Source organism: Streptomyces sp. NPDC047061 (assembly GCF_040643955.1).
In the GTDB taxonomy this organism is placed as follows: domain Bacteria; phylum Actinomycetota; class Actinomycetes; order Streptomycetales; family Streptomycetaceae; genus Streptomyces.
Genome location: NZ_JBEYVI010000012.1, coordinates 57,171 through 170,296, shown reverse-complemented (window position 1 = coordinate 170,296; position 113,126 = coordinate 57,171). Strand labels below are relative to the sequence as shown.

Annotated in this window: 103 protein-coding genes, 2 tRNA genes, 2 pseudogenes and 1 riboswitch (2 of these 108 cut by a window edge); of the genes and pseudogenes, 32 read left to right on the top strand and 75 right to left on the bottom strand. The window is 72.2% G+C overall.

Annotated features, from left to right (window positions below):
• From ABZ887_RS19760 to ABZ887_RS19745, 4 genes are all read right to left on the bottom strand, one after another.
• Positions 1-1,067 carry the 5' portion of a Wzz/FepE/Etk N-terminal domain-containing protein gene (locus tag ABZ887_RS19760; protein ID WP_361290890.1) on the bottom strand. 307 nt of this gene lie to the left of the window's left edge, so 1,067 of the gene's 1,374 nt are visible here — the first part of the coding sequence; it begins with the start codon at positions 1,065-1,067; its stop codon lies off the left edge, out of view.
• Positions 1,064-2,329: a glycosyltransferase family 4 protein gene (locus tag ABZ887_RS19755; protein ID WP_361290887.1), complete on the bottom strand. Its 1,266-nt coding sequence runs from the start codon at positions 2,327-2,329 to the stop codon at positions 1,064-1,066. Before ABZ887_RS19755 ends, ABZ887_RS19760 begins: the two co-directional genes overlap by 4 nt.
• The gene (locus ABZ887_RS19750; RefSeq protein WP_361290884.1) at positions 2,319-3,635 is read right to left on the bottom strand and encodes a nucleotide sugar dehydrogenase; all 1,317 of its coding nucleotides are present in this window, start codon (positions 3,633-3,635) and stop codon (positions 2,319-2,321) included. The genes ABZ887_RS19755 and ABZ887_RS19750 overlap by 11 nt, the downstream gene beginning before the upstream one ends.
• Before the next feature lie 82 nt (positions 3,636-3,717).
• Complete coding sequence (locus ABZ887_RS19745) at positions 3,718-5,196, bottom strand: sugar transferase (RefSeq protein ID WP_361290881.1); 1,479 nt, start codon at positions 5,194-5,196, stop codon at positions 3,718-3,720.
• Positions 5,197-6,485: 1,289 nt separating this feature from the next.
• Here ABZ887_RS19745 and ABZ887_RS19740 point away from each other — a divergent pair.
• Together ABZ887_RS19740 and ABZ887_RS19735 are read left to right on the top strand one after the other, a co-directional pair.
• The gene (locus ABZ887_RS19740; RefSeq protein WP_361290878.1) at positions 6,486-6,635 is read left to right on the top strand and encodes a hypothetical protein; all 150 of its coding nucleotides are present in this window, start codon (positions 6,486-6,488) and stop codon (positions 6,633-6,635) included.
• A gap of 37 nt (positions 6,636-6,672) precedes the next feature.
• Positions 6,673-7,452 carry a CmcI family methyltransferase gene (locus ABZ887_RS19735; protein WP_361290875.1) on the top strand — a complete coding sequence of 260 codons (780 nt, stop codon included), beginning with the start codon at positions 6,673-6,675 and terminating at the stop codon, positions 7,450-7,452.
• A gap of 51 nt (positions 7,453-7,503) precedes the next feature.
• Here the strand turns inward: ABZ887_RS19735 and ABZ887_RS19730 are convergent, their stop codons facing one another.
• Positions 7,504-8,274, bottom strand: coding sequence for a helix-turn-helix domain-containing protein (locus tag ABZ887_RS19730; protein WP_361290872.1), 771 nt, complete (start codon positions 8,272-8,274; stop codon positions 7,504-7,506).
• 316 nt (positions 8,275-8,590) lie between these two features.
• On the opposite strand from ABZ887_RS19730, the gene ABZ887_RS19725 reads away from it, so the two are divergent.
• Positions 8,591-11,482: a BTAD domain-containing putative transcriptional regulator gene (locus ABZ887_RS19725; RefSeq protein WP_361290869.1), complete on the top strand. Its 2,892-nt coding sequence runs from the start codon at positions 8,591-8,593 to the stop codon at positions 11,480-11,482.
• Positions 11,483-11,599: 117 nt separating this feature from the next.
• Here ABZ887_RS19725 and ABZ887_RS19720 read toward each other — a convergent pair whose 3' ends face one another.
• The 4 genes from ABZ887_RS19720 to ABZ887_RS19705 all read right to left on the bottom strand — a co-directional run bounded on the left by ABZ887_RS19720 (position 11,600) and on the right by ABZ887_RS19705 (position 16,406).
• On the bottom strand, positions 11,600-13,768 hold the full coding sequence (locus ABZ887_RS19720) for a tetratricopeptide repeat protein (RefSeq protein ID WP_361290866.1): 2,169 nt from the start codon (positions 13,766-13,768) through the stop codon (positions 11,600-11,602).
• A 98-nt stretch (positions 13,769-13,866) separates the two neighbouring features.
• Positions 13,867-14,934 carry a maleylacetate reductase gene (locus tag ABZ887_RS19715; RefSeq protein WP_361290863.1) on the bottom strand — a complete coding sequence of 356 codons (1,068 nt, stop codon included), beginning with the start codon at positions 14,932-14,934 and terminating at the stop codon, positions 13,867-13,869.
• A complete protein-coding gene (locus tag ABZ887_RS19710) occupies positions 14,931-15,788 on the bottom strand; it encodes an intradiol ring-cleavage dioxygenase (protein ID WP_361290860.1) in 858 nt (285 codons plus the stop codon). Before ABZ887_RS19710 ends, ABZ887_RS19715 begins: the two co-directional genes overlap by 4 nt.
• Positions 15,789-15,893: 105 nt before the next feature.
• On the bottom strand, positions 15,894-16,406 hold the full coding sequence (locus tag ABZ887_RS19705; RefSeq protein ID WP_361290857.1) for a hypothetical protein: 513 nt from the start codon (positions 16,404-16,406) through the stop codon (positions 15,894-15,896).
• Between the two features lie 130 nt (positions 16,407-16,536).
• Here ABZ887_RS19705 and ABZ887_RS19700 point away from each other — a divergent pair, with 130 nt between their 5' ends.
• Positions 16,537-16,884 carry a cupin domain-containing protein gene (locus tag ABZ887_RS19700; protein ID WP_361290854.1) on the top strand — a complete coding sequence of 116 codons (348 nt, stop codon included), beginning with the start codon at positions 16,537-16,539 and terminating at the stop codon, positions 16,882-16,884.
• An 87-nt stretch (positions 16,885-16,971) separates the two neighbouring features.
• Here ABZ887_RS19700 and ABZ887_RS19695 read toward each other — a convergent pair whose 3' ends face one another.
• Positions 16,972-18,003, bottom strand: a complete 1,032-nt coding sequence (locus ABZ887_RS19695) for a LacI family DNA-binding transcriptional regulator (protein ID WP_361290851.1) — start codon at positions 18,001-18,003, stop codon at positions 16,972-16,974.
• A 122-nt stretch (positions 18,004-18,125) separates the two neighbouring features.
• Here ABZ887_RS19695 and ABZ887_RS19690 point away from each other — a divergent pair, with 122 nt between their 5' ends.
• Both ABZ887_RS19690 and ABZ887_RS19685 read left to right on the top strand, forming a co-directional pair.
• Positions 18,126-19,292 (top strand): phytanoyl-CoA dioxygenase family protein, encoded by a 1,167-nt coding sequence (locus ABZ887_RS19690; RefSeq protein WP_361290849.1) that lies wholly within the window; start codon positions 18,126-18,128, stop codon positions 19,290-19,292.
• Between the two features lie 106 nt (positions 19,293-19,398).
• Positions 19,399-20,403 (top strand): Gfo/Idh/MocA family oxidoreductase, encoded by a 1,005-nt coding sequence (locus ABZ887_RS19685; protein ID WP_361290846.1) that lies wholly within the window; start codon positions 19,399-19,401, stop codon positions 20,401-20,403.
• Positions 20,404-20,473: 70 nt separating this feature from the next.
• Here ABZ887_RS19685 and ABZ887_RS19680 read toward each other — a convergent pair whose 3' ends face one another.
• Positions 20,474-21,034 carry a TetR/AcrR family transcriptional regulator gene (locus ABZ887_RS19680; RefSeq protein WP_361290843.1) on the bottom strand — a complete coding sequence of 187 codons (561 nt, stop codon included), beginning with the start codon at positions 21,032-21,034 and terminating at the stop codon, positions 20,474-20,476.
• Between the two features lie 128 nt (positions 21,035-21,162).
• On the opposite strand from ABZ887_RS19680, the gene ABZ887_RS19675 reads away from it, so the two are divergent.
• Positions 21,163-22,206, top strand: coding sequence for an NAD-dependent epimerase/dehydratase family protein (locus tag ABZ887_RS19675; RefSeq protein WP_361290840.1), 1,044 nt, complete (start codon positions 21,163-21,165; stop codon positions 22,204-22,206).
• A 104-nt stretch (positions 22,207-22,310) separates the two neighbouring features.
• On the opposite strand, the gene ABZ887_RS19670 is transcribed toward ABZ887_RS19675, so the two are convergent.
• The 5 genes from ABZ887_RS19670 to ABZ887_RS19650 all read right to left on the bottom strand — a co-directional run bounded on the left by ABZ887_RS19670 (position 22,311) and on the right by ABZ887_RS19650 (position 26,534).
• On the bottom strand, positions 22,311-22,481 hold the full coding sequence (locus tag ABZ887_RS19670; RefSeq protein ID WP_361290837.1) for a hypothetical protein: 171 nt from the start codon (positions 22,479-22,481) through the stop codon (positions 22,311-22,313).
• A gap of 131 nt (positions 22,482-22,612) precedes the next feature.
• Positions 22,613-23,515, bottom strand: coding sequence for a sugar phosphate isomerase/epimerase (locus tag ABZ887_RS19665; protein WP_361290834.1), 903 nt, complete (start codon positions 23,513-23,515; stop codon positions 22,613-22,615).
• 4 nt (positions 23,516-23,519) lie between these two features.
• Positions 23,520-24,434, bottom strand: coding sequence for an ATP-binding cassette domain-containing protein (locus tag ABZ887_RS19660; protein ID WP_361290831.1), 915 nt, complete (start codon positions 24,432-24,434; stop codon positions 23,520-23,522).
• A 4-nt stretch (positions 24,435-24,438) separates the two neighbouring features.
• Complete coding sequence (locus tag ABZ887_RS19655) at positions 24,439-25,515, bottom strand: ABC transporter permease (RefSeq protein WP_361291055.1); 1,077 nt, start codon at positions 25,513-25,515, stop codon at positions 24,439-24,441.
• Entirely contained in the window at positions 25,515-26,534 is a 1,020-nt protein-coding gene (locus ABZ887_RS19650; protein WP_361290828.1) for a sugar ABC transporter substrate-binding protein, read from the bottom strand. Before ABZ887_RS19650 ends, ABZ887_RS19655 begins: the two co-directional genes overlap by 1 nt.
• A 250-nt stretch (positions 26,535-26,784) precedes the next feature.
• On the opposite strand from ABZ887_RS19650, the gene ABZ887_RS19645 reads away from it, so the two are divergent.
• The 8 genes from ABZ887_RS19645 to ABZ887_RS19610 all read left to right on the top strand — a co-directional run bounded on the left by ABZ887_RS19645 (position 26,785) and on the right by ABZ887_RS19610 (position 36,507).
• Positions 26,785-26,943: a hypothetical protein gene (locus ABZ887_RS19645; protein WP_361290825.1), complete on the top strand. Its 159-nt coding sequence runs from the start codon at positions 26,785-26,787 to the stop codon at positions 26,941-26,943.
• An 8-nt stretch (positions 26,944-26,951) separates the two neighbouring features.
• The gene (iolD, locus tag ABZ887_RS19640; RefSeq protein WP_361290822.1) at positions 26,952-28,823 is read left to right on the top strand and encodes a 3D-(3,5/4)-trihydroxycyclohexane-1,2-dione acylhydrolase (decyclizing); all 1,872 of its coding nucleotides are present in this window, start codon (positions 26,952-26,954) and stop codon (positions 28,821-28,823) included.
• A 29-nt stretch (positions 28,824-28,852) separates the two neighbouring features.
• Positions 28,853-29,638 carry a GntR family transcriptional regulator gene (locus tag ABZ887_RS19635; protein WP_361290819.1) on the top strand — a complete coding sequence of 262 codons (786 nt, stop codon included), beginning with the start codon at positions 28,853-28,855 and terminating at the stop codon, positions 29,636-29,638.
• A gap of 320 nt (positions 29,639-29,958) precedes the next feature.
• Entirely contained in the window at positions 29,959-31,275 is a 1,317-nt protein-coding gene (locus ABZ887_RS19630; RefSeq protein WP_361290816.1) for an extracellular solute-binding protein, read from the top strand.
• A gap of 9 nt (positions 31,276-31,284) precedes the next feature.
• Positions 31,285-32,265, top strand: coding sequence for a sugar ABC transporter permease (locus tag ABZ887_RS19625; RefSeq protein WP_361290813.1), 981 nt, complete (start codon positions 31,285-31,287; stop codon positions 32,263-32,265).
• Entirely contained in the window at positions 32,262-33,152 is an 891-nt protein-coding gene (locus tag ABZ887_RS19620) for a carbohydrate ABC transporter permease (RefSeq protein ID WP_361290810.1), read from the top strand. Before ABZ887_RS19625 ends, ABZ887_RS19620 begins: the two co-directional genes overlap by 4 nt.
• Before the next feature lie 26 nt (positions 33,153-33,178).
• Positions 33,179-34,501, top strand: a complete 1,323-nt coding sequence (locus ABZ887_RS19615; RefSeq protein ID WP_361290807.1) for a glycoside hydrolase family 36 protein — start codon at positions 33,179-33,181, stop codon at positions 34,499-34,501.
• Positions 34,498-36,507 carry a beta-galactosidase gene (locus ABZ887_RS19610; RefSeq protein ID WP_361290804.1) on the top strand — a complete coding sequence of 670 codons (2,010 nt, stop codon included), beginning with the start codon at positions 34,498-34,500 and terminating at the stop codon, positions 36,505-36,507. Before ABZ887_RS19615 ends, ABZ887_RS19610 begins: the two co-directional genes overlap by 4 nt.
• On the opposite strand, the gene ABZ887_RS19605 is transcribed toward ABZ887_RS19610, so the two are convergent.
• From ABZ887_RS19605 to ABZ887_RS19595, 3 genes are all read right to left on the bottom strand, one after another.
• Positions 36,501-37,487 carry an aldo/keto reductase gene (locus tag ABZ887_RS19605; RefSeq protein WP_361290801.1) on the bottom strand — a complete coding sequence of 329 codons (987 nt, stop codon included), beginning with the start codon at positions 37,485-37,487 and terminating at the stop codon, positions 36,501-36,503. The genes ABZ887_RS19610 and ABZ887_RS19605 overlap by 7 nt on opposite strands.
• 74 nt (positions 37,488-37,561) lie before the next feature.
• On the bottom strand, positions 37,562-38,230 hold the full coding sequence (locus tag ABZ887_RS19600; RefSeq protein ID WP_361290798.1) for an NUDIX domain-containing protein: 669 nt from the start codon (positions 38,228-38,230) through the stop codon (positions 37,562-37,564).
• A gap of 187 nt (positions 38,231-38,417) precedes the next feature.
• Positions 38,418-40,235 (bottom strand): ABC transporter ATP-binding protein, encoded by a 1,818-nt coding sequence (locus ABZ887_RS19595; RefSeq protein ID WP_361290795.1) that lies wholly within the window; start codon positions 40,233-40,235, stop codon positions 38,418-38,420.
• Positions 40,236-40,831: 596 nt separating this feature from the next.
• On the opposite strand from ABZ887_RS19595, the gene ABZ887_RS19590 reads away from it, so the two are divergent.
• Positions 40,832-41,752: an NADP-dependent oxidoreductase gene (locus ABZ887_RS19590; protein ID WP_361290792.1), complete on the top strand. Its 921-nt coding sequence runs from the start codon at positions 40,832-40,834 to the stop codon at positions 41,750-41,752.
• Between the two features lie 79 nt (positions 41,753-41,831).
• Here the strand turns inward: ABZ887_RS19590 and ABZ887_RS19585 are convergent, their stop codons facing one another.
• The 13 genes from ABZ887_RS19585 to ABZ887_RS19525 form a co-directional block, all read right to left on the bottom strand.
• Positions 41,832-42,911, bottom strand: coding sequence for a Gfo/Idh/MocA family oxidoreductase (locus tag ABZ887_RS19585; RefSeq protein ID WP_361290789.1), 1,080 nt, complete (start codon positions 42,909-42,911; stop codon positions 41,832-41,834).
• Positions 42,896-43,552 (bottom strand): ThuA domain-containing protein, encoded by a 657-nt coding sequence (locus ABZ887_RS19580; RefSeq protein WP_361290786.1) that lies wholly within the window; start codon positions 43,550-43,552, stop codon positions 42,896-42,898. The genes ABZ887_RS19585 and ABZ887_RS19580 overlap by 16 nt, the downstream gene beginning before the upstream one ends.
• 205 nt (positions 43,553-43,757) lie before the next feature.
• Positions 43,758-44,777, bottom strand: coding sequence for a sugar kinase (locus ABZ887_RS19575; RefSeq protein ID WP_361290783.1), 1,020 nt, complete (start codon positions 44,775-44,777; stop codon positions 43,758-43,760).
• Positions 44,774-45,409: a bifunctional 4-hydroxy-2-oxoglutarate aldolase/2-dehydro-3-deoxy-phosphogluconate aldolase gene (locus ABZ887_RS19570; protein ID WP_361290780.1), complete on the bottom strand. Its 636-nt coding sequence runs from the start codon at positions 45,407-45,409 to the stop codon at positions 44,774-44,776. The genes ABZ887_RS19575 and ABZ887_RS19570 overlap by 4 nt, the downstream gene beginning before the upstream one ends.
• Before the next feature lie 54 nt (positions 45,410-45,463).
• Entirely contained in the window at positions 45,464-46,300 is an 837-nt protein-coding gene (locus tag ABZ887_RS19565) for a hypothetical protein (protein ID WP_361290777.1), read from the bottom strand.
• Positions 46,297-47,442 (bottom strand): galactonate dehydratase, encoded by a 1,146-nt coding sequence (gene dgoD, locus ABZ887_RS19560; RefSeq protein ID WP_361290774.1) that lies wholly within the window; start codon positions 47,440-47,442, stop codon positions 46,297-46,299. The genes ABZ887_RS19565 and dgoD overlap by 4 nt, the downstream gene beginning before the upstream one ends.
• A complete protein-coding gene (locus ABZ887_RS19555; RefSeq protein WP_361290771.1) occupies positions 47,439-48,221 on the bottom strand; it encodes a FadR/GntR family transcriptional regulator in 783 nt (260 codons plus the stop codon). Before ABZ887_RS19555 ends, dgoD begins: the two co-directional genes overlap by 4 nt.
• A gap of 40 nt (positions 48,222-48,261) precedes the next feature.
• A complete protein-coding gene (locus tag ABZ887_RS19550) occupies positions 48,262-49,035 on the bottom strand; it encodes an SDR family NAD(P)-dependent oxidoreductase (RefSeq protein WP_361290767.1) in 774 nt (257 codons plus the stop codon).
• 40 nt (positions 49,036-49,075) lie between these two features.
• A complete protein-coding gene (locus ABZ887_RS19545) occupies positions 49,076-51,148 on the bottom strand; it encodes an alpha-galactosidase (RefSeq protein ID WP_361290764.1) in 2,073 nt (690 codons plus the stop codon).
• Complete coding sequence (locus ABZ887_RS19540) at positions 51,145-52,029, bottom strand: carbohydrate ABC transporter permease (protein WP_361290761.1); 885 nt, start codon at positions 52,027-52,029, stop codon at positions 51,145-51,147. Before ABZ887_RS19540 ends, ABZ887_RS19545 begins: the two co-directional genes overlap by 4 nt.
• Entirely contained in the window at positions 52,029-52,964 is a 936-nt protein-coding gene (locus ABZ887_RS19535; RefSeq protein ID WP_361290758.1) for a sugar ABC transporter permease, read from the bottom strand. Before ABZ887_RS19535 ends, ABZ887_RS19540 begins: the two co-directional genes overlap by 1 nt.
• A gap of 1 nt (position 52,965) precedes the next feature.
• A complete protein-coding gene (locus ABZ887_RS19530) occupies positions 52,966-54,255 on the bottom strand; it encodes an extracellular solute-binding protein (protein ID WP_361290755.1) in 1,290 nt (429 codons plus the stop codon).
• 14 nt (positions 54,256-54,269) lie between these two features.
• Positions 54,270-56,390 (bottom strand): glycoside hydrolase family 27 protein, encoded by a 2,121-nt coding sequence (locus ABZ887_RS19525; RefSeq protein WP_361290752.1) that lies wholly within the window; start codon positions 56,388-56,390, stop codon positions 54,270-54,272.
• A gap of 269 nt (positions 56,391-56,659) precedes the next feature.
• Between ABZ887_RS19525 and ABZ887_RS19520 the strand changes: the two genes are divergently transcribed.
• Positions 56,660-60,295 (top strand): discoidin domain-containing protein, encoded by a 3,636-nt coding sequence (locus ABZ887_RS19520; protein WP_361290749.1) that lies wholly within the window; start codon positions 56,660-56,662, stop codon positions 60,293-60,295.
• Positions 60,296-60,442: 147 nt separating this feature from the next.
• Here ABZ887_RS19520 and ABZ887_RS19515 read toward each other — a convergent pair whose 3' ends face one another.
• Positions 60,443-61,357, bottom strand: coding sequence for an NADP-dependent oxidoreductase (locus ABZ887_RS19515; protein ID WP_361290746.1), 915 nt, complete (start codon positions 61,355-61,357; stop codon positions 60,443-60,445).
• Positions 61,358-61,429: 72 nt separating this feature from the next.
• Here ABZ887_RS19515 and ABZ887_RS19510 point away from each other — a divergent pair, with 72 nt between their 5' ends.
• Positions 61,430-61,957, top strand: coding sequence for a MarR family winged helix-turn-helix transcriptional regulator (locus ABZ887_RS19510; protein WP_361290743.1), 528 nt, complete (start codon positions 61,430-61,432; stop codon positions 61,955-61,957).
• Positions 61,958-61,981: 24 nt separating this feature from the next.
• Here the strand turns inward: ABZ887_RS19510 and ABZ887_RS19505 are convergent, their stop codons facing one another.
• The 3 genes and pseudogenes from ABZ887_RS19505 to ABZ887_RS19495 form a co-directional block, all read right to left on the bottom strand.
• Positions 61,982-62,515 (bottom strand): hypothetical protein, encoded by a 534-nt coding sequence (locus ABZ887_RS19505; RefSeq protein WP_361291061.1) that lies wholly within the window; start codon positions 62,513-62,515, stop codon positions 61,982-61,984.
• 89 nt (positions 62,516-62,604) lie between these two features.
• Positions 62,605-63,246, bottom strand: a pseudogene (locus ABZ887_RS19500) (epoxide hydrolase); the annotation flags it as partial.
• 319 nt (positions 63,247-63,565) lie between these two features.
• Positions 63,566-63,844: an FG-GAP repeat protein gene (locus ABZ887_RS19495; RefSeq protein ID WP_361290740.1), complete on the bottom strand. Its 279-nt coding sequence runs from the start codon at positions 63,842-63,844 to the stop codon at positions 63,566-63,568.
• A 267-nt stretch (positions 63,845-64,111) separates the two neighbouring features.
• On the opposite strand from ABZ887_RS19495, the gene ABZ887_RS19490 reads away from it, so the two are divergent.
• Entirely contained in the window at positions 64,112-64,798 is a 687-nt protein-coding gene (locus ABZ887_RS19490; protein ID WP_361290737.1) for an alpha/beta hydrolase, read from the top strand.
• Between the two features lie 321 nt (positions 64,799-65,119).
• On the opposite strand, the gene ABZ887_RS19485 is transcribed toward ABZ887_RS19490, so the two are convergent.
• The 3 genes from ABZ887_RS19485 to ABZ887_RS19475 form a co-directional block, all read right to left on the bottom strand.
• Entirely contained in the window at positions 65,120-65,935 is an 816-nt protein-coding gene (locus ABZ887_RS19485) for an SAM-dependent methyltransferase (protein WP_361290734.1), read from the bottom strand.
• A 232-nt stretch (positions 65,936-66,167) separates the two neighbouring features.
• Positions 66,168-67,733 carry a metallophosphoesterase family protein gene (locus ABZ887_RS19480; RefSeq protein ID WP_361290731.1) on the bottom strand — a complete coding sequence of 522 codons (1,566 nt, stop codon included), beginning with the start codon at positions 67,731-67,733 and terminating at the stop codon, positions 66,168-66,170.
• A gap of 561 nt (positions 67,734-68,294) precedes the next feature.
• A tRNA-Pro gene (locus ABZ887_RS19475) sits at positions 68,295-68,368 on the bottom strand.
• Between the two features lie 106 nt (positions 68,369-68,474).
• Here ABZ887_RS19475 and ABZ887_RS19470 point away from each other — a divergent pair.
• The 3 genes from ABZ887_RS19470 (at position 68,475) to ABZ887_RS19460 (ending at position 71,967) form a co-directional block, all read left to right on the top strand.
• Positions 68,475-68,996 (top strand): DUF309 domain-containing protein, encoded by a 522-nt coding sequence (locus tag ABZ887_RS19470; protein WP_361290728.1) that lies wholly within the window; start codon positions 68,475-68,477, stop codon positions 68,994-68,996.
• Between the two features lie 45 nt (positions 68,997-69,041).
• A complete protein-coding gene (cobF, locus tag ABZ887_RS19465) occupies positions 69,042-69,824 on the top strand; it encodes a precorrin-6A synthase (deacetylating) (protein WP_361290725.1) in 783 nt (260 codons plus the stop codon).
• A gap of 61 nt (positions 69,825-69,885) precedes the next feature.
• Positions 69,886-71,967, top strand: a complete 2,082-nt coding sequence (locus tag ABZ887_RS19460; protein WP_361290722.1) for an MDR family MFS transporter — start codon at positions 69,886-69,888, stop codon at positions 71,965-71,967.
• Positions 71,968-71,979: 12 nt separating this feature from the next.
• On the opposite strand, the gene ABZ887_RS19455 is transcribed toward ABZ887_RS19460, so the two are convergent.
• From ABZ887_RS19455 to ABZ887_RS19430, 6 genes are all read right to left on the bottom strand, one after another.
• Positions 71,980-72,726, bottom strand: coding sequence for a cobalt-precorrin-6A reductase (locus tag ABZ887_RS19455; RefSeq protein WP_361290719.1), 747 nt, complete (start codon positions 72,724-72,726; stop codon positions 71,980-71,982).
• 123 nt (positions 72,727-72,849) lie between these two features.
• Positions 72,850-72,972, bottom strand: coding sequence for a type B 50S ribosomal protein L36 (ykgO, locus tag ABZ887_RS19450; RefSeq protein WP_046728129.1), 123 nt, complete (start codon positions 72,970-72,972; stop codon positions 72,850-72,852).
• Positions 72,973-73,007: 35 nt separating this feature from the next.
• Positions 73,008-73,268 (bottom strand): type B 50S ribosomal protein L31, encoded by a 261-nt coding sequence (locus ABZ887_RS19445; protein ID WP_361290716.1) that lies wholly within the window; start codon positions 73,266-73,268, stop codon positions 73,008-73,010.
• A 35-nt stretch (positions 73,269-73,303) separates the two neighbouring features.
• Positions 73,304-73,468 (bottom strand): 50S ribosomal protein L33, encoded by a 165-nt coding sequence (rpmG, locus tag ABZ887_RS19440; protein WP_046728127.1) that lies wholly within the window; start codon positions 73,466-73,468, stop codon positions 73,304-73,306.
• 122 nt (positions 73,469-73,590) lie between these two features.
• Entirely contained in the window at positions 73,591-74,364 is a 774-nt protein-coding gene (locus ABZ887_RS19435) for a sulfite exporter TauE/SafE family protein (protein ID WP_361290712.1), read from the bottom strand.
• A 157-nt stretch (positions 74,365-74,521) separates the two neighbouring features.
• Positions 74,522-75,454: a LysR family transcriptional regulator gene (locus ABZ887_RS19430; protein WP_361290709.1), complete on the bottom strand. Its 933-nt coding sequence runs from the start codon at positions 75,452-75,454 to the stop codon at positions 74,522-74,524.
• Between the two features lie 71 nt (positions 75,455-75,525).
• Here ABZ887_RS19430 and ABZ887_RS19425 point away from each other — a divergent pair, with 71 nt between their 5' ends.
• From ABZ887_RS19425 to ABZ887_RS19410, 4 genes are all read left to right on the top strand, one after another.
• Positions 75,526-76,413 (top strand): SDR family NAD(P)-dependent oxidoreductase, encoded by an 888-nt coding sequence (locus ABZ887_RS19425; protein WP_361290707.1) that lies wholly within the window; start codon positions 75,526-75,528, stop codon positions 76,411-76,413.
• A 113-nt stretch (positions 76,414-76,526) separates the two neighbouring features.
• Positions 76,527-77,930: a glutamine synthetase family protein gene (locus tag ABZ887_RS19420; RefSeq protein WP_361290705.1), complete on the top strand. Its 1,404-nt coding sequence runs from the start codon at positions 76,527-76,529 to the stop codon at positions 77,928-77,930.
• Positions 77,930-79,072: an amidohydrolase family protein gene (locus ABZ887_RS19415; protein WP_361290702.1), complete on the top strand. Its 1,143-nt coding sequence runs from the start codon at positions 77,930-77,932 to the stop codon at positions 79,070-79,072. The genes ABZ887_RS19420 and ABZ887_RS19415 overlap by 1 nt, the downstream gene beginning before the upstream one ends.
• A gap of 42 nt (positions 79,073-79,114) precedes the next feature.
• Complete coding sequence (locus ABZ887_RS19410; RefSeq protein WP_361291052.1) at positions 79,115-79,642, top strand: NUDIX hydrolase family protein; 528 nt, start codon at positions 79,115-79,117, stop codon at positions 79,640-79,642.
• Between the two features lie 42 nt (positions 79,643-79,684).
• Here the strand turns inward: ABZ887_RS19410 and ABZ887_RS19405 are convergent, their stop codons facing one another.
• The 13 genes from ABZ887_RS19405 to ABZ887_RS19345 form a co-directional block, all read right to left on the bottom strand.
• The gene (locus tag ABZ887_RS19405; protein WP_361290699.1) at positions 79,685-80,197 is read right to left on the bottom strand and encodes a PadR family transcriptional regulator; all 513 of its coding nucleotides are present in this window, start codon (positions 80,195-80,197) and stop codon (positions 79,685-79,687) included.
• A gap of 83 nt (positions 80,198-80,280) precedes the next feature.
• Entirely contained in the window at positions 80,281-82,428 is a 2,148-nt protein-coding gene (locus ABZ887_RS19400) for a SpoIIE family protein phosphatase (RefSeq protein ID WP_361290696.1), read from the bottom strand.
• A gap of 61 nt (positions 82,429-82,489) precedes the next feature.
• On the bottom strand, positions 82,490-83,398 hold the full coding sequence (locus ABZ887_RS19395; RefSeq protein ID WP_361290693.1) for a TIGR01777 family oxidoreductase: 909 nt from the start codon (positions 83,396-83,398) through the stop codon (positions 82,490-82,492).
• A gap of 246 nt (positions 83,399-83,644) precedes the next feature.
• Positions 83,645-83,718 (bottom strand) — tRNA-Pro (locus ABZ887_RS19390).
• Between the two features lie 117 nt (positions 83,719-83,835).
• Positions 83,836-84,195, bottom strand: a complete 360-nt coding sequence (locus ABZ887_RS19385; protein WP_361290690.1) for an MmcQ/YjbR family DNA-binding protein — start codon at positions 84,193-84,195, stop codon at positions 83,836-83,838.
• 30 nt (positions 84,196-84,225) lie between these two features.
• Positions 84,226-84,762: a GNAT family N-acetyltransferase gene (locus ABZ887_RS19380; RefSeq protein WP_361290687.1), complete on the bottom strand. Its 537-nt coding sequence runs from the start codon at positions 84,760-84,762 to the stop codon at positions 84,226-84,228.
• Positions 84,759-85,340, bottom strand: a complete 582-nt coding sequence (locus ABZ887_RS19375; protein WP_361290684.1) for an XRE family transcriptional regulator — start codon at positions 85,338-85,340, stop codon at positions 84,759-84,761. The genes ABZ887_RS19380 and ABZ887_RS19375 overlap by 4 nt, the downstream gene beginning before the upstream one ends.
• Before the next feature lie 57 nt (positions 85,341-85,397).
• Positions 85,398-86,300: a LysR family transcriptional regulator gene (locus ABZ887_RS19370; protein ID WP_361290681.1), complete on the bottom strand. Its 903-nt coding sequence runs from the start codon at positions 86,298-86,300 to the stop codon at positions 85,398-85,400.
• 97 nt (positions 86,301-86,397) lie between these two features.
• Positions 86,398-87,591: a glycine C-acetyltransferase gene (locus tag ABZ887_RS19365; RefSeq protein ID WP_361291049.1), complete on the bottom strand. Its 1,194-nt coding sequence runs from the start codon at positions 87,589-87,591 to the stop codon at positions 86,398-86,400.
• A 68-nt stretch (positions 87,592-87,659) separates the two neighbouring features.
• Positions 87,660-88,688 carry an L-threonine 3-dehydrogenase gene (gene tdh, locus ABZ887_RS19360; protein ID WP_361290678.1) on the bottom strand — a complete coding sequence of 343 codons (1,029 nt, stop codon included), beginning with the start codon at positions 88,686-88,688 and terminating at the stop codon, positions 87,660-87,662.
• Between the two features lie 177 nt (positions 88,689-88,865).
• Complete coding sequence (locus tag ABZ887_RS19355) at positions 88,866-89,237, bottom strand: nuclear transport factor 2 family protein (protein ID WP_361290675.1); 372 nt, start codon at positions 89,235-89,237, stop codon at positions 88,866-88,868.
• Between the two features lie 41 nt (positions 89,238-89,278).
• Positions 89,279-89,992, bottom strand: a complete 714-nt coding sequence (locus ABZ887_RS19350) for an SDR family oxidoreductase (RefSeq protein WP_361290672.1) — start codon at positions 89,990-89,992, stop codon at positions 89,279-89,281.
• 129 nt (positions 89,993-90,121) lie between these two features.
• Positions 90,122-91,051: a LysR family transcriptional regulator gene (locus tag ABZ887_RS19345; protein WP_361290669.1), complete on the bottom strand. Its 930-nt coding sequence runs from the start codon at positions 91,049-91,051 to the stop codon at positions 90,122-90,124.
• A 118-nt stretch (positions 91,052-91,169) separates the two neighbouring features.
• Between ABZ887_RS19345 and ABZ887_RS19340 the strand changes: the two genes are divergently transcribed.
• Positions 91,170-91,472, top strand: a complete 303-nt coding sequence (locus ABZ887_RS19340) for a muconolactone Delta-isomerase family protein (RefSeq protein WP_361290666.1) — start codon at positions 91,170-91,172, stop codon at positions 91,470-91,472.
• Positions 91,469-91,648, top strand: a complete 180-nt coding sequence (locus ABZ887_RS19335; RefSeq protein ID WP_361290664.1) for a hypothetical protein — start codon at positions 91,469-91,471, stop codon at positions 91,646-91,648. The genes ABZ887_RS19340 and ABZ887_RS19335 overlap by 4 nt, the downstream gene beginning before the upstream one ends.
• 25 nt (positions 91,649-91,673) lie before the next feature.
• On the opposite strand, the gene ABZ887_RS19330 is transcribed toward ABZ887_RS19335, so the two are convergent.
• The 8 genes and pseudogenes from ABZ887_RS19330 to ABZ887_RS19295 all read right to left on the bottom strand — a co-directional run bounded on the left by ABZ887_RS19330 (position 91,674) and on the right by ABZ887_RS19295 (position 99,789).
• Entirely contained in the window at positions 91,674-92,273 is a 600-nt protein-coding gene (locus ABZ887_RS19330) for a TetR/AcrR family transcriptional regulator (protein WP_361290661.1), read from the bottom strand.
• A 57-nt stretch (positions 92,274-92,330) separates the two neighbouring features.
• On the bottom strand, positions 92,331-92,912 hold the full coding sequence (locus ABZ887_RS19325; RefSeq protein ID WP_361290658.1) for a GAF domain-containing protein: 582 nt from the start codon (positions 92,910-92,912) through the stop codon (positions 92,331-92,333).
• Between the two features lie 61 nt (positions 92,913-92,973).
• Complete coding sequence (locus ABZ887_RS19320; protein ID WP_361290655.1) at positions 92,974-93,573, bottom strand: ATP/GTP-binding protein; 600 nt, start codon at positions 93,571-93,573, stop codon at positions 92,974-92,976.
• Positions 93,551-93,922, bottom strand: coding sequence for a DUF742 domain-containing protein (locus tag ABZ887_RS19315; protein ID WP_217552435.1), 372 nt, complete (start codon positions 93,920-93,922; stop codon positions 93,551-93,553). Before ABZ887_RS19315 ends, ABZ887_RS19320 begins: the two co-directional genes overlap by 23 nt.
• A 2-nt stretch (positions 93,923-93,924) precedes the next feature.
• Positions 93,925-94,359 carry a roadblock/LC7 domain-containing protein gene (locus ABZ887_RS19310; protein WP_361290652.1) on the bottom strand — a complete coding sequence of 145 codons (435 nt, stop codon included), beginning with the start codon at positions 94,357-94,359 and terminating at the stop codon, positions 93,925-93,927.
• A gap of 674 nt (positions 94,360-95,033) precedes the next feature.
• A pseudogene (locus tag ABZ887_RS19305) lies at positions 95,034-96,848 on the bottom strand (ATP-binding protein); the annotation flags it as partial.
• Between the two features lie 415 nt (positions 96,849-97,263).
• Entirely contained in the window at positions 97,264-98,424 is a 1,161-nt protein-coding gene (locus ABZ887_RS19300; RefSeq protein WP_361290649.1) for a DUF4037 domain-containing protein, read from the bottom strand.
• A 177-nt stretch (positions 98,425-98,601) separates the two neighbouring features.
• Complete coding sequence (locus ABZ887_RS19295) at positions 98,602-99,789, bottom strand: MBL fold metallo-hydrolase (protein WP_361290646.1); 1,188 nt, start codon at positions 99,787-99,789, stop codon at positions 98,602-98,604.
• Between the two features lie 140 nt (positions 99,790-99,929).
• Between ABZ887_RS19295 and ABZ887_RS19290 the strand changes: the two genes are divergently transcribed.
• Positions 99,930-101,108, top strand: a complete 1,179-nt coding sequence (locus tag ABZ887_RS19290) for a Glu/Leu/Phe/Val dehydrogenase dimerization domain-containing protein (RefSeq protein WP_361290643.1) — start codon at positions 99,930-99,932, stop codon at positions 101,106-101,108.
• Positions 101,109-101,112: 4 nt separating this feature from the next.
• On the opposite strand, the gene ABZ887_RS19285 is transcribed toward ABZ887_RS19290, so the two are convergent.
• Positions 101,113-102,261, bottom strand: coding sequence for an MFS transporter (locus ABZ887_RS19285; RefSeq protein ID WP_361290640.1), 1,149 nt, complete (start codon positions 102,259-102,261; stop codon positions 101,113-101,115).
• Positions 102,258-102,860, bottom strand: a complete 603-nt coding sequence (locus tag ABZ887_RS19280; RefSeq protein WP_361290637.1) for an XRE family transcriptional regulator — start codon at positions 102,858-102,860, stop codon at positions 102,258-102,260. The genes ABZ887_RS19285 and ABZ887_RS19280 overlap by 4 nt, the downstream gene beginning before the upstream one ends.
• Between ABZ887_RS19280 and ABZ887_RS19275 the strand changes: the two genes are divergently transcribed.
• Together ABZ887_RS19275 and ABZ887_RS19270 are read left to right on the top strand one after the other, a co-directional pair.
• Positions 102,859-103,380: an N-acetyltransferase family protein gene (locus ABZ887_RS19275; protein ID WP_361290634.1), complete on the top strand. Its 522-nt coding sequence runs from the start codon at positions 102,859-102,861 to the stop codon at positions 103,378-103,380. The genes ABZ887_RS19280 and ABZ887_RS19275 overlap by 2 nt on opposite strands.
• 68 nt (positions 103,381-103,448) lie before the next feature.
• Positions 103,449-104,066, top strand: a complete 618-nt coding sequence (locus ABZ887_RS19270; RefSeq protein ID WP_361290631.1) for a TetR family transcriptional regulator C-terminal domain-containing protein — start codon at positions 103,449-103,451, stop codon at positions 104,064-104,066.
• A gap of 59 nt (positions 104,067-104,125) precedes the next feature.
• Here ABZ887_RS19270 and ABZ887_RS19265 read toward each other — a convergent pair whose 3' ends face one another.
• The 3 genes from ABZ887_RS19265 to ABZ887_RS19255 form a co-directional block, all read right to left on the bottom strand.
• Positions 104,126-104,911 carry an SGNH/GDSL hydrolase family protein gene (locus ABZ887_RS19265; protein ID WP_361290628.1) on the bottom strand — a complete coding sequence of 262 codons (786 nt, stop codon included), beginning with the start codon at positions 104,909-104,911 and terminating at the stop codon, positions 104,126-104,128.
• Between the two features lie 251 nt (positions 104,912-105,162).
• The gene (locus ABZ887_RS19260) at positions 105,163-106,101 is read right to left on the bottom strand and encodes a LysM peptidoglycan-binding domain-containing M23 family metallopeptidase (RefSeq protein WP_361290625.1); all 939 of its coding nucleotides are present in this window, start codon (positions 106,099-106,101) and stop codon (positions 105,163-105,165) included.
• A gap of 4 nt (positions 106,102-106,105) precedes the next feature.
• Positions 106,106-106,266, bottom strand: a riboswitch (cyclic di-AMP (ydaO/yuaA leader).
• 314 nt (positions 106,267-106,580) lie between these two features.
• Positions 106,581-108,665 (bottom strand): alpha-galactosidase, encoded by a 2,085-nt coding sequence (locus ABZ887_RS19255; RefSeq protein WP_361290622.1) that lies wholly within the window; start codon positions 108,663-108,665, stop codon positions 106,581-106,583.
• Between the two features lie 198 nt (positions 108,666-108,863).
• On the opposite strand from ABZ887_RS19255, the gene ABZ887_RS19250 reads away from it, so the two are divergent.
• A complete protein-coding gene (locus tag ABZ887_RS19250) occupies positions 108,864-109,661 on the top strand; it encodes a tyrosine-protein phosphatase (RefSeq protein ID WP_361290619.1) in 798 nt (265 codons plus the stop codon).
• A gap of 3 nt (positions 109,662-109,664) precedes the next feature.
• On the opposite strand, the gene ABZ887_RS19245 is transcribed toward ABZ887_RS19250, so the two are convergent.
• The 4 genes in view from ABZ887_RS19245 to dxs are tightly spaced (at most 59 nt apart) and all read right to left on the bottom strand, a layout consistent with a single transcriptional unit that may run on beyond the window.
• A complete protein-coding gene (locus ABZ887_RS19245) occupies positions 109,665-109,787 on the bottom strand; it encodes a DUF6126 family protein (protein ID WP_361290616.1) in 123 nt (40 codons plus the stop codon).
• On the bottom strand, positions 109,784-110,407 hold the full coding sequence (locus tag ABZ887_RS19240; protein WP_361290613.1) for an XRE family transcriptional regulator: 624 nt from the start codon (positions 110,405-110,407) through the stop codon (positions 109,784-109,786). The genes ABZ887_RS19245 and ABZ887_RS19240 overlap by 4 nt, the downstream gene beginning before the upstream one ends.
• A gap of 59 nt (positions 110,408-110,466) precedes the next feature.
• Positions 110,467-111,852: an aspartate aminotransferase family protein gene (locus ABZ887_RS19235; protein WP_361290610.1), complete on the bottom strand. Its 1,386-nt coding sequence runs from the start codon at positions 111,850-111,852 to the stop codon at positions 110,467-110,469.
• On the bottom strand, positions 111,849-113,126 hold the 3' portion of the coding sequence (gene dxs / locus ABZ887_RS19230; protein ID WP_361290607.1) for a 1-deoxy-D-xylulose-5-phosphate synthase. Its footprint extends 717 nt past the window's final position; the window shows 1,278 of its 1,995 coding nt (coding positions 718-1,995); its start codon lies off the right edge, out of view; it ends in the stop codon at positions 111,849-111,851. Before dxs ends, ABZ887_RS19235 begins: the two co-directional genes overlap by 4 nt.

The window sequence follows — 113,126 nt, the reverse complement described above, 5'->3', positions numbered from 1 at the left end:
CCGGCGGCCCGGCGGGCGGTCTCGTCGCCGTCCGGTACGACCACCAGCAGGCGCCGGGGGGCGGGCAGTTGGTCACGGAGGCGGGCGCACACCCGCCGGTAGCGGATACGTCGAGCGGCCTCGTCGTCGGACCTCGGCGGGGTCGGCAGGTCCCACCGGGTGTCGGCGCCGAGGAGCCGGTGGAGCCGGCTGCGTCGGGCGCCGCCCTCCGGCTGGTGCGCGCCGCGCCCTCCGTCGGGCACCTCCACGGTGCCCAGCAGCGCCGAGCCCAGCGCCGCGGTGATCTCCGGTTCGGTGCGCAGCCGGCGGTTCATGCGTGCGGCGGCGAGGTGGCCGACGACCGCGAGCAGGAGGAACAGCAGCGCTCCGGCGGCGATGAGCTGGATCCTCGTCGGCGGTGCCTGGCCGGTCGGCCGGGCCGACGGCCCCATGACGACCATGCCGGCCTTGTTGGTCGCCGGGTTGGCCTCGTCCAGCTTCGTCATGGCCTCCTCCAGCGAGGTGCTCAGCTTCTCGAGCTCCGTCCGGGCCTGCACGCCCTCCACGGTCTGTCCCGGATCGGCCGCGTCGGCCAGCTCGGTGATGCGGCGGTTGGCCTCCTCGACCTGCTTGCGCAGCGCCTCGGACTCCGTGGCTGCCGCGGAGTCGGTGCCGCCGCCCGCGATCCGCGAGGCGAACTTGACGAACTGCTGGGCCACTTGGTCGGAGAGCTGCTGCGCCCGCTTCGGGGTGTCGGCCGTGCCGGAGATCTTGATGATGTTCCCGTCGGCGGCCGAGGCGGTCACCTGGTCGCGCAGTTCGGCATTGCTGACGTCCGTCCAGCGGAGCGTGGCGGCCGCGCGGTCGACCACCGTCGAACTGGTCGCGATGTCGACCTGGGTCAGCAGCTCACGTTCTTCCCACTGCCCTGGCAGCAGGACCGACGCCGACGTCGTGTACGTCGGTGGGAACACCACCGAGGCGCCGTAGCCGACGAGTGCGCCCACGACGGCGAAGGCGGCCAGAAGCCGCCAGCGCCGGCGGAACATCCGCCCGATGGTGACCAGACGTATCGATTCCTCGCTCAACTGCGCTGCCTCTTTCTTGTTCGAACCTGATCGGCCGCCGACACCGGGGTGTGGTCACGGCAGGCGGCTGCGTAGGCAGCAAGCAGCGACGCTTGCGAGTTGCGCCAGGAGAGCGGTCCGCTCACCCGCTCCTGGCCGATCTTGCCCATCCGGGCCCGCTTGTCCGGGTCGTCCAGGAGCAGCGCGACGAGCCCGGCGAACTCGGCCTCGTCGTTGGCGGGCGCGTAGACGGCGGCCTCACCGGCGGAGACGCGCGCCTCCTTCAGGTCGAAGGAGACGATCGGCCGGCCCATCGCCATGTACTCGAGGACCTTGTTCATGGTCGACACGTCGTTGAGCGGATTGCGCGGGTCGGGCGAGAGGCAGACGTCCGCGGTGGACAGGTAGCGCACCAGGTCGGCGTCCGGGATGCGCCCGGTGAACTGCACCTGGTCGTCGAGCCCGAGCCGCCGGGACAGCTCCGTCATCGCGTCGAAGGCGTCGCCGGAGCCGACGAACACCGCGTGCCAGTCGGTCCGCCCGAGCTCGTCGCGGAGCTTCGCGAGGGCCCGCAGGGCGTAGTCGACGCCGTCCTGGGGGCCCATGACGCCGAGGTAGCACAGCAGATGAGGCTTGCCGCGCTTCAACTCCTCCTCCGGCGGCACCGGTTGGAACCGCTCGATCGCGGGCGCGCTGCGCACCACGAAGACGTCCTCCGGTCGCCGGCCACCGCGGCTCACCGCGACGTCCCGGTAGCTCTCGTTCGTCGCGAGGACGATGTCCGCGGCCCGGTAGGTCCGCCGTTCCAGCGCGCACACCGCGCGGTAGAGCAGGTCCTTGCCGCGGTCGAACCGGGAGAGGTACAGCTCCGGTACCAGGTCGTGCTGGTCGAAGACGAACCGTGCGCCGCGCCGCTTGAGCCACAGGGCCGGCAGGAAGAGCAGGTCGGGCGGGTTGCAGGCGTGGACCACGTCGACCGGGCCGACCTTGCGGGCCAGCCGGGCCGTGTGCCAGAGCGCCGAGCCGTACTCCTTCAGGTAGCCGGCCGGACCTCCGGTGGCCGCGCGCAGCGGGTAGCGGTGGATCCGCACCCCGTCGATCTCCGCCTCCGGCTCCGTGTCGCGTTTGGTGCCCTGCGGGCAGATGACGTGCACCGTCCAGCCCGCGTCGCGCAGTGTCGTGCACTCCTGCCAGACCCGCCGGTCGAAGGGCACCGACAGGTTCTCCACCAGGATCAGCGCGCGCCGGTCGGTCCCGTCGCGGCTGGTTGTGTTACCAAGCAAGGCCCATGTACCCCGGTTCGGTCCGGCGCGTCTCGGCGTCGGGCAGGCGGATGAGATCGACGATCACCGGTCCGTCGCCGTGCGGCAGCGCCGCCAGCACGGCCGGGTCCTTGGTCCCGACCAGGCAGACCTCGGCGTGTTCGAGCACCTCGTCGACGGAGTCGGCGAGCAGTTGCGCGAGGTGCGGCAGCCGGCTCTCGATGTACTCGCGGTTCGCGCCGAGCAGCCGGGAGAGGCTCACGTTGGCGTCGTAGATCTTTATGTCGTAGCCCTTGCCGAAGAGCCGCTCCGCCAGCTCGACGAGCGGGCTCTCGCGGAGGTCGTCGGTGCCGGGTTTGAAGGACAGCCCGAACAGGCCCACCCGGCGTTTGCCGGTGCGCTCGACCAGGTCCACCGCGCGCTGCAGATGGTCGGAGTTGGAGGTCAGCACGTGGGCGAGGATGGGGACGGAGACATCGGCCCGCTGTGCCGCGTGGACCAGGCTGCGCAGGTCCTTGGGCAGGCAGGAGCCGCCGAAGGCGAAGCCGGGCCGCAGGTAGGCGGGGCTGATGTTCAGCTTGCGGTCGGCCAGGAACACGTCCATCACCTGGTGCGAGTCGACTCCGAGCGCCTGGCACACCGCGCCCAGCTCGTTCGCGAAGCCGATCTTGAGGCCGTGGAACGCGTTGTCCGCGTACTTGATCGCCTCGGCCGTCGGAATCGGCACCCGGAACACCTCGCCGGGCAGGGCGTCGTACAGCGCCAGCACCGCGTCGCCGCTCGCCGGGTCGAGCTCGCCGACGACGGTCTTGGGCGGGTCGAAGAAGTCCCGCACGCTCGTGCCCTCGCGCAGGAACTCCGGGTTGACCGCGACCCCGAAGTCCACCCCGGCCGTGGAGCCGGTGTTCTTCTCCAGGATCGGTACCAGCAGGTTCAGGCAGGTGCCCGGGAGCATGGTGCTGCGGAACACGACGGTGTGCCGCCCGCCCCGTTCGGCCAGCGCGGCGCCGATCTCCTCGGTGACCCGCTCCAGGTAGGTGGTGCACAGGCTGCCGTTGGGCTCCGACGGGGTGCCCACACAGACCAGCGAGATCTCGCTGTCCATGATCGCCTCGCGGACGTCGCCGGTGGCGCGCAGGGCTCCGGTCCGCACGACCTCGGCGATGAGCTCGCCGATACGTTCCTCCACCACCGGAGCCTTGCCGTCGTTGACCAGGTCGACCTTGACCTGGTTCACGTCCACCCCGATGACCTCGTGGCCCATGCCGGCCAGGCACGCGGCTGATACGCAGCCCACGTAGCCGAGCCCGAAAACGCTGACTCTCATGACCCGTCTCTCCCCCCAGGCAGGCCCTTGTGGCCTGCGGTCCCCGCGTCGGCGGAACCCTTGAGTCGCAGCCCCCCGCGCATCAGTAGGCCCCCTGTCCGTGGAGGACGGCACGCATCGTCTTCCACAAGATCACTGTGTCGAGGGCGAGCGACCAGTCCTCCACGTACCGCAGGTCGAGGCGGACCGCCTCCTCCCACGGCAGGTCGCTGCGTCCGCTGATCTGCCACAGGCCGGTGAGCCCGGGCTTGACCAGCAGCCGCCGCCGGATGTCCGGGTCGTACTCGGCGCACTCCTCCGGCAGCGGAGGCCGCGGACCGACGAGCGACATCGATCCGGTGAGCACGTTGAAGAGCTGCGGGAGTTCGTCGACCGAGTACCGGCGCAGCACCGCTCCCACCCGGGTCACCCGTGGATCCCGGCGGAGCTTGAACAGCAGTCCCGCGCCCTCGTTGCGGTCGGCAAGCTCGGCACGTGCCCGGTCGGCCCCGACGGCCATGGTGCGGAACTTGAGAATCGTGAACTCCCTGCCGTCCTTGCCGACCCTGCGCTGCCGGTAGAAGGCCCCGCCCCGGCTGTCCACCAGCACGAGCAGCGCGGCGAACAGCATCAGCGGTGCGAACAGCATCAGCAGGACCACCGCGCCGACCCGGTCGACGACCTCCTTGATCGCCCGGCGGCCGCCGGTGAAGGTCGGCAGGCTGACCCGCAGCAGCGGGATCCCGAGCACCGCGTCGACGTGCAGCCGCGGGCCGGCCACCTCCATCAGCACCGGGGCCACGACCATCTCGGCGTCGCTGCCCTCGAGGTTCCAGGCCAGCCGCTGCAACCGGTCCGGCGTCCAGTACGGGTCCGGTGTCACCGCGACGACGCGGTAGCCGTCGTGGCGGACGTGCTTGGCGACGTCCGTCAGCAGGCCGACGACCGGTACTCCGTCCAGTTCGTCACCTTCGAGCCCGCGGCCGTCCGTCGTGCACACCGCCTCCACCCGCCAGCCGATGTGCGGGAACTTGCGGGTCCGGCCGATCAGGTCGCCCACGGTGGCCGGGCTGCCGGCGGCGAGCACCGGTCTCAGGCACCGCCCGTCCTTGCGCCGTCTGTGCAGATCGAGGCGGAGCAGGTACCGCGCGGTCATGGTCACGAGCCCGATCGCGGGGATCGCGACGAAGATCCAGAGCTTGATGTTGCGCGAGGTGAGGGCGATACCGCCGAGCGCCAGGACGACGGTCGCCGCGAAGAGCGAGCGTCCGAGCCGGCGGAACTCCTCGGCACCCTGGCCGAGCACGGCCGGGGCCCACGACCGGCCCACCACCAGCGCCGACAGCACCAGCAGTTCGGTGCCGAAGGCGAGAATCCCCCATTTCTCGTGCCAGTTGGCCGCGTCCCGGGCCCCGAAGAACTCTCCGATCCCCGCCACCACGCAGGCGGTGGCCAGGGTGTCGCTGATGATCACGGTACGTCTGTACCGCTGCTCCCACTCGATCGCAGGCCTGTTGACCGCCCCGTTCGCCAGACGCCCGCGCGCCGGCGGAAAAGGGCCGACTAGTCCCCCCTGCCGCACAGAAACCCCCCGGTCCCCAGTGGTTCGACATGGTGCACTGACACGGTTCCTCCCCCGGGAGACCCCCGCCTCCCGACCGCTTCCGCCCCCGGGAGGCCCCCCGGCTCCCCGCGCCGCGCTGTTCTTCCCGCAGGTGGCCCCCGCCCCCCGCGTATGACATCCCGGCTACTTCAGCGCTACTTGAACAACCCGCCCTTGCCGCGGCGGACTTGCCTGCTCTGCAAGGCTCCCGAGGTGTACGGGAACCCGTCGGGACCTCGGGTGCTCCCCGCACCCGAAGCTCCTGTCGGGCCCCAGGAGTTGATCACTCCCACGACCGGCGCCAGAGATGCGGCCACCAGCCGTCTGCACGACGGACCCATAGATCATCATTTGTCGCCTCGTGTCCCAGCATGTGCGAAGCACGGTCAATCTAGACCATCGGGGCCCGCCTGAAGAGAGGGCTGTGTGGAATTTGTGGTCATGATTTGAAGCCGGGTCCACGGATGGGCGGTCGCCTGTGGGTGCTCCGGCGACGGAGGACGTGCCCTGTGACCTTCGATGACGCGAGTTCCCCGAGCTTCCGGGACCGGCGCCCCGGAGGCCTTCCGGCGTTGCCAACTGGGCTGTATTCAGCACCTGTTCGGCCGATTCCCATCGGGTGGGCACCAGGGCGGCGGGCGCGCGGGCGGACGGTCGGCGGCACATGGGAAGGGATCTTCACCGCTCCGCTGGCGCGCAAACACGAAAGGCACACACAACCGGCTCATCGCCGTCGCCCCGACGACGGTGCGCGCACACCGGGGCCGCCACCTGCCCGGCCGGGGCTCCGGAGGGGGAGGAAGACCAACTCCTTGCACAGATGTGCACGTTCGGGCAGCCGCCGGGAACATCCGGCAGCCGACGGCGTCGGCCGCTCGGCACGTTGCCAGGACTTCAGCCCCTTTGCCCCCTGCACGTGCGCTGCCGCGCCGTCCGCGCAGGTGCGCCGTGACCCTCCGCTGCCCGATGAGGCATCCGACGGACCGAGCGTCAGTCACGCCGCCCTCGCCATCACCCCCTCAATCTGCCCTGCCAGGCAGTATTTTCTGCCTACCAGGCCTGCCGCACCACGAGAAAGCCCTTCCCGGCACCCGTAACCGGTGATAGCTCCTCCGCTTAGGTGGGCCGGCGATGCGACCCAGGACCGGCCGTCGTGCACCCAGCACGGCCGGATCCCGCCTCCCTTCGACGACCAGCCGTCGGCACCGATGGTCCCGTGCCGGCTGAATGACTCCTCCGACCGGCAGGCTCCGGCGCCGGGAATCCCCGTGGCCGCATACGCCACGCAGCCACCGTCCACCGGCCGCCCTCCGCGTTCTCACGCCGGCCGCCAAGGGGGCGACATCGATGTCGCCCGGCAGCTCCCCGAGTCGTACGAGGTCAAGAGGTTGACCGGCGACCGCCTCGCCGGCCTGTGACGACGCTTTCCTTGCCCACCCCTGAAAAGGAGAAAAGATGGCCGCCCAGGATTCCGTGGTCCTTCCGCCCCACGTGCACGACCCCGAAGCGCTTCCGCCGGAGGTGCGGGCCGCCGCCGAAGGCAGTCTGCTGACCTACTGGCAGGATCGTGTGGGCCAGTATGTGCATGATTCGTACGCGGGTGTCCGTCTCATGAAATTCCCCGAGGATCTGCGGATGTTCGAACATCTGCTGTGGCTCTCCCGGGCCCAGGTCGTCGTGGAGCTCGGGACCCACTCGGGCGGCTCGGCGCTGTGGTTCCGGGATCGGCTGCGCATCCTGGCCGCCTACGGTCTGGTTCCCCAGGACATCCGGGTGGTCTCCGTCGACCTCTCCCAGAAACACACCCATGACGTCCTGGCCGCGGCCGACCCCGGCTACGCCGAACACATCACCCTGCTGGAAGGGGACGTACTCGATCCGGCCACCGGCGTCCGGGTCGCCGCGTGCATACCGCAGGGGGCGCGCTGTCTCGTGGTCGAGGACACCCGGCACGCCTACGAGACCACCTACGCCGCGCTGTCGCACTACGCGCGGTTCGTCCCCGAGGACGGCTTCTTCGTGGTCGAGGACGGCGTCATAGACGTGCCCGAACTGTGCGTCCGCATCAAGCCGCCGGGCGAGACCGGCGGAGTCGTGTCGGCCGTGCGGGACTGGCTCTCCACCGACCAGGGCAAGGCCTTCGAGAAGCGATCCGACCTCAACAGGTACGGCATCTCCTGCCGCAACATGTGGCTGCGCCGCACGGCTGGTACGGCCTCTGCTCCGGGCTCTTGAAAGGGGCGCCCGGGCCGGGGTTCCGCCCGGCCCGGCGCCCTTCTCGTCGGCTCACCGGCCGCGCAGCGCGGCGCCGATCATCCGTCCCGTCTGCTGCACCACGCCCGCGAGCCGGTCCAGGCTGTGCGCGGGATCGGTCACGAGGCTCAGGGACGCCACCGGCGCGCCGTTCGGGCCGGGTACCGGCACAGCCACACAGCACACGCCGGCCGTCACCTCCTCCCGGTCGAAGGCGACGCCCCGCTCCCGGATCGCCTCGGCCTGCCGGTGCCAGGACCCGGGCAGCGGGCCCAGTGGGAGCCGCGGACGCGACCCGGCGACCAGCACCTTGCCCGCCGCGGTGTACCACGGCCAGACCCCGCTCTCGAGCGCTCTGCCGGGCCCCCCGGCGCTCTCGCCGGGCGTCCAGTCCAGGACCAGGGTCTGGCCCTCCCGCAGTACGTTGAGCCCGACCGCCGCGCCCGTGATGCGCGCGAGGCGGCGGGCCGGTGCCCGGGCGGCGCCGCGCAGGCCCGGATACGGCTGCCAGCCCTGCCCGAGCCGGAAGATCCGCGGCCCCATGCGGTAGCCCTTGCGGCTCCGCTCGACGGCACCCAGTTCGACCAGTTGCTCCAGCAGCCGGTACGAGGTCGTCTTGGGCAGGCCGCACTCCGCCGCGAGCCTGGTCAGTCCGGCCTCCTCGGCCCGCTCCACCGCCCCCAGCAGCGCGAAGGCACCCTCCAGCACACTGCGTCCGCCGCCGTCCGACGGATGCGGAACGGGCGGCGCGGGCGGCGCCGCGCGCTGTGCCCGCGGCTCGTACGGGCGGTCCGGCCGTCGCACCGGTGATTCCGCCGTTCTCGTGGCTGGTGATTCCGCCGTTCTGGTGGCTGTTGCTCCCCGTTGTTCGTTCACGTCGCTCTCCCCCGGATACCGCTCGACCGGCGCCCCGTGCCGCCGTTCCCCGTGTGCGGTGCGCCGCCGTGCGTGGAGACTCCACGCCCCAGCAGACTGAAGTCCGCGTCATCAGACTGAAGTTCGAGTGTGGCTGAGAACGTTGTCGATAGGTTGTCGCCCAGCGCGAGAATGTGTGCGCGAGGTGAAGAACAGCTGTGCGGGGAGTGTGAATGTCGTGGTGGAATTACGCCTTCTCGGACCCGTGGAGCTCCAGATTCAGGGCCGGACCGCCGAGGTCGGGCCACCGCAGCGGCGGACCGTGCTGGCCGCGCTGGCGGTGGACACCGGCCGGCCCGTCCCGGCCGACGTACTGGTCACACGGGTGTGGGGCGCCGATGCGCCGGACGGGGCGCGGCGCGCGTTGCACGCCCATGTCGCCCGGCTGCGCCGGCTGTGCGAGCAGACCGAGGGCTCGGGAGACCCTCGATTGCGTCTGGTGCGCCGCTCCGGCGGATACCTGCTGGAGGCCCGCGAGGACCAGGTGGACATCCATCGGTTCCGGCAGCTGGTGGGCCGGGCCCGGGAGACGGGGCGGACCGACGAGGCGCGGGCGACGCTGCTGCGCGAGGCGCTCGGGCTCTGGCACGGGGAACCGCTGGCCGGGCTCGGCGGGCAGTGGGCGGCACGGGTACGCGAGGCCTGGCGGCGGCAGCACGTGGACGCCGCGGTCGCCTGGGCCCATGCGGAGTCGCGCGTCAGCGATCCCGTCGCCGTGATCGGTCCGCTGGCCGAACTCCTCGACGCCTACCCGCTCGTGGAACCGCTGACCGAGGCGCTGATGCGGGCGCTGTACGCCGCCGGCCGCAGTGCGGAGGCACTGGACTGCTACGCCGCCGTCCGCAAGCGGCTCGCCGAGGAGCTCGGTACGGACCCCGGTGCGGAACTGCGCAAGGTCCACGAGGCGATCCTGCGGGGTGGCCTGGCCGGGTCCGTCGCACGGCCGCCGTCCCGTACGCCGGTCCGGGCCGCTCCCCCGGCGCGGCCGGCGGTCGCGGCGACGCCCTGGCCGGGTGCGGCCCCCGGCCAACTCCCCATGGGGGTGCAGGGGTTCATCGGTCGCGGCGCGGAACTCGCCCGGTTGGAGGCGGTCCTCGCCTCGGCGGCGGACCAGCCGGCGGCGGTGGTGATCACGGCGGTGTCGGGCACGGCCGGAGTGGGCAAGACCGCGTTGGCCGTGCACTGGGCACGCAGAGCCCAACGATCCTTCCCCGACGGCCAGTTGTACGTGAACCTGCGCGGCTTCACGCCCAGCGGCTCGGTGATGGGCCCCGCCGAGGCGGTACGGGGGTTCCTGGACGCCCTGGGTGTGCCGCCGGCCCGGATCCCGGCCGGTCTGGAGGCCCAGATCGGCCTGTACCGCAGTCTCCTGACGGGGCGTCGGGTGCTGGTCGTGCTGGACAACGCGCGCGACGCCGAGCAGGTCCGTCCGCTGCTGCCCGGGGCGCCCGGGTGCCTGGCGTTGATCACCAGCCGGAGATCGCTGACGGGTCTCGCGGCCACCGAGGGGGCACAGCTGCTGACCGTCGGCATGCTCGCCGCCGAGGAGGCCCGGGAGTTGCTGATCCGCCGGCTCGGCGCGCAGCGGGTGACGGCCGACCCCGCTGCCGTGGCGGAGATCGTCCGCCGGTGCGCGGGCCTGCCGCTCGCGCTCGCGATCGTCGCCGCCCGTGCCGCCGCGCAGCCCGAACTGCCGCTGGCCGCCCTCGCCGAGGAGCTGCGCCTGGCCGACCGGCGACTGGACGCCCTGGACGGCGGGGAGGCGAGCAGCGAGGTACGGGCGGTGTTCTCCTGGTCGTACCGGGCGCTCGGCCCGGAGGCCGCCCGGCTCTTCCGATTACTGGGCCTGCATCCCGGCCCGGACGCAGCGCTGCCGGCCGTCGCCGCGCTGGCCGGTGTACCCGCCGCCCGCGCCCGCGCGCTGGTGACCGAGCTGGTCCGCGGACATCTGCTCACCGAACAGCCCGCCGGCCGGTACGCCTTCCACGACCTGCTGCGCGCCTACGCGGCCGAGCTGGTCGCCACGCACGACGACGAGGACACCCGGCGCACCGCGGCGCACCGCATGTTCGACCACTACCTCCACACCGCGCACCGGGCGGACGCGCTGCTGACCCCCCGGCCCACCCCCACTCCCCTGCCGACCGCCCAACCAGGGTCCGCTCCCCAGGAGTTGTCGGGTCACCGGCAGGCACAGGCCTGGTTCACCGCCGAGCATCCGGTCCTGCTCGCCGCGGTGGAGCAGGCGCCCGCGGCCGGCCTGCACAGCCACACCTGGCGGCTGGCCTCGGCGCTGACGACCTATCTCGACCGGCACGGCAACCGGCGCGCGCTGATCGCCGCGCACACCGCGGCGCTGGACGCCGCCCGGCGCGCGGGCGACGTCGTCGGAGAGGCGGAGGCCCACCGGGGTCTCGGGCTCGCCGAGGACCGGCTGGACCGTCCGGACGCGGCCCGCGCGCACTATCTGCGCGCGCTGGAGCTGTTCGGCGAGGCCGGCGACCATGCCGGGCAGGCCCGTATCCACCAGCACCTGTCCCGGATGTCCGAGGCCCAGGGCCGGCATCAGCAGGCGCTCGGCCACGCCCACGACAGCCTCGCACACCACCGTGCCGTCGACGACCGGGCCGGGCAGTCCGCCGCGCTGAACCACATCGGCTGGATACTCGCCCAGCTCGGCGACCACCAGCAGGCCCTGACGTACTGCCGGCAGGCCCTGCAGCCGGCCCAGGAGACCGGGGACCTCAACGGGCAGGCCCACATCCAGGACAGCCTCGGCTACATCCTCCACCGGCTCGGCCGGCACGCCGAGGCGGTCGACCGCTATCAGCAGGCCCTCGACCTGTTCCACCAGACGGGCGACCGGCACGGCGAGGCCGCCGGTCTCGTCTGCCTCGGCGACATCCACGACGCCACCGGCCGCCCGGATCCCGCCCGCACCGCGTGGACCCAGGCACTGGCCATCACCACCGAACTCGGCCTCCCGGACACCGATCCGCTCCGTGCCGGTCTCCTCGAACGGCTCGGCCTCCCCGCCACCGACGGCTCCGCTCCCGACTACGGCTCCGCTCCTGGCGTCGGATCGGCACCGGACTGAGGCCGGGCAGCGCCAGGACCCGGCTGCCACGGCCCGGCCCGGCCACCGGACCCGGACCACCTGGCCGCCCGGCACCACGGCACCACGGCACCACGGCCGGACGTTCAGCCGGGACGGCTACGCCTGGGGCACGGAAGTGATGTCGTCGCTCAGTTCGCTGTCGAGGACCTGGTCGTTGGTCTCCTCGGCGATCTCCCTGGCCTGGGCGAACCGGCGCAGCGCCGCAGCAGTCGTGCCCAGGGCGGATTCGACCCGGCCGAGTCCTTGCAGTGCCCGGGCCTCGCCCCGGCGATCGTGCAGTTCCCGGGTCAGTTCCAGGCTTCTGCCGAAGGCAGTCGCCGCCGCGGCCAGGTCGCCGTTGTCGAGCTGGGCCTGTGCGAGACCACGCCAGGCGTAGGCCTCGGCCCGTCTGTCTCCGAGATCGTGGAACTCCGCCATCGCCTGCCGGAACAGCGCGATGGCCTCGTCGAGACGCCCCTGGCCGCAGCGGACGACCGCGAGGCTGCGCAGTGCCTGCGCCGTGAACCGGCGGTCCCCGGCGGCCTCCAACTGCTCGGCGGCAGCGGTCAGCCGCTCCGCGGCCGTCTCCCACTCGCCCCGATTGCGGTGGACGATGCCCTGCACCAACCTGACGGCGGCCATGCCGTGCTGGTCGCCGGACGCCTCGTACCCGGCCAGTGCCTCCTCGTAGGCGGCCAGTGCCTCCTCGGACCTGCCCATGAAACGAGACAGCGCCCCGGCGTCGAACAACGTGATCGACTCCGCCCAGCGGTTCCCGGAGTGCCGGGCCGCGGCCAGCGCCAGGCCCAACGCCGTGTCCCAGTCGTCCCAGGTGGCCAGCATCTCGAAGAACGGAGCGGCGATGTGGGCGAGTTCCCATGCCGCGTCCCAGAGCTGCCGTTCGTGTGCGAACCGCACGCACGGCACGACGTTGTGCCGCTCGGCGATGAACCACGCGACCGGGTCACGCAGCAGCCGGTCGCGGTACTCGGCCTCGATCCCGTAGCGCGGGTGGGTGCTGGTCTTGCGCAGCTCCCCCGGCTGGAACCGGTCCTCCGCCTCGGCGGCGAGCGTGAGGTACGCGCCGAGCAGCCGGCCGGCCGCGGCGTCGGCTTCGGCCTCGGGTTCGGGCTGCTCGGCGGCGAGTGCGCGCAGCAGGTCGTGGAACCGGTAGCGAGGGGCGCCGGTCTCGTCGGGGCGTACGGGGTCGAGCAGTTGGGCGGTCACGAGGGCGTCCAGGTGGCGCTCGGCGTCGCGGGGCGCGATGTCCATGAGCGCGGCGAGCGGCCACGCCGCGAAGTCGGGCCCGGGAAAGCGGCCGAGCAGCCGGAACGCCCGCTGCTGCTCGGCCGGCAGCCCCTGATAGCTGATCATGAAGGTGGACCGCACGTCGAGATCTCCGATCTCCAGTTGGTCCAGCCGGTGCCGTTCGTCGGCCAGGCGCTCCACCAGGGCGGACAGGCCGAGGTCCGGACGCTCGGCCAGGCGCGCCCCCGCGATGCGGATCGCCAGCGGCAGGTGCCCGCACAGGGCCACCAGCCGCTCCGCGTCCCGCGGGTCGTCCGCCACCCGGTCCGGACCGGCGATCCGGCCCAGCAGCTCGACCGCCTCGCCGGGCTGCAGGAGGCCGAGGACGATCGGGTGCGCTCCCTCGATGCTGCTCAGCGGGGCCCGGCTGGTGACGACCACCGCGGAGTCCGGCCCACCGGGAAGAAGCGGCCGCACCTGCCCGGGTCCGTTGGCGTTGTCGAGGACCATGAGCAGCCGGCGTCCGGCGGTCAGCGTGCGCAGCATCTGCTCGCGGTCCTGCTGGGCGTCGGGAACGGCATGCGGGTCGGTGCCCAGCGACCGCAGGAAGCTGCCCAGCACCTCGGCCGGTTCGGCCGGCGTGGCGTCGTACCCGCGCAGGTTCGTGAAGAGCTGCCCGTCGGGGAAGTCGGCCGCCACCCGCTGCGCGGCCCGTACCGCGAGCGTCGTCTTGCCCAGGCCGCCCTTGCCGGAGATCGCGACGAGCGGCCCGGTCGATCGGTCTCTCGTACGCAACAGGTCGTCGAGCCGGGACAGTTCGGGCCCGCGGCCGGTGAAGTCGGCGATGTCACGGGGTAGTTCCCGGGGCACCGGACGCTGTGGCACCGACGGCCGCGCGGCGCCGTCGGCCTGGAACCAGGCGAGCGCTCCGCCGATCAGCGCGCTCACCCCCGCGAACGCGAACTGCTCCGGTCCCACGTCGCCCAGCACCTGCCAGCCCGCGGCGACCGCGGCGAACGCCCCGGCGGCGCCTGCCACTGCCCAAAGTCCCCGCGCCACCCGTGAGTTCACATCGCGCATGGTAACCGAGCAGACACGCGCAGAAGGGAACGACCGTGCGGGGCCCCGCGCCGCCCCTACCGGACCGGCCCGCCCTCGTACGCCGCGCGCAGCACGCTCAGCGCCCCGTCGGTCGTGACCGGTCTCGGGTTGGCGTACGGCTGCCCGGCGACCTGGTCCGCGGCCACCGCCAGGTCCGCTTCCTTCAGGCCGAGTTCGGCGAGGGAGCGGGGTGCGCCGAGGCAGGCGGCCAGCTGCTGGAGGGTGGTCGGGGCGTCGTCCGCGCCGAGGGCCCGGGCGACGGCGGCGGCCGCCTCCGGGGCGGCGGGCGCGTTGAAGGCGAGGGCGTGGGGCAGGACGACGGTGTGGGTCTCGGCGTGCGGGAGGCCGAAGGTGCCGCCGAGGACATGGCAGAGCTTGTGGTGCAGGCCCATGGTGGTGGCACCGAGACAGGCCCCGCACAGCCAGGCGCCGTACAGGGCGCGGGAGCGGGCCGGTACCGACTCCGGTGCGGCGGCGATCTCGGGCAGCGCGCCCGCCAGCGCCCGTACGCCCTCCTCGGCCATCAGCGAGACCAGCGGCGAGCCGTCGGGGGCGTAGAGCGCCTCGACGGCGTGGGCGAGGGCGTTGATCCCGCTGGTCACGGAGAGCGGGACGGGCAGGGAGAGGGTGAGCTCGGGGTCGTAGACGACGCTGCGGGGCAAAACGACGGGGTCGCGGCCGGTGCGCTTGACGCCGTGCTCGGTCAGGCCCCAGACCGGGGTCATCTCGGAGCCGGCGTAGGTCGAGGGGACGGCGATCAGCGGGAGTCCGGTGCGCAGGGCGACGGCCTTGCCGAGGCCGATGGCCGAGCCGCCGCCGACGGCCACACAGCCGTCGGCGCCCGCGGCCCGCGCCGCCTCGACGCCCCGCTCGGCGACCTCCACGGGGACGTGCATCCGGGCCCCGGTGTGCAGGCCCGCGCAGGCGTCCCCGAGTGAGTCGGCGACCGCCCGGGCGGTGTCCGCGCCCCGCTCGCCGCTGAGCACCAGCAGCCGCCGCAGCCCCAGGTGCCGGGCCTCCTCGGCGGGTGCGGTGAGCGCGGCTCCGGGCCGGAAGACCACCCGGGCGGGACGGGTCTCGTACACGAAGTCGAAGGGGTTCACGAGCGCTCCAGGACCAGGTCGAAGCGGGCGTGCCGGAACGGGTTCGGCACCCCGTACTCCGCGGCCAGGGCCGGGTCTTCGGTCGGGACGAAGTCCTTGACCAGGCTCTCCTTGACCGCGAACACCGCGTCGGAGTCCAGGTACTCCCCGCCGGCGACGAAGATGTGCGTGGTCACCGGCGCGTGTCCCGCGGCCGAGACGATGAAGTGGATGTGGGCGGGGCGGTAGGGGTGCCGTCCGGTGGCCTTGAGCAGGGCGCCCACCGGGCCGTCGGTCGGGATCGGGTAGGCACTGGGCAGACAGGTCCGGAACCGGAAGCGGCCCTCGTGGTCGGCGGTGAACAGGCCTCGGCCGTTGCCGGGCGGCTGGACGTCGGGCTGCTGCACGTCGTAGAAGCCGTGCGGGTCGGCCTGCCACACGTCCAGGACCGCGCCGGGCAGCGGGGTGCCGTCGGCGGAGCGGACGACCCCGCTGACCACACAGGGTTCACCGGTGCCCGTCAGGTCGATGCCGGCGCCGAGTTCCCGGACCGGGGACTCGGTCATGTGGAAGGGGCCGAGGACGGTCGACTCGGTGCTGCCGGGGTTGCTGTGCCCGTTGACCGTCTCGACCAGCATCGACAGGCCCAGGACGTCGGAGAGCAGGATGAACTCCTGCCGGGTGTCCGTGCAGGTCTGCCCGGTCTCGGTGAGGAACGCGATCGCCGCCTCCCACTCCCGCCGGGTCAGCCGGGTCTCACGGGTGAAGGCGTGCAGATGGCGGATCAGCGCGGTGAGCAGTTCGCGCAGCCGGGGGTCGTCGGTGTCCCGCAGGCTGTCGACGGCCTCCGCGGTGACCACGTCTTCGGTTGTCATGCCGGCTCCTTGCCCGGAGGAACTGTGACTTTGAGTGATCGTAAGCCCGTTGACCGTTCAAGGAACCGGATCAACTCGGCGCACGCGTCCGGATCGACCCGGCAGTCACTTGATGAGCGCGTTGGCGACCACCACGATCACCCCGAGCAACGCGTCGAGCGCGCCGATGAGCACGGCCTTGGGCCAACTCCGCGCCGACCAGCGGGCGGTGACGAGTCCGAGGCCGAACAGGATCACGATGTTCAGAACGAAGGCCGGGTACTCGACGCCCTTCGGCGGCCACCAGCCCCAGCCCGCGCCGGCGAGCAGGAAGACGGTGGGCAGGACGGCCGTCACCAGCGGCCACTCGTCGGCCAGGGTGTGCAGCGCGTCCCAGCGCTGGTGCGGGGCCCGCTCCGCGATGTAGTGGGCATAGCCGTGGGCCAGGGCGGAGGCGCAGGCCGTGACCAGGAGCCAGAGGGCGTCGTAGCGGCGGCTGGCCGCGGAGGTGTGCCCGTACTGGGTGAGTGCGGCCACCATCGAGCAGGCCAGCACGGCGCCGTAGACCCCACCGAACAGGACGGCCTCGCGGGTGTCGTGCGCGCGCGACCGGGCCACGGCCGCCGGGGAGTCGGGCATGCCCTCCACGATCACCCGGGCCGGGCCCGGCCGCCACCGGGCACGGCCCGACGAAGTGTCCTCCCACCAGGCCGGATGCCCCACACCCTGTCCACGGCCGGGACACCGGCCGGCTCGCTAGGGTCGCCGTATGACGACGCACAGCTTCGCCCTGCACATCCCCGACGCCGAACTCGAACCCGATCCGCTGGCCCCGGCGCAGATCGTCTCCGGCACGCCCGAGGTCACCGGGAAGGTGGTCTGGGAGTCGGCCGACGGCAGGCAGCTCCGCGGTATCTGGCAGATCACCCCTGGCGTGGTCACCGACACCGAGGCGGACGAGCTGTTCGTGGTGGTCAGCGGGTCGGCGACGATCGAGGTCGAGGGCGGGGCGACGTTCATCGTGGGCCCCGGGGACATGGCCGTGCTGCGCGCCGGCGACCGTACGACCTGGACGGTGCACGAGACGCTGCGCAAGGCGTACGCGATCAATCTGTGAGCCCGCCCGGCGCGTCGTAGGCCCGCCCCGGCGCATCGGGAGCGTGCCTCGGCGCGTCGTAAGCGCCACGGCGCGTCGCGACCGCGCTCAGCGGGCGGTGGGCGCGGGCATGTTGTACGGCGTGACCACCTGGATCGCCGACGGCAGGGTCGGGCCCGCCGGGGGCAGCGCACCCTGGGCGCGCATCACCAGGTGGCAGGCCTCGCGCATGTCCTGGCGCAGGTCGTGGTGGAGGACGGCGGACAGGCGCTGCTCGCGCAGCAGCCGGGTGTTGTCGTGGTCGAGGTCGTGGGCGATGAACACGGCGCACTCCCGGCCGAGGTCGTCGAAGGCGCGCAGGGTGGCGATGTTGCCGCCGCCGATGGAGTAGACGGCGCGGATCTCCGGGTCGCGCTCCAGGGCGGCGCGGACCAGGTCGTACTGGGTGGCGTCCAGCCCCTGCCCCTCGGCGATCTCCACCAGGGTGTGCTCGGGATGCCGGGCCCGCATGGCGCTGCGGAAGCCCATCTCGCGCTCCTCCTCGTTGCGGAAGAAGCCGCTGCTGAGGCTCGTGAGGACGTTGCCGGGCCGGTCGCCGAGCCACTGGCCCATCAGGTAGGCGGCGGTGGCGCCGGCGGCCCGGTTGTCACTGCCGACGTAGGCCAGGCGGCCGCTGGCGGGCAGGTCGGTGACGAGGGTGACGACCGGGATGTCCGCCGACCTGAGGCGCCCCACGGCGGCGGTGACCTCGGGGACGTCCGGCGCCTTGAGGATCACGCCCTGCGAGCCGCGGCGGGCTATCCGGTCCAGTGTCCGCAGCAGTTCCTCCACCGGTCCGGTCTCCCGGAAGTGGAAACGGGAGCGCACCACCGCCGGGTGCAGGGCCGGCAGCTCGGCCTCCAGCGCGCCGCGCACGGCCGTGGTGAACCGCTCGGGCGCGTGCATCACGATGTCGACCATGAAGGTACGGCCCACCAGCCGGACCTGGGTGCGCTGCCGGTCCAGATCGGCGATGGCCCGCTCCACCTCGCGGGCGGTGCTCTCCCGGACGCCGCCCCTGCCGTTCAGCACCCGGTCCACGGTGGCCTCGCTGAGCCCGGCCTGACGGGCGATCTCGCGGATGGGGAAGGGGTGGCCCACGGACTGCCTCCTTGAGGGGTTTTTGACGGGTCGCTGCTGGTTGTTCGAGGGGTTTGTGCTGACAAGAATGGCAGAGCCCCGCCGTGGCCGTGACCGCGGCCGTGACCGAAAGCAGGACATCGATGTCCCTTGCCGCTGAACAGGGCCGTGCCTGGCTCTCGCAGCAGGACTGCGACCTCGACACCTTCCGCGCCCTGGTCGAGCGGACCACGGACCCGGCCGCCTACCCGTACGCCTCGGCCGTCGAGGACAACGTCCTCGTCTACGACAGCGAGCGGCTGCGCGCCGCCGGCGCGGACCACCCGGTACGGACCGAACTCGTCCGCGCCCTCACCGACGGTCCCGGCGTCGCCGTCTTCCGGGGCGCGTTCCCCGACCCCGAGGTGGTGGACCGGGCCACCGCGGCGTTCGAGGCGCTTCTCTCGGAGCAGCACGAATCGGGCGCCGTGGCCGGCGACCACTTCGCGACGCCCGGGGCCAACGAGCGGGTGTGGAACGCCCTGGAGAAGGCGGCGCTCTACGACCCGGAGGCGTTCGCCGACTACTACGCCAACGACATCGTGGCCCTGGTCTCCCGGGCCTGGCTGGGCCCCGGCTACCAGATCACCTCGCAGGTCAACCTGGTCAACCCGGGCGGCGCGGCGCAGACCGCGCACCGCGACTACCACCTCGGTTTCCTCTCCGACGAGACGGCGGCGGCCTACCCGGCGCATGTGCACCGCCTCTCCCCCGTGCTCACCCTCCAGGGCGCGGTCGCGCACGGCGACATGCCGGTGGAGTCGGGGCCGACGATGTACCTGCCCTACTCGCAGACCTACGAGCCCGGCTACCTGGCCTGGCGGCGGCCGGAGTTCCAGGACTACTTCAAGGCCCGTCACGTGCAGCTGCCCCTCGCCAAGGGCGACGCGGTGTTCTTCAACCCGGCGGTGTTCCACGCGGCCGGCACCAACAGCACCCTCGACGTGCGCCGGATGGCCAACCTGCTCCAGGTGTCCTCGGCGTTCGGGCGGGCCATGGAGACCGTGGACCGGGAGGCGGTGGCCAACGCGGTCTACCCGGTGCTGCGCCGGCGCCGCGCGGAGGGGGCGGGCGAGGCGTGGCTGGAGAACGTCATCGCCGCGAGCGCCGAGGGCTATCCGTTCCCGACCAACCTCGACAGCGATCCGCCGGTCGACGGCATGGCACCGCCCTCGCAGGCGGACCTCGTGCGGCGGGCGCTGCGGGAGGGGTGGGCGCCGCGGGTGCTCAGGGACGGACTCCGGGCAGCGGCGGCGCGACGGGAGAGCTGAGGCCGTAGGTCGTCTGCGGGTTCGTTGTGGCTGGTCGCGCAGTTCCCCGCGCCCCTTTGGGGCGCCTGGTAGCGCCGTATATTTCAACATCAAGGAGCAACACTCAATGCGTATCGGAATCCTCGGCCTCGGTCGTATCGGGGCTTTTCATGCCGAGACCCTCTCCGGGCTCGACGTCGTCGAGTCGCTCGTCTTCACCGACCCGTTCGCGGACGCCGCCAAGGCCGCCGCGGAGAAGTTCGGTGCCGACGTCGTGGACTCGCCCGAGGCGCTGCTGGCCGCCGGTGTGGACGGCATCGTCGTGGCCGCCGCCACCGACGCCCACCCGGCGCTGATCCTGGCCGGCGTCGAGGCCGGTGTCCCGGTCTTCTGCGAGAAGCCGGTCGCGAAGACGATGGCCGAGGGCGTCGAGGTGCTCCGGGCCGTGCAGGGCAGCGGTGTGCCGATCCAGATCGGCTACAACCGCCGCTTCGACGCGGGCTTCGTCGCCGCCCGGGCCGCCGTCCGGGCGGGCGAGCTGGGGAAGCTGCACACCGTCCGCTCCACCACCCTGGACCCGGCCCCGCCGCCGGCCGCGTACATCGCCGCGTCCGGCGGGATCTTCCGGGACTGTTCCGTGCACGACTTCGACATCATCCGCTGGGTGACCGGCCGTGAGGTCACCGAGGTGTACGCGGTCGGCGGCAATCGGGGCGCCGAGTACATCAAGGAGGCCGGTGACGCCGACACCACCGGCGCGATCCTCACCCTGGACGACGGCACCATCGCGGTGGTCTCCAACTCCCGGCACAACGCCCGGGGCTACGACGTCCGCATGGAGCTGCACGGCTTCGCGGACTCCATCGCCGTCGGCCTGGAGGACAAGCTGCCGCTGCGCTCGGTCGAGCCCGGCGTGACCTTCCCCGCGGGCACCCCGCACGACTTCTTCATGGACCGCTTCACGGCGGCCTACCGCGCCGAGCTCACCGCCTTCACCGAGGTCGTGGCCGGCACCCGGCCCTCCCCCTGCACCGTCGAGGACGCCCTGGAGGCCGGCTGGATCGCCGACGCCTGCACGCTGTCCCTGCACGAGCACCGGCCGGTCACGATCGCGGAGGTCCGCGGCGCCTGACACCCGCGGACACTCCTGCCACGGCGGGGCGGGGACCGGAAACACGGTCCCCGCCCCGCCGTCCGTCGTGTCAGGCCCGCAGCCCGTCCACGATCAGCGCCAGAATCCGCGCCGCCCGCGCCTCGGCGTCACCGCGTGCGGGGTCGATCCGCCACAGCACGCTGAGCTGGAGCAGCACGTCCTCCGGGTCGATGCCGGGTTTGAGGCTGCCGTCCGCCGCGCCGGCGTCCAGCAGGACGCCGATGGCGTCGACGAACGGGCCGTACATCGGGTCCTCGGCGGCGCCGCCGGTCGCCGCGTGCACGACCTCGGAGACGCCGAACTTGAGCCGGCCGTAGTGGGCGACCTCGTCGAACCAGCGGCGCAGCGCCTCCAGCGGCGGATGCGTGCCGAGCAGCCGCGGCGCGAGGTCGATCAGGTGCTGGAGGTCGTGCCGGTACAGCTCCATGATCAGCGCCTCCCGGGTCGGGAAGTGCCGGTAGAGCGTGCCGATGCCGACGCCGGCCTTGCGGGCGATCGCGGAGAGCGAGGCCGTGGTGGAGGCGGCGAGCTCCGCCCGGGCCACGGAGAGGATGCGGTCCCGGTTGTCCCGGGCGTCCTTCCGGGTCGGTTTCGAGGGCTGCGGGTTCACGGTGTTGGTCGTCCGTCCGGTGTGGATTGCTATCCGGAGACCCCTCCGGTACGTTGAGGGACGTAGCGGAGGGGTCTCCGTTTCATTGCCGATTCTGGCACATCCCAGTGCATCCGTGGAGGTCAGTCATGCCCGAACTCGTTCTGGTCACCGGTGGCACCGGGTACATCGCCGGCTGGTGCGTCGCCGAACTGCTGAAGCGCGGCTACGAGGTGCGGGCGACCGTGCGCGCGCCGGGCCGGGAGCGGGCGGTCCGCGACGCCGTCTCGACCGTCGTCGACCCGGCCGGCCGACTGGACTTCGCCGTCGCCGACCTGACCGCCGACGCCGGCTGGGACGCCGCGATGCGGGGCGTCGACCGGGTGCTGCACGTAGCCTCGCCGCTGGGCATGACCGCCGACTCCCCCGACCTGGTGACCCCGGCCCGGGACGGCACCCTGCGCGTGCTGCGGGCGGCCACCGCGGCGGGGGTGCGGCGGGTGGTGATGACGTCGGCCGCGAACGCCGCGAGCCCGTCGTCGTACGCCTCGGAGGGCGTCACCGACGAGACGCTGTGGACCGATCCGGAGGATCCGACGCTGATCCCCTACCGCCGGTCGAAGACCCTCGCCGAACTGGCGGCCTGGGAGTTCATGCGGGGGTACGACGGGCCGACCGAGCTGACCACCGTGCTGCCCGGTGCGGTGTTCGGGCCGGTCCTGACGGCGGACGCGGCCGGTTCCGTCGGGATCGTCGCCCGGATGCTGTCCGGGGCGATGCCGGGGGTGCCGCGGATCGGTCTCGAGGTGGTGGACGTCCGGGACCTGGTCGACGTCCATCTCCGGGCGATGACCTCACCGGCCGCGGCGGGCGAACGCTTCCTCGCCACCGGCGAGTTCGTGTGGATGGCGGACCTGGCGCGGGTGCTGCGGGAGGGGCTCGGCGAGCGCGGGCGGCAGGTCTCCACCCGCCGGCTGCCGGACTTCGCCGTACGCCTCGCGGCCCACTTCCGGGACCCCGCGCTGCGGGAGATCACCCCGGCGCTGGGCCGACGGAACCGGCACACCACCGAGAAGGCGGCGCGGCTGCTGGGCTGGCAGCCGCGCCCGGCCCGGCAGGCGGTGCTGGACTGCGCCGAGAGCCTGCTCGCCCACGGCGCGGTCCGCGTCCCGGCGGCGGCTCAGCGGCCGTGACACACCGCCGCCGCGCCCCTGTCCGGGCCCTCGGAGGCTGCGGCTCACCGCAACCCCGCCCGAGCGCTCAAGGGCCGTGGCGCACCGCGATCCCGTCCGGGCCCTCAGAGGCCGTAGCGCACCGCGAACTCGTCCGGGTCGTAGGCGTCCCGGTCCGGGTCGTGCTGGATGGCGGGCCTGGTCTCGACCATGTCCTCCGGGCGGATCCGCTCGGGCAGCGCGCCGAACCGCTCCTTGCGTGTCACGGCCTCGGCTGTCGTCTCTTCGTGGCTCATGCTCGTCCTCCCCGTCGTGGCGGGCGTCACCCGTCATCTCGGAAACGCGCGCGCCCCGGCGGGTGTTCCCGAACCCGCCAGGGCGCGCGGGGCCGCGCGGATCTCTCCGCGCGGCCCTCGGGAAGCGGCTGTCAGGCGCCGCAGGACCGCAGGAACTTCCGGGTGCGCACCGCGATGGGCAGCGGCTTGTCCGGCTCGCAGGGGTACATGTCCTGCTCGACGATCGCGAACAGGTCGACCCCCAGCCGCTGCGCCGCCGCCAGCACCGGAGCCAGCTCCGGTACGCCGGCGGGCGGTTCGCACATCACGCCCTGGGCCACGGCCGGCCCGAACGGGGTGCCCTTGGCCCGGACGTCGGCCAGGATCGCCGGGTCCACCTGCTTGAGGTGCAGGTAGCCGATCCGCTCGCCGTACGTCTCGATCAGCTTGACGCTGTCGCCGCCGCAGTAGGCGTAGTGGCCGGTGTCCAGGCAGAGGTTGACCAGGTCCGTGTCGGTCGAGTCGAGGAAGTGCTCGACGTGCTCCTCGGTGTCGATGTGGGTGTCGGCGTGCGGGTGGACGACGATGTCCAGGCCGTACGCCTCCTTCACCTCGTGGCCGAGCCGTTCCATGCCCTTGGTGAGGTGGGCCCACTGCTCGCCGGTCAGCTCCGGCGGCTCCAGGATCTCGGCGGTCTTGTCGTCCCGCCAGAAGGACGGGATGACCACCAGGTGCTTCGCTCCCATCGCCTGGGTGAGCGCGGCGACCTGGCCGACGTGCTCCCAGGTCGACTCCCAGACGGCCGGGCCGCGGTGCAGGCCGGTGAAGACCGTGCCCGCCGAGACCTTCAGGTCCCGCTTGGCGATCTCGTCGGTGAGCCGGGCCGGATCGGTCGGGAGGTACCCGTAGGGGCCGAGTTCGATCCAGGAGTAGCCGGCCTCCGCGACCTCGTCGAGGAAGCGTTCCCAGGGGACCTGCCGGGGGTCGTCCGGGAACCAGACGCCCCAGGAGTCGGGGGCCGAGCCGACCCGGATGCGGTCGAGAACATCGGTCATGGGCTCAGGACTTTCCTTCCGGACCGGTCGCGACGGGTGCGGTGAGGTCCTCCTCTTCGGGGAGTTCCTCGGTGTCGACCCCGCGCACCTGGGACAGCTCGTGCTTGAGGGCCGCGAGCTCGGCGCCGCCGGCCATGTGGTTGGTGAGTTCCTCCAGGGTGATGTCGCTGCGCTCGGCGGAGAGTTCCAGGGTGCCGAGGCGCAGGACGCTGAAGTGGTCGCCGACCATGAAGGCGTGGTGCGGGTTGTGGGTGATGAAGATGACGCCGAGGCCGCGCTCGCGGGCGGCGGCGATGTACTTCAGGACGACGCCGGACTGCTTGACGCCCAGGGCGGCCGTCGGCTCGTCCAGGATGAGGACGCGGGCGCCGAAGTAGACCGCGCGGGCGATGGCCACGCACTGGCGCTGGCCGCCGGAGAGGGTGCCGATGGGCTGGTCCAGGTCGTCCAGGATGATGCCCATGTTGCGCAGTTCGCGGTCGGCGGTCTCCTTCATCCTGGCGATGTCGAGACGGCGCACGGGCCAGGGACCCTTGGTCATCTCGGAGCCGAGGAAGAAGTTCCGCCACACCGGCATCAGGGGGACGGTGGCGAGGTCCTGGTAGACGGTGGCGATGCCCTTGTCGAGGGCCTCGCGCGGGGTGGAGAAGCGGACCGGGGTGCCGTCGACGAGGAAGTCGCCCTCGGTGTGCTGGTGCAGTCCCGAGATGATCTTGATCAGGGTGGACTTGCCGGCGCCGTTGTCGCCGAGGACGCAGGTCACCTGGTTCGGGAAGACCTTGAGGTCGACCCCGTGCAGGGCGCGGATGTTGCCGTACGACTTGCCGGTGCCGCGCAGCTCGACGATGGGGGCGCCGTCGACGGGAGCCGCCTCGTCCTGGAGGACGGCACCGTGGGTTCCGGAGTTGTTGTCTGTCATCGGGTCACCTCCTGGTCGCGGTGCGCTGCACCCACAGGTTGATCATCACGGCACCGAGGAGCATGACGCCGAGGAAGGCCTTGAACCAGTCCGGGTTCCAGCCCGCGTAGACGATGCCCTGCTGGACCATGCCGAACATGAAGGCACCGAAGACCGGGCCGATCGCGGAGCCGGCGCCACCGGTCAGCAGGCAGCCGCCGATGACCGCGGCGGAGATGTAGATCAGCTCCTGGCCCACGCCCTCGCCGGACTGCACGGTGTTGAAGGAGAACAGCTGGTGCATGCCGACGAACCAGGCACCGAAGCCGACCAGCATGAACAGCGAGATCTTGGTGAAGTTCACCGGGACGCCGACCGCGCGAGCCGAGTCCTTGTTGCCGCCGACCGCGAAGACCCAGTTGCCGTACTTCGTGCGCAGCAGGACCCAGGTCGCGATAGCCGCGAAGAAGAGCCACCAGAAGATGGTGATCTTCACCTGGACGCCGCCGATGTCGAAGGACGAGGCGAAGAGCGCCTTGGCCTGGCCGAAGCCGTCCATGTTGCTGATGTCGTCGGTGGCGACGTTGCCGGTGACCAGCTTGGTCACCGCGAGGTTCACGCCCTGGAGGATCAGGAAGCTGCCCAGGGTGATCAGGAAGCTGGGCAGACCGGTCCTGACCACCAGCCAGCCGTTGAGGAAGCCGATGGCGAGCGACACCACGAGCGCGGCGATCACGCCGACCCAGACGTTCATGCTCAGCTGGTAGGCGATCATGCTCGCGGTGAGCGCCGAGGTGATCACCGCGACACCGGCGGAGAGGTCGAACTCCCCGCCGATCATCAGCAGGGCCACCGGCAGCGCCATGATGCCGATGGTGGACGACTGGTACAGGATGTTCGCCATCGAGCTGGCTTCCCGTACCGGCGGGGCGGCGATCAGGAAGAAGACGTACACCGCGACCGCGCCGAGGAAGACGCCGACGTCGGGGCGGGCCAGGATCCGCAGCGCCAGGGGGCGCCGGGCGGTCCGGCCGTCCTTCTCCTTCGGACCGGGGGCCGGCGGTGTGGCCACCGCCGGCTGGGTCTCCTGACTCATCTCGATCACCGAGTGCCCTTCGCGGCGAACTCGGCGACCTTGTCGACGTTGGACTTGTCGACGAAGGCCGGGCCGGTCAGCACCGGCTGCTCACCGCCGCCCATGTAGTTGCCGTTGTTCTTGTAGAGCCACAGCGAGTCGATCGCCAGGTAGCCCTGGAGGTAGGGCTGCTGGTCCACGGCGAACTCGATGGTGCCCTTGCTGATGGCGCCGGTCAGGTCCTTGTTGAGGTCGAAGGTGGCGACCTTCGCCTTGCTGCCCGCGTCGGACACCGACTGGACGGCGATCAGCGCGATCGGGGCGCCGAGCGTGACCACGTGGTCGATGGCCTTGTCCTGCGTGAGCTTGGCGGTGATCGTCGACTTGACCGAGGTCGGGGACGTGCCGTCGACGTACAGGGTCTCCGTGGTCCCCGAGAACGTCTTCTTCACTCCGTCGCAGCGCTGGGTGAGGCCGACGTTGCCCTGCTCCTGGATGACACAGACGACCTTCTTGGCGCCTTCCGTGTTCAGCCGGTTGCCGAGCGCCTCGCCCGCCACCGTCTCGTCCTGGCCGAAGAACTCCAGCAGACCGAGCTTCTTCCAGTCGCTCAGACCGGAGTTGAGGCCGACGATCGGGATCTTCGCGGCGTTGGCCTTGGAGACGACGTCCTTCATGGCGTCCGGCTTGGCGAGGGTGACGGCGATCCCGTCGACCTTCTGGTCGATCGCGTTCTGCACCAGGTTGGCCTGGTTGCCCGCGTTCGGGTCCGCCGAGTAGACGAGCTTGATGTTGTCCTTGTCGGCGGCGGCCTGGGCGCCCTTGCGGACGATGTCCCAGAAGGTGTCGCCCGGCGACTGGTGGGTGACCAGCGCGACCGTCATGCGAGGGGTGGACGCCTTGCCCGCCGAGGCCGCCGATCCTCCCTCTTCGGACTTCTTTCCTCCGGAGCTGCTGGAGCAGCCGGCGAGGGTCAGGGCTGCCGCCGCGGCAACGGCCACGATCGGGGCCAGCCTGCGCGAACGGGAGTGGGAAGAGCGGTCCATCTTTCCTGCACCTCACTGTGCGACGGGGGAAAGGAACGGATCGGGACGATCCGCGGACCCGGGCCGACGGAGGTGGTCCGGGTCACTGCCTTGCGTTGGGACGGGATACAAGTCCCTGCGCGGCCCGCTGTCAATACTTTGTTAAGACATCATTTCACACTCAGGTCCGAATGTAAGTACAAACCATTGACAGCGCGACCTGCTCCGATCTACACCTGAGGGGCATCAGCCCACCCACGAGGAGCCTCGCATGACCGATCCGCCGGCACCGGCCTCCGGCCGCGTCGCGACGGGCCGTTCCGAAGGTGATCTCTACCCGCTCCCGCCGGGCGTACCCCTGGCGCCGGCGGAGCGCCCCGTGGGCCGGCCGGCCGCCCGCCGCCCCCTGCCCGCCACCCCGTCCGAATGAGGTCCCCCATGAGCCAGCCGACCACCCGCCTGACCGTCGCCCAGGCGCTGGTGCGGTTCCTGTCCGCCCAGTACACCGAGCGCGACGGTGTCCGGTACCGGCTGATCGCAGGCACCTGGGGCATCTTCGGCCACGGCAACGTGGCGGGGATCGGCCAGGCGCTCCTCGAATACGGCGACGTCATGCCGTACCACCAGGGACGCAACGAGCAGGCGATGGTGCACGCGGCGGTCGGCCACGCCCGCCAGCTGGACCGGCTCTCGGCGCAGGCGGTGACCACGTCCATCGGCCCGGGCGCCACCAACCTGGTGACCGGCGCCGCGCTCGCCACCATCAACCGGCTGCCGGTGCTGCTGCTCCCCGGCGACTACTTCGCGAGCCACGCGCCCGACCCGCTGCTGCAGCAGCTGGAGCACCCGGGCGAGTTCGACGTCTCCGTCAACGACACCCTGCGCCCGGTCTCCCGCTACTTCGACCGGATCACCCGCCCCGAGGCGCTGATCCCGTCCGCGCTGAACGCCATGCGGGTCCTGGCCGACCCGGCCGAGACCGGCGCGGTGACCCTCGCCCTCCCCCAGGACGTCCAGGCGGAGGCGTACGACTGGCCGGAGGAGTTCTTCGCCGACCGGGTCTGGCGGGTCCGGCGGCCGGCCCCCGACCCCGTGGAGCTGGCGGACGCCGTGAGCGCCGTACGGGCCGCTCGGCGGCCGTTGGTCGTGGCGGGCGGCGGAGTCCACCACAGCCGCGCGGAAGAGGCTCTGAGGGCCCTTGTGGAGGCCACGGGCATCCCCGTCGCCTCGACCCAGGCGGGCAAGGGCTCGCTGCGCCACGACCACCCGGCCGACCTGGGCGGGATCGGCCACACCGGGACCGCCGTCGCGGACGACCTGGCCCGCACCGCCGACCTGGTCATCGGCGTGGGCACCCGGTACACGGACTTCACCACGGCCTCCGGCACCCTCTTCCAGAACCCGGACGTCCGCTTCCTGAACCTCAACATCACCGGGTTCGACGCCCACAAGCTGGCCGCGAGGACGCTGGTCTGCGACGCACGGGCGGGACTCACGGCCCTCGTGGAGGCCCTGTCCGGGCACCGGGTGGCCGCGGAGTACGCCGCCGAGTACCGGGAGGGCAAGGAGCGCTGGGACGCCGTCGTCGAGGCGGCCTACCGCGCGGACGACGAGGACGCGGTGCCGACCCAGACCCAGGTGCTCGGCGCCCTGGACGCGGTCGTCGGCGATGACGACGTTGTCATCAACGCGGCCGGCTCGCTCCCGGGCGACCTGCACAAGCTGTGGCGGGCCCGCTCGCCGCGCCAGTACCACCTGGAGTACGGCTACTCCTGCATGGGCTACGAGATCCCGGCAGGCATCGGCGTCCAGCAGGCCGCCCCGGAGGTCGCCGTCTGGTCGCTGGTCGGCGACGGCACGTATCTGATGATGCCGACCGAGATCGTCACCGCCGTGCAGGAGGGCCTGCCCGTCAACCTGGTCCTCATCCAGAACCACGGGTACGCCTCCATCGGCGGCCTCTCCGAGTCGGTGGGCGGCGAGCGGTTCGGCACCGCCTACCGCTTCCGCTCCGCCGACGGCACCTTCGGCGGGGCGCCGCTGCCGGTCGACCTCGCCGCCAACGCGGCCAGCCTCGGCATGGAGGTGCTGCGCGCCAAGACCGTGCGGGAGCTGCGCGAGGCCCTTGCCGCGGCCCGCGCGAGCGACCGGGCGACGTGCGTGTACGTGGAGACGGACCCGGCGCCCACCGCTCCCCCGGCCGAGGCCTGGTGGGACGTGCCGGTCGCCGAGACCGCCGCCCGCGAGTCCGCCGTACGCGCCCGCGAGGAGTACGACCGGCAGGTCGCCGACCGCCGCCGGCATCTGTGATCCCCCGAACCCCGGAAGGAGGTGTCCCGGTGGCCCGTACCAAGGATTCCGCCCGCACCGCGACCGTCTCGGCACTCGACGCCCTGGACTTCGCCCTGGACCGCGGCAGCCCGGTGCCGCTCTACTACCAGCTCGCCCAGCAGCTGGAGGAGGCCATAGAGCACGGAGTGCTCGCCCCGGGCAACCTCCTGGGCAATGAGATCGACCTGTCGGTGCGGCTCGGCCTGTCCCGGCCCACGGTCCGCCAGGCCATCCAGTCGCTCGTCGACAAGGGCCTCCTTGTCCGCCGCCGGGGCGTGGGCACCCAGGTGGTGCACAGCCAGGTCAAGCGGCCGCTGGAGCTGAGCAGCCTCTACGACGACCTGGAGTCGGCCGGGCAGGGCCCGACCACCCGGGTGCTGCGCAACGAGCGGATCCACGCGACCGCGGAGGTGGCCGCCGCCCTCGGGATCGCGGAGGGCGCGGAGGTGGTCGTCCTGGAGCGGCTGCGCTGCACGCACGGCCAGCCGGTGGCGTTCCTGTGCAACTACCTGCCCGCCGGCCTGCTCGATCTCGAGACCGAGCGGCTGGAGACGACCGGTCTGTACCGGATGATGCGCACGGCGGGCATCACCCTGCACAGCGCCCGGCAGACGGTGGGCGCCCGCAGCGCCACCGCCGAGGAGGCCGTCCGGCTCGACGAGAAGGAGGGCGCCGCCCTGCTCACCATGCGGCGCACGGCCTACGACGACACCGGGCGGCCGGTGGAGTACGGCAGCCATGTCTACCGGGCCTCCCGGTACGCCTTCGACTTCCAGCTGCTCGTACGGCCGTAGAACGTGGCGTGCCAGGCCGGTTGCTGCGGGTTTAACCGCTGGTCCCGCCACCCGAAACCAACACGCCCGCACACGAGCCCCCATGGAGTTTGTCCCATGGGGGCTCCGTCGTACCGCTTTGTTCAACAAACCGGCAGGCAACCATGTCGATTACGTTTCGGGCAAGAGACGGGCGAGAGAGTCGCAGGCTATTGACGCATGAGCGGACAAGCGGCTGTTATTGCGCCCACGATGTTCGGCCGAGTTGGTTTCTGATCGGTTTCGGGACCTTTCGAAGATCAGCTCTTCCCCTTGCCGAACCCTGTTACCCAGGAGCCGCCATGCGCATCTCCCCGTCCGGTCTTCACGTGCCGGGTCCGAGCCGCCGTAACGTTCTGCGTGGCGCCGGTTCGGCCGCCCTCCTCGCCGGTGCCGGCATACCCCTGCTGTCCGCCTGCGGCAGCAGCGGGTCCTCCTCCTCGGACTCGAAGACCGTCAGCCTCGGCTCCAACGCGTCCGACGCCGTGCCGAAGAAGGCGTACCAGTCCGTCTACGACGCCTTCAAGAAGTCGTCCGGCGTCACCGTCAAGGTGAACACCAAGGACCACAACACCTTCCAGGAGCAGATCAACTCCTACCTGCAGGGCACGCCTGACGACGTGTTCAACTGGTTCGCCGGCTACCGGATGCAGTTCTTCGCGGCCAAGGGCCTCGCCTCCCCGATCGACGACGTGTGGGAGAAGATCGGGGCCAACTTCCCCGACGCGATGAAGAAGCTCAGCAAGGGCGCCGACGGCAAGTACTACTTCGTGCCGCTGACCACGTACCCCTGGGCGATCTTCTACCGCAAGAGCGTCTTCCAGGAGAAGGGCTACACGGTCCCCACCACGTGGGACGAACTGGTCGCCCTGTGCAAGCAGATGAAGAAGGACGGCCTGGTCCCGATCGCCTTCGGCGACAAGGACGCCTGGCCGGCGATGGGCACCTTCGACCAGATCAACTTCCGCCTCAACGGCTACGACTTCCACGTCGAGCTGATGGGCGGCAAGGCCGCCTGGACCGACTCCAAGGTGAAGGACGTCTTCGACCACTGGGCCGAGCTCCTCCCCTACCACCAGGACGGCTTCATGGGCCGCACCTGGCAGGACGCCGCCCAGACCCTGGTGTCGAAGAAGGCCGGCATGTACCTCCTGGGCACCTTCGTGGCGCAGCAGTTCACCAACGCCTCCGACCTCGCGGACCTGGACTTCTTCCCGTTCCCGGAGATCAACTCCGCGTACGGGCAGGACACCGTGGAGGCGCCCACCGACGGCTTCATGGTGAGCAAGTCCCCGAAGAACCACGACGGTGTCGTGAAGCTGCTGGAGTACCTGGGCACCCCGGCGGCCGAGGAGACCTACCTCAAGACCGACCCGAGCGTGGTGGCCGCCTCCAACAAGGCCTCCACCGCCGCCTACTCCACGCTCCAGAAGAAGGCGTTCGACATGATCGGCGCCGCCAAGAGCCTCACCCAGTTCATGGACCGCGACTCCCGGCCGGACTTCACCTCCACGGTGATGCAGCCCGGACTGCAGAAGTTCCTGCAGAACCCGAAGGGCGTCGACAGCCTGCTCTCGTCCATCGAGCGCCAGAAGAAGACCATCTTCGCGTCCGAGTGAGCCGACTGAATGACGACTGACATCCCCACGAAGTCCCAGGAGGCGGCCGCCGTGCCGCCTCCTGGGCGCGCGTCCGAGAAGAAGCGGGTCCAGCAGGGCCACAAGCGCCTGCTGACCCGCCGTGACCGCATCACCCTCGCCTTCATGGCGGGCGTGCCGACGGTCCTCCATGTCCTCCTGGTCTGGGTGACCGCCCTGGCCTCGATCCTCCTCGCCTTCACCTCCTGGGACGGCATCGGCTTCGACTCCATCAAGTGGGTCGGGCTCGACAACTTCCAGCAGCTCTTCAACGACAACCCGCAGTTCTGGCCGGCCGTCCAGCACAACGTCATCTGGTTCGTCGTCCTCATCCTGCTCCCGACCCCGTTCGGCCTGTTCCTGGCCGTGCAGCTGGACAAGAAGATCCGGTTCAGCCGGGTCTACCAGACGGCGTTCTTCCTCCCGGTCGTCATCTCCCTGGCGTGCATCGGGTTCGTCTGGCAGCTGATCTACAACCCGGACACGGGTCTGATCAACAGCATCATCGGCGCCAACAAGCCGGGCCACTACATCGACTGGATCGGTGACCCGAACCTCAACCTGTGGGCGGTCCTGGTCGCCGCGTCCTGGCGGCACACCGGCTACATGATGATCCTGTACCTGGCCGGCCTCAAGAGCGTCGACCCGTCGCTGCGGGAGGCCTCGGCCCTCGACGGCGCCAACGAGTGGCAGACGTTCAAGAACGTCATCTTCCCGACGCTGCGGCCGACCAACACCATCGTCCTGGTCGTGACCATCATCGAGTCGCTGCGCGCCTTCGACCTGGTCTTCGTCTTCAACAAGGGCGCCCAGGGCACCGAGTTGCTCTCCATCCTGGTGACCAACAACATCATCGGCGAGTCCAGCCGCATCGGTTACGGCTCGGCGATCGCGGTGGTGCTGCTGTTCATCTCCCTGATCGTGATCATTCCCTACCTGATCGCGACCTTCCGGAAGGAGCGGCGCGCATGAGCACCGTGAGCAGCGCGCTGCCCAAGCAGCGCAACCCGATCCGCCCGGCCCGTGTCCTGCTGCACACGTTCCTGGCCCTCACGGCCCTGGCGTGGCTGGCCCCGCTGCTGTGGGCGATCTTCTCGGCGCTGCGCCCGTACAGCGAGACCAGCAACCGCGGTTACGTGTCCTGGCCGCACACGCTGAACTTCGACAACTTCAAGAACGCGTTCGAGCAGTCGGACATGACCCACTACTTCATGAACACGCTGGTCATCGCGGTCCCGGCCGTGCTGCTCACGCTGTTCCTGTCGTCGATGGTCGCGTTCTACGTCGCCCGCTTCGACTTCCGGGTCAACCTCTTCCTGCTGCTGGTCTTCACGGCCGGCAACCTGCTGCCGCAGCAGGTCATCATCACCCCGCTGTACCGCATGTACCTGCTGACGAACCTGCCGGGCATCACGGCGAGCGGCAAGCTGTACGACTCGGCGCTCGGTCTGGTGCTGATCCATGTGGCGTTCCAGTCCGGGTTCTGCGCCTTCGTGCTGTCGAACTACATGCGTTCGCTGCCGCACGAGCTGACCGAGGCCGCGCTGGTGGACGGCGCGTCGGTGTGGCGGCTGTACTGGCAGATCACGCTGCCGTTGTGCAAGCCGGCGATGGCGGCCCTGGCGACCCTGTTGTCGATCTGGATCTACAACGACTTCTTCTGGGCCCTGGTGCTGATCTCGACCGGTGAGAACATGCCGATCACGTCGGCGCTGAACAACCTCTCCGGCCAGTACTTCACCGACCCGAACCTGGTCGCCGCCGGTTCCCTGCTCACCGCGATCCCGACGCTGCTCGTGTACTTCGCGCTCCAGAAGCAGTTCGTCAGCGGTCTGACCCTGGGCTCCGCAAAGGGCTGATCCGGCCCCGTCCGAAAGAGAACCTCGTGCACAACCCGTTCACCCCGGTCGCCTCCGTGGCCGTGGACACGCGCACCGCCCGTGTCCACGAGGAGGGCTGGCAGTCGTGGTCGCCCAGCGGCGCCTACGCCCTCGGCGCGGCACCGTACCGCCCGACGAACGACAACTGGGCGACCGTGTGTTACCGCCCCGGCCGCGACGTCCCCGCGGGGGCCTTCCAGGGCGAGGGCCTGCTGGCGCTCGACCCGGGCGACGGCTCGCCGGTCCGGCTCTGGGCGGCGCCCGACCCGCTGCACGAGGTGCCTTCGGTGCGGCTGACCGTCGCGGCCGGGGTCGCGGAGGTCGAGGCCGACGGCCCGGTCAAGGAGTGGACCGGCACGGACATCCAGTCCGTGCTGGCCGACTGGGCCGGCGCCCTGGCCGTGCCGGCGCCCCGCCCCGCACCCACCGTCTGGTGCTCCTGGTACGAGTACTTCACGGCCGTCACCGAGGACGACATCCACGAGAACCTGCGGGCGATGGACACCCTCGACCTGCCGATCGACGTGGTGCAGATCGACGACGGCTACCAGAGCGCGCTGGGCGACTGGCTGACCCTGTCCGGCCGCTTCCGCTCCCGGCGGGGCATCGCGGACGCCATCCGCGCCCGCGGCCGCCGGGCGGGCATCTGGACGGCGCCCTTCCTGGTCGACCCGGGGAGCGACCTCGCCGAGACCTACCCGGACTGGCTGGTCCGCGACCCCGACGGCAGAGCGCTGCGCGCGGGCCGCAACTGGGGTCACGCACTGTACGTCCTGGACACCACCCACCCGGCCGCCGCGGCCTACCTGACCGACGTCTTCGCGACGCTGCGCGCAGAGGGCTACGACTACTTCAAGGTCGACTTCCTCTACGCGGGCGCGATGGACGGCGTACGGCACTCGGGCGCGGACCCGCTCACGGCGTACCGGCTGGGCATCGGCCTGATCCGGGAGGCGATCGGCGCCGACGCCTACCTGCTGGGCTGCGGCGCGCCGATCCTCCCCTCCATCGGCCTGTTCGACGCCATGCGGGTCAGCCCGGACACGGCTCCGCACCGCAGTCCCGAGGCCGACGACTTCAGCCAACCCGGCCAGGACCCGGCCGAGTTCACCGGGGTCGGCCGCCAGTGGCAGCACAACCGCCTCTGGGTCAACGACCCGGACTGCCTGATGGCCCGCCCCGCCGTGGAGACCCGTGCGCGCTGGGCCGCGCACGTGGAGGCCGTCGGCGGCCTGGTCGCCTCCAGCGACCGGCTGCTCTCCCTCGACCAGTGGGGCGTGGAGACGACCCGCCGCCTTCTCACCGGAGCCACCGGAGTCAACCGATGAACGACCGCACCCTCTCCGTCCCCGGCATCGCCTACGGCGGCGACTACAACCCCGAGCAGTGGCCCGAGGAGGTGTGGGCCGAGGACGTCCGCCTGATGCGCGAGGCGGGCGTGAACATGGTCAGCGTCGGCATCTTCTCGTGGGCGCTGATGGAGCCCTCCGAGGGCGTCTACGACTTCTCGCGCATGGACAGGATCCTCGGCCTGCTCCACGAGAACGGCATCGCCGCCGACCTCGCCACCCCGACGGCCGCCCCGCCGGCCTGGTTCTTCCGCGCCCACCCCGAGGCGCTCCCGGTGGACCACGACGGCCGCACCCTGTCGTACGGCAGCCGGCAGACGTTCTGCCCGAGCAGCCCCGCCTACCGCGAGGCGGCGCTCAGGATCGCCGGCGCGATCGCGGAGCGGTACGCGAGCCACCCGGCCGTGAAGATGTGGCACGTCCACAACGAGTACGGCTGCCACAACGCGGCCTGCTACTGCGACACCAGCGCGGAGTCCTTCCGCCGCTGGCTGCGGGCCCGGTACGGCGACGACCTGGCCGCCCTCAACGACGCCTGGGGCACCACCTTCTGGAGCCAGTGGTACTACGACTGGGACGAGGTCCTGCCGCCCCGCGCGACGGGCGCCGTCCCCAACCCGACGCACCAGCTGGACTGGCGGCGGTTCTGCTCGGACGAACTCCTGTCGCTGTACAAGGCGGAGCGGGACGTCCTCCGGGAGGCGGCCCCGGCCATCCCCGCCACCACCAACTTCATGGTGATGTTCAACTTCGACGCCCTCGACTACTGGCGCTGGGCACCGGAGCTGGACGTGGTGGCCAACGACCACTACCTGCGCTCCACCGACCCGGAGTCGCAGATCGACGTCGCGCTGAGCGGCGACCTGATGCGGTCCCTCGCGGGCGGGCCGTGGCTGCTGATGGAGCACTCGACGGGCGCGGTGAACTGGCAGACCGTCAACCGGGCGAAGACGGCCGGTGAGTTGCGCCGCAACGCGCTGGCGCATGTGGCGCACGGCGCGGACGGCATCTGCTACTTCCAGTGGCGGGCGGCGAAGGCGGGTGCCGAGCAGTGGCACTCGGCGATGCTGCCGCACGCCGGGACCGACAGCCAGATCTGGCGGGACGTGGTCCGGCTGGGCGCCGATCTCAAGGCACTCGCCGAGGTACGCGGCAGCACCGGCACGGCCGAGGTGGCCGTGGTCTGGGACTGGGACGCCCGCTGGGCCGTGGAGCTGCCCTCGCAGCCCAGCGAGGAGCTGCGCTACCTGGACGTCGTCCGTGCCTGGTACGAGCCGCTGTGGCGGGCCGGGGTGGCCGTGGACTTCGTCCGCCCCGACGCGGACCTGTCGGCGTACAAGGTGGTGCTCGCCCCGAGCCTCTATCTGGTGGACGACACGGGCACGGCGAACCTGACCGCCTTCGCGGAGGCCGGCGGCACCCTCGCCGTCGGCTTCCACAGCGGCGCGGTGGACGAGAACTGTCATGTGCGGCTGGGCGGTTACCCGGGCGCCTTCCGGGAGCTGCTGGGCGTGTCCACGGACGAGCTGTTCCCGCTGCTGCCCGAGGAGCGGGTGACGCTGAGCGAGGGCGGCACGGGCTCGCTCTGGTCCGAGCGGGTACGGCTCGCGGGCGCGGAGTCGGTGACGTCGTACGCCGACGGGCCGCTGGCCGGGGTGCCTGCGGTGACCCGGCACGGATACGGCGCGGGCACCGCCTGGTACGTGGCGACGCTCCCGGACCCCGACACCCTGGCGGGGCTGCTCGGCCGGATCCGCGCCTCGGCGGGCGTGGCCGCGGGCCGCACCGCCCCGGCGGGCGTGGAGGTCGCCGTGCGGCGCGGTGCGGACGCGGACTACGTGTTCGTGATCGACCACACCGGTGAGGGCGCCGAAGTACCGGTCGCGCCCGGCTCGGTGGAGCTGCTGTCCGGCAAGCCCGCCGACGGCACGGTCACCGTGGCACCGGGCGAGGTCGCCGTCGTACGGGAGCCGCGCGGTCAGTGAGCCGCGTCCAGGCGGGCCCGCTGGCCGGGCGTCAGCTCCAGGTCCACGGCGGCGAGGTTCTCCTCCAGCTGGGCCACGGACGACACCCCGGCCAGCGGGACGACCGGTAGCGGCCCGCCCAGCAGCCAGGCCAGCACCACCTGGTTCAGGGTCGCCCCGGTCTCCCGGGCCACCTCGTTCAGCGCGGCGAGGCGGGCCGGGGTGCCGGGATGGTCGAGGTCGGCGGTCAGCGCCTTGCCGGGCTGGGTGTACGCGCCCCTGAGCAGCGGTGAGTAGGCGACCAGGGTGAGGTCCGGCTCCGCGCGCAGGTAGCTGTGCAGCTGGGCGTCGGCGGAGCCGAGGCTGCCGTCCGGGAACAGGTCGTCGGGGATGTCGGTGCGCGGGCGCAGGTAGCTGTGGTGGTACTGGAGCACCTCGTAGCCGGGCAGGCCGGCCGCGGCGGCGAGGGCGCGGGCGCGTTCCAGCCGCCAGACGGCGTGGTTGCTGGCGCCGAGCAGGCCGACGGTGCCCTCCGCGACGAGCGCGGCGAACCCCTCGACGGTCTCGCGGAGCGGGACGGTGGGGTCCTCTATGTGGGCGTACAACAGATCCAGCTTCTCGACGCCGAGGCGTTCACGGCTGCGCTCGGCCGACTCCCGGATCACCTTCGCGGACAGGCCCTCGGGGTTGTCGGTGTAGCCGGTCCCGGGGGCGAGGGGGCGGGCGCCCAGCTTGGTGGCGATGACGACCTCGCCGCCGATCCCGCGGCTGCGCCGCCAGCGGCCGAGCAGTTCCTCGCTCTGGCCGCCCTGGCTCCCGTCCTCCCAGAAGGCGTAGTTGTCGGACGTGTCGATGAAGTTCCCGCCGGCCTCGACATAGCGGTCGAGGACGGCGAAGGAGGTCTGCTCGTCGGTGCGCGACCCGAAGAGCATGGCGCCGAGCGCGAGGACGCTCACCTCGCGGCGGGTGCCCGGGTCGGTGCCGATGGTGCGGTACTTCATGCCGTCTCCTCCGTCCGGGCACCCGGCGGTTCGGGTGCCCGGTGGTGAGTCTTCGGCCTGAAGTGCGCACGAAGTCAAGGGCGCCCGGCGAACGGCCCGTCCAGAGCCGCCCACTGCAGCAGCATGATCGTCTTCGCGTCGGCGATCTCGCCCGTCCGGATCATCTCCAGGGCGCGCCGGAAGGGGAGTTCGAGGATCTCGATGTCCTCGCCCTCCTCGTCCAGGCCACCGCCCTCGTGGGTGCGGGTCGAGGGGCCGTAGGCGGCCGCGTAGAAGGAGATCCGCTCCGTGACCGAACCCGGGCTCATGTAGACGTCGAAGACGTGCTCGACCTCGCCGACGGTGTGGCCGGTCTCCTCGACGACCTCCCGGCGGACCGCGTGCTCCGGGTGCTCGGCCTCGTCGTCCAGGAGGCCCGCCGGGGTCTCGACCAGCATCCCGTCGGGGTGGCCGTTGACGTACACCGGGAACCGGAACTGGCGGGTGAGCAGAACGGTTTCGCGCTCGGCGTCGTAGAGGAGGAGGGTGGCACCGTTGCCGCGGTCGTGGGTCTCGCGTTCCTCGGTGTGCCAGGTGCCGTCGGCGTGCTGGAGGTCGAAGGTGGTGGCCCGCTCGACGTACCAGTTGCTGGACAGGAGCCTCACCTCCCGGACCTTCACACGCGGGTTGCCGGTCAGGTCCAGGCCGACGCGGTCGAGCCCGGTACGGCCCCGGCGGTCGGGGGTGTCGATCCCGGCGGTCATCACAGACCGTCCGGGCGGGCGGTGGCAGACAGGTGACTCATGATCACCTGTCTACCACCCGCCCGCGCAGCGCGCCCCAAAGGGGCGCGGGGCTGTATCGATATGCGGCTCCGCCGCGTGGGCGCGACCTGCCACGACGGCGCCGCAGCCGACCGACGACGCGCCCCCTGCACCTCCAGCGAAGCGCCTAGTGCACTTCGGCAGGCCGCGGCCCCTCGTCCAGGAACCCGCCCGACTGGTGCTGCCACAGCTTGGCGTAGGCGCCCTGAGCGTCGAGCAGTTCGTGGTGCGTGCCCTGCTCGACGATCCGGCCGCGGTCGAGGACCACGAGCCGGTCCATGGAGGCGACCGTGCTCAGCCTGTGGGCCACCACCAGTGCCGTGCGGCCCTCCATGAGCCGCCACAGCGCCTCCTGGACCAGGATCTCGCTCTCGGAGTCCAGCGCGCTGGTCGCCTCGTCCAGGAGCAGGATCGGGGCGTCCCGCAGGATCGCCCGGGCCAGGGCGACCCGCTGGCGCTGGCCGCCGGAGAGCTTGACGCCGCGCTCCCCCACCATCGTGTCGAACCCGTCCGGCAGCGCGTCGGCGAACTCCGTGACGTGCGCGGCCTCCGCCGCCAGCCGGATCTCGGCGTCGGTGGCGTCCGGCCGGGCGAAGGCGATGTTGTCCCGCAGGGTGCGGTGGAACATCGCCGGGTCCTGCGGGACGTAGGCGATCTGGCTGCGCAGGTCGGCCTGGCGCAGCCGGCTGATGTCCTGGCCGCCGATCATGATCCGGCCGGATTCGATGTCGGTCATCCGCAGCAGCAGCCGGGTGAGCGTGGTCTTGCCGCCGCCCGACCGGCCGACGAACCCGAACTTCGACCCGCTGGGCACGTCCAACTCAAGCCCTTCGAACAGCGGTTTGGCACCCGCGTGGGCGAAGGAGACCTTCTCGAAGCGGACGCCGGCGGCCCGCGGTGCGAGCGGTTCCGGAGCCTCCGGGTCGACCACGGTCGGGGATTCGAGGAGCAGTTCGGTGAACTGGGCCGCCTCCGTCATGGAGCTCTCCATGCGCCGGTAGATCTGGTTGAACTCGAACATGATCCGGGTCGCGTTGGAGTAGTACGTGAAGGCGACCACGACCGCCTCCACACTGTGCCCGCCACCGGCCAGGGCGACCGCGAGCAGCAGGCCCAGCGCGTTGGTCGCCACGGACATCGGCGCGACGAAGGTGTCGATGCGCAGGTTGCCGTAGTCCCACGAGCGCAGCTGGCGCCGCCGTGACTCGGCCACCCGCAACCGGTGTTCGGCGGCCTCCCGCTCCTCCGCGGCGAACGCCCGGACCGTGTCCATGTTCATCAGGCTGTCGGCGACATGCCCGGACACCCGGGCGATGGCGTCCTCGCGCTGGGCGACCAGCCGCTGCCGGTGGCGGATCAGCGGCACCACGCACACGCCGGTGATCGCGATCATCGTCAGCAACCCGACGACCAGGAGCGGTTCATAGCGCCACAGCACCACCGACCCGAACGCAAGCGGCACGAAGCTGCCGACGATGTTGAAGGTCAGCGTGTCCGCGAACTCCTCGAAGCGGTTGGCGAAGCTCAGCACCCGCTTGGTGAGCGACCCGGCGAAGTTGTCGTGGAAGAACGCGGCGTCCTTGGCGAACAGTTCGTCCATGCCGATGACGTACAACTGCTCGATACCGAGGGCGTCCAGGCGGTTCAGACAGTGCAGACCGATCCGCCACAGGGCCTCCGCCAGCAGCAGGACACCGCCGAAGCCGAGGACGTACGGCAGTGTGGCGCGAAGGCTCAGGCCGTGGCCGTCCGCGATCCGGCCGACGAGCCTGGCCACCACCAGCGGTGCCAGGTAGTTGATTCCGATGTTGCCGAGCGCCGGCAGCAGCATTCCGGGCAGTGTGAGCCACTTGAGCCGGGCCAGCTCCCGTCCGTAGTAGCGCAGCGCGAGCAGGACCGCGCCCTGCCGGGGTCCGGTCGCAGGTAAATCGACTGAGGATGTCATCTCAACCCTGTGTAGTCGTCGTACGGCATGCCGAGTCGGCCGCCGCATGGTCCGCGACGGCCTGGAATCGGCAGGTCAGGAAAGGGAAGTGTCCCGCGACGACGGTCACTCAGTCCACGTGTTTTTTCGTCGGCGACTACGGAGCGAACACACGGTCGACCGGATGGGGGCCGACTCGGGGCTCGGCCCGGCAGCAGCGACCTGGGCTGGGCGGAGAACGCCTGGCCGAGGACGAGGGAGGCGGCGCCCAGCAGGGTGGCCGCCGCGCACACGCCCCGGCCGATCCGGATCGCGAGCCGCTCCAGACCGCGCTGGGCGTCGGCCGGGTTGGTCACCGTGTGCTCGGCGCCGAGCATGCCCATCGTGCAGGCGAAGTGGCCCATGCCACGGGACCGGAGGTGGCCCAGGCGCCCGGGCCGGTTCCGGCATACGGTCGAAGGCGTGACCACAGCAGCGCCCGCTGCTCCCCTCGCCCGCCGCCGTCCGCGGTGGCAGGGCTCGCCGCGGGGCGCTGAGATGGGTCACGACGGGGCGGCCGCCGCCGGGCGGGGCCGGTCCGTCGCCGCGACTCCCCCACCCATCCAGAGGTACCTCACATGCAAGCCATCACCGTCAAGGACCGCGACGCCGGAGTCGGCGGTCTCGCCCTCACCGAGCTGCCGCACCCGCACGCCGCGGAGAACGACGTGATCGTGCGCGTGCACGCCGCCGGGTTCACGCCCGGCGAACTGACCTGGCCCGCCACCTGGACCGACCGGGCAGGTCGCGACCGCACCCCGAGCGTGCCCGGCCACGAGCTGTCCGGCGTGGTCACCGAGCTGGGCTACGGCACCACCGGACTGACCGTCGGCCAGCGGGTGTTCGGGCTCGCCGACTGGACCCGCGACGGCACGCTCGCCGAGTACACCGCCGTCGAGGCCCGCAACCTCGCCCCGCTCCCGGCCGACGTCGACCATGTCACGGCCGCCGCCCTGCCGGTCTCGGGGCTCACCGCCTGGCAGGGCCTCTTCGACCACGCGCACCTGACCACCGGGCAGACCGTGCTGATCCACGGTGCCGCGGGCGGCGTCGGCTCCATCGCCGTGCAGCTGGCCCGTGCGGCGGGCGCGCGAGTGATCGGCACCGGCCGGGCGGCCGACCGCGACCTCGCCCGCGACCTGGGCGTGGACACCTTCGTGGACCTCCAGGCCGAACGGCTGGAGGACATCGGCGAGGTCGACGTGGTGTTCGACGTGATCGGCGGCGAGATCCTCGACCGCTCCACGGCGCTGGTCCGCGCCGGCGGCACGCTGGTCACCATCGCCCATCCCGTCACCGTCCACCCCGCGGACGGGCGGGCGGTCTTCTTCGTCGTCGAACCCGACCGCGCACGCCTCACCGACCTCGCCGCACGGCTGCGGGACGGACGGCTCAGGCCCGTCGTCGGCGCGGTCCGGCCCCTCGCCGAGGCGATTGCCGCGTTCACGCCGGAGAAGCGCACGCACGGCAGGACCATCATCCGGGTGGCGGAGGACTGAAGGCCACCGGTGCGGAGGCCGGTGCGGACCAGCTTCCGGCCGTCGTGCACGAAGGGGGTCTCCTGTCGCGTGGTGCGGGTCAGGGGAGCGGAGCGGGGCGCTCGCAGGTGCTGGTCACCGGGAGGGCACGGCCCTGGTCCGCCGCGTCCACGAGGGTGAGCATGACGTCCAGGACGTGGGCGGCGAGTTCGGCCGACGCGCGGTGCGGGCGCCCCTGCGCCAGGGCCTCGGCGAGATCGGCGAGGCCGATGCCGCGGCCCGTGTCCCGGTAGCCGGCGGAGACGGGCAGGGTCTGCCAGCCGTCGCCGCGGTGGAGTTCGACGGCGCCGTCGAAGCCGTTCGGGTCGGGCACGGACAACGAGGCCTCGGTGCCGTGCACTTCGATGCGCGGCAGCCGGGCGGCGCGCACGTCGAAGCTCATGAGCAGGGTGGACAGCGCTCCGCCGGCGTGCTCCAGGACACCAGTGACGTGGGTGTCCACCTCCACCGGGAAGACGGTCCCCGCACGCGGGCCGCTGCCGATGGTCCGCTCGGTCCGCGGCCGGGAGGAGGCGCCGGTCACCCGGACCACCGGGCCCAGCAGGTGGACCAGGGCGGAGAGGTAGTAGGGGCCCATGTCGAGCAGCGGGCCGCCGCCCGGCCGGTAGTAGAACTCCGGGTCCGGGTGCCAGCTCTCGTGTCCGGCGGTGGTCATGAAGGCGGTGGCCGCGACCGGCCGGCCGATCAGACCGTCGTCGACCGCCTTGCGCGCGGTCTGCGTTCCGGTGCCGAGGACGGTGTCGGGCGCGCACCCGACCCGCAGCCCGGCCTCCCGCGCCGCCGCCAGCACGGCGTCGGCCTCCTTGCGGTTCGCCGCGAGCGGCTTCTCCCCGTACACGTGCCTGCCCGCGGCGAGCGCGGTGAGCGCGACCTCCGCGTGGGCGGCAGGGATGGTGAGGTTGAGTACGGCGTCCACGTCGTCCCGGGCCACGAGCGCGGCGACGTCCGGCGCCTCGGCCGCCCCGGTCCGTTCGGCGACGCTCCGCGCGCGGGCGGGGTCGAGGTCGGTGACGGCGGTGAGCCGTACCGACGCGAGCCCTTCCAGGGTCGAGAGGTAGGCGCCGCTGATCTTCCCGGCGCCGACGATGCCGATACCCAAAGGCCTCAGCGGCTCGCCCACAGCAGCCCCCTTTCGGTCAGCGTGCGCACCTCGGGCACGTCGAAGTCGTCGGGCTTGTGCCCGATGGTCGAGACGAAGACCCGCCCCGCGCCCCAGGTCCTGGTCCACACGGCGGGCATCACCGCGGGCCGGTCCCGGAGTTCGTCGGCGGGGAAGGTGGTGGTCGCGAGGACGTCGATGTGGGGGTCGGTCAGCAGCCAGTACTGCTCGGTGTGCACGGCGAAGTCGTCCAGGCCCGCGATGACGGGGTGGTCGGCCCGCTCGGGCAGCAGGTGCACGGTGTGGTCGTGGAAGCCCGGCGGGTGCATCACGAACGTGCCGCCGGTCAGCAGGTGGTAGCCGTGGTCGTGGAAGCTGTCGACGATGCCGCCGTGCCAGCCGGCCAGGCCGGTGCCGGCGCGTACCGCGGCGGCGAGGTTGTCGCTCTGCTCCCGGGTGACGGTGCCCATGGTCCAGCACTGCACGACCAGGTCGGTGGCGGCCAGGCGCTCCGCGTCCTCGTACACGGCGAGGTCCTCGGAGGTCTCGACGACGAACCCGTTCTCCTTGAGGAAGGGGACGAAGCCGTCGCTGATCGTCACGGGCTGATGCCCGTCCCAACCGCCGCGGACGACCAGCGCCCGCCGGATGTCGGTGGTCAAGGTGATCGCACGCTCCCATCGGCGCCGCACGGCTGCGTGCGGCGGTCGGATGTGAAAACCCGGACCCCGTCCTCGCAGCACGACCAGCCGCGTCTCTCCTCGGCCCGGCAGGCAGCCGACGTGGCGCGATCGGCGAGGCGTCTCCTGCCTCACCGGTCGCGCCGACGAGTCCGGCGACAGTCCGGCGATTGTTCCATCGCCCTTGTCAACCAGCTATCGCCTTGATCGGCCAACTTCGGACCGCCTCGGAGCCTTCTCGTCGCCAGTCCCGGTCGGTGAGTTCGAGGAGCCGGGCGATGTCCGGTGGCTCGGGCAAAGGGCCGTGATCCCCCGTCACCTTGAGGGCGGAGACGGCGGTGAGATGGCCGAGGCGGAGGGCTCGGGGCAGTGTCTCCGCGCGCAGCAGCCCGGCCAGGAAGCCCGCCGCGAACGCGTCGCCCGCGCCGACCGGTTCCACCACGGCCGTCCGCAGCGCGGGCACCGTGCACGCGCCGTTCGCGGTCACGGCGGTCGCGGCCCGGGCGCCGTCCTTGACGACGAGGATCCGCGGCCCGGGCAGCAGGTCCCGCAGGCCGGTGACGGTCAGGTCGGCGCCCCACAGCTCCTGGGCCTCGTCAAGGCCCACGAAAACGATGTCAGCCCGGTCGGCGAAGGTGCGCAGCACCGCCGGCGCGGTGCCGTCCGGCCACAGCGCGGCCCGGTGGTTGACGTCGAAGCTGACGGCGTACGGCCGGTCGGCGGCGGGCGTGTCGAGGGCCCGGGTCACCAGGGCGCGGCAGGACGCGGAGAGGGCGGGGGTGATGCCGGTGAGGTGCAGGACGGCGGCCGAGCGCAGGGGTTCGCCGTCGAGCAGGCCGGGGCCGAGGGCCGAGGCCGCCGAGCCGGTGCGGTAGTAGTGGACGCGGGTTCCGGCGGGGCCCGGGTTCTTGAGGAGGAGGCCCGTGGGCCGGTGCGGGTCGGTGCGCACATGCGTCACGTCGACCCCGGCGGCGGCGACCGCGGCGCGCACCCGGCCGCCCAGCGGATCGTCACCGACGGCCGAGAGCCAGCGGGCCGGAACGCCGTGGTCCGCGAGGTACATGGCCACGTTGGACTCCGCTCCCGCGACGGACAGCCGCAGTTGCTCGGCGTCCGCCAGCGGCCGGGGCGGATCGGGGGCCAGGGCGGCCATGGTCTCGCCGAGGCAGACGACGGGTCCCGGGGCCGGACGCCAGGGAGCCGTCATGCCGGTCCCTCCTCCGGTACGGCGGCCCGGAACGCGCGGGCCCGCTCGCGCAGGGCGGTGATGCTGCCGCCGTCGGCCGCGTCCCCGACGAGGGGGGAGCCGATGCCGACGGCGGTGGCCCCGGCGGCCAGGTAGGCCCGCGCGGCCGGCACGTCGACGCCGCCGACCGGGACGAACGCGGCGTCGGGGAACGGTCCGCGCAGCGCCTTCAGGTAGGCCGCTCCCCCGGCCTCGGCGGCCGGGAAGAGCTTCAGCGCGGCCGCGCCGCGGGCCTGCGCCGCGATCACGTCGGTGGGGGTCAGCACGCCCGCGAGGACCGGCATGCCGAGCTGCCGGGCGGTGTCGGTGCCGGCGCCGAGACCGGGGGTGACGGCGAACGTGGCGCCCGCACGGTGGGCGGCGTGCGCGTCGGCGGCGGTCAGCACCGTGCCGGCGCCCAGCGGGCGGTCGGGGCCCAACTCCTTGCGGGCCCGGGTGAGGACGGTGAGCGCGTCCGTGCCGCTCAGCGACACCTCGATCAGTTCGATGCCCTCCTCGGCCAGGGTCAGCACGGTGCGCAGGGCGGCGTCCGGGTCGCCGCCGCGCACGATGGCGAGTAGGCGACGGGCGGCGAGGGCGGCTCGCAGATCCACGAGCGGGCTCCTTCCTTGTGTCTCAGGGGCCTTGTGTCTGAGGGGCCTTGTGTCTCAGGGGCAGCGGCAGTCGGCGGTCACGGTGAGCCGCCAGCGGACCTCGCCCGTGGCGGGGACGCGGGCGGCGTCGTCCGGGCCCGCGTCGGCGAGGTCGAAGACGCGGCCGAGCATCGGCTCGACGCCCGTACTGCGGTAGGGCCGGCCGGCGGGGAAACCGCCGAGGTTGCGCCACAGGGCGACGGAGAGCGGCTGGTCCTCCGCCTCGACGGCGAAGGCGAGCCGGTCCGGGCCGTCGTGCACACAGCACCGGCCGCCGTCCACGACGGCCCCGACCGCCGTGCCGTCGTCCGGTCCGAACCGGTCGAGCCGCACTCCCAGGGGTGTGGGCCAGGGACCCGTCACCCAGGGGGCGCCGTCCGGCCAGGGACGGTTCAGCAGGGGCGCGGCCTCCGGGAACACCCGGGTGGGCGCGCCCTCGTGGGCGCGCAGGACGGCCTCCTCGGAGAGGTCAAGGAGCGCGTGGGCGGCCCAGAGGAAACGGAAGCCGGCGTCGGCCGCCAGCACATAGTCGGCCTCCACACCGTCGGCCGTACCGCGCAGCCTGCGCGTCAGGGTGAAGCGCTCGCAGCGGACGGTCTCCGCGACACCCTCACCATCCGCGTCCCCGTCGCGTGTCCAGGGCCGGCACCAGGCGTCCCCGTGGTCGGGGGTGCCGCGGACGGTGGGGACGCACTCCTCCAGTCCTCCCGCGTCCACGAACGCGTCGCCCGGTGCCACGTCACGGCGTGCGGGGCTGTCGCGCCGCCACAGCCATTCGCGGCCGCCGTGCCGCAGCGAGGTCCAACGGCCGCCGTGCGCCAGGTCGGTGACGACGTCGAGCGGCACGGTCACCACTCCGCGAAGGAGCCGTCGGCGTGCCGCCACACCGGGTTGCGCCACCGGTGCCCGGCGCGGTCGGCGGCGCGGACGGCCGCCTCGTCCAGGGTGATGCCGAGCCCGGGGGCGTCGCCGCGGTGGGCGTGCCCGTCCACGAAGCGGAAGGGTTCGGGGTCGACGAGGTAGGAGAGGAGGTCGGCGTCCTTGTTGTAGTGGATGCCGCGGCTCTGTTCCTGGATGAGGAAGTTGGGGGTGGCGAAGGCGACTTGGAGGCCGGCCGCGAGGGCGATGGGGCCGAGCGGGCAGTGCGGGGCGAGCTGGGCGCCGTAGGTCTCGGCGAGCGAGGCGATGCGGTGGACCTCGGATATGCCGCCGGCGTGGGAGAGGTCCGGCTGGGCGACCGCGATGCCCGCGGCGAGGACGGGCAGGAACTCGGCGCGCGAGTACAGGCGTTCGCCGGTGGCCAGCGGCACCGGGCTCGACGAGACCAGGCCGGGCAGCAGGTGGCCCTGCTCGGGGACGACCGGCTCCTCCACGAACAGCGGGTGCAGCGGGGCGAGTTCGGCGAGGACGCGGCGGGCGCTCGCGGCGGTGAAGCGGCCGTGGAAGTCGACGGCGACGTCCCGGTCCGGGCCGAGGACGTCCCGGGCGGCGCTCACCCGGGCGACGACGGCCGCCGTCTCCGCCGCCGTGGCCAGGGGCGAGGTGGCGCCGGCGGCGTTCATCTTCACCGCGGTGAAGCCCGCCTCCACCTGGGCCGCTATCTGCTCGGTCAGCTGGGCGGGTTCGTCGCCGCCGACCCAGGCGTAGACCCGCACCCGGTCGCGCACCGGACCGCCCAGCAGGGCGTGCACAGGCGCGCCGTAGGTCTTCCCCGCGATGTCCCACAGGGCCTGGTCGAGGCCGGCGACGGCGCTCGACAGCACCGGGCCGCCCCGGTAGAAGCCGCCCTTGCTGAGCACCTGCCAGTGGTCCTGGATGCGCAACGGGTCCTGCCCGACCAGGTATTCGGCGAGGACGTCGACGGCGGTGCGGACGACCTCGGCGCGCCCCTCGACGACGGGCTCGCCCCAGCCGACCACTCCGTCGTCGGTCTCGACGCGGCAGAACAGCCAGCGCGGCGGGACGAGGAAGGTCTCTATCCGGTCGATCTTCACTGGCCGCCGCTGCCTTTCGTGTCGTCGGTCCCGGAGCCGTCCGTCGCGGTGCCGGCCTCGGGGCTGTCCTCGGGGCCGTCGAGCCGGGCCAGGTCGCGGCCCGCCTGGTCGAGCAGGGCCCGCATGGCGGTCTCGGCCGCCTGTGGGTCGCGGTCGCGCACGGCGTCCAGGACGGCACGGTGGGCGGGGACGGGGTCCTCGCTGTGCGGGGAGCTGTGCACGATCCGGTCCCGGTGGGCCAGCCCCGACTCGATCACCATCTCCATGCGTTCGAGCAGTTCGTTGTGGGTGGCGGCGAGCAGGGCGCGGTGGAAGGCGAGGTCGGCGTCGACGGCGTGGCCGGGGTCGGCCTCCTCCCGGCCCATCGCCTCCACGGCCGTCTCCAGCAGCAGGAGGTCGGCCTCGGTGCGGCGCTCGGCGGCGAGCCGGACGGCGGCCGGTTCGATGATGGCGCGGACCTCGGCGAGGTTGCGCAGCAGCGACCACTCCGCGCCGGTCGCCCCGCCGCCCTCGAACTGCCAGCGCAGCACGTCGGCGTCGAGCAGGTTCCAGTCCGCGCGGGCCCGTACGAACGTGCCGCGCTTCTGGCGGGCGTCGACCATGCCCTTGGCGGCGAGCACCTTGAGGGACTCGCGCAGGGCGGTGAGGCTGACGTCGAGTTCACTCTGCAGCGCCACCAGGTCGAGCGTGGCCCCTTCCGGGATCTCGCCGCCCAGGATGCGGCGCGCCAGGGCCTCCACGGTCTGGCCGTGCACACCGCGGCGGGCGTAGGGCGTCATGTCGTACAGCCTTTCTGTTCCACGTTCCGGTCCAAGGGCATCATGCGGAGGCCTTCACCACGCTCCAGCCGCCGTCCACGACGAGACTGGACCCGGTGATGTAGGAGGCCTCGTCGGCGCAGAGGAACGCGATCGCGGCGGCCACCTCCTCGGGGGTGCCGAAGCGGCGGGCGGCCGTTCCGGCGACGCTGCGTTCCCGTTCCTCGGGGGGCACCCTGTTCCAGGCCCCGGTCAGAACGGGCCCGGGGAGTACCGCGTTGACGCGCACCTCGGGCCCGTACTCGACGGCGAGCTGTCCGCACAGGGAGAGCAGGCCGCCCTTGGCCGCGGCGTAGGCGGGGTGGCCGGGGATGCCGGCGTGGGCGTGCACCGACGAGGTGAGCACCACGGCGCCGCGCCGCGCGCGCAGGTCGGGCAGGGCGGCCCGGACGCCGAGGAAGGCGCCCGTGAGGTTGACGTCGAGCTGCCGCTGCCAGGACGGCAGGGGCATCTCGTGGGCCGGTACGACGTCGACGGTGTAGGCGTTGCTGACGAGCACGTCGACCGGTCCGAAGGCATGCGCGGCGGTCACGATCCGCGCCCAGGCGTCCTCGGCGGCGACGTCGGCGTGCACGTACCGGGCCCGGCCGCCGTCCTTCTCGATCCCGTCCACCACGGTCTGGCCGCGTTCGTCCGCGATGTCGGCGAGCACGACCGCGGCGCCCTCCCCGGCGAGGCGTGCGGCGGTGGCGGCTCCGATGCCGGAGGCGGCGCCGGTCACCACGGCGGTACGGCCGGTGAAGCGGGCACCGTACCGCGGTACGGACTGGTCCATCGGGCTCCTTAGAGGGTGAGCTGCTGGCAACATATGCGTCCTACAGGCGTCTCAGCACCACCAGGTCGGCGTCGTGCCCGGCACTCCACGCGAACGGCAGGCCGTGGTGGAGCAGATGGGCTCCGCCGTACGCCGTTCCCGTCGCCGTGTCGCGGTAGCGCGCGGCCGGGTCCAGGCCCCGCAGCCGGAGCCGGGCGGGGCGGCCGGGCAGCAGCGGTGCCCCGTCGAGACGGCCGGTGGAGAGCGCGGCGACGACGGTCCGGTCACCGGCTTCGTACTGGACGCCGCAGGTGGGGTCGTCCGGCGTGCCGAGGAGCCGGGCCTCGCCGTGGTGGACGACGTCCCGCACCTCCTTGTACCGGGCGATCCAGCGGGCGGCCTCGGCCCGTTGCTCCGGGGTCCAGGCGCGCAGGTCGGCGCCGATCCCGAGGACGCCGCACATGGCGTTCACGAAGCGGAAGGCGAGGCTGCGCGGGCGCGGGTCGAAGATGCCTGGGGCGTCGGTGACCCAGGAGCTCATGACGTGCGGCGCGTGGGCGTGCAGGAAGCCGTGCTGGATGCGCAGCCGGTCCATCGGCGCGGTGTTGTCGCTGGGCCAGACGACGTCGGTGCGGGCGAGGGTGGCGTGCTCGATCCGTCCGCCGCCGCCGGCGCAGCCCTCGACGGTGACACCGGGGTGGGCGGCGCGCAGGTGGTCGAGGACCCGCAGGTATCCGGCGACGTGCTCGGCGTCCAGGTCGACCGGGTCGTGGGGACCGGCGCCGGGGCGTCCGCGTTCGGTGGGCGGGCGGTTCATGTCCCACTTCAGGTAGCCGATGCCGTACGCGCCGAGCAGCCGGTCGAGGGTGCCGATGACGAAGTCCTGGACGTCGGTCCGGCCCAGGTCGAGCAGGAGCTGGTTGCGGACGAGGCGGGCCGGGCGGCCGTCGACGCGGTAGACCCACTCGGGGTGTTCGGCGTACAGCCGGCTGCCGGGGCTGACCGCCTCGGGCTCCACCCACAGGCCGAAGTCCAGGCCGAGGGCGCGAATGTCCGCCACGAACCGGTCGAAGCCCTGCGGGAACGCCGCCGGGTCCGGGTACCAGTCGCCCAGTCCCCCGGTGTCGTCGGCGCGGCCGGTGAGCCAGCCGTCGTCCACGACGAAGAGCTCGGCCCCGATGTCCGCGGCCGCCTTGGCCAGCTCCAGCTGCCCGGCCGCGTCGACGTCGAAGCCGGTGGCCTCCCAGGAGTTGTAGAGCACCTTGCGGGTGCGGTGCAGCCGGTCGCCGGAGAGGCGGCGCTCGTAGCGGTGCCAGACCCGGGACAGGCCGTCGAGTCCGTCCGGGCTGAAGGCACAGGCGAGCCGGGGAGTCACGAGGGTCTCCCCGGGGGCCATGCGCACGGCACCCTCGTGCGGGACCCGGCCGGCCCGGACCCGGACGGTCCCGCCGGGCTCGGCCTCCGCCGTGATGTGCCAGTTGCCCGGCCATTCGAGGGCGACACCGTACGCGGCCTGCGGGGCCTCCGTGTCCTGCACGGCGAGCCAGGGCGCGTACGCGTGGCCGGGCGCGCCCTGCAGGCTGCCGATGGTGAACGTGCCCCTGGTGAGGTCGAGTCGGGTGCGCTGGAACTCCTGCGACCACTGCCCGGCGAGACAGGTCAGCAGGGCCGCACCGGCGACCGGGATGTTCACGGCCGCCGAGTCGAGCCGTTCCAGGCGGAGTTCGGCCGTGGCGGTGAACTCGGTCCAGCGGAGGATCACGTCGGTGCCGGGGACCGTCTCGTAGCAGAGGACCGTGCGCAGGCCGGTCAGCTCGTCGGTGAAGGCGAGCCGCAGTCCTCCGTCCGTCTCCTCGGCGCCGTCGAACTCCCACCACACGCCCCGGTCCCCGCCCGTCCCTGCCACAACCAGCTCGGCGCCGGTGAACGGCCGCAGTCCGTACGGCAGATACTCGGCGGGAGCCGCGTCGGCGGGCGTGATGAAGTGGGTGCGGTGGGACCAGTCCAGGGCGGACGGCCCGTCCTCGACGCCGAGCGGGCCCCAGGCGTCGAGCTCGGCCCACGGCCCGTCCGGCGAAAGGCGGACGGTGTAGCTGGTGTTGGCTGTCCGCAAGGTCCAGCGCGGGTACGTCACTTGACGGCTCCCAGGTTGAGGCCCGCCACGAAGTGCCGTTGGAAGCGCAGGAAGACGGCGACCGTGGGCGCGGCGGCGATGACCGACCCGGCGGCGATCACGTTCCACTCCGACACGTACTGGCCCTGGAGTCCGATGAGGGCGGCGGTGATCGGCATCTTGGTGTCGCTGCGCAGGACGGTGATCGCCCAGAGCAGGTCGTTGAAGATCCAGGTGAAGGACAGGGCGCTCAGGGCTGCCAGGGCGGGGCGGGTCAGCGGGAGGATGATCCGCCAGAAGATCTGCCAGGGCCCGGCGCCGTCGACGACCGCCGCCTGCTGGATCTCCACGGGGATCGACCGCATGAACCCGTGCAGGACGAAGACGTAGAAGCCGACGCCGAAGCCGATCTGCACGCCGATCAGCGCGGGCAGGGTGTCGTAGACGCCCATCACCTCGCTGAGCTTGGACACCGGGATGAGCAGGATCTGCGGCGGGAGCAGGTTGCCGCCGAGCATGAGCAGCAACAGGGAGCGGCGGAAGGGGAGTTCGTAGCGGCTGAGGGCGAACGCGGCCATCGCGGCGAGGGCCAGCGTCACCAGGACGCAGGGAACGGTGACGATCAGGCTGTTGATCAGGGCCTGCTGCTGGCCGCCGTCGGTCCAGGCCTGGCCGAAGTTGGCCAGGGTGAAGGAGCGTGGCCAACTGCCCAGACCGTGGGCTGCGATGTCGTCGAAGGAGCGCAGGCTGGTCACCAGGACCAGGGCGATGGGCAGCAGCCACAGGACGGCCAGGGCGCCCGCGCCGAGGTGGAATCCGGCGGTGGCCGCTCTTCTGCGGCGCAGTGCCGTGGAGTTGGCCGTGGAGCCGGCCGTGGAGCCGGCCGTGGCGTCGGCGGACATCAGTCGGCCTCCCGGAAGGCGCGCACGAGGTAGGAGGCGATGACCCCGAAGGCGAGGACGAAGATGACGACGGCCAGGGCTGAGCCGTAGCCGAGGCGCAGGGACTGGAAGGCGGTCGAGTACATGTAGGTGCTCAGCAGCTCGGACGAGTGGTAGGGGCCGCCGCGGGTGAGCGACCAGACGACGTCGAAGGAGCGCAGCGAGTCGATGACGATGACCGACAGGACGACCGCGTTGACGCTGCGCAGTTGGGGCAGCGTGACGTGCCGGAACCGCTGCCAGGCGCTCGCGCCGTCGACCTTGGCGGCCTCGTAGAGCGCCGGGTCGATGCCCTTGAGGCCGGCCAGGTACAGGACCATGACGTAGCCGATCTGGCGCCACAGCGCGGGCACGATCACCGCGTACAGGGCGGTGTCCTGGTCGGCGAGCCAGGCGTGCTGGAGGCTGCCGAGGCCCACCCCGTCCAGCACCCGGTTGAGGACGCCCTCGGGCTGGTAGATCGCCTGCCAGACGAGGGCGGTGGCGACCAGCGAGAAGACGACCGGCAGGAACAGGGCGGCCCGGTAGAAGCCGACGCCGCGGCGCTCCTGCTGGAGCAGCAGCGCGGCAGCCAGCCCCAGCACGGCGGACAGACCGCCGAACAGGACCAGCCACAGCACGGTGTGGCCGAGCGCGCTGCGGAAGACGTCGTCGTGGGCCATCTCCCGGAAGTTGTCCAGGCCGACGAACTGCGGCGGGGAGACACCGTCCCACTTGGTGAGGGCGAGGTAGAAGCCCTGCAGCGCGGGCCAGAACACCCACAGGGCCTCGGCCAGCAGCGGGACCAGGACGAAGGCGAGGACCAGCGGCGGGGTGCGCCGGGGGCCCCGGGCCCGCCTGCCGCTGACGGGCAGGCGGGCCGGGGACGTCCGGTCGGGGGCGGTGAGCACAGCCACGTCAGGCGTTCCAGATCTTCTGGGCATCGCGCTGCCAGTCGGTCAGGATGCTGCCGATCTCCTTCGGCTTGGCCAGGAACTTGGTCAGGGCGGTGTCCGCGGTGGGCTGGAGGGCGTCGCTGGAGTCCCGGTTGAAGAACTGGGTGATCTCGGCGGCCTCGGCGACGTGCGCACGGCCCTTCGTCACCAGCGCGGTGCCGGCGTCCTTGGCGTCCGGGTTGCAGGGCAGGACGGTGCCGGAGGAGCCCTTGATGTAGATCTCCTGGGCCTCGGCGGTGGCGAGGTACTTCATCAGGTCGAGGACCTGGTCCTTGCGGCCGGTGCGGGCGCTGGCGAAGTAGCCGTCGACGGGCGCCTCCTCGGCGAGCGGGATCTTGGAGTCGATGACGGGGAAGCGGAAGAAGTCGATGTCGTCCAGGGCGTTCTTGGGTGCCGAGTCGGCGAAGAAGGTGCCGATGAGCATCATGCCGGTCTTGCCGCCCAGCAGGGCGGTCGTGGCGTCCTGGAAGGCGAGGGCGGTGCCGTTCGGGTCGAAGTAGGGCAGCACCTCCTGCCAGCGGTCGAAGACCTTGCGCACCTCGGGGTCGTCGAACCGGTGCTTCCCGTCGAGGAGTTCACGGTGGTACTGGGCGCCGTTGATCCGGATGTCGAGGTAGTCGAACCAGGCCGAGGCCACCCAGGGGGTGTTGCCGCCGGCGCCGAGCCCGATCGGGGCGACGCCCTTGGACTTGAGCTTGTCGCACAGGTCGAGGAACTCGTCCCAGCTCTTGGGCTCGCTGACGCCCCACTTGGCGAAGTGGGACTTCCGGTAGAACATGCCCCACCAGTAGTAGGTGTTGGGCACGAAGACCTTCTTGCCGGAGCTCGCGGTGCAGAGCGTGTGCAGCGCCTTGGTGTACCGCTTCAGGTCGGGCGAGGAGCTCCACACCGCGTCGAGGTCGAGCAGCAGGTTCTTCTTGGCGTAGGCGTCCGCGACCGAGCCGGGGTACCAGGTGTACACGTCCGGCGGGTTGGCGGAGGTGAGGTAGGTCGGCAGCTGGGTGCGGAAGGTCTCGGCGGCGATGGTGTTGAGGCTCGCCGTGCCGGACCCCTTCTTGCCGTACGCCGCGACCAGGTCCTCCATCGCGGTCTTGGCCTGCGGGGCGGACAGGTTGGACTGGAGGGTCACCGCGCCCTTCGAGGAGCCCTTGCCGGAGGAGGTGTCGGTGACACAGCCGCTGAGCAGTGCCGCGGTCCCGGCGGCACCGAGTCCGGCGAGGAACCGCCGTCTGCTGGTCTGGGGGTTGGCCATGTTTGCTTCCTCGTTCACTTGAATTGGGTCCGGTACACGTGGCCGTCGACTCCGCGGAACACCGCGTCCACGGCCCCGTCCGGGCCGGCGACCGCGCCGAGCGCTCCGTCGAACGCGGCGCTCGGGAACTCCTGCCGCTTGCTCCAGCCCTGCCAGGCGCCGTCGGCGTACCGCTGCTGCCAGAGCGTGTAGTCGGCGGCCCGCACGTACAGCAGCACCGCGTCGCCGACGGCGACCAGCGTCGGGCTGCCGCTGACGGTCCCGCCGAGGGACGTCCAGTCGGACCACTCCCCCGACGTGTCCCGGGTCCGGGTCCACACGTCGTCCGCGGCGGTGCGTACGGCGACATGGACGCGGCCCTCGGCGTCGACGGCGGCGGACGGACGGCCGTAGACCTGCTTGTCCCCGGGTTCGCCGAGCGAGGACCAGCCGGTCGCCGGACCGCGCTGCACGACCGTGCCGTCGGCGCCGCGTGCGAACAGCGTCCAGTGCGCGGGATCGGTGAAGGCGACGGACGGCGCGTCGGTCAACTCGCCGCCCAGGGACTGCCATCGGCCCCAGCGGCCGTCGGCGTGGACCCGTCGGTAGGCACGCGAGTCGGCGCCGCGTACGAAGACGTCGATCCGGCCGCCGGCGGAGGCGTAGGCGGCGGGCTGGCCGAGGATCCTGCCCTGCGCGGGACCGCCGAGGTCCCTCGTGCTCCCGCCGGCCTTCTCGACGAGCGAGCCGTGCGGCCCCCGGAAGAACGTGGTGCCGCCGCTGACGACGGCGGGGCTCGCCGTGGCCGTCACACCCAGGTCCGTCCCCGGCAGCGCGTCGGCGCCGGTGAGCTTGAGGAACGCGGTGCCGTGCGCGGGCACCTCGACGGTGTACGACCCGGTGTGCGTGCCCCGGTCGGCACGCGCCCGCAGGTCGCGGACGCGCACCGGTCCGCCGAGGCCGGTGTCGGCGAACTGGACGGTCCGCTGGGCGGGTTGGTCGGAGCGGTTGAGCAGCACGACCGCGCGCTGTCCCTGACCCTGGAGGACCTTGCTGTAGACGTCACCGACCGAGTCGGTCGCGACCCGTACGCCCTGCACGGCGAGGGGGTCCTGGTCGACGGCGATGATCTCCGGGTTGCGGAGGGTGCCGAGCATCGAGTCGGACAGGGTGCGCGGGTCGGATCCCAGCATCAGCGGCGAGCCCATCTCGGCCCACATCACGAACTGGGTGGTGGACTCCTCCTGGGTGAGCTCGTACGTCCCGTCGGCCATCTTCCGCATGGGGATGAGGTAGTCGGGGTCGTTGTAGTGGCCGGGGCCCTGTGCCTCGGGGTGCCAGGCGTTGGCGTCCATGTTGCGCAGGATGTTGGGCCACTCGCCGGGGCTCGGGGTGCCCCAGGCGATGTCGGTGCCGGTGCGCCAGGAGTCGGCGATCGCCGGGGCGTAGACGTAGGTGTTGTGGGCGTCCTGCTCGGGGGTGTGCGGCAGGCCCCAGTCGTCGGTGAGGGGGTTGCAGAGGTTCAGCAGCATCTTCCGGCCGGACTTGGCGACAGCGTCGCTGAACTCCTTGTAGGCGGGCCCCGGATCGAGCTTCGCGCCGATCCCGCAGAGGAAGTCGACCTTGATCGCGTCGATCTTCCAGCTCGCGAACTGCCGTGCGTCCTGGTCGTAGTACCCACGGCTGCCGAGACCGCAGCTCTTGCCGCCGTCGTAGGTACCGCCATCGGTGTAGATGCCGGCCCGGAGTCCGCGCCTGTGCAGGTAGGAGACGAGGGCCGGGATGCCGGAGGGGAAGCGGTCCGGGTTGGCGACCAAATGGCCCTGCGCGTCGCGCGGGTTGTCGGCCTGCCAGCCGCCGTCCAGCCACACGATGTCGTAGCCGGCGTCCCGCAGACCACTGCTGACCAGCTTGTCGGCGACGGCGCGCACCTCCTTCTCGGTGGGCGCGCCGAGCCCGTAGTAGGTGTTCCAGCCCATGTAGGGCGTCGGTGCGAGGCCGCTGTCGTAGCCGGCGGGTGCGCCTTGGTCGACGGCCGTCTGCGCGACGGCGTCGGGGGTCACGGTGGCGGCCAGGACCACCGCGACGGCGGCCGCGAGGGCGGGCCGGGTGAACCGGTGGTGCGGAGGTCTCGGTGCGGGCGGGTGCGAGGTCACGTACGTCTCCCAGGGGTCGGGAAGCAGGAGAACGGGACGCGGGCCGCTCTGCCGGAGCGGGCCTACGACGTCACGGCGAAGACTGTGGCCCGCGGCCGAAACCGTGTCAAGAATAATTACTAATTTAATAGAAGCAGAGCGGAGGTGTGCACAGAGTCTTGACAGCCCCACCTCCCGAGGGCAGTGTTCGGCAACGTTGTCATGGGCGATGGCAACGTTGTCATCGCCCGGTTGCCCGGCTCGAACTCCCCTGATCGGAGCCCTCGTCCATGTCGGATCAGTCAACTCCGCCGTCCCGCCGTGCCGTTCTCTCCGCCGGAACCACCCTGCTGGCCGGATTCGGGCTCGGCATGGGCCCGTTCGTCACCACCGCCACGGCCGGATCCGGACAGCCGCCACGGGGCTTCTCCGCCGCCGAACTCGCCGCCTACCGGCCGGTCTCGGTGTCCTCCACGGACTACGCGGCCACACCCGCGGAGTTCGCCGTGGACGGTCTCGGCACGGTCGGCGTCCGGGGCTCCGGATGGCGCGCCGCCGCCGGCGACCCGCAGTGGATCCGCGTCGACCTGCAGGCCCGGTGCCGGGTCCAGTCGCTGCGGCTCGTCTTCGAGGCGACCGTGGACGACCCGCCGTTCACCGACTCGCCGAGCGGCAGCCCGCGCAACGACACGACGGGACAGGAGATCCTGTCGAGCTGCGCGGTCGGCTTCGTCATCGAGACCTCGGGCGACGGCGAGACCTGGACCGTGGTGCACCGCACCGACTCCGGCACCGGCGGGGTCGTGGAGATCACCCTGTCCGAGCCGGTGGACGCGCGCTGGGTGCGCATGACGGTGTCCAAGCGCTCCAACGCCAACCCGCTGGGCCTCAACGGCTTCCAGGTGTACGGCACATGCGACGCCCCGCGCCCCGACGCCACCGGCTGGACGGACTGGGGCACACGTCCCCGCCACCCCGAACCCCTGCACATCGCGGCGGACGGCACCGTCCCGCTGGAGTCCGGCTGGGACCTGACCCTGGACGACTGGACGGAAGACGACGGTCCGGCGCTGTCCAAGCCCTCGGTGGACACCAGTCGTTGGCTGCCGGCCACGGTGCCGGGCACCGTACTGACCTCGCTGGTGGACCAGGGCAAGCTCCCGGACCCGGTGTCCGGCCTGCACAACCTCCGGGTACCGGAGGCGCTTTCGCGGCACTCCTGGTGGTACCGGCGCGAGTTCCGCCTCCCCAAGGGCCTGCGCACCGGCGCCGGACGCCGGGTCTGGCTGGAGTTCGACGGGATCAACCACCGGGCCGAGGTCTGGCTCAACGGCGGCCGGGTGGGTGACGTGACCTTCCCCTTCGCCCGCGCCGCCTTCGACGTGACGAAGCTGCTCGCCGACGGCCCGGCGCAGGCCCTCGCCGTCCGGATCACCCCGATGCCCTTCCCGGGCAGCCCCGGTGACAAGGGCCCGGCCGGGCTGGCCTTCGTGGACGCCGGCGCGAACATGATGAACCGCAACTCGCCGACGTACCTGGCCGCTTCGGGCTGGGACTGGATGCCTGCGGTCCGGGACCGGGCGGCCGGCATCTGGAACCACGTCCGGCTGCGTTCGACCGGTCCGGTGGTCCTCGGCGACCCCCGGGTGGACACCAGCCTGCCCGGCCTGCCCGACACGGGTACGGCCGAGCTGACGGTCGTGGCCCCGGTGCGCAACGCCGGCACCGGGTCCGCACGCGTCACCGTCACCGCCGCCTTCGGGGACGTACGGGTGTCCCAGACGGCCACCGTCCCCGCGGGCGAGACCGTCGACGTCACCTTCACCCCCGCCGACCATCCACAACTGCGGCTCCAGAACCCCCGGTTGTGGTGGCCCAACGGCTACGGCGAGCCGGCCCTGCACCGCCTGACCCTCACCGCCTCCGTCGCGGGCGAGGAGAGCGACCGGCGCACGACCCGCTTCGGGATACGCCAGTTCGGCTACGAGTACGAGGTCCCGCTCACCTTCCCGCCGGGCGGCAACGCGGTCGCGCAGACCGTGGACCTCACCCGGCAGCAGGCGCGCTACCTCCGCGTCCTGTGCGGGACGCGCGCCACGGGCTGGGGCGCGTCGATGTGGAGCCTGGCGGTGCTGGACAGTTCGGCGCCGGACACCGATCTCGCCCTGCGCAAGGCGGCCACCGCATCCTCCGTCGACGGCCCCTGGAACGGACCGGGCAACGCCACCGACGGCGACCCGGGCACCCGCTGGTCCTCCGCCTACGAGGACGACCAGTGGATCCAGGTCGACCTGGGCGGCACGGTGTCGTTCGACCGCGTCGTCATCACCTGGGAGACGGCCTACGCGCGGACGTACACCGTCCAGGTCTCCGACGACGGCTCCGACTGGACCGACGTGCGGTCCGTGGACAACTCCACGGTGCCGCTGAAGATCAGCGTCAACGGCGTCCGGGTGTTCTGCCGCGGCGGCAACTGGGGCTGGGACGAACTGCTGCGCCGGATGCCGGCCGAGCGCATGGACACGGCCGTGCGGATGCACCGCGACATGAACTTCACGATGGTCCGCAACTGGGTGGGCAGCAGCAACCGCGAGGAGTTCTACGCCAGTTGCGACGAGCACGGGCTGCTCGTGTGGAACGACTTCCCCAACGCCTGGGCCATGGACCCGCCGGACCACCAGGCCTTCCTCGACCTCGCCCGGGACACCGTCCGGCGCTACCGGATCCACCCGAGCGTCGTCGTGTGGTGCGGCGCCAACGAGGGCAACCCGCCCGGCCCGGTGGACGACGGCATGCGCGCCGCGGTCCGCGAGGAGGCACCCGGAGTCCTGTACCAGAACAACTCGGCGGGCGGGATCGTCTCCGGCGGCGGCCCGTACGGCTGGGTCGAGCCGGAGCGTTACTCCTCTTCCTCGACCTACGGCGGTGGGGTCTTCGGCTTCCACACGGAGATCGGCATGCCGGTGGTGCCGACCGCCGAGACGATGCGCCGTCTGGTCGGCGACGAACCCGAGTGGCCCGTCGGCGGTGCCTGGTACCTCCACGACTGGAGCACCAGGGGGAATCAGGCACCGCAGAACTACCGGGCCGCCATCGAGTCCCGCCTCGGCGCGGCGACGGACCTGGACGACTTCTGCCGTAAGGCGCAGTTCGTCAACTACGAGAACATCCGGGCCATGTTCGAGGCCTGGAACGCCCGGCTCTGGGACGACGCGAGCGGGCTGATGCTGTGGATGTCGCACCCCGCCTGGTACAGCACGGTCTGGCAGACCTACGACTACGACTTCGACGTCAACGGCGCCTACTACGGCGCCCGGAAGGCCGCCGAGCCCGTCCATGTGCAGGCCGGTCCCGTCGACGGCCGGGTGATCGCCGTGAACCACACCCCGCGGCCGGTCGGCGGCGCCATCGTGACCGCCCGCTGGTACGACCTCACCGGCCGCCAGGTCGCCCCCGAGCGGCGGGCGAGCGTCGACATCGCGCCGTCCGCCACCAGCACCGCGTTCACCGCGCCCGTCCAGGACGGCCTGCCCGACTTCCACCTGCTGCGGCTGCGCCTCACGGACGCGCGGGGCACGCTGCTCTCGGAGAACACGTACTGGCGCTACCGCTCCCCCGAGGCCATGCAGGCCCTCGACCGGATGGAGCGGACCCGGATCTCCGTCGGCCCCGCCCGCACCGACGGCCGCACGACGACCGCCCGGGTGACCAACCGTGGCCCGGCCGTCGCGGCCATGCTCCGGGTCTCCCTCCTCGACGCCCGCTCCGGAGACCGTGTGCTGCCGACGCTCTACAGCGACAACTACCTGTGGCTGCTCCCCGGGGAGTCACGGACCATCACCGCGACCCACCCGACCGCTCCGCCGCTCACCCGGCCGCGTCTGCGGGTCGAGGGCTACAACGTCCCCCGCACCGCCACACCATGAGACAGAGTCGGTGCTCGGCCCGTTCGGTCGCTTCGCGGGCCGGCTCCCGCCCTCCCCACCGAATCCGAGGGAGCCGCCTCGCCGGTGCCCACCGGCGACCGCGGTTGCCCTCGAACGTGCCCCGGATCGCCGACTCGACGGCGTCTGTCACGCCGTGAGAACGATCTTCTCGCGCACCTGACCGGATTCCAGCAGGGCATGTGCGTGCGCCGCGTCCGACAGGGGCAGCAGCCGTTGGGCGCGGAGCCGGAGTTCGCCGGATGCCAGGAGCGGCATGGTCCGGTCGAGGGCGTCCGGGGCCCGGTCCGGTGTCGGCGCGGAGAAGGCGACGCCGAAGTCGGCCGCGTGTTCGTCGGCGAGGGTGATCACCCTCGCGGGCCCGCCGGCGAGTGCGACGGCGTCGCCGAGCCCGCCCTTCCCCCCGGCGTCGAGGACGGCGTCCACCTTGCCGACGTCCGCGATGTCACGCACCCGTGCGACGAGGCCGGGCCCGTAGCGGACGGGGATCGCGCCGAGTTCCCGGACGAACTCCTCGTCGCGCGGACCGGTGGCACCGATCACCGTGGCCCCTTGGGACAGCGCCAGCTGAGTGGCGACGAGACCGACCGAGCCCGCTCCGCCGAGGACGAGCAACGTCTCCCCCGCGGTCAGTCCCAGCTGTCGCAGGACGCCGACGGCGGCTTCCGCCGAGGCCGGCAGTGCCGCGGCGTCGGCCGAGCCGACGTTGGCCGGCTTGGCCGTCCAGGAGGAGGCGAGGGCGTACTCGCCGTATCCGCCGAGGGCGGGCAGCAGGGCCGCGACCTCGTCGCCCGCCGCCACTGCGGTGACGGCGGGTCCGAGGGCGTCGACCGTGCCCGCGGCCTCGAAGCCGAGGACCGCTGACGGCGGCAGCGGGAACGCCTGCCGCAGGTCTCCGCGGCGGATCTTGAGGTCGGTGGGGCCGACCCCGGCCGCGTGCACCCGGATCCTGATCTGACCGGGTCCCGGCTCGGGCAGGGCGACGGGAGTCCAGGTGAGCACCTCGGGCGCCCCATAACCGGTGAGCACCGATGCGTACGGCATGATGACGGCCTCCGCGAGATGGTGTCGGGTCGATACGGCACGCGACAGCGGCCGACAGAGAGCTTAGGTGACATGTCACGCAACAGCAAGGGGGAGACCCTCCCCGAGGGCGGATGGCTCGACGGTGACCAGCAGCGGGCGTGGCTGGCCTACATCCGGCTCCAGTTGCGGATGTCGTACGAGATGAACCGCCAGCTCGTCGCGGACAGCGGTATGTCGCTGCCCGACTACGACGTGGTGACGGCGCTGAGCGTGGCCGACGGAGGGCGGATGTCGATCACCAGGCTCGCGGCCCACATCGGCTGGGAGCGCAGCCGGTTGTCCCACCATGTGCGACGGATGAGCACCAGGGAGCTGGTGACCTGCGGCCCCTCGGCCGCCGACCGGCGGGTCACCGAGGTGGCCCTCACCGACAGCGGGCGGCGCGCTCTCCGGGAGGCGGCGCCCGGACATGTCGACCTCGTCCGGCGCCTGTTCTTCGAGGGGTTGCCGAGCAGCCTCCTGGGGCCGCTCACCGAGGCCCTGGAGAGCGTGTACGCCAACGTCATCGAGCAGGGCACGCTGCCGCCGCCCGCCGACTGGCAGCCTGCGGAAGACTGACCGGCCCCTCCCCGGACACCTCCGCTACCGAATAACGCGGAAGCAGTCGCGCAGTTCGGTCACGAAAAGGTCCGGCTGCTCGAAGGCCGCGAAATGGCCACCCCTGGGTATGTCGTCGTTCCAGTAGAACAGCCGGCTGTACGTGCGCTCGGCCCATACCCTGGGCGCCCGGTAGGTCTCCTTGGGGAACACACTGACCCCGACGGGCACGTCCAGCCCGAGCGTGCGGAAGTCGGTGCCGAAGCTCTCGGCGTACAGCCGGGCCGAGGATGCGGCCGTGTCGGTGTGCCAGTAGAGGCTGATGTTGTCCAGGATCCGGTCACGGCCGAACAGCCGGTCGGGGTCGAGGTCACTGTCGGACCACTGGCCGAGCTTCTCGTAGATCCATGCCGCCTGTCCGGCGGGCGAGTCGGCCAGGCCGTACCCGATCGTCTGCGGCCGGGTCTCCTGCACGAGCGCGTACGCGGAGCCGTAGACGGAGAAGGCACTGAGCTGGTCCAGCGCCTGCTGTTCGGCGGGGGTGGGGTCGCCCGCCAGGGGCGGCGGGGCGAACAGCACCGGAAGGTTGAGGTGGACGGCGGCGAGGCCGGCCGCTGCTCGGCCATCCAGGTGGTGACGCCGGCGCCCCAGTCCCCGCCCTGCGCGACGTACCGCGTGTATCCCAGTCGCGTCATGAGGGTGTTCCACGCCCTGGCGATCCTCGGCAGCCCCCAGCCCGTCTCCGTCGGCTTCCCGGAGAAGCCGAAGCCCGGCAGCGCCGGGATCACGACGTCGAAGGCGTCCGAGGCGCTGCCGCCGTGGGCGACGGGGTCGGTGAGCGGGCCGATGACGTCGAGGAACTCCAGGACCGAGCCCGGCCAGCCGTGGGTGAGCACGACGGGGAGGGCGCCGGGGTGGCGCGAGCGCACATGGATGAAGTGGAAGGGGAGGCCGTCGATGGTGGTGCGGAACTGCGGGAGACCGTTCAGCCGACGCTCCAGCCGCCGCCAGTCGTAGTGGTCGTGCCAGTACCGCACCAGGTCCCGGACCCTGGACAGCGGAGCGCCCTGTGCCCAGCCGGCGGCGGTCTCCCGGTCCGGCAGGCGGGTGGCGGCGAGCCGGGTGCGCAGATCGTCGATGGCACGCTGCGGGACGTGCACCTTGAACGGGACGATGCTGTCGGACGGCGGCACGCCCAGGTCACCGACGAGGTCGGCCGGCGGCCGGCCAGGGCCGGCGGAGCTCGCCGCGACGGCCTGCGCGGCCCCGGCCGGGACCGCCAGGGCCGCGGCTCGCGTCGCGAGCAGCATGCCGCGGCGAGTGAAGGGTTCGGTCATGACGGACGCTCCCGAGAATCGTTCAGTCGGATACATGACAGGAAGGCGAAGGCGTCGCATGCCGCCCGGACCCGGATCTCCGGCACCCCAGACCGCTCAGGACCATCCCCTCCGGCCATCCCCGAGCCCAGAGCTTACGTGATGTGTCACGTAATGAGAAGGGTGCCGGTGCCCAGCGCCGGCCTCCGGGCAGAGGCGGTGGCCTCCCGGCACCGGGACGCGCGGGAGGCCACCTCGGCACAAGGACGTCGGCCCGAGTGCGGTCCGCATCGGGCGACTGCTGCCGCTGCCGCTACGGGGCCAGGGTCTCGCCGAAGCGGGCGTCGGGTACGGGGGCGCTCAGGCTGCCGCCACTGAAGGACCAGGATCCGCTCCCGGCGGGGCCGTTGCCCGCACCGGGGAAGACCCAGGCGGCGCCGTCGTCGGTGTCCCCGCCGGGCGCGGAGGCGATCAGCTCGGCCTTGCCGTCCTTGTCGGCGTCGATGAGCCGAAGGACACCGCCGAACCGGTCGCCGGTCTTGTCGTCGCCGGAGGCGCCGATGGTCGCCTGGTCGAAGTGCTGCGAGAGCACCGGAGGCCTGCAGCCCGTTCACGGAGCCCCACAGCACGACCGCCGCCCCCGCGTCGGCGGTGGTCCCGTGCCCCTGCCGGGCATGCCGACGCGGGGGTACGGCGGGGGTCCGTGCCCCGCCGCAGCCTGCACCACGTCGAGTACCGCGGCGGCCTCGCAGAGACGGCTGCCTCACCGAAACGGACCTGACCATCGAGCAAAAACAGGCATTATATGGGCAAAATGTCGCAATGTTCCACATTTAATCTCTCTGCAGGAGGACCTGCCATGGCGGGCAAGTCCAGCATTGTCTTCGCCCACGGACTCTGGGCGGACGGGTCGTGCTTCAACAAGCTCATCCCCAAGCTCCAGGCTGAAGGGCACGAGGTCTTCGCCTCACAGCACGGCCTGGACTCGCTCGAAAGCGACGTCGCGTGCGTCAACTTCACGCTCAACCATGTCCCCGGCCCGATCGTGCTGGTGGGTCACTCCTACGGCGGGACCCTGATCACCAAAGCGGGCACCCACGACCGCGTCGGCGCTCTGGTGTACATCGCCGCGCTCGCCCCGGACGAGGACGAGACGTCGCAGGAACAGCAGGACAAATTCCCCCGCACGCCCATCTTCGAGCACATCGACGTCGCTGACGGCCGCGTGTGGCTCAAGCCCTCGGGCCTCCCGCACTTCTGCGGCGACCTCCCGGAAGCGGAGCAGAAGCTCGTCCTGGCGACGGGCGGTGTGCCGGTGGCGGACCTGTTCAACCAGCAGGTTCCGGGCACCGCCTGGCGGACGAAGCCAAGCTGGTACATCGTCGCGAACAACGACCGCACCGTGCACCCCGACCTGGAGCGGTCCGCCGCCGAGCGCATGGGCGCCACAATCCGCCCCGTGGCCAGCAGCCACGTTCCCATGCTCTCGCATCCCGACTTCGTCCTCGACGTGATCCGTGAGGCCGCGAAGTCCCTCGACGCCTGAGGGCTGTTCATGGTGGGCAGCAAGGTGCCGCCCACCATGAAGACGGTGTCCTTGCGGAACCGCCGACGCAGCTCGGGCCGGGCCCCTCATCCGGCTTCTCGTACGCCGGCCAGACGGCGCCGCCACCAGATACCGGCGCAGCGCACGGTCGGTGGCACCCGGAGAGACGTAGTGGTCGCCCGAGAGCCTTCCCACTCGGGCTGTGGCGGCGCTGGTTCGGGCGGAGAGCGTCAGCAGGGCTCCCGGTCGTACGCCGTCGCCGGACGTATCCGGGTGCCTTCGCACGTCAACGGCGCCGGCGTCGACCGGCGCCAGGAGAGATCACGGCTTCAGCGCCACGGCTCCCAGCTGGGGTACCGCCATGGGCTCTTCGCCGGGCTCCGGCCGCCACAGCGAGCAGGACACGAGCCCGGGCTCCAGGAGTGTGAGCCCGTCGAAGTACTGGGCGACCTCCTCGCTGCTGCGGGCGGTGACCGGCGGTTTGGCGTTGGCGTTCCAGAACTCCATCGCCTCCAGCTGGAGGTCGCCGCCGAGTTCGGGTTCCGTGGTGGGGTGGGTCAGTACGAGGAAGCTGCCGGGGGGCAGCGCCTCCACGAGCCGACGTGCGATGGCCCGCGCCTCGTCACCGTCAAGGACGAAGTTGAGGATGCCGAGCAGCATGAGTGCGGTGGGCTTGGTGAAGTCGAGCGTCCGTCCGGCGATGCGCAGAATGGTGTCCGGGTCGTGCGCATCGGCGTCGATGTAGTCGGTGGCGCCTTCCGGGGCACTGGTCAGCAGGGCGCGGGCGTGCGCGAGCACGATGGGGTCATTGTCGACGTACACGATCCGCGACTCGGGGGCGATCCGCTGGGCGATCTCGTGGGTGTTCTCCAAGGCCGGCAGGCCGGTTCCGATGTCGAGGAACTGACGGATGCCGTGCTCCTCCGCCAGACAGCGCACGGCGCGGCCAAGGAACTCCCGGTCGGCGCGCGCGATGTCGCGGATGACGGGGATCATTCCGGCAACGTGTTCGCCTACCTGCTGGTCGACCTCGTAGTTGTCCTTGCCGCCCTGCCAGTAGTTCCACACGCGAGCGTTGTGCGCCGTCCCGGTGTCGAGTCGCTGCTCTGCGGCGGTGGCGCTCTGGTTCTCGCTCACGTCTTCCTCTCCTCGCACGCCCAAGGACCGCGTGAAACAGGGCACTTGCGGTCACGGCTGCGCCATGGCACATCGGTGGGCGTCATTCTGCCGTACACCGCCATCGTCTGGGTCGGCGGTCGTAGGCGAGCAGTGAGCGTAGGACGGTTTGTCCGGTGGCGTCGTTGCGCCCGGGGCCGGGAGGTCGTCCCGGCCCCGGGCGTTGACGGCTGCTGCTGCCGGTAGCGGTGGGTCAGTGCTGGCCGTGGCCGCCGTCACTACGACGGCGTTGGAGCGTGAACTGCTCGAAGACCGACAGCTCGCCCGTGGGCGTGATGATGTTGTAGTAGGTGACGTGGATGCGGGTCATGTCACCGGGGTGACGGCCCGGGTCGACGGCGAACTCGGCGAAGCCGTACGGATGCTCAGCGTCGCGGACGCCGATCCAGACCGCCGTCTCCTTCTCCTTGACCGAGTTGAACTTGCCGACGTGCTCCATCTGGACGTACGCCGAGTGATGCCCGTGACCGTCGGCGTCGTCGGTGGTGAAGCTGTTGTTGGTGACGCCGGACACGCCGCCACCGCCGAGGACCATGTGCGTCGTGCCGTGCTCACTCTCGATCACGTCGAGTGCGGACTGGCTCGGGTTGGGCGTCAGGGTGACGCTGCCGGGGACGACGCCGCGCACCGCCAACGAGCGCTCGTAGTCGTGCTCGTGGCCACAGACCACCAGGTCGACGCCGTACTTGTCGAACAGCGGGCCGTACGCCGCACGCAGCGCGACATCGGGGCCGTTCGCGGCGGTCGCCGAGCTGATCATCACCTGGTGCATGCAGATGACGATCCAGTCGATGTCCTTCGAAGCCCGTGCCGACTTGAGCTCCTTCTCCAGCCAGGCGAGCTGCCGGCCACCGGAGTAGCCGTTGATGTAGATGTCGCCACCCTCCTGCAGGGCGATGTCGTCGTTCTGCAGGGAGATCACCTTCACCGAGCCGACGGTGAAGGAGTACCAGAGGTTGTCGAGTTCGGGCTGGGTCTCGGTCGAGGGCAGCTCGAAGTAGGTCTGGTACGCGTCGAGACCGAGCTTGCCGTTGCCCAGCTCGATCTCGTGGTTGCCCGCGGCCGGCATCCACGGACGGAATCGCGCCGAGCGGCTGTTGTTGGTGAGGAAGTCGTGCCAGACGCGGATGCGGTCGGGCCCGGTGTTGGCGTAGCAGAGGTCACCGTTGAGGAGGTGGAACAGCGGGCCGACCTTCTCGATGCCGGTGACGATGTCGGCGGCGGCGGGCGTGGCGTTGGGCTCGAAGTCCCGGCCCGAGGCGTCGGCCGGGTTCGCCCCGGTCTTCCACGTCACACTGGGCGTGCCCTGGTCGCCGAAGCTGGTGAAGGTGAACGGAGCTCGGCCGGACGGCGCCGTGTGGAAGGTGCCGGCGTCGGGGGTGGCGCCGTCGTGCTGGGCCGCGTACAGGTAGTCGGTGTCGGCCCTGAGCTTGCTGATCAGCGCGTGATGGACCCAGGCGGTCCGCCCGGAGGTGCCGTCCACGTAGGTCTTCGTCGTCGCGTGCGCTGTGGAGCCGAAGCCGCCGCTCAGCGTGCCGTAGACGACCCGCGGGTTCTTGACGGCCGCGTCGGTGACCCACGAGACGACCATCTGGCTGCGCGGGTCGGCGCCGAAGGTCAGGTGCAGGCCCTGGACGGGGGTGGTGGCCGAGCCGGTGGTGAGACCGGTGACCTCCGACTTCGCCGGGGCCGCCTCGGCGGTTCCGGCGCCGAGGACCAGTGGGCCGGCGGCGGCGCCGGACACTGTCGCGCCGAACATGCCGAGCGCGTTGCGACGAGAGATTCTGGTTTGCTTGGATTCTTCGGACATTCCAGGGGCCTTTCGCGTCGTCGGGTGCAGTCGCACACCGACCGGGCAGCAGCGCTCCGAACCTGACAGCGGGCTCCGGCAGGTCAGCGGTGCGCGCACTCACGGACGCTAGGAAGCAAGGTCGACCGGAGCGGTGGGACAGGTGTGAACGCCAGATGGCGGTCACCGCAACGGACGGCAATTCCCGGCGGCCTGGCTACTGCCTTGGCCCGGTTGGGGTGTTCGGGCGCGCTCCCGTCAATCGTGATGAGGCCGACGCCGCAAGTCCCGCGCGCCATCTCGTCGGTACAGGGTCTCCGCGACGGTTCGGTGTCCCGGTGCGGGACGTCACGTCGGATGGCCGCGTAAAGCTCGCCCCGCGATCGCTGCGGCGGCACCGGTACGAAAGATCATGCGAGGCCGGGCACGAGTAGCCGGTCAAGGGCTCCGGTCCCCAACCGGTCCCCAAGAATGATCAAGGGCCGGTTTCGGACGCCTCCGAAACCGGCCCTGACCTGCGACTGTCTCCAGTCGGGACGACAGGATTTGAACCTGCGACCCCTTGACCCCCAGTCAAGTGCGCTACCAAGCTGCGCCACGTCCCGATGCGCTCGCTCGCGGTGACCCGCGTGATCGCTCGAACAGCACCTTACCCCACGTCCCTGGGAGGGCAGAAAGAGGACGGGCGGCGGCGGAGGGACAATCGGTCGCATGGGAGATGCGGAAGCAGGGGCACGGGACCGGGACGCCGAGGGGCGGGCGCGCAGCGCCCGGCCGCGCGACGGGCTGGGGCGGCCGCTGCCGTACGGCGCACCGGGCGTCGAGCGACAGCCCGAGGGGATCGTGCGGACCCCGGAGGAGACGGTCGCCGAGGCTCAGGCGCTGCTGGACGCCGGGAAGCCGTTCCATGCGCACGAGGTGTTCGAGGACGCCTGGAAGTCGGGGCCCGAGGCGGAGCGGACGCTGTGGCGGGGGCTCGCCCAGCTGGCGGTGGGGCTGACGCACGCGGCCCGCGGGAACGTGACCGGCGGGGCGCGGCTGCTGCGGCGCGGCGCGGATGCGGTGGAGGAGTGGGCGGCCGGGGGCGGGGGGCCGCGGCCGTACGGGATGGACGTCGACGGGCTCGCGCGGTGGGCGCGGGAGCTGGCCGGGCGGGTGGAGGGCGGCGCCGGGAGCGTCGGTACGAAGGTCGACGCGAAGGGTGAGGCGCCCCGGCTGCGCGGCTCCCGGTAGTACCGGGGTGACCCGCTGTCAGTGGCATGCGGCAGACTCGGGGACGTGCGAAAGATTCATGTCATCGGTATCGGCGCGGGCGACCCCGACCAGCTCACCCTCCAGGCGGTCCGGGCGCTGAAGGGCACGGACGTGTTCTTCCTCCTCGACAAGGGCGAGGTCAAGAGCGACCTGACACAGCTGCGCCGGCACATGCTCGACACGCACATACCGGACGGCGGCTACCGGCTGGTCGAGGCGCGGGACCCGGAGCGGGACCGGGCCGCGGGCGGCGGGGCGTACTCGCCGGCCGTCGGCGACTGGCGCACCGCCCGCGCGGACATCTACGAGCGGCTGATCCGCGAGGAGCTGGGCGAGGCGCAGACCGGCGCCTTCCTGGTGTGGGGCGATCCGTCGTTGTACGACAGCACGTTGGCGATCCTGGAGGAGGTGCTGGCCCGGGGCACGGTGCGGTTCGGGTACGACGTGGTGCCCGGGATCAGCAGCGTCTCGGCGCTGGCGGCCCGCCACCGCACGGGGCTGAACCGGGTGGCCCGGCCGGTGCAGATCACCACCGGCCGGCGCCTCTCCGAGGGGCTGCCGGACGGGGTGGACGACGTGGTGGTGATGCTCGACGCGCACCAGGCCTTCCGCCGGTACGCGGACGAGGACATCGACATCTACTGGGGCGCGTACCTCGGCACCCCGGACGAGATCCTGGTCTCCGGTCCGATCGCCGAGGCCGGCCCGCGCATCGAGCGGCTGCGGGCCGAGGCACGCGAGCGCAAGGGCTGGATCATGGACACGTATCTGCTGCGCCGCCACCCGGAGGTTCCGAAGGAGGGCTGAGCGGTACCCGGGTGGCTCCTTCCGGTATGCGACGGTAGCCCACCAGTGTGAAGGTGACCTCGTGACAGAGACCCAGGAGTCCGTCCTGCCCGACGCGTCCCAGCCGCCCGTGCTGGACCCCCGCCGGCGCAACGTCGTCTTCGTGACGATCATGCTGGGGATGCTGCTCGCGGCCCTGGACCAGACGATCGTGGGCACCGCGCTGCCGACGATCGTGTCGGACCTGGGCGGTGCCGCGCACATGTCGTGGGTGGTCACCTCGTACCTCCTCGCGGAGACCGTGGCGACCGTCCTGGTCGGCAAGTTCGGCGACCTGTTCGGCCGCAAGGTGGTCTTCCAGGTCTCGGCGATCGTCTTCATCACCGGCTCGTTCCTGTGCGGTCTGGCCACCAACATGTCGCTGCTGATCTCCTGGCGGGCGATGCAGGGCATCGGCGCCGGCGGGCTGATGGTGACCGCGATGGCACTGATCGCCGACGTCATCCCGCTGCGGGAGCGCGGCAAGTACCAGGGCGCGATCGGTGCGGTGTTCGGCGTGGCCACGGTCGTCGGACCGCTGCTCGGCGGGCTGTTCACCGACCACCTGTCGTGGCGCTGGGCGTTCTACGTCAACGTGCCCGTCGCGATCGTCGTGGTGGCCGCGGCCGCCCGCACCATCCCGGTGGTGAAGTCGGCGGCGAAGCCGGTCATCGACTACCTGGGCATCGCGCTGGTCGCGGTCGGCGCGAGCTCGCTCATCCTGGCGACGAGCTGGGGCGGCAACCAGTACCCGTGGGCCTCGGGCACCGTCGTCGGCCTGTTCACCGGCGGCGCGGTGGCGCTCGCGCTGTTCTGCTGGGTGGAGACCCGGGCACGGGAACCGATGCTGCCGATGCGGCTGTTCGGCAACCCGGTCTTCACGGTCTGCTCGATCCTCAGCTTCGTCGTCGGCTTCGCCATGCTCGGCGCGATGACCTATCTGCCGAGCTATCTCCAGTACGTCGACGGCGACTCGGCGACGGTCTCGGGCGTGCGGACCCTGCCGATGGTGATCGGCCTGCTCATCGCGTCCGTCTTCAGCGGCAACGTGGTGAGCAGGACCGGCCGGTACCGGGTCTTCCCGATCATCGGCTCCGCGGTCATGGGCGCCGGTCTCTACCTGATGTCCCTGATGGGGCCGGGCACCGGGGCCTGGCTGGAGTCGCTGTACATGTTCGTGCTCGGCACCGGCATCGGTCTGTCCATGCAGGTGCTGACGATCGCCGTGCAGAACACCGTCGAGTACACCGACCTGGGCACCGCGACCTCGGGCGTCACCTTCTTCCGTACGCTGGGCAGTTCGTTCGGTACGGCCGTCTTCGGCACCATCTACACCAACGCGCTGAAGCCGAACCTGGCGGACGGGATCGCCGCCGCCGACAGGGCGAGCGCGCTGGGCCCGGCGGTCATCGGCAAGGCGGCCACCAGCCCCGAAGGCCTCCACCGGCTGCCCGCGGCCGCCGCCGAGCCGATCATCCAGGCGTACGCCGACACCATCCACACCGTGTTCCTGTGGACCGTGCCGGTCGCGGCCGTCGGGTTCGTGGTGGCCCTGTTCCTCAAGGAGGTCCAGCTGCGGGACAGCGCCCGGCTCGGCTCCACCGACATGGGCGAGGGCTTCGCCTCGCCGCACGGACCGGACTCGCAGCGGGTGCTGGAGGCGGCCGTCGCGAAGATCATCGGCCGGGCGGACCTGGAGACCGCGCGCCGGATCATCGGCGGGTCCGGCACCCGGCTGGACGTGGCCGGCGCCTGGGCCGTGATGCAGGTCGAACTGCACACCCGGCTGGTCGGCCACGGCAACCTCGGCCTGATCGCCGCCCGCCGCCGGGTGCCCCCGGAGGTCCTGCTGCCCGTCTTCGACCGCATGGTCGACGAGGGCTGCCTCACCCGTACCGGCTCCTTCCTGTCCCTCACCGAGGCCGGCGACCACGAGGCCCGGGTCCTCGGGGAGGCGTGGGGCAGCTGGCTGAAGGACCGCGTCCAGCAGGACCTGGGCCGCCCCTCGGGCGCCGACCTGCGGGCCGCCGTCGACACCATCGGCAAACGGCTGCTGGTCGAGGACCTGACCGACGGGCTGTCCGAACAGACGGCGGACCTGGCGCCCGCCACCAGGACGGTCTGACGCCCGGGGCGTTCACGCGGGGCCGAGCCCCAGCCGCTCCAGTACGCCGGCGACGTCCGGCACCGCCGTCACGCCGTCCGGCAGCGAGGGCCGCCGTACGACGACCACGGGCAGCGCCAGCTCCCGTGCGGCCGTGAGTTTGGCGGCCGTGGCCGCTCCCCCGCTGTCCTTCGTGACCAGGACGTCGATCAGGTTCCCCTGCAGCAGTGCGGTCTCGTCGGCGACGGTGAACGGCCCGCGCGCCAGCAGCACTTCGGTGTGCCGGGGCATGGGGGGTTCGGGGGGCTCCACGGAGCGTACGACGAAGTGCCGGTCGCTCAGGTGGGCGAAGGCGGACAGGCCGAGGCGGCCGGTGGTGAGGAGGACGCGGGGGCCGAAGCGGGACAGGGCGGCGGCCGCCGCGGGCAGGGACGGGACCGGGTGCCAGTCGTCGCCGGGGCGCGGCCGCCAGCCGGGGCGGCGCAGGACGACGGAGGGGATTCCGGTGGCCCGGGCGGCGGCCGCCGCGTTGGCGGTGATCGTCTCGGCGAACGGGTGGGTGGCGTCCACCAGCACGTCCGCGCGGTGTTCGCGCAGCCAGTCGGCGAGGCCGGCCGCCCCGCCGAACCCGCCGATCCGCACCTCGCCGGCCAACGAGCCCGGCCGTGCGACCCGGCCCGCGAGCGAGGTCGTGACACGGACTCCGGGGCGCCCCGACAACTCGGTGGCCAGCCGGCGGGCCTCGGCGGTACCGCCGAGGATCAGGACGTGCGGGGACATGGGGCGAGGGTACGGGGTCCTTCGCAGGGAGCGAGGCCGCGGGGCGGGCGACCGGCCGACGCCGTGACGCGCGACGGCCGCCCGGCCAGATCGCCGGGCGGCCGTCGTGGGACGCGACCTCCGTCAGCCCTGGCGGGCCTTGAAGCGGGGGTCCTTCTTGTTGATCACGTAGACCACGCCGCGTCGGCGGACCACCTGGGCGCCGGGCTTGGCCTTCAGTGAGCGCAGGGACTTGCGCACCTTCATGGTTCTGTTCTCCTCGGGTCGGTCACCGGGCCGGGTCAGCCGCGGACGGCGGCGGAGCGGCCGTAACGGCGCTCGAAACGCTCCACTCGGCCGGCGCTGTCCAGGACCCGCGCCCTGCCGGTGTAGAAGGGGTGCGACGCGGACGAGATCTCCACGTCGATCAGCGGGTAGGTGTTGCCGTCCTCCCACTCGACCGTCCGGGACGAGTCGGCGGTCGAGCGGGTCAGGAACGCCGTGTCGGCGGCGCGGTCCCGGAAGACCACGAGCCGGGACGCGGGATGAATGCGGGCCTTCATGGGGTTTCCTCTCTGGGTCGTCGGTGCGTTCGGCTTCAGCGCTCTTCGCGGAAGTCGACGTGCGCGCCGGCCACCGGGTCGTACTTGCGCAGGACCAGCCGGTCGGGGTCGTTCCGGCGGTTCTTGCGGGTCACGTAGGTGACGCCGGTCCCGGCCGTCGACTTCAGCCTGACGACGGGACGCGCGGTGCTGCGTGCCATGAGGTCCTCCTTTCGCCCACACCCGGGATCCTTGATCCGGGCATGTCATTCACGACCTGTCCAACAACGCCCCCCGCCGTCGCATTCCCGGGTTCCCGGACCGGTCGGACCGGCCGGACCGGTCAGCGCAGGAGGAGCTGGAGGCCGCCGACGATCGTCGCCGCGATGACCAGCTGCTCGAACAGCCGCTGGTTGATCCGGTGCACGGCCCACTTGCCGATGAACGCGCCGGGGACGACGAACGCGACGAGCGCGGCGTCGAGGAGCAGCGAGTGGCCGTCGATCAGGCCGAGGCCGGCACTGAAGGGGACCTTGGAGACGTTCACGATCAGGAAGAAGAACGCCGAGGTGCCCAGGAAGCCGAGTTTCCGGAAGCCGGCCGACAGCAGGTACATCGACATCACCGGGCCGCCCGCGTTGGCGACCATCGTGGTGAAGCCGCCGAGCACGCCGTACGAACCGGCCTTCACCCGGCCCGCCCGGGTGGTGACCGCGTCCGGGTCGTCGGGGCGGTCGGCCGTGCGGCGCCGCCACAGCGTGACCCCGGCCATCAGCAGCAGGATCGCGCCGATCGAGGTCCGTACGACGCCGTCGTCGGCCCAGACCAGGAACAGCGTGCCGATCACCACGCCGGCCGCGACCGCCGGGAACAGCCGCCACAGCGTGGGCCAGTGGGCGTGCCTGCGGTAGGTCGCCACGGCCAGCACGTCGCCCGCGATGAGCAGCGGGAGCAGGACACCGGTGGAGGCGCGGGCCGGGAGGACCGCGGCGAAGATGGCGAGGCTGACGGTGTTGGCCCCGCTGACGGCGGTCTTGGAGAAGCCGACGAGCAGGGCGGCGAGTGCCAGGGCGGCGAACTCCCAGCCGGATATGTGCCAGAGCGTCATCGTGTTCATGCGGGGACCGATGTTATGTCCGGACAACCCGATGGTGTAAGTAGCGTCTCGCTGGTCGGTCCCGGCACCGGGCCGTCCGGCCGCCAGGCCGGGCCGCCTTCGCTGCCGGGCGCCGCAACCAAGCCCGCCGGTCGCCGCAACCAGGCCCTCGGAGGACCTACTTGGGCCCGTCCGGTCCGTCCGCGTCGAGCGCCGCCGCCCGCAGGGCGGCCGCCACCCGGGTGACCGCCTCGGCCGGCGGGTGCGGCAGCCGGGCCAGGAGCTGGCGGCGCTGCTCCTGGGGCCCGCCGCGCACCGGCAGGATCCGGACCCCCGGCGGCACGGCGGAGACGAGGGCGCCCGGAATGGTGGTCAGCCCGCAGCCGGCGGCGACGAGACGGAGCTTGGCCAGCCAGTCCCGCGCGACGTGGGCGATCTCCGGCCGCTCGTCCAGGCCCGGCCACACGCCCATCAGCCGGTCCTCCCCGGACGCGGAGCCGACGATCCAGCGCTGCCCGCGCAGGTCGGCCACGTCGACGTAGTCGCCGCGGGCCAGGGGATGCCCGGCCGGCAGCGCGAGACACAGGGCGCGTTCGGTGAGGGTCTGGAGCACCAGCGGGGGCGATTCGGCGTCCGGTGCCCGGAACGGGGGCGCCGAGGCGAGCAGGGCCAGGTCGATGCTGCCCGCACGCAGGGCACGTACCAGTGCGGGGGTGGTGCCCTCGCGGCCGACGACCCGGAGTCCGGGATCCGTCCGGCGGAGCGCGGTCAGGGCGCGGGGGACCAGGACGGCGCCCGCGGTGGGGAACCAGCCGAGGCGGACCGTCCCGGCCTCTCCGGGCAGCCCGGACAGTTCCCTCGCGGTCGCCTCGATCTCGTCGAGCACGGTCGTCGCGCGCCGCATGACGACGCGGCCGGCCGCGGTGAGCCGTACCCCGTCGCGCCGCCGCTCCAGCAGCTCCGCGCCCGCCGCCCGCTCGATCGCGGCGACCTGCCGGGACACCGCCGACTGGGTGTAGCCCAGCGAGGCGGCGGCCGCGGTGAAGGTCCCCTGTTCGGCGACCGCGCGGAAGACCCGCAGCGCGGTCAGTGACACATCGTTGAAGTCCATGATGTTTACGCATGCTAGCCGTGCGCAACTTTCGTTGGACTCATGACGGCCTCGTTCCTAGCGTGGGACGCATGAACGCTTCCCGCATCGCCCTGGTCACCGGCGCGAACCAAGGTCTCGGCCGTGCCCTCGTCGAAGGACTCGCCGCCCGGCTGGACCCCGACGACCTGGTCCTGCTCACCGGACGCGACCACGGCCGCGTGACGGACGCCGCCGTCGAGGTCGCCGGCCGGCCCGGGACCCGCGCCCGGGTCGAGGGCCGGGTCCTGGACGTCACCGACACCGACGCGATCGCCCGGCTCGCCGAAGACCTCCGGGTCCGCCACGGCGGGGTGGACATCGTCATCTCCAACGCGGTCGCCCGGGTGCTGCCCGGGGACTCGCAGTCCGAGCGGGCCGACGAGTTCATCGACGTCTCGAACACCGCCACCCAGGCGGTCCTGCGCTCCTTCGGCGCGGTCCTGCGCCCGGGCGGCCGGCTGCTGGTGGTCGCCAGTTCGCTCGGCACCCTCGGCCACCTCGACCCGCGGCTGCACCACCTGTTCGACGGCGCGAGCCTCGACCAGGTCGAGTACGCCGTCGAGTCCTGGCGCAGCGCCGTCCACAACCGGACCGCCACGGAGGCGGGCTGGCCGGTCTGGCTGAACGTGCCCTCGAAGGTGGCCCAGGTCGCCGCCGTCCGCGCGGTCGCCGCCGACCGCCGGGAGCAGGACCTGGCCGGCGGCACCCTGGTCGCCTCCGTCTGCCCCGGCATGGTCGACACCGCCACGTCCCGTCCCTGGTTCAGCGACTTCAGCGGGGCCCAGTCCCCCGCCGAGGCCGCCCGTGCGGTGCTCGACCTGGTCTTCGCCGAACAGGTGGACCCCGCTCTCTACGGCGAGCTGGTCCGCTTCGGAAAGCCGCTGCCCTGGCACGAGGGCACGCCTCCGGTGGAGCAGGACCGTCTCGTGACACCGTGAGCGGCGACGGGCCGCCGGGGCCGACTCCCCGGCGCCGGTAGCGCAGTTCGGCGCGGTCGCCGTGAAACGCTGACCGGGACGCGTGCATCCGAGCCCGTCGAGGAGGACGTCGTATGCCACCCCTGGTCGACCCGGTACCCGGTGGGAGCCCCGGCGATCTCGCCCGGGCCCATGCCCTCGCCCACGAGCTGTCCGCGCAGGGTGTGCGCGGGATCGTACTGGCCTATGTGGACACCGCCGGGATCTGCAGGGTGAAAACCGTCCCCTGGCAGGGGCTGCAGCCGGCGGTGGCCTGGGGTGTCGGCATGTCCCCGGTGTTCGACACCTTCCTGGCGAACGACGCGATCGTGCGTACCGACGTCCTCGGCTCGCCCGACGGCGACCTGCGCCTCTACCCGGACCTGGACCGGCTGGTGGTGCTGGCCGGGCAGCCCGGCTGGGCCTGGGCCCCCGTCGACCGGCTCACCCAGGAGGGCGACCGGCACCCCGGGTGCAGCCGCGCCTTCCTGCGCAGGGTCGTCGCCGACGCCGAGGACCGGCACGGCGTCACCTTCAGGGCGGGCATCGAGATCGAGTGGACGCTCGGCCGGGCCGCGGCACCGGCCGACGAGTTCGTGCCGGCCACGTCGGGCCCGGCGTACGGCGCCGCCCGGCAGATCGAGCTGAGCGACTACGCCGCCGACCTGCTCGGGGCCCTGGAGAAGCAGGAGGTGCCGGTCGCCCAGTTCCACCCGGAGTACGCGCCCGGCCAGTTCGAGCTCTCCACCGGCGCCCTGGACCCGCTGGCGGCGGCCGACCAGAGCGTGCTGGTACGGCACACCGTCCGCGCCGTCTCGCAGAAGCACGGCCTGCGCGCCTCCTTCGCCCCGGCCGTCGCCGAGCGGGGCGTCGGCAACGGCGGCCACCTCCATCTCTCGCTCTGGCGCCACGGCGTCAACCTGCACGCCGGGGGCGACGCCCGGTACGGCATGACGGCCGCGGCGGAGTCCTTCATCGCCGGGCTGCTGACGCACCTGCCCGCGCTGACGGCGGTGACCGCGCCGAGCCCGGCCAGCTACCTGCGGCTCAAACCCTCCCAGTGGGCGGGCGTCTTCACGGCCTGGGGCCGGGAGACCCGCGAGACCGGAGTCCGGGTCGTCACCGGCACGGCCGGCCACCAGACCCACGACGCCAACCTGGAGATCAAGCCGGTCGACCTGGCCGCCAACCCGTATCTGGCCCTCGGCTGCGCCATCGCCGCCGGACTCGACGGGCTCGCCTCGGCCGCGCCGCTGCCCGAGGAGGTCACCGACGACCCGGCCCGGCTGATCCCGGACGAGGCGGTGGCCCGGGGGGTGCGCCGGCTGCCGACCTCGCTCCCCCAGGCCGTCGAGGAGTTCCGCGAGAACGAGGTGCTGCGCACCGCGCTCGGCCCGGTCCTCGCCGACGCGGTGATCGCCGTGCGCGAGGGCGAGACGGGGTCCGTCGCCGGCCTGGACGACGCCGGGGTGGCGGCGGCCTACCGCTGGAAGTACTGATGCCGGGACCGGTCCGGGAAGCCCTGGACGCGCTCCCCCTCGTCGACCACCACTGCCACGGCGCGGTCACCGCCGACCTCACCGGGCCGGAGTTCGAGTCGCTGCTGACCGAGGGTGCGGCCTGGCCGGGCGTGTCGCCGTTCGACAGCCCGGCCGGCATCGCCGTACGACGGCACTGCGCGCCGCTGCTCGGCCTGGACCGGCACGCGCCCGCCGCCGACTACCTGGCGCGCCGGGCCGAACTGGGCTGGCAGGAGGTCAACCGCCGGTTCCTGGCGGCCGCGCACACGGAGACGTTCTGCGTGGACACCGGCTACGCCCCGCACCCGGTCACCTCCCCCGCCGAACTCGCGGCGGCGGCCGGCGCGCGTGCCTACGAGGTCGTACGGCTGGAGAGCGTCGCCGAGTCGGTCGCCGCGCAGGGCATCGACGCGTCCGGGTACGCGGCCGCCTTCCGGGCGGCGGCCGAGGAGGCGGTACGGCGGCCGGGTGTGGTCGCGGTCAAGTCGGTGGCCGCCTACCGCACCGGCTTCGCCCTGGACCCGGCCCGGCCGACGTACGCCGAGGTGACGCGCGCGGCCGCGCTGTGGTTCGCCCGGGGCGGCAGGCTCACGGACCCGGTGCTGATGCGCCATCTGCTGTGGACCGCCGTCGGACTCGGGCTGCCGCTCCAGCTCCACGCCGGTTTCGGCGACTCGGACCTGCGGCTGCACCACGCGGACCCGGCCCTGCTCACCGACTGGCTGCGGCTGACCGTGGGCACCGTCCCGGTGCTCCTGCTGCACTGCTGGCCCTACCAGCGCCAAGCCGCCTACCTGGCCGCGGTGTTCGAGCATGTGCACCTCGACGTCGGCCTCACGCTGCACCACGTGGGCCCGGCCCGGGCCGGGGCGGTCCTGGCGGAGGCGATGGAGATCACCCCGTTCCGCAAACTCCTGTACAGCTCGGACGCTTATGGTGTGGCCGAGTTCCACCACCTCGGCGCGCTCTCCTTCCGGCAGGGACTGGCCGGAATGCTCCAGGACCGGGTGGACGCCGACGAACTGAGCCCGACCGACGCGGTGCGGATCGCCGCCTGGACAGGACGTGACAACGCCCGTCGCCTCTACGGACTTCCCGCATCCGACCCCGGCCGCGACTGACCGCGCGCCCCACCCGGAAAGTATGATCAAGCAATGTCTGACATGACCGAAACCACGCCCGGTTGGCTGTCCTCCGACGAGCTGGAGATGGCTCGCGCCCGTATGCCGATCCTGTACGTGGAGGCCGTGCCGGTACGCGTCGACGACAGCGGCGAAGTCACCAGCATCGGACTGCTGCTCCGCATCGGCCCGGACGGAACCGTCAGCCGGACCCTGGTCTCCGGCCGGGTCCTGCACCACGAGCGGGTCCGCGACGCCCTGCTGCGCCATCTGGAGAAGGACCTCGGCCCGGTCGCCCTGCCCCGGGTGCCGACCTCGCTGCAGCCGTTCACGGTGGCCGAGTACTTCCCGACGCTGGGCGTCACCCCGTACCACGACCCGCGTCAGCACGCGGTGTCGCTGGCCTACATCGTGCCGGTGACCGGTGACTGCCGGCCCCGGCAGGACGCCCTCGACCTGGTATGGGTCAGCCCGCAGGAGGCGGTGTCCGAGGCCCTGCAGGGCGAGATGCCCGGCGGCCACGGGGTGCTGCTGAAGCAGGCGCTGGCCCATGTGGGGTTCGTGAGCTAGGGGGTCGCCCCGGGCACCGGGCCGGTGTGCCGCCGACGGCGTTCAGCCGAGCTGTTCGGCGGCCCAGCGGGCCCACTCCCGCTCCATCTCGGCCCAGCGCAGGCCGTATTCCAGGGCGATCCGGCCGTTGGCGGTCAACGGCCCCTCGTCCTGCTCCAGTTCGGTTCTCAGCTCCGCGAGCCGGTCGTGGTAGTCCCCGGCCAGCTCCGCCCGCTCGGCGAGGACCGCGCGGGCCTGCTCGTCCGAGCCCAGGTTGAAGAAGAAAACCTTGAGCAGCAGTTCGCTGCGGCGCGGCTGCTGCTGCGTCGGGGCCACCAGCCACTCCCGCAGTTCCTTGAGCCCCTCCTCCGTGACCCGGTACTCCTTGCGGCGGCGCGGGCCCTCGGCGGACACGTCGACCAGTCCGGCCTCCGCGAGCCGGTTCAGCTCCCCGTAGACCTGGCTCTGGGTGGCCGGCCAGACGTGCGCCAGCGAGGTGTCGAACAGCTTCAGCAGGTCGTAGCCGCTGGCGGGGCGGTCGACGAGGAGTCCGAGGAGTGCGTGGCGAAGGCTCATGCCTCCATCGTAAATCCAACATTGACAGATCCGGTAAGACATCTTTGCTTCGACCTGTCGATACTGGAATGTCAACTGGAATGTCAGGCTCTGGGCTCTCGGCAGTGGGAGCCGTTCGGGATCTCCTGCTCGGTCCAGATGCACTTGGCGTCGCTGAGGTAGCGGGCGCCCCAGCGCCGGGACAGGGCGGCGACCAGCTGGAGGCCGCGGCCGCCCTCGTCGGTGTAGGTGGCGTGGCGGATGCGCGGGGTGCTGAGGCTGCCGTCGTAGACCTCGCAGGTCAGGATGCGGCTGCGCAGCAGCCGTAGCCGCATGGGGCCCTTGGCGTGCCGGATCACGTTGCCGACCAGCTCGCTCACCAGGAGTTCGGTCGTCATCGACAGGTCGTCCAGGCCCCACCGGGAGAGCTGGTCGCGGACGATCTCCCGGGCCTGGCCGGCCGCCCGGGGGTCGTCGGGCAGACCGAAGGAGGCGATGTCGCCGGCGGGCAGGGCCCGGGTGTGGGCGATGAGCAGGGCCGCGTCGTCGTTGGTGTGCTCCCGGTCCGGCAGCAGCTCCTCGACGACCGTGTCGCACAGCTCCTCCACGCCCCGGACGTCCTCCTCCTGGTCGGCGCCGCCGAAGCGGGCCAGGCGGACCCCGGCGCCGCCCAGGACGCGCACCAGCTCGGCCAGGCCCTGCTCGGCGTCCTGGGCGTCGGATTCGATGAGCCCGTCGGTGCACAGGACGACCAGGCTCCCGTCCGGGAGCGGGAGTTCGTGCACGGCGAACGGCGGGGTGGCGGCGCCGAGCGGCGGATCGGGGCTCACGACGGGGCTCCGGACGGTGCCGTCGGGATGCACGAACACCGGCGGCGGATGCCCGGCGAGGGAGTAGCAGCAGGTGCGGCCGACCGGGTCGTAGACGGCGTAGAGGCAGGTGGCGTAGAAGTCCTCGCCGAGGTCGCTGACCAGGTCGTTGAGGTGGCCCAGCAGTTCGTCCGGGGCCATGTCGAGGTCGGCGAGGGTGCGTACGGCGGTGCGCAGCCGGCCCATGGTGGCGGCCTCGGCGATGCCGTGGCCCATCACGTCGCCGACCACCAGGGCGACCCGGTCGGCGGAGAGCGGGATCACGTCGAACCAGTCGCCGCCCACCTGTTCGCCGCGGCCCGCCGGCAGATAGCGCGCGGCCGCGACGGCGGCGGGCAGCCGCGGCAGGGTCCGGGGCAGCAGGGCGCTCTGCAGTTCCTGGGCGCGGGCATGTTCGAGGTCGTACAGGCGGGCCCGCTCCAGTGCCTGACCGACCAGGGCGCTGAGGGTGGTCAGGTGGGTGCGGTCCTCCTCGTCGAAGGGGCGCGGCTGGTTGTAGGAGAGGACCGACACCCCGACGGCCCGCCCGGAGGCGATCAGCGGCAGGAACGCCCACGCCATCTTCGGCGAGGTCCCCATCAGGATCTTGTCGGTGACGGCCGGGTAGCGCTCGTACATCTGGGCCGGTGACTCCATGAACTGCGGCCTGCGGGTGCGCAGCACGTCGGTGACGGGCATGCCGGTCTTGAGCGGGCCCTCGAACCGCTTGAGGTAGTCCTCCGGGTAGCCGACCTCGCCGACCCTGGTCAGCCTGCCGTCCTCGAACACGGAGACGACCAGCCCGTCGGCTCCGAACGGGGACAGGACGTGCTGCGCCACGGCCCGTACGACGTCCTCGACCGTCACGGCCTCGGCAAGGGTCGCGGTCAGCTCCACCGTCCGGGCCGTGCGCCCGTGACCGGGCCCGGGCTCCCGGTGTGCCTGCCTCCCGGCGGCGTGCTCCAGGCGCTCGGCGGTCCAGGCCGCCACCGCGTGCAGGAAGGACAGCTGGACGTCGTCGGGCCCGCCGGTTCCGGGCAGCAGGACGGAGAGCGCACCGACGGGCCCTTCGGTCCCGATCAGCGGGAGGGCCACCGTGCCGGCGGCGCCGGTCCCGAGGCCGTCCCCGGCCACCTGCACGAGGACGCCGCGCCGCAGCGCCCGGGACGGCGGTACGTCCTGTTCCTCGCGCAGCTCCGCCCAGGGTCTCGCCGCCTCGGCGTCGACACCGTCCACCGCCACCAGGGTCAGCCGGCCCGCCCCGGGGTCCCACCGGTGCAGGAGGGCCCCCTGTCCCCCGACACCCGCCGCCGCCTGCCGGAGGGCCAGCGCCAGTGCCCTCGCCCGCGCCCCCACGGCCGGGGACGACTCGGGTTCGGCCCCCTCCGGACGGTTCGGGCACATAACGACAGGTTAACGCGGCAGGTCGGAGCGACCACCGGACCGGCGGACCCGGTCGGGCCGGTCACCCCCGGGACAGTGCGGCGCGCAGCGCCTCGTCGATGCCGGGCTGCCGGAAGGTGAAACCCGCCTTGAGCAGACCGGCAGGAACGGCCCGGCAGCTGCCCGTGATGCTCTCGGAGAACTCGCCGAGGACGATCCGCAGTGCGAAGGCCGGCACGGCGGCGAGGGTGGGCCGGTGCAGGATCCGGCCCGTCGCCCGGGTGATCTCGCGGTTCGTGAGCGGCTCGGGGGCCGTGAAGTTGACGGGGCCGGCGAGGTCGTCGTGGTCGATCGCGTGGCGCAGGGCGGCGATGTGGTCGGGCAGTGAGATGAACGGCCAGAACTGGTCTCCGGAGCCGAGCCGGCCGCCGAGGCCGAACCGGAAGAGCGGGAAGAGCCTGCCCCAGGCGCCGCCGTCCGCGGAGACCACGAGGCCGGTGCGCGGGTGCACGACCCGGACGCCGGCCTGTGCGGCCGGCGCGGCGGCGGCCTCCCAGCCGACGCAGACGGAGGCCAGGAAGTCGCTTCCGGCCGGGTCGGACTCCGTGACGACGCGGTCCGCGGTGTCGCCGTAGTAGCCGGTGGCCGAGGCCGAGATCAGCACCCGGGGCGGTACGGCGGCCTCGGCACAGGCCTCGGCGACGGTCCGCGTCCCCTGGAGGCGGCTGAGGCTGATCTCCTGCTTGTACGCCGCGGTCCAGCGCCGGTCGCCGACCCCCGCTCCGGCCAGGTGCACCACGGCGTCGACACCGTCCAGGACGGCCGGGTCCAGCCGGGCGCCGGGCTCCCACGGCGCGGATTCGCTCCCGTCGGCCGCGCGGGCCGCGGTCCGCCCGCGGGTCAGGCGCAGCACGCGGTGGCCGTCGGCAAGGAGGGAACGGGTGAGGGCGGAGCCGATGAGTCCGGTGGACCCGGTGATCGCGACGCGCATGACGTTCTCCGATGAGCGATTTGTTTGAGAGTTCAAACTCTCGTCGCCAGAGTACGCGGAACGGATGTCCGCAGGACATAAGCAGCCGGATCATCGACGTCAACCAGTGCGGCATCACTCCCACTTGGTGCGTCGCTCACGACGGACCGAACGCACGCCCGTCGCACGCGGATGCCGGAAAACAATCAAGGGTGCGCATCAGGATCCGAAGACTCCGACACACACCCTGACCTGCTCATCAGCAAGTCGGGACGACAGGATTTGAACCTGCGACCCCTTGACCCCCAGTCAAGTGCGCTACCAAGCTGCGCCACGTCCCGGTGCCGTTTGACCTGGAGTTTCCCCGGTCGAAACGCGCAAGGAAACAATACCGCACTCGGCTCGGTGGTCGCGCACGCCTTTTGTCCCGGCCGGCCGCGGCGGTGCGGGGCGGGTGGTCAGCTCCCGCCCGGCAGCCCCAACTCCGGGTAGGAGTCGAGGAGTCGGGGCGGGGCCGCCTGCCGCCAGGAGTCGGCGAGGATGTCGCGCAGTTCGCCCTCGTCCTCCAGCGCGGCGAGCCGGACGCGGACCCAGGCGAATTGGGCCTCATGGTCGGCGATCCAGAACTTGGCCGGCTCGGCGAGCACCAGTTCGTCGCGCTCCTCCTTGGGGCAGCGCACGGCGATGGAGGTCTCGTCCTCGGGCAGCGTGGCGAACATCTTCCCGGCGACCCGGAACGTGGGCATGCTCCAGGCGATCTTCTCGCTGGTGTCCGGCAGGGACAGGGCGACACGGCGTACGTCTTCGGCTTCCTGCATGCCCCGAACCGTAGCCCCCGCCACTGACAGTCACCCGGCCCGAGCGCCCACGTGCTTGTAGTAGAGGGTCGTCGGGCGCAGCACCCCGGCGGGGTCGAGGGCGTAGTCGGGGATGACCCCGGCGCGGGTCCAGCCGGCCGAGCGGTAGAGGTGCTCGGCGGGGCTGTCCGTCTCGGTGTCCAGGTGGAGCAGGGTGATCCCGGTGCCGACCGCGGCTTCCTCGGCGACGGCCAGCAGCCCGCGTCCGACGCCCCGGCCGCGGGCGTCGCGGCGGACCATCAGCTTCACCAGTTCGGCGCGGTGCGGGCTGTTGGGCTTGTCGGGGTGGGGGAAGGCCAGGCCGACCGTGCCGACGGCCCGGCCGGCGCCGTCCAGCGCGACCCAGACGGCGAGCCGCCCGGCGGCCACGGCGGCCGCCCGCCCCCGCCACCAGGCGACGGCCTGCTCCCGCTCGAAGGGGGCGAGGAAGCCGACGGACGCCCCGCCGTTCACGGTGTCGGCAAGGAGCTCGGCCAACTCGCCCTCGCGTCGGAGCAGTTGTTCCGCGTCGAGGCGCAGTGCCGTCACGGCCGCACCACCGCCAGCACGTACCGCGCCTCCCCCGGTCCGGCGCACCGGAACCGTGTCGGCCCCCACACCCGCAGCCGCAGGCAGTCGCCGGCGTCCAGGAGGTGCTCGATGCCCTCCGCCGTCACGGCGAGGCTGCCGTCGAGCACCCAGATGTGCTGCTCCAGGCCGGGCACCGGCGGGCGGTCGTAGGCGATGTCCGCCCCCACCGAGAGCCGGCCCTCGACGAGTTCGCCGCGCAGTCCGCCGTGCGGCGGCGACACGGAGCGTCGTACGAAACCGGAGGCGCGGTCCTCCCACACCTGCTGTTCGGCGGCGCGCAGCACGGGCGCGGGTTCCGCCTCGACCTCGCTGAGCAACTGGGACATGGTCCGGCCGTAGACATGGCAGAGGCGGTTGAGGAGGGCTGCCGTGGGGCTGGTCTCGGCCCGTTCGGCCCGGGACAGGGTGGACCTGCTCACTCCGCTGCGCTCCGCCAACTCACCCAGGGACCAGCCGTGTTCGGCCCGCAGTTCGGCGAGGCGGGCGCCGAGGCGGACGTCGACGGGGTCGGGGGCCACCATCTCCTCCTGTTTCATATTCGGGATGATATCCCTGATATGAAACGACGACGTTAAGGACGGCGTCGAGAAGGGCTACATCCGTGCCGCCTCGCCCAGGGCGGTCAGCACCGGGCGGATCAGCGGATGTTCCTCGGCTCCGCGTCGTACGGCCGCGAAGACGCGGCGGGTCGGGGCGACGCCGTCGACGGGGTGGACGACCACACCGGTGAGGTCCATGCCGCGCAGCGCCGAGCGCGGGACGAGGGCCACGCCCGCGTCGGCCGCGGCCAGGGCCACCACGGCGCGGAAGTCGTCGGAGGAGTGTTCGAGGCGGGGCTGGAAGCCGGCGCTCTCGCAGGCCAGGACCACCACGTCGTGGCAGGGGTTGCCCGGGTACGGGCCGATCCAGGTGTCCTTGGCCAGTTCGGCGAGGGGCACCTCGGAGGCCTCGGCCAGCCGGTGGTGCAGGGGGACGACGGCGTCGAACGGCTCGGCGTACAGGGGTACGTGGGTGAGCCGGGGGTCGTCGGCGGGCGGGGCCCCTCGGTACTCGACGGCGACCGCGACGTCGACCTGCCGGTCCAGGACCATCGGGAGGCTGGCGTCGCCCTCGGCGTCCTGGACGCGGATGCGGATGCCGGGGGCGGTGCGGGCGAGCCGGGCCACGGCCGGGGCGACCACCTGCGCGATGCCGGTGGCGAAGGCGGCGACGGTGACCGTGCCGGCCTCGCCGGAGCCGTACGCGGCCAGCTCGGCCTCGGCCCGCTCCAGCTGGGCGAGGACCGCGTTGGTGTGGGCGAGCAGGATCTCGCCGGCCGGGGTCAGCCGTACGCCCTTGGCGCTGCGCTCTACCAGGCGGTGGCCGGTCTCCTGCTCGAGGGCCGTCAGCTGCTGGGAGACGGCCGAGGGGGTCAGATAGAGCGCGGCGGCAGCCGCCGTCACCGTGCGGTGGTCGGCCACCGCACGGAGGATGCGGAGCCGCCGCGCCTCGATCATGGGATTGATTATCGCAATATGTCGTCGCCGCTCGGGCCGTCGGCCCACCTCGGACCGGCGACCCGGCTTGAACCGGCGGCCCGCCGTCCCGCCCGGCTCAGCCCGCCAGTTCCGCCCGGGCCGCGACGAAGGCGTCCACCGCGCGGTTCACGTCGTCCGTCGAGTGGGCCGCGGAGAGCTGGACCCGGATCCGGGCCTGGCCCTGCGGGACCACCGGGTAGGAGAAGCCGATCACGTACACGCCGCGCTCCAGGAGCAGCTCGGCCATCCGGCCCGCCTCCGCCGCGTCCCCGATCATCACGGGGGCGATGGCGTGGTCACCGGGGAGGATGTCGAAGCCCTCCTCGGTCATCCGGCGGCGGAACAGGGCGGTGTTCTCGGCGAGCCGGACCCGCAGGTCGTCTGCCGCCTCCAGCAGGTCGAGGACCTTGAGGGAGGATGCCGCGATCACCGGGGCGAGGGTGTTGGAGAAGAGGTAGGGGCGGGAGCGCTGGCGGAGCAGGGCGACGATCTCGGCGCGGGCCGCGACATAGCCGCCGGAGGCGCCGCCGAGGGCCTTGCCGAGGGTGCCGGTGATGATGTCGACGCGGTCCATGACGCCGTGCAGCTCGGGGGTGCCGCGGCCGGACGGGCCGACGAAGCCGACGGCGTGCGAGTCGTCGACCATGACCATCGCGTCGTAGCGGTCGGCGAGGTCGCAGATCTCGCGGAGCGGCGCAAGATAGCCGTCCATGGAGAAGACGCCGTCGGTGACGACCAGCCGGCGCCGGGCGCTCTGCGCCTCCTTCAGCTGCCGTTCCAGGTCGGCCAGGTCGCGGTTGGCGTAGCGCAGGCGGCGGGCCTTGGAGAGGCGGATGCCGTCGATGATGGAGGCGTGGTTGAGGGCGTCGGAGATCACCGCGTCCTCCTCGCCGAGGAGGGTCTCGAAGACACCGCCGTTGGCGTCGAAGCAGGAGGAGTAGAGGATCGTGTCCTCCTGGCCGAGGAACGCCGACAGGCGTGCCTCCAGCTCCTTGTGGACCTCCTGGGTGCCGCAGATGAAACGGACCGAGGCCATGCCGTAGCCCCAGCGGTCCAGGGCCTCGTGGGCGGCGGCGATCACCTCGGGGTGGTCGGCGAGGCCGAGGTAGTTGTTGGCGCAGAAGTTGAGGACCTCGCCCGGGCGGCCGCCGGCGGTGACGGCGACGGTCGCGGACTGCGGGGTGCCGATGACCCGCTCGGGCTTGTGCAGACCGGCGGCGCGGATCTCGTCGAGGGTGGCGCGCAGGTCGTCGCGCACGGAGTCGAACATCATCAGTCCTTGGGTGTCGTCAGCGGGTCCGTCAGCAGGGCCATCAGTGGGGGCCGTCAACGGGGCCGTCAGTGGGTCCAGTCGAGGATGACCTTGCCGCCGCGGCCGCTCGCCGCGTCGGCGAAGGCCGCCTCGAAGTCGCGGTAGCCGTACCGGCCGGTGATCACGGGCGCGAGGTCGAGTCCGCCCTCCAGCAGCACCGACATCGCGTACCAGGTCTCGAACATCTCACGGCCGTAGATGCCCTTGATGGTGATCATCGAGGTGACGATCCGGGCCCAGTCGACGGGGAACTCCTGGGCGGGCAGGCCGAGCACGGCGATCCGGCCGCCGTGCGTCATGTTGGCGATCATGTCGCGCATGGCCTCGGGCCGGCCGGACATCTCCAGGCCGATGTCGAAGCCCTCACGCAGCCCCAGCTGCCGCTGTCCGTCGGCGATGCCCGCCTGTGACACGTTCAGGGCGAGGCTCACGCCGATCTTGCGGCCGAGTTCGAGGCGCTCCTCGCTGACGTCGGTGATCACGACGTGCCGGGCGCCCGCGTGCCGGGCCACGGCGGCGGCCATGAGCCCGATCGGCCCCGCGCCGGTGATCAGGACGTCCTCGCCGACCAGCGGGAAGGAGAGCGCGGTGTGCACGGCGTTGCCGAACGGGTCGAAGATCGCGGCCACGTCGAGGTCGACGGGGACCCGGTGCACCCAGACGTTGCCGGCGGGCAGCGCGACGTACTCGGCGAACGCGCCGTCCCGGCCCACGCCCAGGCCGACCGTAGCGCGGCACAGATGGCGCCGCCCGGCCTGGCAGTTGCGGCACTTGCCGCAGACGAGGTGGCCCTCGCCGCTGACCCGGTCGCCCACGTTGATGTCGGTGACGTCCCGGCCGGTCGCCGCGACCTCGCCGACGAACTCGTGGCCGACCACGAGCGGGGTGGTGATCGCCTGCTGCGCCCAGCCGTCCCAGGCACGGATGTGCAGATCGGTGCCGCAGATGCCGGTCCGCAGGACCTTGATCAGTACGTCACCCGGTCCGACCGTGGGCTCCGGTACGTCCGTGAGCCACAGCCCGGGCTCCGCCTTCTCCTTGACCAGCGCCTTCAACGCTACGGCTCCTGTGCGTGAGATCCCGGCCGCGGGGTCGCCGAGGCGGCCCCGCGGCCGGGGAGGGGGTGGAATCTCACAGCAATCTGCCCCACCCCGGAGCATCGGTCCATCGAGGATTTCTTAAGCACCGCCACAGCTCCGCTTCACGCCCTCGGAACACCCGCCAGGACACGGCTAGTCGAGGCGGGAGACCTGGTAGTGGGCGATACGCCAGTCTTCGCCCGTCCGGGTGGCGAGGACGGAGAGCCTGACGTCCAGCGGGGGCCGGTCCGTGAACGAGAACTCGACGGCCAGGTACCCGAGGACGACGCCGTCGGCGGGCCGCCTGGTCTCCAGGACCCGGTACGCCGCCTTCATGCCGAGGGGCTGGGAGTCGTAGTACGCGGCGACACCCTGCGGTCCGACGCTGTAGGGGTGCAGTCCCTGGAAGACGGCGTCCTCGGTGAACTCGGCCGCGACGCGCTCGGGTCGGTGTGCGTCGACGGCCGCCTTCCACCGGTCGAGCACTGCGCTCAGGATGGCCGTGTCGTCGGTCGTGCTGGTCATGTCCGCTCCTTGCTCTCCCTGGTCGGTGACTCGCCCTGCCGTCAGTGTCCGGCGCTCATACCGCCGTCGACGTGCAGGATCTCGCCGGTGACGAACGGTGCGGTCTCCAGGAAGAGAACCGCGTCGACGATGTCGCTCACTTCACCCATCCGGCCGACCGGGTGCAGGGCGGCGAGGAACTCGTGGGTCTCCGCCGGGTGCATCGGGGTCTTGATGGTGCCGGGCGACACCGCGTTGACGCGGATGCCACGGGTGGCGTACTCGATCGCCAGGGACTTGGTCGCGGACTGCAGGCCGCCCTTGGTCAGCGAGGCCAGGACGGAGGGAACGCGGGCGTCCGGGCTGTCGACCAGGCTGGTGGTGACGCTGACGACGTGCCCGCCGCCCTGGGCGAGCAGGTGCGGGACCGCCCGCTGGGTGAGGTGGAAGAAGCCGGCGACGTTGATGCCGGTGACGGCGGCGTAGTCCTCGGCGGTGTAGTCGGTGAACGGCTTGGCGACGAAGACGCCGGCGTTGTTGACCACGGTGTCGATACGGCCGAACCGCTCGACGGCGGCCGCCACGACCCGCTCGGCGGTCGCCGGGTCGGCGATGTCGCCCTGGACGGTCAGGACGCCGGCGTCGTCGGCGGGGGCGATGGTGCGCGAGGTGGCGACGACCGCGTGGCCGAGCTTGCGGTAGCCCTCGACGAGGGCGGCGCCGATGCCCTGCGAAGCACCGGTGACGATGGCGACCTTCTGCTGCTGCGTGCTCATGATGACCTTCTCCGTAGTGGCTGACCGGTTACTAGCCGACCGGTCGACTATTCGGAAGGTAGGTCGGGCCGGGACGGGATGCCAGGATCGGTGTCCTCCCGGCTGGGAGACGCGGCCTCCCAGCGCAGCTCAGCCCGGGAGTGCGTACGGGTCGCCGGCGGGCAGCCAGGCGTCCGGGGCATGGATCCCGAGGTCGCCGACGCCCTCGCTCAGGGCGTCGACGACGGCCAGGACACCCGCGCGGTCCTCCCCCGCGCGCCAGACCAGGGACCAGGTCCAGTACACCTTCGGCGCGACGACCTCGCGGCGGACCAGGTCGGGCGGGAGCGGAGTGGTCTGGCCCTTGGGCGAGTTGAGGACGGGCCGGGTGCAGCGGCGGACGTGGTCGAAGTAGGCGGGGCCGGTGACGGCACCGTCGGAGATGCGCACCGCGCGGGCGCCGACGGCCCGCGTGAGCTCCTCGGCGTACTCGTTCCAGGAGGCCCAGGAGGTGATGTCGTCGTCGATGAGGACGTCGGTGTCCCGGGCCGGCAGGTCGCTCGTGTCGGTGCCCTTCGCGACGGCGTACAGCCGGTCCGCGCCGATCAGCCGGGCCCGCAGCCCGAGCCGTTCGAGGTCCTCGGTGCGCACCCAGCAGACGGCGAGGTCCAGACTGCCGTCGGCGACCCGGGCGGCCTGCGTGTGGGAGGGCGCGACCCAGGCGTCCACATGCACCCGGGCGACCGCGGCCGTCCGTGAACCCAGGTCCGGCGGAAGCCAGTTGACGTATCCGAGCCGTACCGCCTGGGATCCCGAGAGGCGGCCCGCCCGGCGCCTGAGGTCGTCGGCCCGCGCCAGCAGGTCCCGGGTGTGCGGGAGCAGCTCGGCGCCCGCCGGGGTGAGGGAGACCGAGCGGCGGTCCCGGTCGAACAGCCGGACGCCCAGGTCCCGTTCGAGCGCCTTGATCTGCTGGGAGAGCGAGGGGCCCGCGATGAGCAGCCGCTCGGCGGCCCGGCCGAAGTTCAGTTCCTCGGCGACCGCGACGAAATAGCGCAGCTGGCGCAGTTCCACGCGCGTCATGCTACGCGCGCTGGGAGGCCGCGCCTCTCAGCAGCGAGGCGGCCGGTCGTGGCACCGGTGCCGGCGGCGGCGCACGATGGAGTGACCGGCAACAGAGCGACACCGGAGGGAGCACATCGTGCGAGAGTTCCTGGTCGAGATCACCACCGACATCCCCGAGGGCACGGGCCAGGACGAGATCGACCGGCGGCGGGCCGCGGAGGCCGTCCGGGCGCGGGAACTGGCCGCGACCGGTCATCTGGCCCGGCTGTGGCGCCCGGTGGGCGAGTTGCGCAGCATCGGTGTGTGGCGGGCCGCCGACGAGGAGGAACTCCACGAGAAGGTGCTCGGCACCCTGCCGCTGCGCCCGTGGATGACACTCACCGTCACCCCGCTGGAGTCCCACCCCAACGACCCGGGCCGGGCCGACGGCACCCGATGACCGCCGCCTCCCCCTGGACCCATGTCACCAGGGCCGCCGCCGCACTCGCGGCGGGCATGGGCGTCGGCTGTCTCGTCGCCGCCGCCGTGCTGCGGATCGGGTTCCCGCACCACATGGTCGGGGACCACACAGCGCCGGTACGACAGCGCCGACCGGCCGAAGCCACCGGCCCCTAGGCCACCCGCCCCTGGGCCGCAGGCCCTACGCGGCTGTCACGCCGAGCAGGGCCCGGCAGTTGTCCCAGAGCGGGGTCAGCCGCCCGGTGCTGTTGTACAGCTTGGCGAGCATCACCTGGCCCTCCAGCTGGGCCACCACCGCCCGTGCCGCCTCGCGGGTGTCGGTCACGCCCACGTCGCCGCGCTCCCGGGCCTCGGCGACGACCGACTCCACCATGTCGACCTGGGCGTCGAAGATCTCCTGGAGCCGTCCGCGGACCGCCTCGGTCTGGTTGCTCAGTTCCAGGGCGAGGTTCCCGAACAGACAGCCCGCCACGGTCCCGCAGCCCCGCTGGCCGGCGAGCTGGCCGGCCTCGGTCTCCTCGAACAGCCGCCGCAGCCGCCGCAGCGGCTCGGCGTCACCGGTCAGGGCCCGGGTCCAGTCGCGCTTCTGGGCGGCCCAGTGCTCGTCGACGACCGCGAGCGCGAGGGCCTCCTTGGACTCGAAGAAGTAGTAGAAACTGCCCTTCGGCACCCCGGCCGCCTTGCAGATCTCGGCCACGCCGAGCGCGGAGTAGCCACGCCCTTCGATCAGCGAGCGAGCGGCGTCGAGGATCTTCCGCCTGGCGTCACTGGTACGTCCCATACGACCAGGGTACGGAGGTACTAGACCGGTCGGCTAGCGAAGGGGATGTTCCCGTCGTCACAGCAGCGGGAGACCGTCGGCCTCGCGCCGCTCGATCCGGGCCACCAGCTCGGCCGCCGACGACTTGATCGTCTCCAGACCGGCCCGGCCCCAGGGCCGCGGCTCCACGTCGACCACGCACACCGTGCCGAGCACCGTCCCCGTGCTGTCGATCAGCGGGGCGCCCAGGTAGGAACGGATGCCGAAGTCGTCGACGACCGGGTTGCCCGCGAACCGCGGGTAGTCGCAGACGTCCTCCAGGACCAGCGCCTTGCGCCGGACCACCACATGGGGGCAGAAACCATGGTCACGGGCCAGCTCACGGCCCAGTACGGGGGTGCTGCCGTCCGGCCGCACCACGGGCGGTGCCACGTCCGGCAGGTGCAGACCCGCGAAGAACTGGCGGTTCACGTCGATGAAGTTGACCATGGCGTACGGCGCCCGGGTGACCTCGGCGAGCCGGTCCGCGTAGGCGTCGAGGGCGGGGTCCGGGTGTGCGCCCAGACGCAGTTGGCCGAGGCGCCGGGTGCGCTCGGGTGCCTCCTTGTCCTCGGGCGTGAGCAGCAGCCGGCCGGCCGGGCGTGACGGGTCGTACCTCATGCGCGGGCTCCGTCGCAGTGGACGTGGGTCATATACGGGCTCCGTGAGGGATGTTGGGAGTTCACATGTGGGCGCCGTGGCTCGGCGCGGAGACCGGAGCGTGGGCGATCAGATGACGGACGAGGGTGAGCAGGGTCTGGACCCCGGAACTGGAGATCCGGGCGTCGCAGCGGACCACGGGGATCTCCGGGTCGAGGTCGATGGCGGCGCGCACCTCGTCGGGGTCGTAGCGGTAGGAGCCGTCGAACTCGTTGATGGCGACGATGAAGCCGAGGCCGCGCTCCTCGAAGAAGTCGACGGCCGCGAAGCAGTCCTCCAGGCGGCGGGTGTCGGCGAGGATGACCGCGCCGAGTGCGCCCTCGGACAGCTCGTCCCACATGAACCAGAACCGCTCCTGTCCGGGCGTGCCGAACAGGTAGAGGACGTGTTCCGGGTCCAGGGTGATGCGGCCGAAGTCCATGGCCACGGTCGTCTCGACCTTGTTCTCGATCCCGTCGAGGCTGTCGGTCGCGGCACTGACCGTGGTGAGGAGTTCCTCCGTGGACAGCGGGGCGATCTCGCTGACCGCGCCCACGAAGGTGGTCTTGCCGACCCCGAACCCACCGGCCACCAGGATCTTCAGCGCGGTGGGAAAGGGATCAGAGCTGTCGTCGTAGTCCATCGAGTACTGCCTCCAGGAGGGACCGGTCAGTCGGGTTGTGGTGGAACACGGGGGGCTTGGCGGTCAGCGCCCCGCAGTCGACGAGGTCGGAGAGCAGCACCTTGGTGACCACGGCGGGCAGTTTGAGGTGCGCGGCGACCTCGGCGACCGAGACGGGGGCGCGGCACAGGTCGAGTGCCTGTGCGTGCTCGAGGCCGAGGTAGCCGAGGGGTGTGGACCCGGTCGCCATCACCTGCGACATGAGGTCGAGGGCGATGCTGGGCTCGGTGCGGCCGTTGCTGACCGTGAACGGGCGCACAAGGCGTCCGGCCGCGTCGTCGAGCCAGGGCCCGTCGCCGGCTGCCGCCACCCTCAAGGCCTCATCGCCGTGGAGTCGACGGCGTGCTGCCGGGGCGCGGTGACGAGGTACGGGCGGACGCTCTTGACCAGCATCGCCATTTCGTAGCCGAGGACGGCGGCGTCGGCCTCCCGACCGGCCAGCACGGCGAGGCAGGTGCCGGAGCCGGCGGTGGTGACGAACAGCAGCGTCGAGTCGAGTTCGACGACGACCTGGCGGACGTCCCCGCCGTCGCCGAACCGGACGCCCGCGCTGCGGCCTAGCGAGTACAGGCCGGAGGCGAGCGCCGCCATGTGGTCGGCGCTGTCCGGATCCAGGCCGTGGACGGACTTCACCAGCCCGTCGCAGGACAGGAGCACCGCGCTGGTCGTGTGCGGTACGCGCTGCACTAGGCCGCTCATCAGCCAGTCGAGGTCGGATACCTGGGCGGTCGGCGCATCGCTCGCCATGGTGGATCGACTCCTTGGGGTAAGAAGGTCTGCGGGAGCGGTGGGGGTGGGGGTGGAGACGGTGCTGGTCATCCGGCCGGTGCGCTCCCGTCGGGCCGGGTGGTGAAGTCGGAGGTGTGCACCGGGCGCAGGGCCTGGGAGTACGACTGGGGTCGGGACGCGGACTGGGCGTCGGCGGGGTCCCGGTGGGTTCGGTTCATGTGTGTGGGGGACATGTGGTCCATGGCCGCCGGGTGACCTGTGGTCATGTGGTCCGGGGCCATGTGATCCGGGGTCATGTGGTCCGAGGCCGTGTGGTCCGAGGCCAGGTGGTCGGAGGTCACATGGCCTGAGACCAGGGGGTCGAGCGTGAGGGGGGCCGGCGTCATGCGGTGCCGGGCGGACTGGTCCGGAGCTGTGTGGTCGGGAGCCGTGTAGTGCGGGGCCAGGTACCCGGCCTCCATGTGCGTCACGTCCGCATGCGCCGCCCCCGTGTGCAGGGCGTCCGTGCGGGCGGAGCCCATGTGCGTGGAGTCCATGTGCGTGGCATGCGACGTGCTGGCCGGCCGGTCGCCGGATTGGTCGCCGACGACCATGTCGGCGAAGCCCATACCGGTGAACCCGTCGTGGAGGGATGCGCCATGTGTCCCGCCCGCGGACTCGCCGGTGGGCGGCTCCCCCTGGGTGGCCTCCAGGTGCTGCTGCGCTTCGGCGAGGCCGATGCCGCGCTGGAAGGCAGCCATCAGGCCGGGGTCGTGTCCGGCCGGGACCTCGCTGTCCTGGCGGGGCACCGGGCCGCCGCGCAGCTGGGGAACGATGTGCTCCTGGGCGCGGCGGCGCGGCAGTTGGGGTTTGCCCATGGTGCCGCGCACGGCGCCGACGCGCGGTACGGGCGCGCTGCCCGCGTGCTCGGCGACCACGGACCGGTCCTCGGGCCGGATGCCGGGCAGCGCCTCGGCGGGGTTCGCGCGGGTCTCCTGGGCGCCGCGCACCGGCAGCGGCGCGGGACCGCCCCCGTGCGGCGCGCGCCGACGACGGCCACCGGCGGCGGTGGGGGCGCTCGCGGCGGGACCCTGCTGCTGCCCGGGCCCTCGGCCGGCCGGCGGACCGCCCGCGGTGGCCCGGTTTCCGGTCCCCGTGTCCGAACCGGTCGCGCCGCCGGGCCGAACGCCCTCCAGCGCCCCGGTGCCGTCGGACGGCCGTGCTCCCGCGGTCCCGGGCGCACCTGGCGCCCCCGGCGCACCGCCCCCGGTCGCCGTGGAGCGCGGCTGCGGTACGGCGACGGGTGCCCCGGGTGCGCCCGGAGCCGTGCCCAACAGGCCCTGCGGGACGACGAGGACGGCCTGGACGCCGCCGTAGATGTTGGTCTGGAGGCGGACGTTGATGCCGTGCCGGCGGGCGAGCTGGGAGACGACGAAGAGTCCGATACGGCCGTCGGCCAGCAGGCTGGCGACGTTGACCTGGTCGGGGTCGGCGAGCAGGGCGTTCATCTTGGACTGCTCGCCGACCGGCATGCCGAGTCCGCGGTCCTCGACCTCGACCGCGAGGCCGGAGGTGACGAGGTTGGCGCGGAGCAGCACCTGGGTGTGCGGGGCGGAGAACACCGTGGCGTTCTCGACGAGTTCGGCGAGGAGGTGGATGACGTCGGCGACGGCGTGCCCGCGCAGTTCGCCGTCGATCGGCGGGACGAGTTTGACCCGGGAGTACTGCTCGACCTCGGCGATGGCGGAGCGCAGCACCTCGGTCATGGAGACGGGGTTGCTCCACTGCCGCCGGGACACGGCGCCGCCGAGCACGGCGAGGTTCTCGGCGTGCCGTCGGATGCGGGTGGCCAGGTGGTCGACGTGGAAGAGGCCCTTGAGGAGGTCCGGGTCCTCGATCTCGTTCTCCAGTTCGTCGAGGATCGAGATTTCCCGGTGCACGAGGGACTGAAGGCGCCGCGCCAGGTTGACGAAGACCTCCAGCTTCTGTTCACTGCCGGCCTGGCTGGAGAGCTGGGCCGCCTGCACGACGGCGGTGACGGCGCCGTCGTGCGCGCGGGACAGGTCGGCGGCGAGCAGCTCGAAGTCGTCCGCGTCGTCGGGTGGTCCGCCGCGCGGCTTGCGCGGGGGCGGGGTCTCGCCGCGGCGCAGCGCGTCGACGAGGGCCAGCAGATCGGCCTCGCCGCGGGCGGCGTTGCGGCGCAGGACGGCGACGCGGTCGCTGACCGAGCGGGCGGCGCGGCCCGCAGCCACGGCGGCGATCACGATGCCCGCGGCCGTCACCGAGACCGCGCCGGTGAGCACGGCGAGCAGGGTGAGGCTGGGCCGGGCGCCGGTGGAGCGGACGGTGAACAGGACGGCCGCGCAGCCGCTGAGCGCCACCGCGACCGGTGGCAGCACCGCCAGACGCATGAGCTGAGGCCGTATGTGGGTCTCGGGCAGCGCGGGAACGGGTCGGGCGACCGGACGCCCGTGCCGGCCGCCCTCACGGCGGTCGGCGCGGGCGGCCGGTGCACGGAGGTGAGACATCTGCGTCCTCGTACTGGTCCGTCGGGCCTGGTTCCTCGCGCGGGTCGCGCGAGTTGGGCATGCGCCATCGCAATGCCGGCCGAGGGGACCGCAAAAGAATTCGGCCCCGCGTCGCCCGACGGACACTCACAGTAGTCGCCAAGGCATCATGTGCGGTGGGCAGTTGACAAAGTCCCCCGGAGATGGTCCCGCTCTGGTATGAGCCGTCGCACGAAAGACCGATAACCCCCTCGACACTCCACTCCCGAACAATCACCGACCGATCCGACCTGCTCAGAAACGGTCACGCACAGAAGACGCGGACCGGGGCTCCCGTCACCTCGCCCCGCTCGCCGACCCCCGGTCCGCGCACCCTCGGCCGGTCGGGCCGGACGGCCGGAGGGGCTTCCGCACCCCCTTCACCACGCCTGAAATATCACTCACGGTGACCCCTTTGGCCTCGACTGCTCTTCGTCGGGGCGCGGCGCGGGCCGTCGTGGGCGCCGACGCCCGTCACCGCGTCGGCCGCGGCCCGGGTCAGGTCCGGGCGGCTGAGGACTTCCGTGCTGTCGATGAACTGGTCCACCGCACCGGCCCTGTGCAACGCCCGTATCTCCGGGTCCTTGATGCGGGCGGTGAGGGCCCGGGTGAAGCGGTCGGCGCGCAGCACCCGGAAGGGCCGGGCGTGGTAGGTGCGCGTGGCCGGGTCGACCCGGTCGGTGAGCTCCAGTTCGTTGTGCAGGTGGGCGACGATCTCGTACGCCTGGACCAGATGACGCTCGCGCAGGTGCCAGTCGGTGGCGGCGAGGACGGCGGTGAGTTCGGAGGTGAGCCGTGGGGCCGCGGGGGTGCGGGCGAAGGCGCTGCCGAGCCATTTGCCGTAGGGCGGGTAGCGCCGGTCCATCAGCAGGGAGAGCCGCATGAGGTCGCGGACCAGGCGGGAGGCCTCGACGGCGGAACCCAGTTCGTCGCCGACCTCGCCGCAACGGCCGACGAAGGCCTCCTCCTGGGCGATGCGCTGCCACTGGCAGGCGAGGACGTGGAGCCACAGGTCGTGCGGGTACCAGCGCAGGGCGGTGCGGGCCGGGGTGAGCGTGTGCAGGCCGTCGTGGAACACGGCGCCGGCGGTGACCTCGGCGAGGAGCTGGGTGGGCATGGCGAGCCAGTGCGCCGGGGTGACGCCGGAGGCGGGGTCGAAGCCGAGGGTGGCACGGAACCAGGAGGAGACGCCGGTCACTTCGACGCGGTGGTGCACCGGCCCGTCGGTCACCCGCATGACGCGGACGTCCCGATCCTCGGTGGCGGCGAAGTGGGTGGGCCAGCCGTGAAAGGTCTTCGGTAGGTGTTCGGCGAGCACATGTCTGATGCGTCCGGCGTGGCGGCTCACATCGTGGGAGTGGAGGAAGAGCTGGAGCCGGGGGCCCCATTCGTGGTCGGCGGAGCGCTCGGTGTCGTAACCGAGCACTTCGGAGCCCGCGCCGATGCGGGCCGCGGAATGGGGTATGCCGGGAGCGGCCTCCTCCAGCAGTGGGCGTACGGCCTCGGTGTAGAAGCGCCGGGAAAGCTCAAGTCCCGGTAAGAAAGTAGGACTTGGCATATGTGCAGGGCTCATGACGATGCCCCTGCCCAGCTTGTGCAGGGGCATGCACGCCATTTTCACGTCACCGCCACACCGGTGACGGCGTCACAGGCCCTTCGTCACACGTTCCTCGCCGCTCGCGCCCGTCGGCCCGCCGTCACCGGTCGCCCGCGAGGTCACGCCTCGCCCTCGATGTCACGCCTCGCCGGCGAGGTCGAGATCCCCCTGCCCGGGGGCACCCTCCGGCTGCTTCTCGGTGCGCCAGGGCCTGGCGATCGGCGCCGAGACCGTACGCCACCACGGGTCCGCGGGCAGCTTGCCGGACGGCTCGAAGGGCTCACCGGGACGCGGCAGCGCGACCGCCTGGCCCGCCTCGTCGCCGGCGTCCTTGGTCCACTCCCCCGGCTCGGCCCAGGCGTGCGGGGCGAGGTTGAAGGTGCCCCAGTGGATCGGCAGCAACACACCGTGCGGCTGCCCGCCCTGGAGGTCGAGGTGGGCGCGCATGCCCTCCTGCGGCGTCATGTGTATGTCGGGCCAGAACTCGCTGTACGCGCCGATCTGGATCATCGTCACGTCGAAGGGCCCGTGGTCGGCGCCGATGTCCTTGAAGCCGTCGAAGTAGCCGGTGTCACCGCTGTGGTAGATCCGGTGCTCCTCGCCGGCCACGACCCAGGACGCCCACAGGGTGTGCTGGGTGTTGCGCAGCCCACGGCCGCAGAAGTGGCGGGCGGGGGTGGCCGTCAGGGTGAGCCCGCCGACCTTGGTCTCCTCGTGCCAGTCCAGCTCCCGCAGCCGGTCCGCGGAGACGCCCCACTGTTCGAGATGGGCACCGACGCCGAGCGGCACCGCGAACAGGGTGTCCGTGCCGGCCAGTGCCTTGATCGTGGGCAGGTCGAGATGGTCGTAGTGGTCGTGTGAGATGACCACCACGTCGACCGGGCCGAGCGCGGCGACCGGCAGCGGCGCCGGGTGCAGCCGCCTGGGCCCGGCGAACGGGAACGGGGAGCAGCGCTCGCCCCAGACGGGGTCGAACAGGACGCGGTGCCCGTCGATCTCCGCGAGGACGCTGGAGTGGCCCATCCACGTCACCCGCAGGCCGGAGGCGGCGGGCCGGCCGAGGTCGGCGACGGTGGTGGGGTGCACCGGGACAGTACCGCGGGGAGCCCTGCGGGCGCGCTGCTCCTTCTCGAAGTAGGTCTTCGCGAACTCCAGCATCGACCCCGAGGGCCGCATCCGGGTGGTACCGCCGGGGTTCTGGAAGACACCGTCCTTGAAGTGCGGGGAGCCCTGGATGCGGGCCAGGCGCTCGCCGCCGGGGTCCGCGCCGAAGGCAGCGGGCCGCAGCGCGCGGAGCCCGGAGCTCAGGGATCGCAAACCGGTCACGGTACCTCCAGTGGTGTAGCTGAGGTCCCCATTATGGTCGGCCCTTGTGACAGTCGGCGTTGACACCGCACCATCCGTCTCCCAATACTGACCCACTGTTCAGTAGCACTGTTTCTTCACACCGCTCCCGAGGAGCCCCCGTGACCGCTCCCCTGATGTCCCTCGTCTGGACCGACCACGTCACCGGCCGCCAGGGTTTCCTGGTCGTCGACCGGCTGGTACGGGGTGTGGCCAGTGGCGGTCTGCGGATGCGGCCGGGCTGCACCCTGGAGGAGGTCACCGGGCTCGCGCGCGGCATGACCATGAAGGAGGCCCTGCACTACAACCCCGAGGGCCGCTACATCCCGCTGGGCGGCGCCAAGGGCGGCATCGACTGCGATCCGCAGGACCCCGGGGCGTACGCCCTGCTGGTCCGCTATCTGCGCGCCATGCGGCCGCACGTGGAGAGCTTCTGGACCACCGGCGAGGACCTGGGGCTCACCCAGGACCTGGTGGACCGGGCGGCGGCCGAGGCGGGGCTGGTCTCCTCGGTCCAGGCCGTGTATCCGCTGCTGGACGACGAGGCGGCGGCCCGGCGGCGGCTCGCGGACGCCTTCGCCGTCGAGGTGGACGGGATCGGTCTCGACGAGCTGGCCGGTGGCTGCGGGGTCGCCGAGTCGGCGCTGACGGCCCTGGACCGGGCCGGGGTGCCGTACGCGGGGACGCGGGTCGCCGTGCAGGGCCTCGGCACGATGGGCGGGGCCACGGCACGGTTCCTCGCCCGCGCCGGGCTCACCGTGGTGGCGGTCGCCGACGTCAAGGGCACGATCGCCAACCCGGCGGGGCTGGACGTCGAGGCACTGCTGCGCGCGCGGGACGCCTACGGCACCGTCGACCGCGCGGTCCTGCGCCCCGGGGACGTGGAACTGCCGGGTGACGCCTGGCTCTCCGCCGACGCGGAGGTGCTGGTGCCGGCGGCGGTGTCGTACGCGATCGACACCGGCAACGAGCACCTGGTCCGCGCCCGCTGGATCGTGGAGGCGGCCAACATGCCCGTGCTGCCCGAGGCGGAGGAACGGCTGACCGCGCGCGGGGTGACCGTGCTGCCGGACGTGGTGGTGAACTCGGGCACCAACGCCTGGTGGTGGTGGACCCTGTTCGGCGACATCGGCCCCGACGCCGACGAGGCGTTCGCCCACACCCGCCGCTCGATGCGCGCCCTGGTGGAGCTGATGCTGGACCGCGCGGAGTCCGACGGCACGACCCCGCGGGCCGCCGCCCACGCCCTGGTGACCGACCGGCTGCCGGTGATCGCGGAGCGGTTCGGCTGGTACCGGTGACGGATCAGCGGCGACCGGAAGCGGCGGCGAGAAGCAGTGCGCTCAGGGCCGTGAGGGCGGTGCCCTGCCAGCCGAGGGTGTCGAGCAGGGGCGCGGCGACGGCCGTGCCCACGGCACCGACCGTGAAGTACACCACGAGGTAGACGCTGCTGAGGCTGCCGGAACGGGCAGGGTCGAGGGTGATGACGCGGCTCTGGTTCGCGGCCTGGGCGGCGAAGCAGCCGGCGTCGAAGAGGGCGAGGCCGAGGGCGGTGAGCCAGGGGGTGTCCAGGCCCGTGGCCAGCAGGGCGGTACCGGCCGCGGCGACGGCCATGGAGCCGCCGATCACCGTGCGCGGGCCGTACCGGTCGGTGAAGCGGCCGGTGAACGGGAGCGCGGCGAAGCCGAGCACCCCGGCCAGGCTGTAGAGGCCGATGGCGGTGGGGCCGAGGGAGCGCGGCGGCTGGGCCAGGTCCAGGGTGAGGGCGATCCAGACGAGGTTGAACGCGAAGTACCAGAGCGCTCCGGTGGCCACCGCGCGGCGCAGCCCCGGCTCGTTCAGGAGCAGCGGCGGGAGGGCGGTCAGGGTGGCGCGGTAGCCGCGGTCGGCGTGCGGCCGGTGCCGGGGCAGGAGCGTGGCTGCGGCGAGCGCGCCGAGCAGGGCGAGGGCGGCGAAGACGAGGAGCATCCGCCGCCAGCCGAGGGTGTCGGTGAGGGCGCCGCCCGCCAGCCGGCCGAGCAGGATACCGGCCGACATGCCGGCGGCCACCAGGGCGACGCCGGTGCCGCCGCGGCCCGGCCGGGCATGGCGGCCGGCGATGTTGCCGGCCTGGGCGGCCACGCTCGCGGCGGCACCGACGAGCAGATAGGCGGCCAGGAGCACGAACGCGTCGCGTGCGGTCGCGGCGAGCGCGAGCGCCGCGGCCAGGGCGGTGAGCTGCGCGGTGACCAGGCGGTTGGGGGCGAGGTGGTCGGTGAGCGGCAGCAGCAGGGCGAAGCCGGTCATGCAGCCGACGAGGGCGGCGGTGGGCACCAGGCCGATCACGGAGAGCGGCACGTCGAGGTCGGCGGCGACCGCGGTGAGCGCGGGCTGCACGGCGTAGTTGTTCGCGATCGCCGTCCCGGCCATGCCGGCCAGCAGGAACGTGCCGCCGCGGGGCAGCGGACGGCTCACGGCCGCGCGTCGCGGGTGAGGACGACGGCGTAACGGCACTCGGCGCCGGTGGTGTTGGCGAAGACGCGCTCGGCGGGCGCGCCGAGTTCGATGGTGTCACCGGCGTCGAGTTCGTGGACCGTGTCGCCGTCGTGGAAGGTCAGCCGGCCGTCGAGGACCCAGACGAGCTGGCGCACGAAGGCGAAGGCCGCGGCCGGATACGGGACGCGGGCGCCGGCGGGCAGCCGGATCTCGGCGATCTCCGCCGGGAAGCGCGGGCCGGTGATCTGGCGGCGCCGGTAGCCGGTGCCGGGGTCGCGCCACTCGGCGGCGTCGGTACCGCGCCGCACGCCCGGGATGTCGGCCGCGGGCTCCGGCGCGCCCTCGGCGAGGGCCAGCAGCGAGGCGACGCCGAGCTGGAAGGCGGCGGACAGCTTGCCGAGTACGACCGCGGTGGGGCTGCTCTCGCCGCGCTCGATCCGGCTGATCATCGCCGGGGAGACGCCGGAGGCGTCCGCGAGCTGCGCCAGGGTCCAGCGGCGGCGCTCCCGCTCGGCGCGGACCCGGGCGGCGATCTGCCGTACCAGGGGATCCGCCGTTGGTTCTACTATGTTGGACATGAATCCAATATACGAGAGAAGCAGGGTGACGGTGCGCCCGGCCCGTCCCGGTGACGGGGAGGCCGTCCGCACGATCCGCAATCACGCGATCGAGCACTCGACGGCCCTGTGGACGGAGACCCCGCAGTCCCCCGCCGAGGGCGCGGCCTGGTTCGCCGCGCACCTGGAGCGCGGCTCGGCGCTCGTGGCCGAAGTCGCCGAGGCGCCGGGCGAGGTGGCCGGATTCGCGGTCTACGGCCCGTGGCGGGCGCTGGACGGCTACCGGCACACGGTGGAGAACTCCGTCTACGTCCGCGAGGGCAGCCACGGCCTCGGCATCGGCTCGGCACTGCTGGGCCCGCTCATCACCTCGGCGCGCGCGGCAGGCCACCACGTGATGATCGCCGGCATCGAGGCACGGAACGCCGCGTCGATCCGGCTGCACGACCGGTTCGGCTTCGAGCACGTCGGGACGGTCCGGGAGGTGGGCACCAAGTTCGGCCGCTGGCTGGACCTGACGATCATGCGGCTGCCGCTGTGACGGCCACCCGGCTGCCGCCGGCCCGGGACGCCGACGCGGGCGGTGCGACAACCGATTAGGGTGACCGCGTGGCGAGAGTGCGGTTGAGTGTGGCCGAGCGGCGGGAGGAACTGCTGCGGGCCGCCATCGAACAGATCGAGGCGCGGGGCGTGGCGGCGGTACGGATCGCCGATGTCGCCTCGACGCTCGGCGTGAGCAACGCGCTGGTGCTGTACCACTTCTCGACGAAGGAGAAGCTGGTCGCCGCCGCCTTCACCTACGCCGCCGAGGGCGACCTGACGCATCTGCGCAAGCTCCTGGGCCGCCGTACGTCGGCGCTGCGCCGGCTGCGGGCGGCGGTGCGCTGGTACGCGCCGACGGGGCAGGCGAAGGGCTGGCGGCTGTGGATCGAGGGCTGGGCGGTGGCGTTGCGGGAACCCGCGCTGCGGGACGTCACCAAGGGCCTGGACCAGCAGTGGAAGGCGGCGATCGCGGAGGTCATCGCCGAGGGGGTGGCCGCGGGCGAGTTCCGGTGCCCCGACCCGACGGCGGCTGCGCTGCGGCTGACCGCGCTGCTCGACGGGCTCGCCGTCCAGCTGACGTCGTACCCGGGTGCCGTCCCCCGCGCCCGGGCGCAGGAGTGGGTCGACGAGGCCCTGGCGCGCGAACTGGGCCTGTCGGAGGAGAAGCAACCGGAGGAGAAGTAAGCGGCGGAGAAGTAAGGGGCGGCCCGCAAGGAGGCCACCCCTTACCCGCCGGTGCCGCCTCAAGCCACGGAAGCGATCCGCATCTTGATGTCGTCCGGGGAGAGCGCCCCCTTGGCCGTCACGTGGTCGCCGGAGGACTCGCCGCGCAGCCGGCGCCCGATCCAGGGGACCAGGTACTCGCGGGCCCAGTGCACGTCGTCGCGGCGGACCTCCAGGGTGCCGCGGGGCGGCAGCGGCGGCCACGGCTGGTCAGGGTCGGCCGGTACCTCGACGCCGAGCACCTGGCCGGCGCGCAGCGCCACGCGCGTGTGCCCGTCGGCCGAGAGATGCAGGCGGTCGCCGTCCCAGGCCCGGCGGTCCTGCACGGTCTTCAGGGACCACAGGTCCAGGACCGGGCAGCCGTACCGGTCGGCGATGGCCCGGACGTGCCCGTTGTACGTGGCGATCTTGCCGCGCAGATGCTTGAGGACGGGGACGCCCCGGGTGTCGAACCCGGTGGTCACCAGGACTGTGCCGATGGCCTCGGTCAGCTGGGCCACGGCCCGCTCGAACCGCTCGGCCACCTCGTCGGGGTCGGTGCCGGGGCGGATGATGTCGTTGCCGCCCGCGCAGAAGGAGACCAGATCCGGGGCGAGTGCCAGGGCCTGCGGCACCTGGTCCGCCACGATCTGGTCGAGCAGTTTCCCGCGCACGGCAAGGTTGGTGTACTCGAAGTCGCCCTCGGGCCGTCGGTCCGACAGCAGTACCGCGAACCGGTCGGCCCAGCCGACGAACGCCCCGTCGGGGCCGGGGTCGCCGACGCCCTCGGTGAAGCTGTCCCCCACCGCCGCGTACGACCCGATCACTGATGCATTGTCACTCTTCGAATCGTCTCCCACATCGGACCATGATTCACCTTCGACTGTGACCTACGCGACCGTAATAAGGGGTTGACGTTCGGTGAGATAAGACACTTTTAAATACTTTGCCAAGCTTGGAATAAGTCTCTGATCAGCGGCGTTGACGTGTCGATCACCGGACATGGAAACACCGAAGGCCGGACCCGGGGATCGGGGGTCCGGCCTTCGGAGTGTGTGTCGGACCGGTGCGCGCCGGGTCAGCCGACGGCGAGGCCCTTCGAGCGGAGGTAGGCGACCGGGTCCACGTCCGAGCCGTAGTCGGGGGTGGTGCGGATCTCGAAGTGGAGGTGCGGGCCGGTGACGTTGCCGGTCGCGCCGGAGAGGCCGATCTGCTGACCCGCGGTCACGGTCTGGCCGACCGAGACGGAGAGGGCGGAGAGGTGGCCGTACTGCGCGTAGTAGCCGTCGGCGAGCCGGACGACGACCTGGTTGCCGTAGGAGCCGCCCCAGCCTGCCGTGACGACCGTGCCCGTGCCGACGGCCTTGACCGGGGTGCCGGTCGGGACGACGAAGTCGACGCCCGTGTGGTACCCGCTGGACCACATGCCGCCGGCGACGTGGTAGCCGGTGCCGACGGTGGCACCGGTGACCGGAAGGGCGAAGCCGGAGGCACTCGTCACCGAGCCGTCCGACGCGGAGGCCGAGGAAGCCGAGGATGAGGTGGACGACGGCGAGGTGGACGACGGCGAGTTCGAGGGCGCCTCGGAACGGGAGCCGGAGTCCGCGGTGTCCGTCGTCGCGGCGTGCCGGCCGCCGAGCGCGAGCTCGAGGCCCGGGTGGATCAGCGAGGGGTTGTCGCCGACGGCCTCCCGGTTGTCGGCGTAGAGCCGGTGCCAGCCGCCGCGGACGTCGTGCTCGCGGGCGATCTTCGCGAGACAGTCGCCGGGCACCACGGTGTAGACGCGGTGCGCGGAATGCGCGGCGGAATTCTTCGCGGCCGTCTTCTTCACCGCGGTCTTCTCGACCGTGGGAAGCGACTGCGTGGCCTTTTCGGAAACGGACTGCGAGGTGGCCGCGTGGGCGCCGGTGGCCCCCATGAGCGGCAGCGCCAGGGCGGCGCCACCGGTTCCGGCGACGGCCATCGAGCGGGTGAGACGCTGGGACTTGGGGCGGCGGTGCTTACCCTTCGCGGGCATGGCGCATTCCTCTCCGGCGCCTGCGAGGTGAGCTGTCGGGTTCGGGCTGGAGCTGCCCGGCCACGCGGGAAGACGTGACTGCACCCCTGGCCGTCCCGGGAACCGGAACAGGCGGTCGTACCTGGTGGGTCCCCCGCTCCTGCCGGGCACGGGTGAGTGTGTGGGGACTCCGGGCGGCGGCAGGATTCGGCGTTCCGACCGGATGTGTGGCGAACGTAAGCGAGTGAGACGGACGCGGACAAGCGGCCGGTTCCGCCTGTCCGGGTTTCACTTGATCCGTTACCGGAAATCCCCGTCACCCTCCGTGAATTCCGGTCCTTTCGGTTTTCCAACCTTCTTGGAAAGCACCGCAATTACGTGAACATGACGCGCGACGGACGGTCACGAATATGACGCTCCTCACGCACGTCACACCACGTCCCCTTATTCCAGAGCGAGTTGTAATGAAGGCGCCAATTCGGACAGATGGGTTAGATGTGTCAGATCCGGCGGAGCCGGATGACCGACGCATCCAGGTCGCCCTTCAGCCCGGCGTGCAGCCCGTGATGCAACAGAACGGCACCTCGGTACACTTCGCCCGTTTCGCGGCATTCGTACGATTCCGTGGGATCGAGGCCCTGCAGTCGCAGCGCCGGCGCCGGCTCGCCGTAGCTCTGGGCCTGCAGCCAGGCGAGGACGACGGTCTCGTCGCCGAGCGTGTACTGCACCGCGCTGAGCCCGCCGGCCGGCGGCCGCAGCCGGAACTGGTCGCCGCGCTGCACGAGGGGCCGGATCTCCTTGTAGAGCTCCACCCAGCGCCCGGCCTCGGCGAGCTCCTCCTCGGTCCACTGCGAGAGGTCGCCGCCGACCCCGAGCGCCCCCGCCATCGAGCTGACGAAGCGGAAACGCAGACTGCTGACCCGGCCGTTGAGCTGGTGGTTCGGGCTGTCGGTGACCCAGGCGGACATCACCCGGGCGGGGTGGATCTGGCTGAAGCCGTGCTGGATGGCGAGCCGGTCCAGTGGGTCGGTGTTGTCGGAGGTCCACACCTCGTCGGTGCGGCTCATGATGCCGAGGTCGATCCGCCCGCCACCGCCGGAGCAGGACTCGATGGCGACGTCGGGGTGGGCCGCGCGGATCCGGTCGAGGAGGGCGTACAGCCCGCGGACGTGGTCGACCCACAGGCGCTGCGGGTAGGGCTCGCCGGGCCAGCCCGCGTCGGTGAAGCAGCGGTTGAAGTCCCATTTGACGTAGTCGATCGGGGCGCTGGACAGCAGCGTGTCGAGCTGCTCCCAGAGGTACTCCCGGACGTCCTCGCGGGCCAGGTTGAGGACGAGCTGGTTGCGCAGTTCTGTCCGCTTTCGCCCTTCCTGGTACTGCACCCAGTCGGGGTGCGCGCGGTACAGGTCGCTGTCCGGGTTCACCATCTCCGGCTCGACCCAGATGCCGAACTGCATGCCGAGGGCGTGCACGTAGTCGGCGAGCGGCTTGAGGCCCTTGGGGAAGCGGTCGAGGTTGGGTGTCCAGTCGCCGAGGCCGGCACGGTCGCTGGTGCGCTTGCCGAACCAGCCGTCGTCCACCACGAACAGCTCGATGCCGATCGCGGCCGCCCGCCGGGCGAGGGTGGCCTGCTGCTCCTCGGAGATGTCGAAGGTCGTGGCCTCCCAGGAGTTGAACAGCACGGGCCGGTCCCGGTCGGCGTCCGGGATGATGTACGCCCGCTGGTAGGCGTGCCAGGCACGGCTCGCCCCGCCGAAGCCGCCGTCGGTCCACAGGCCCGCGAAGACCGGACTGGTGTACGACTCGCCCTCGGCCAGCATCAGCAGGCCCGAGTCGTCGTAGCCGGCGCCGCCGGTGATCTGCACCCGCGCGTCCGGGAGTTGGGCGACGGCGATCCGCCAGGAGCCGGACCAGCCGAGGGCGCAGCCCCAGACCTCGCCGCGCTCCTCGGTGGCGTCGGTGTCGAGGGCGACCCAGGGCAGGTGCTGGTGGCTGGTGTGGCCGCGGCGGCTGCCGATGACCTTCTCGCCGTAGGTGAGCGGGGCGCTGGTGAGGCGGGACTCGGCGGCCCAGCGGCCGTGCAGCTGGGAGAGCCGCCAGCCCTCGCGGTCGGGCAGTGTCCAGGCGGCGGGGTCGGCGCGCAGCAGCTCCACGCGCGCGTGCCCCTCGTTGCCGACGGTCACCCAGCGCTCGACGACGTCGCCGCGCATCCGGTAGTGCAGGGTGATGAGGATCCCGTCGTCCCGGAAGCGCAGCCGCAGCTCGTCGCCGTCCGCGCCGTCCTCCGTCTCGTAGGCCTCGAAGGCCCACTCGGTGCCGCGCCGCTCCTCGGTGCGCACGGACAGGGAGGGGCGGACGAACCGCGGCCCGCCCTCGACGGGGTACTCCTCCCGGCCGTCGAGCGGCGACTCGAAGGCCCAGTAGCCGGGCAGCGCCCGGGTGCTGAGCTCCTCGGCGTCCGCGAGCTGGATTCTGGCGCCCCAGTGCAGGTGGAGCAGTTCGTCGGCCTCCGTGAGATGCAGCGCATAGCTGCTGCCGGGGCCCGACAGGAGCCAGGTACGACCGTTCTGGGCGATGTCCACCATCGAGAAACCTCACACAGCTGCCAACAGATCCGCTCAAGCACCAACATCATCAAGGGCTACGGGCTCCGGAATCAAGGGCCACGGGCCCTGGAGGCGATGCCTGTGGACAACTCATTGCCCGTGGAAACCGATGTCGTATGGTCGATCCAGTGCCCGTCGACGAGCAGCGCCGACGGGGCTGACCGGGAGGAGCCCCCCGTGACGCAGCAGGTCCCGTCCACCGAGCCCGAGCTGGCCGGGGTGCGCAACTTCCGTGACGTGGGCGGCCTGCCGACCGTGGACGGGCGGCGGGTGCGGCCGGGCGTGCTGTTCCGCAGCGGGCATCTGGCGCACGCCACGGAGCAGGACGCGGAGTTCCTCGCCTCGCTCGGCCTGCACACGATCTTCGACTTCCGCAACGCGGCCGACCAGAAGCTGGAGGGCCCGGACGTCGAGCTGCCCGGCACGCGGAACGTGAACCTGCCGCTGACCGACCCGGCGCACGGCGCCGAGTTCTGGACGATGGTCCGCGAGGGTGACATCGAGCAGCTGCGCGGGCTCCTGGGGGACGGCAAGGCCGCGGCCCGGATGGTGAACTCCTACCGCACGATCGTCAAGGACCGCACCGACGAGCACTCGCGCGTGCTGCACTCGATCGCCGAGGACAGCGTCCCGGCGCTGATGCACTGCGCGGCCGGCAAGGACCGGGCGGGCATCTCCATAGCCGTGACGCTGCTCGCGGTGGGCGTGGAGCGGGACGCGATCCTCGCCGACTACCTGGAGTCCAACGCCAAGCACCGCCGCTACAAGGTGCGGCGCAGTGGAAGCGGGGAGAGCGTGTACAGCCCCGAGGTGATGGAGCTGCTGGGCCCGCTCTTCGACGCCCGCGCGGAGTACCTCGCAGCGGCCTTCGAGAGCATCGACGAGACGTGGGGCGACGTCGACATCTACCTGGAGCAGGGCCTGAAGCTGGCTCCGGAGACCCGGGAGCGGCTGCGCGAGCGCCTGCTCGACTGAGGCTCAGCCCTTCGCGCCGAGGGAGAACAGCAGGAAGAGGAACGCTGCCAGGACGTGTCCGAGGGCGATGTAGATGATCAGCCGGACCCACAGGGCCCGGGGGAACTTGTCCTCGATGTCGGTCATGACAGCTCTCCGGTGATCGGGCCCAGGCACAGCGCGGCCGTGGGGCTCTGCAGCAGGGTGTGGACGAACAGGAGCTCGACCCCGTCCTGGTCCTCGGCGGCCAGCCGGTGCGGGGTCAGCGAGTCGAAGTGCGCGCTGTCGCCGGGCGCGAGCACATGGGTGGTGTCACCGAGACGCAGCCGGAGCCGGCCGCGCACGACGTGCAGCCACTCCTCGCCGGGATGCACCCGCACGATGTCGCCCTGGGTGCCGTACGGCACCCGGACGCGCAGCGCCTGCATCCCGCGGCCGGAGGCCCCGGCCTGCCAGTACGTCCAGCCGCCGGCGTGGGTCGGTTCCATGTCGCCGGCGTGCACGATCGCGTCCCGGTCGGCGACGGTCTCCCCCAGCAGGTCCGAGACCGTCGTACCGTAGACACGGGCGAGCGCGAGCAGCATCGGCAGCGAGGGCTGCCGCTGCCCGGTCTCCAGCCGGGAGAGGTGGGCGGGCGACAGCCCCGCGTCCCGGGCCGCGGCCTCCAGGGTGAGGCCGGCGCGGCGCCGCAGGGAGCGCAGCTGCGGGGCGACGGCCGGCAGATCGCCCACCGGCTCGCCCGTATGCTCTTTCTCGGAGGAGCTCATGCCTCCATTCAGCCGCAGTTTTGTCTCTGCGGCAATTTTCTTGCCTCAGAGACAAAAAGCTAGCGGTTGGCCACCGCCTGCTTGATCAGCGTCCTGCCGAAGTCCCACATCAGGCCGCCGCCGCTGTGGGCGTCGTCCATGACGTCCGTGAAGGCGTCCACGAAGCGGTCCACGTCCGTCTCGTCGACGATCAGCGGCGGGATGAGCTTGATCACCTCCAGGTGGTCGCCGGAGACCTGGGTGAGGATCCGGTGCCGCTGCAGCAGCGGTACGACGACCATCTGGGCGAACAGTCCCTTGCGGGCGGCCTGGAGCATGGTCCAGCGGCTGCGCAGCTTCAGCGAGCTGGGCCGGCCGAACTCGATGCCGATCATCAGGCCCCGGCCGCGTACGTCGGCGAGCAGCTCGTACTTGTCGGTCAGCGCGGCGAGCCGGGACCTGAGCTGCTCCCCCACGGCCCGGGAGTTGGCGACGATCTGGTCGTTCTCCATGACCGAGAGGACGGCGAGCCCGGCCGCCATGGCCTGGGCGTTGGCGCCGAAGCTCGCCGAGTGGACCAGGACCCGGTCCATGGACGAGTAGACCTTCTTGAAGATCCAGTCCTTGCCGAGGGTGGCGCCGACCGGGACGTACCCGCCGGACAGCGCCTTCGCCACGCACACCAGGTCCGGCTCGACGCCCTCCTCGTGCTGGTAGGCGTAGAAGTCGCCGGTGCGGCCGAGGCCGGTCTGCACCTCGTCGGCGATGAGCAGCGCCTTGTGCTTGTGCAGCAGTTCCTGCGCGGCGCGCAGATAGCCGGGCGGTGCCTCGTGCACGCCCTTGCCCTGGATCGGCTCGACGATCAGGGCGGCGACATCGCCCTTCTTCAGTTCGCGGGCGAGCGCGCCGAGGTCGCCGAGGGGTACGGCGGTGTCCGGCAGCAGCGGGGCGAAGCCGTCCCGGAAGCCGCTCTCGCCGTTGACCGACAGGGAGCCGGTGGTCAGGCCGTGGAAGGCGTGGTCGCAGTAGAGGACCCGGGGTCTGCCGGTGGCGAAGCGGGCGAACTTCAGGGCCGTCTCGACCGACTCGGTGCCGCTGTTGCCGAAGAACACCCGGTCCAGGTGCGGGCTGTGCGCGAGGAGCCGCTCGGCGAGCAGTCCGGGCAGCGGCTGGCAGTCGAAGCGGGTGAGGTCGGCGAGCTGGGCGTCCAGGACGTCGTGCAGGGCCTTGCGGACGACGGGGTGGTGGCGGCCGAGGCCCATCACCCCGAACCCGGCGAGCATGTCCAGGTAGTCGTTGCCGTCCGCGTCCCAGAAGTGGGCACCCTCGGCCCGCTCGTACACCTTGTCGAAGCCGATGGTGTGCAGCATGCGCGGGAGCTGATGATTCAGGTACTTCCCGTGCAACTCGTACCGCTCACCACCACGCTCGGCCAGCAGCGCACCGAGGTCGAACTCCGTACTCATTGCCTCTCCTTGTCAACGCCCTCGGCATCAGCGCCCCGTAGGGGCGCGGGGAACTGCGCGACCGGCCCCGACGGCGCCGCACCCGCCGCACGACCCCCCGCGGCACTCCCGTGGGCGTCGGCCCCCCGCCCCGCGAGGCTCGCCCCGACGGCACCGGCGATCTCCACCGGCGTCAGCCCGATGTCGGCCAGCACCTCCCCCCGCTTCGCATGCGCCAGAAACTGCTCCGGGATCCCGAACCGCCGCACCGGCACGTCCACTTCGGCGTCGCCCAGCGCCAGCGCCACCGCCGCGCCCACCCCGGACGCCCGGCTGTTGTCCTCGACGACGGCCACCAGCTCGTGCTGCGCCGCCAGACCGGGCAGCGCGGGGTCCACCGGTTTGACCCACCGCGGGTCCACGACCGTGCAGCCTATGCCCCGGGCGGCCAGCAGCTCGGCCGCCTGGAGGCAGACCGGCGCCATGACGCCGACCGCGACCAGCAGCACCCGAGCGTCCTCCCCGCGGTGCAGGACGTCGATCCCTCCGACCCGGTCCACCGCCGGGATCTCCGGGCCCACCGACTCCTTCGGGAAGCGGACCAGCGTGGGCGCGTCGTCCACCGCGACCGCCTCCCGCAGCTGGAGCCGCAGCTGTTCGGCGTCGCGGGGGGCGGCGATCCTGAGGCCGGGTACGACCTGGAGGATCGACATGTCCCACATGCCGTTGTGCGACGCGCCGTCGACTCCGGTCACGCCCGCCCGGTCCAGGACGAACGTCACCCCGCAGCGGTGCAGTGCCACGTCCATCAGCAACTGGTCGAAGGCGCGGTTCAGGAACGTGGCGTAGACGGCGACGACCGGGTGCAGTCCGCCGGTGGCGAGGCCGGCCGCCGAGACCGCCGCGTGCTGCTCGGCGATGCCGACGTCCCAGACCCGGTCGGGAAAGCGCTCGGCGAACCTGCCGAGGCCGACCGGGTGGAGCATGGCCGCGGTGATCGCCACGACGTCGTCCCGTTCCTCGCCGATCCGGACGATCTCGTCGCCGAACACCGAGGTCCAGGAGGGGCCGTTGGACGGCGCGAGCGGCTCGCAGGTGAGCGGGTCCATCACGCCGACGGTGTGGAAGTGGTCCTCCTCGTGGGCGAGCGCCGGTTCGTAGCCGCGCCCCTTCTCGGTGAGGCAGTGGACGAGCACCGGTCCGTGGAAGCGTTTCGCGCGCCGCAGCGCCGACTCGACGGCCTTGATGTCGTGGCCGTCGATCGGGCCGACGTACTTGAGGCCCAGGTCCTCGAA

Coding starts and splice junctions, on each gene's coding strand:
- ABZ887_RS19750 (WP_361290884.1), bottom strand. CDS start 3,635: ATGAGAGTCAGCGTTTTCGGGCTCGGCTACGTGGGCTGCGTATCAGCC.
- ABZ887_RS19735 (WP_361290875.1), top strand. CDS start 6,673: ATGGCCGCCCAGGATTCCGTGGTCCTTCCGCCCCACGTGCACGACCCC.
- ABZ887_RS19710 (WP_361290860.1), bottom strand. CDS start 15,788: ATGACAACCGAAGACGTGGTCACCGCGGAGGCCGTCGACAGCCTGCGG.
- ABZ887_RS19705 (WP_361290857.1), bottom strand. CDS start 16,406: ATGCCCGACTCCCCGGCGGCCGTGGCCCGGTCGCGCGCGCACGACACC.
- ABZ887_RS19700 (WP_361290854.1), top strand. CDS start 16,537: ATGACGACGCACAGCTTCGCCCTGCACATCCCCGACGCCGAACTCGAA.
- ABZ887_RS19690 (WP_361290849.1), top strand. CDS start 18,126: ATGTCCCTTGCCGCTGAACAGGGCCGTGCCTGGCTCTCGCAGCAGGAC.
- ABZ887_RS19685 (WP_361290846.1), top strand. CDS start 19,399: ATGCGTATCGGAATCCTCGGCCTCGGTCGTATCGGGGCTTTTCATGCC.
- ABZ887_RS19675 (WP_361290840.1), top strand. CDS start 21,163: ATGCCCGAACTCGTTCTGGTCACCGGTGGCACCGGGTACATCGCCGGC.
- ABZ887_RS19670 (WP_361290837.1), bottom strand. CDS start 22,481: ATGAGCCACGAAGAGACGACAGCCGAGGCCGTGACACGCAAGGAGCGG.
- ABZ887_RS19665 (WP_361290834.1), bottom strand. CDS start 23,515: ATGACCGATGTTCTCGACCGCATCCGGGTCGGCTCGGCCCCCGACTCC.
- ABZ887_RS19660 (WP_361290831.1), bottom strand. CDS start 24,434: ATGACAGACAACAACTCCGGAACCCACGGTGCCGTCCTCCAGGACGAG.
- ABZ887_RS19650 (WP_361290828.1), bottom strand. CDS start 26,534: ATGGACCGCTCTTCCCACTCCCGTTCGCGCAGGCTGGCCCCGATCGTG.
- ABZ887_RS19645 (WP_361290825.1), top strand. CDS start 26,785: ATGACCGATCCGCCGGCACCGGCCTCCGGCCGCGTCGCGACGGGCCGT.
- iolD (WP_361290822.1), top strand. CDS start 26,952: ATGAGCCAGCCGACCACCCGCCTGACCGTCGCCCAGGCGCTGGTGCGG.
- ABZ887_RS19630 (WP_361290816.1), top strand. CDS start 29,959: ATGCGCATCTCCCCGTCCGGTCTTCACGTGCCGGGTCCGAGCCGCCGT.
- ABZ887_RS19625 (WP_361290813.1), top strand. CDS start 31,285: ATGACGACTGACATCCCCACGAAGTCCCAGGAGGCGGCCGCCGTGCCG.
- ABZ887_RS19620 (WP_361290810.1), top strand. CDS start 32,262: ATGAGCACCGTGAGCAGCGCGCTGCCCAAGCAGCGCAACCCGATCCGC.
- ABZ887_RS19610 (WP_361290804.1), top strand. CDS start 34,498: ATGAACGACCGCACCCTCTCCGTCCCCGGCATCGCCTACGGCGGCGAC.
- ABZ887_RS19605 (WP_361290801.1), bottom strand. CDS start 37,487: ATGAAGTACCGCACCATCGGCACCGACCCGGGCACCCGCCGCGAGGTG.
- ABZ887_RS19600 (WP_361290798.1), bottom strand. CDS start 38,230: ATGACCGCCGGGATCGACACCCCCGACCGCCGGGGCCGTACCGGGCTC.
- ABZ887_RS19595 (WP_361290795.1), bottom strand. CDS start 40,235: ATGACATCCTCAGTCGATTTACCTGCGACCGGACCCCGGCAGGGCGCG.
- ABZ887_RS19590 (WP_361290792.1), top strand. CDS start 40,832: ATGCAAGCCATCACCGTCAAGGACCGCGACGCCGGAGTCGGCGGTCTC.
- ABZ887_RS19575 (WP_361290783.1), bottom strand. CDS start 44,777: ATGACGGCTCCCTGGCGTCCGGCCCCGGGACCCGTCGTCTGCCTCGGC.
- ABZ887_RS19555 (WP_361290771.1), bottom strand. CDS start 48,221: ATGACGCCCTACGCCCGCCGCGGTGTGCACGGCCAGACCGTGGAGGCC.
- ABZ887_RS19550 (WP_361290767.1), bottom strand. CDS start 49,035: ATGGACCAGTCCGTACCGCGGTACGGTGCCCGCTTCACCGGCCGTACC.
- ABZ887_RS19540 (WP_361290761.1), bottom strand. CDS start 52,029: ATGTCCGCCGACGCCACGGCCGGCTCCACGGCCGGCTCCACGGCCAAC.
- ABZ887_RS19530 (WP_361290755.1), bottom strand. CDS start 54,255: ATGGCCAACCCCCAGACCAGCAGACGGCGGTTCCTCGCCGGACTCGGT.
- ABZ887_RS19520 (WP_361290749.1), top strand. CDS start 56,660: ATGTCGGATCAGTCAACTCCGCCGTCCCGCCGTGCCGTTCTCTCCGCC.
- ABZ887_RS19515 (WP_361290746.1), bottom strand. CDS start 61,357: ATGCCGTACGCATCGGTGCTCACCGGTTATGGGGCGCCCGAGGTGCTC.
- ABZ887_RS19510 (WP_361290743.1), top strand. CDS start 61,430: ATGTCACGCAACAGCAAGGGGGAGACCCTCCCCGAGGGCGGATGGCTC.
- ABZ887_RS19490 (WP_361290737.1), top strand. CDS start 64,112: ATGGCGGGCAAGTCCAGCATTGTCTTCGCCCACGGACTCTGGGCGGAC.
- ABZ887_RS19480 (WP_361290731.1), bottom strand. CDS start 67,733: ATGTTCGGCGCGACAGTGTCCGGCGCCGCCGCCGGCCCACTGGTCCTC.
- ABZ887_RS19470 (WP_361290728.1), top strand. CDS start 68,475: ATGGGAGATGCGGAAGCAGGGGCACGGGACCGGGACGCCGAGGGGCGG.
- ABZ887_RS19455 (WP_361290719.1), bottom strand. CDS start 72,726: ATGTCCCCGCACGTCCTGATCCTCGGCGGTACCGCCGAGGCCCGCCGG.
- ykgO (WP_046728129.1), bottom strand. CDS start 72,972: ATGAAGGTGCGCAAGTCCCTGCGCTCACTGAAGGCCAAGCCCGGCGCC.
- ABZ887_RS19445 (WP_361290716.1), bottom strand. CDS start 73,268: ATGAAGGCCCGCATTCATCCCGCGTCCCGGCTCGTGGTCTTCCGGGAC.
- rpmG (WP_046728127.1), bottom strand. CDS start 73,468: ATGGCACGCAGCACCGCGCGTCCCGTCGTCAGGCTGAAGTCGACGGCC.
- ABZ887_RS19435 (WP_361290712.1), bottom strand. CDS start 74,364: ATGAACACGATGACGCTCTGGCACATATCCGGCTGGGAGTTCGCCGCC.
- ABZ887_RS19430 (WP_361290709.1), bottom strand. CDS start 75,454: ATGGACTTCAACGATGTGTCACTGACCGCGCTGCGGGTCTTCCGCGCG.
- ABZ887_RS19425 (WP_361290707.1), top strand. CDS start 75,526: ATGAACGCTTCCCGCATCGCCCTGGTCACCGGCGCGAACCAAGGTCTC.
- ABZ887_RS19420 (WP_361290705.1), top strand. CDS start 76,527: ATGCCACCCCTGGTCGACCCGGTACCCGGTGGGAGCCCCGGCGATCTC.
- ABZ887_RS19415 (WP_361290702.1), top strand. CDS start 77,930: ATGCCGGGACCGGTCCGGGAAGCCCTGGACGCGCTCCCCCTCGTCGAC.
- ABZ887_RS19410 (WP_361291052.1), top strand. CDS start 79,115: ATGACCGAAACCACGCCCGGTTGGCTGTCCTCCGACGAGCTGGAGATG.
- ABZ887_RS19405 (WP_361290699.1), bottom strand. CDS start 80,197: ATGAGCCTTCGCCACGCACTCCTCGGACTCCTCGTCGACCGCCCCGCC.
- ABZ887_RS19400 (WP_361290696.1), bottom strand. CDS start 82,428: ATGTGCCCGAACCGTCCGGAGGGGGCCGAACCCGAGTCGTCCCCGGCC.
- ABZ887_RS19395 (WP_361290693.1), bottom strand. CDS start 83,398: ATGCGCGTCGCGATCACCGGGTCCACCGGACTCATCGGCTCCGCCCTC.
- ABZ887_RS19385 (WP_361290690.1), bottom strand. CDS start 84,195: ATGCAGGAAGCCGAAGACGTACGCCGTGTCGCCCTGTCCCTGCCGGAC.
- ABZ887_RS19375 (WP_361290684.1), bottom strand. CDS start 85,340: ATGAAACAGGAGGAGATGGTGGCCCCCGACCCCGTCGACGTCCGCCTC.
- ABZ887_RS19370 (WP_361290681.1), bottom strand. CDS start 86,300: ATGATCGAGGCGCGGCGGCTCCGCATCCTCCGTGCGGTGGCCGACCAC.
- ABZ887_RS19365 (WP_361291049.1), bottom strand. CDS start 87,591: ATGTTCGACTCCGTGCGCGACGACCTGCGCGCCACCCTCGACGAGATC.
- ABZ887_RS19355 (WP_361290675.1), bottom strand. CDS start 89,237: ATGACCAGCACGACCGACGACACGGCCATCCTGAGCGCAGTGCTCGAC.
- ABZ887_RS19350 (WP_361290672.1), bottom strand. CDS start 89,992: ATGAGCACGCAGCAGCAGAAGGTCGCCATCGTCACCGGTGCTTCGCAG.
- ABZ887_RS19345 (WP_361290669.1), bottom strand. CDS start 91,051: ATGACGCGCGTGGAACTGCGCCAGCTGCGCTATTTCGTCGCGGTCGCC.
- ABZ887_RS19335 (WP_361290664.1), top strand. CDS start 91,469: ATGACCGCCGCCTCCCCCTGGACCCATGTCACCAGGGCCGCCGCCGCA.
- ABZ887_RS19330 (WP_361290661.1), bottom strand. CDS start 92,273: ATGGGACGTACCAGTGACGCCAGGCGGAAGATCCTCGACGCCGCTCGC.
- ABZ887_RS19325 (WP_361290658.1), bottom strand. CDS start 92,912: ATGAGGTACGACCCGTCACGCCCGGCCGGCCGGCTGCTGCTCACGCCC.
- ABZ887_RS19320 (WP_361290655.1), bottom strand. CDS start 93,573: ATGGACTACGACGACAGCTCTGATCCCTTTCCCACCGCGCTGAAGATC.
- ABZ887_RS19310 (WP_361290652.1), bottom strand. CDS start 94,359: ATGGCGAGCGATGCGCCGACCGCCCAGGTATCCGACCTCGACTGGCTG.
- ABZ887_RS19300 (WP_361290649.1), bottom strand. CDS start 98,424: ATGCCAAGTCCTACTTTCTTACCGGGACTTGAGCTTTCCCGGCGCTTC.
- ABZ887_RS19275 (WP_361290634.1), top strand. CDS start 102,859: ATGAATCCAATATACGAGAGAAGCAGGGTGACGGTGCGCCCGGCCCGT.
- ABZ887_RS19280 (WP_361290637.1), bottom strand. CDS start 102,860: ATGTCCAACATAGTAGAACCAACGGCGGATCCCCTGGTACGGCAGATC.
- ABZ887_RS19260 (WP_361290625.1), bottom strand. CDS start 106,101: ATGCCCGCGAAGGGTAAGCACCGCCGCCCCAAGTCCCAGCGTCTCACC.
- ABZ887_RS19255 (WP_361290622.1), bottom strand. CDS start 108,665: ATGGTGGACATCGCCCAGAACGGTCGTACCTGGCTCCTGTCGGGCCCC.
- ABZ887_RS19245 (WP_361290616.1), bottom strand. CDS start 109,787: ATGACCGACATCGAGGACAAGTTCCCCCGGGCCCTGTGGGTCCGGCTG.
- ABZ887_RS19240 (WP_361290613.1), bottom strand. CDS start 110,407: ATGAGCTCCTCCGAGAAAGAGCATACGGGCGAGCCGGTGGGCGATCTG.
- ABZ887_RS19235 (WP_361290610.1), bottom strand. CDS start 111,852: ATGAGTACGGAGTTCGACCTCGGTGCGCTGCTGGCCGAGCGTGGTGGT.